Origin of the sequence: Bradyrhizobium sp. CER78 (genome assembly GCF_029846235.1) — a bacterium.
Lineage (GTDB): Bacteria > Pseudomonadota > Alphaproteobacteria > Rhizobiales > Xanthobacteraceae > Bradyrhizobium.
In genome coordinates this window covers 1-111,402 of record NZ_JARVWP010000002.1, presented here as the reverse complement: position 1 = coordinate 111,402, position 111,402 = coordinate 1, and the positions used below count along the sequence as shown (strand labels likewise).

109 protein-coding genes, 1 tRNA gene, 3 pseudogenes and 2 riboswitches (1 of these 115 only partly in view) are annotated in these 111,402 nt (G+C 64.5%); of the genes and pseudogenes, 63 read left to right on the top strand and 50 right to left on the bottom strand.

Features of this window, described 5'->3' with window-relative positions:
• The 3 genes and pseudogenes from QDT69_RS03590 to QDT69_RS03580 all read left to right on the top strand — a co-directional run.
• On the top strand, positions 1-1,120 hold the 3' portion of the coding sequence (locus QDT69_RS03590) for a molybdopterin-binding/glycosyltransferase family 2 protein (RefSeq protein ID WP_279705276.1). The gene continues 485 nt to the left of window position 1, outside the view; the window shows 1,120 of its 1,605 coding nt (coding positions 486-1,605); its start codon lies off the left edge, out of view; its stop codon occupies positions 1,118-1,120.
• 281 nt (positions 1,121-1,401) lie between these two features.
• A complete protein-coding gene (locus QDT69_RS03585; RefSeq protein ID WP_279705688.1) occupies positions 1,402-1,752 on the top strand; it encodes a DUF4189 domain-containing protein in 351 nt (116 codons plus the stop codon).
• Positions 1,753-1,877: 125 nt separating this feature from the next.
• Positions 1,878-2,290: pseudogene (locus tag QDT69_RS03580) on the top strand (DUF2000 family protein).
• Between the two features lie 228 nt (positions 2,291-2,518).
• Here QDT69_RS03580 and QDT69_RS03575 read toward each other — a convergent pair.
• Positions 2,519-3,307, bottom strand: a complete 789-nt coding sequence (locus QDT69_RS03575) for a DUF4239 domain-containing protein (protein ID WP_279705275.1) — start codon at positions 3,305-3,307, stop codon at positions 2,519-2,521.
• 294 nt (positions 3,308-3,601) lie between these two features.
• Between QDT69_RS03575 and QDT69_RS03570 the strand changes: the two genes are divergently transcribed.
• From QDT69_RS03570 to QDT69_RS03530, 9 genes are all read left to right on the top strand, one after another.
• Entirely contained in the window at positions 3,602-4,327 is a 726-nt protein-coding gene (locus QDT69_RS03570; protein ID WP_279705274.1) for a TetR/AcrR family transcriptional regulator, read from the top strand.
• Entirely contained in the window at positions 4,324-5,109 is a 786-nt protein-coding gene (locus QDT69_RS03565) for an efflux RND transporter periplasmic adaptor subunit (RefSeq protein WP_279705273.1), read from the top strand. The genes QDT69_RS03570 and QDT69_RS03565 overlap by 4 nt, the downstream gene beginning before the upstream one ends.
• On the top strand, positions 5,106-6,065 hold the full coding sequence (locus QDT69_RS03560; protein ID WP_279705272.1) for an ABC transporter ATP-binding protein: 960 nt from the start codon (positions 5,106-5,108) through the stop codon (positions 6,063-6,065). Before QDT69_RS03565 ends, QDT69_RS03560 begins: the two co-directional genes overlap by 4 nt.
• An 18-nt stretch (positions 6,066-6,083) precedes the next feature.
• On the top strand, positions 6,084-7,247 hold the full coding sequence (locus tag QDT69_RS03555) for an ABC transporter permease (protein WP_279705271.1): 1,164 nt from the start codon (positions 6,084-6,086) through the stop codon (positions 7,245-7,247).
• Positions 7,248-7,380: 133 nt separating this feature from the next.
• Positions 7,381-8,694 carry an adenylate/guanylate cyclase domain-containing protein gene (locus tag QDT69_RS03550; protein WP_279705270.1) on the top strand — a complete coding sequence of 438 codons (1,314 nt, stop codon included), beginning with the start codon at positions 7,381-7,383 and terminating at the stop codon, positions 8,692-8,694.
• A gap of 71 nt (positions 8,695-8,765) precedes the next feature.
• Entirely contained in the window at positions 8,766-9,494 is a 729-nt protein-coding gene (locus QDT69_RS03545; protein WP_279705269.1) for a GntR family transcriptional regulator, read from the top strand.
• A 45-nt stretch (positions 9,495-9,539) separates the two neighbouring features.
• Positions 9,540-10,784 carry an MFS transporter gene (locus QDT69_RS03540; protein ID WP_279705268.1) on the top strand — a complete coding sequence of 415 codons (1,245 nt, stop codon included), beginning with the start codon at positions 9,540-9,542 and terminating at the stop codon, positions 10,782-10,784.
• A gap of 15 nt (positions 10,785-10,799) precedes the next feature.
• Positions 10,800-11,699, top strand: a complete 900-nt coding sequence (locus QDT69_RS03535; RefSeq protein WP_279705267.1) for an amidohydrolase family protein — start codon at positions 10,800-10,802, stop codon at positions 11,697-11,699.
• Positions 11,700-11,798: 99 nt separating this feature from the next.
• A complete protein-coding gene (locus QDT69_RS03530; protein ID WP_279705266.1) occupies positions 11,799-12,716 on the top strand; it encodes a PhzF family phenazine biosynthesis protein in 918 nt (305 codons plus the stop codon).
• Here the strand turns inward: QDT69_RS03530 and QDT69_RS03525 are convergent.
• Positions 12,713-13,174 carry a DUF488 domain-containing protein gene (locus QDT69_RS03525; protein ID WP_279705265.1) on the bottom strand — a complete coding sequence of 154 codons (462 nt, stop codon included), beginning with the start codon at positions 13,172-13,174 and terminating at the stop codon, positions 12,713-12,715. The two genes, QDT69_RS03530 and QDT69_RS03525, sit on opposite strands and share 4 nt — an antisense overlap.
• 10 nt (positions 13,175-13,184) lie before the next feature.
• Positions 13,185-14,033 carry a DUF72 domain-containing protein gene (locus tag QDT69_RS03520; RefSeq protein WP_279705264.1) on the bottom strand — a complete coding sequence of 283 codons (849 nt, stop codon included), beginning with the start codon at positions 14,031-14,033 and terminating at the stop codon, positions 13,185-13,187.
• A 140-nt stretch (positions 14,034-14,173) separates the two neighbouring features.
• Between QDT69_RS03520 and QDT69_RS03515 the strand changes: the two genes are divergently transcribed.
• The 9 genes from QDT69_RS03515 to QDT69_RS03475 all read left to right on the top strand — a co-directional run bounded on the left by QDT69_RS03515 (position 14,174) and on the right by QDT69_RS03475 (position 23,356).
• Complete coding sequence (locus QDT69_RS03515; RefSeq protein WP_279705263.1) at positions 14,174-14,545, top strand: hypothetical protein; 372 nt, start codon at positions 14,174-14,176, stop codon at positions 14,543-14,545.
• Positions 14,546-14,612: 67 nt separating this feature from the next.
• On the top strand, positions 14,613-14,819 hold the full coding sequence (locus QDT69_RS03510) for a hypothetical protein (RefSeq protein ID WP_050422351.1): 207 nt from the start codon (positions 14,613-14,615) through the stop codon (positions 14,817-14,819).
• A 259-nt stretch (positions 14,820-15,078) separates the two neighbouring features.
• A complete protein-coding gene (locus QDT69_RS03505) occupies positions 15,079-16,212 on the top strand; it encodes a glycosyltransferase family 2 protein (protein WP_279705262.1) in 1,134 nt (377 codons plus the stop codon).
• A gap of 7 nt (positions 16,213-16,219) precedes the next feature.
• Complete coding sequence (locus QDT69_RS03500; RefSeq protein WP_279705261.1) at positions 16,220-17,722, top strand: glycosyltransferase family 39 protein; 1,503 nt, start codon at positions 16,220-16,222, stop codon at positions 17,720-17,722.
• A gap of 79 nt (positions 17,723-17,801) precedes the next feature.
• Positions 17,802-18,497: a DUF899 family protein gene (locus QDT69_RS03495; protein ID WP_279705260.1), complete on the top strand. Its 696-nt coding sequence runs from the start codon at positions 17,802-17,804 to the stop codon at positions 18,495-18,497.
• A gap of 425 nt (positions 18,498-18,922) precedes the next feature.
• The gene (locus QDT69_RS03490) at positions 18,923-20,092 is read left to right on the top strand and encodes a tlde1 domain-containing protein (RefSeq protein ID WP_347952019.1); all 1,170 of its coding nucleotides are present in this window, start codon (positions 18,923-18,925) and stop codon (positions 20,090-20,092) included.
• A gap of 194 nt (positions 20,093-20,286) precedes the next feature.
• The gene (locus QDT69_RS03485) at positions 20,287-21,243 is read left to right on the top strand and encodes a GAF domain-containing protein (protein WP_279705259.1); all 957 of its coding nucleotides are present in this window, start codon (positions 20,287-20,289) and stop codon (positions 21,241-21,243) included.
• A gap of 164 nt (positions 21,244-21,407) precedes the next feature.
• Positions 21,408-22,925, top strand: coding sequence for an aldehyde dehydrogenase (gene adh, locus QDT69_RS03480; protein WP_279705258.1), 1,518 nt, complete (start codon positions 21,408-21,410; stop codon positions 22,923-22,925).
• 80 nt (positions 22,926-23,005) lie between these two features.
• Positions 23,006-23,356: a DUF779 domain-containing protein gene (locus tag QDT69_RS03475; protein WP_279705257.1), complete on the top strand. Its 351-nt coding sequence runs from the start codon at positions 23,006-23,008 to the stop codon at positions 23,354-23,356.
• A 19-nt stretch (positions 23,357-23,375) separates the two neighbouring features.
• On the opposite strand, the gene QDT69_RS03470 is transcribed toward QDT69_RS03475, so the two are convergent.
• A complete protein-coding gene (locus QDT69_RS03470; RefSeq protein WP_279705256.1) occupies positions 23,376-24,788 on the bottom strand; it encodes an amidase in 1,413 nt (470 codons plus the stop codon).
• A gap of 180 nt (positions 24,789-24,968) precedes the next feature.
• On the opposite strand from QDT69_RS03470, the gene QDT69_RS03465 reads away from it, so the two are divergent.
• Complete coding sequence (locus QDT69_RS03465) at positions 24,969-26,465, top strand: AMP nucleosidase (RefSeq protein WP_279705255.1); 1,497 nt, start codon at positions 24,969-24,971, stop codon at positions 26,463-26,465.
• Between the two features lie 79 nt (positions 26,466-26,544).
• Here QDT69_RS03465 and QDT69_RS03460 read toward each other — a convergent pair whose 3' ends face one another.
• Both QDT69_RS03460 and QDT69_RS03455 read right to left on the bottom strand, forming a co-directional pair.
• Positions 26,545-27,174 (bottom strand): glutathione binding-like protein, encoded by a 630-nt coding sequence (locus tag QDT69_RS03460; protein ID WP_279705254.1) that lies wholly within the window; start codon positions 27,172-27,174, stop codon positions 26,545-26,547.
• A 10-nt stretch (positions 27,175-27,184) separates the two neighbouring features.
• A complete protein-coding gene (locus QDT69_RS03455; protein WP_279705253.1) occupies positions 27,185-27,778 on the bottom strand; it encodes a cysteine hydrolase family protein in 594 nt (197 codons plus the stop codon).
• Between the two features lie 126 nt (positions 27,779-27,904).
• On the opposite strand from QDT69_RS03455, the gene QDT69_RS03450 reads away from it, so the two are divergent.
• Together QDT69_RS03450 and QDT69_RS03445 are read left to right on the top strand one after the other, a co-directional pair.
• Positions 27,905-28,744 (top strand): LysR family transcriptional regulator, encoded by an 840-nt coding sequence (locus tag QDT69_RS03450; protein ID WP_279705252.1) that lies wholly within the window; start codon positions 27,905-27,907, stop codon positions 28,742-28,744.
• A 416-nt stretch (positions 28,745-29,160) separates the two neighbouring features.
• A complete protein-coding gene (locus tag QDT69_RS03445) occupies positions 29,161-29,940 on the top strand; it encodes a Crp/Fnr family transcriptional regulator (protein WP_279705251.1) in 780 nt (259 codons plus the stop codon).
• Positions 29,941-29,957: 17 nt separating this feature from the next.
• On the opposite strand, the gene QDT69_RS03440 is transcribed toward QDT69_RS03445, so the two are convergent.
• From QDT69_RS03440 to groES, 4 genes are all read right to left on the bottom strand, one after another.
• Positions 29,958-30,155 carry a hypothetical protein gene (locus QDT69_RS03440; protein ID WP_279705250.1) on the bottom strand — a complete coding sequence of 66 codons (198 nt, stop codon included), beginning with the start codon at positions 30,153-30,155 and terminating at the stop codon, positions 29,958-29,960.
• 40 nt (positions 30,156-30,195) lie between these two features.
• Entirely contained in the window at positions 30,196-30,411 is a 216-nt protein-coding gene (locus tag QDT69_RS03435; protein ID WP_279705249.1) for a hypothetical protein, read from the bottom strand.
• A gap of 743 nt (positions 30,412-31,154) precedes the next feature.
• A complete protein-coding gene (groL, locus tag QDT69_RS03430) occupies positions 31,155-32,795 on the bottom strand; it encodes a chaperonin GroEL (RefSeq protein ID WP_279705248.1) in 1,641 nt (546 codons plus the stop codon).
• A gap of 45 nt (positions 32,796-32,840) precedes the next feature.
• Complete coding sequence (groES, locus tag QDT69_RS03425; RefSeq protein WP_050422292.1) at positions 32,841-33,155, bottom strand: co-chaperone GroES; 315 nt, start codon at positions 33,153-33,155, stop codon at positions 32,841-32,843.
• 384 nt (positions 33,156-33,539) lie between these two features.
• Here groES and QDT69_RS03420 point away from each other — a divergent pair, with 384 nt between their 5' ends.
• The gene (locus QDT69_RS03420; protein ID WP_279705247.1) at positions 33,540-33,830 is read left to right on the top strand and encodes an usg protein; all 291 of its coding nucleotides are present in this window, start codon (positions 33,540-33,542) and stop codon (positions 33,828-33,830) included.
• 111 nt (positions 33,831-33,941) lie between these two features.
• Positions 33,942-34,508 (top strand): cupin domain-containing protein, encoded by a 567-nt coding sequence (locus QDT69_RS03415; protein ID WP_279705246.1) that lies wholly within the window; start codon positions 33,942-33,944, stop codon positions 34,506-34,508.
• 134 nt (positions 34,509-34,642) lie between these two features.
• On the opposite strand, the gene QDT69_RS03410 is transcribed toward QDT69_RS03415, so the two are convergent.
• Positions 34,643-35,224 carry a TetR/AcrR family transcriptional regulator gene (locus QDT69_RS03410; RefSeq protein ID WP_279705685.1) on the bottom strand — a complete coding sequence of 194 codons (582 nt, stop codon included), beginning with the start codon at positions 35,222-35,224 and terminating at the stop codon, positions 34,643-34,645.
• A 207-nt stretch (positions 35,225-35,431) separates the two neighbouring features.
• On the opposite strand from QDT69_RS03410, the gene QDT69_RS03405 reads away from it, so the two are divergent.
• On the top strand, positions 35,432-36,616 hold the full coding sequence (locus tag QDT69_RS03405) for an alpha/beta hydrolase (protein WP_279705245.1): 1,185 nt from the start codon (positions 35,432-35,434) through the stop codon (positions 36,614-36,616).
• Positions 36,617-36,775: 159 nt separating this feature from the next.
• Here QDT69_RS03405 and QDT69_RS03400 read toward each other — a convergent pair.
• The 3 genes and pseudogenes from QDT69_RS03400 to QDT69_RS03390 form a co-directional block, all read right to left on the bottom strand.
• Positions 36,776-36,935 (bottom strand): annotated as a pseudogene (locus QDT69_RS03400) (nucleoside transporter C-terminal domain-containing protein); the annotation flags it as partial.
• Between the two features lie 274 nt (positions 36,936-37,209).
• Positions 37,210-38,049, bottom strand: a complete 840-nt coding sequence (locus tag QDT69_RS03395) for a hypothetical protein (RefSeq protein WP_279705244.1) — start codon at positions 38,047-38,049, stop codon at positions 37,210-37,212.
• A gap of 492 nt (positions 38,050-38,541) precedes the next feature.
• The gene (locus QDT69_RS03390; protein WP_279705243.1) at positions 38,542-39,792 is read right to left on the bottom strand and encodes a nucleoside transporter C-terminal domain-containing protein; all 1,251 of its coding nucleotides are present in this window, start codon (positions 39,790-39,792) and stop codon (positions 38,542-38,544) included.
• Positions 39,793-39,908: 116 nt separating this feature from the next.
• Here QDT69_RS03390 and QDT69_RS03385 point away from each other — a divergent pair, with 116 nt between their 5' ends.
• Positions 39,909-41,132 carry an MFS transporter gene (locus QDT69_RS03385; protein ID WP_279705242.1) on the top strand — a complete coding sequence of 408 codons (1,224 nt, stop codon included), beginning with the start codon at positions 39,909-39,911 and terminating at the stop codon, positions 41,130-41,132.
• 147 nt (positions 41,133-41,279) lie between these two features.
• Here the strand turns inward: QDT69_RS03385 and QDT69_RS03380 are convergent, their stop codons facing one another.
• Positions 41,280-42,041: an SDR family NAD(P)-dependent oxidoreductase gene (locus tag QDT69_RS03380; RefSeq protein WP_279705241.1), complete on the bottom strand. Its 762-nt coding sequence runs from the start codon at positions 42,039-42,041 to the stop codon at positions 41,280-41,282.
• Positions 42,042-42,055: 14 nt separating this feature from the next.
• On the bottom strand, positions 42,056-42,817 hold the full coding sequence (locus QDT69_RS03375) for a proteasome-type protease (RefSeq protein WP_050422298.1): 762 nt from the start codon (positions 42,815-42,817) through the stop codon (positions 42,056-42,058).
• A gap of 289 nt (positions 42,818-43,106) precedes the next feature.
• Between QDT69_RS03375 and QDT69_RS03370 the strand changes: the two genes are divergently transcribed.
• Positions 43,107-44,717, top strand: coding sequence for an ABC transporter substrate-binding protein (locus QDT69_RS03370; protein WP_279705239.1), 1,611 nt, complete (start codon positions 43,107-43,109; stop codon positions 44,715-44,717).
• A gap of 116 nt (positions 44,718-44,833) precedes the next feature.
• Here QDT69_RS03370 and QDT69_RS03365 read toward each other — a convergent pair whose 3' ends face one another.
• The 4 genes from QDT69_RS03365 to QDT69_RS03350 all read right to left on the bottom strand — a co-directional run bounded on the left by QDT69_RS03365 (position 44,834) and on the right by QDT69_RS03350 (position 48,972).
• Complete coding sequence (locus QDT69_RS03365; protein WP_279705238.1) at positions 44,834-45,127, bottom strand: GYD domain-containing protein; 294 nt, start codon at positions 45,125-45,127, stop codon at positions 44,834-44,836.
• A gap of 423 nt (positions 45,128-45,550) precedes the next feature.
• Positions 45,551-46,393, bottom strand: coding sequence for a transglutaminase family protein (locus tag QDT69_RS03360; protein WP_279705237.1), 843 nt, complete (start codon positions 46,391-46,393; stop codon positions 45,551-45,553).
• A gap of 207 nt (positions 46,394-46,600) precedes the next feature.
• Entirely contained in the window at positions 46,601-47,545 is a 945-nt protein-coding gene (locus QDT69_RS03355) for an alpha-E domain-containing protein (RefSeq protein ID WP_279705236.1), read from the bottom strand.
• An 8-nt stretch (positions 47,546-47,553) separates the two neighbouring features.
• The gene (locus QDT69_RS03350; protein ID WP_279705235.1) at positions 47,554-48,972 is read right to left on the bottom strand and encodes a circularly permuted type 2 ATP-grasp protein; all 1,419 of its coding nucleotides are present in this window, start codon (positions 48,970-48,972) and stop codon (positions 47,554-47,556) included.
• A 225-nt stretch (positions 48,973-49,197) separates the two neighbouring features.
• On the opposite strand from QDT69_RS03350, the gene QDT69_RS03345 reads away from it, so the two are divergent.
• The 3 genes from QDT69_RS03345 (at position 49,198) to QDT69_RS03335 (ending at position 51,221) form a co-directional block, all read left to right on the top strand.
• Complete coding sequence (locus tag QDT69_RS03345; RefSeq protein WP_279705234.1) at positions 49,198-49,950, top strand: molybdopterin-binding protein; 753 nt, start codon at positions 49,198-49,200, stop codon at positions 49,948-49,950.
• A gap of 6 nt (positions 49,951-49,956) precedes the next feature.
• The gene (gpt, locus tag QDT69_RS03340; protein ID WP_279705233.1) at positions 49,957-50,484 is read left to right on the top strand and encodes a xanthine phosphoribosyltransferase; all 528 of its coding nucleotides are present in this window, start codon (positions 49,957-49,959) and stop codon (positions 50,482-50,484) included.
• A gap of 113 nt (positions 50,485-50,597) precedes the next feature.
• On the top strand, positions 50,598-51,221 hold the full coding sequence (locus QDT69_RS03335; RefSeq protein WP_279705232.1) for a hypothetical protein: 624 nt from the start codon (positions 50,598-50,600) through the stop codon (positions 51,219-51,221).
• 17 nt (positions 51,222-51,238) lie between these two features.
• Here the strand turns inward: QDT69_RS03335 and QDT69_RS03330 are convergent, their stop codons facing one another.
• Positions 51,239-52,261 (bottom strand): methionine synthase, encoded by a 1,023-nt coding sequence (locus QDT69_RS03330; protein ID WP_279705231.1) that lies wholly within the window; start codon positions 52,259-52,261, stop codon positions 51,239-51,241.
• 98 nt (positions 52,262-52,359) lie between these two features.
• Here QDT69_RS03330 and QDT69_RS03325 point away from each other — a divergent pair, with 98 nt between their 5' ends.
• The 3 genes from QDT69_RS03325 to QDT69_RS03315 all read left to right on the top strand — a co-directional run bounded on the left by QDT69_RS03325 (position 52,360) and on the right by QDT69_RS03315 (position 54,750).
• Positions 52,360-53,064 (top strand): glutathione binding-like protein, encoded by a 705-nt coding sequence (locus QDT69_RS03325; protein ID WP_279705230.1) that lies wholly within the window; start codon positions 52,360-52,362, stop codon positions 53,062-53,064.
• A gap of 100 nt (positions 53,065-53,164) precedes the next feature.
• Positions 53,165-53,776, top strand: a complete 612-nt coding sequence (locus tag QDT69_RS03320) for a 2-hydroxychromene-2-carboxylate isomerase (RefSeq protein ID WP_279705229.1) — start codon at positions 53,165-53,167, stop codon at positions 53,774-53,776.
• Positions 53,776-54,750, top strand: a complete 975-nt coding sequence (locus QDT69_RS03315) for an NADPH:quinone oxidoreductase family protein (protein ID WP_279705228.1) — start codon at positions 53,776-53,778, stop codon at positions 54,748-54,750. Before QDT69_RS03320 ends, QDT69_RS03315 begins: the two co-directional genes overlap by 1 nt.
• A gap of 81 nt (positions 54,751-54,831) precedes the next feature.
• Here QDT69_RS03315 and QDT69_RS03310 read toward each other — a convergent pair whose 3' ends face one another.
• The 10 genes from QDT69_RS03310 to QDT69_RS03265 form a co-directional block, all read right to left on the bottom strand.
• A complete protein-coding gene (locus QDT69_RS03310; RefSeq protein ID WP_279705227.1) occupies positions 54,832-55,506 on the bottom strand; it encodes an alpha/beta fold hydrolase in 675 nt (224 codons plus the stop codon).
• The gene (locus tag QDT69_RS03305; protein ID WP_279705226.1) at positions 55,503-56,393 is read right to left on the bottom strand and encodes a crotonase/enoyl-CoA hydratase family protein; all 891 of its coding nucleotides are present in this window, start codon (positions 56,391-56,393) and stop codon (positions 55,503-55,505) included. Before QDT69_RS03305 ends, QDT69_RS03310 begins: the two co-directional genes overlap by 4 nt.
• A 135-nt stretch (positions 56,394-56,528) precedes the next feature.
• Positions 56,529-57,947 carry an amidase gene (locus QDT69_RS03300; protein ID WP_279705225.1) on the bottom strand — a complete coding sequence of 473 codons (1,419 nt, stop codon included), beginning with the start codon at positions 57,945-57,947 and terminating at the stop codon, positions 56,529-56,531.
• The gene (locus QDT69_RS03295) at positions 57,940-59,112 is read right to left on the bottom strand and encodes a M20 family metallopeptidase (RefSeq protein WP_279705224.1); all 1,173 of its coding nucleotides are present in this window, start codon (positions 59,110-59,112) and stop codon (positions 57,940-57,942) included. The genes QDT69_RS03300 and QDT69_RS03295 overlap by 8 nt, the downstream gene beginning before the upstream one ends.
• Before the next feature lie 6 nt (positions 59,113-59,118).
• On the bottom strand, positions 59,119-60,639 hold the full coding sequence (locus QDT69_RS03290; protein WP_279705223.1) for a M81 family metallopeptidase: 1,521 nt from the start codon (positions 60,637-60,639) through the stop codon (positions 59,119-59,121).
• A gap of 230 nt (positions 60,640-60,869) precedes the next feature.
• Positions 60,870-62,519, bottom strand: a complete 1,650-nt coding sequence (locus QDT69_RS03285; RefSeq protein WP_279705222.1) for an ABC transporter ATP-binding protein — start codon at positions 62,517-62,519, stop codon at positions 60,870-60,872.
• A gap of 157 nt (positions 62,520-62,676) precedes the next feature.
• Positions 62,677-63,564, bottom strand: coding sequence for an ABC transporter permease (locus QDT69_RS03280; RefSeq protein WP_279705221.1), 888 nt, complete (start codon positions 63,562-63,564; stop codon positions 62,677-62,679).
• 3 nt (positions 63,565-63,567) lie between these two features.
• Positions 63,568-64,572: an ABC transporter permease gene (locus QDT69_RS03275; protein WP_279705220.1), complete on the bottom strand. Its 1,005-nt coding sequence runs from the start codon at positions 64,570-64,572 to the stop codon at positions 63,568-63,570.
• Between the two features lie 159 nt (positions 64,573-64,731).
• Positions 64,732-66,093: a D-amino acid dehydrogenase gene (locus QDT69_RS03270; RefSeq protein WP_279705219.1), complete on the bottom strand. Its 1,362-nt coding sequence runs from the start codon at positions 66,091-66,093 to the stop codon at positions 64,732-64,734.
• 69 nt (positions 66,094-66,162) lie between these two features.
• Positions 66,163-66,278, bottom strand: a riboswitch (glycine riboswitch).
• A 3-nt stretch (positions 66,279-66,281) separates the two neighbouring features.
• A riboswitch (glycine riboswitch) is annotated at positions 66,282-66,389 on the bottom strand.
• Positions 66,390-66,480: 91 nt separating this feature from the next.
• On the bottom strand, positions 66,481-67,611 hold the full coding sequence (locus tag QDT69_RS03265) for a M20/M25/M40 family metallo-hydrolase (protein ID WP_279705218.1): 1,131 nt from the start codon (positions 67,609-67,611) through the stop codon (positions 66,481-66,483).
• Between the two features lie 267 nt (positions 67,612-67,878).
• Between QDT69_RS03265 and QDT69_RS03260 the strand changes: the two genes are divergently transcribed.
• A complete protein-coding gene (locus QDT69_RS03260) occupies positions 67,879-69,498 on the top strand; it encodes an ABC transporter substrate-binding protein (RefSeq protein ID WP_279705217.1) in 1,620 nt (539 codons plus the stop codon).
• 150 nt (positions 69,499-69,648) lie between these two features.
• Here QDT69_RS03260 and QDT69_RS03255 read toward each other — a convergent pair whose 3' ends face one another.
• On the bottom strand, positions 69,649-69,969 hold the full coding sequence (locus tag QDT69_RS03255; RefSeq protein ID WP_279705216.1) for a hypothetical protein: 321 nt from the start codon (positions 69,967-69,969) through the stop codon (positions 69,649-69,651).
• Positions 69,970-70,412: 443 nt separating this feature from the next.
• Between QDT69_RS03255 and QDT69_RS03250 the strand changes: the two genes are divergently transcribed.
• Positions 70,413-72,350, top strand: a complete 1,938-nt coding sequence (locus tag QDT69_RS03250) for a phospholipase D-like domain-containing protein (RefSeq protein WP_279705215.1) — start codon at positions 70,413-70,415, stop codon at positions 72,348-72,350.
• Positions 72,351-72,440: 90 nt separating this feature from the next.
• Here the strand turns inward: QDT69_RS03250 and QDT69_RS03245 are convergent.
• Positions 72,441-72,527, bottom strand: a tRNA-Leu gene (locus tag QDT69_RS03245).
• 224 nt (positions 72,528-72,751) lie between these two features.
• Here QDT69_RS03245 and QDT69_RS03240 point away from each other — a divergent pair.
• On the top strand, positions 72,752-73,186 hold the full coding sequence (locus QDT69_RS03240; protein WP_279705214.1) for a twin-arginine translocation pathway signal: 435 nt from the start codon (positions 72,752-72,754) through the stop codon (positions 73,184-73,186).
• Between the two features lie 45 nt (positions 73,187-73,231).
• Here QDT69_RS03240 and QDT69_RS03235 read toward each other — a convergent pair whose 3' ends face one another.
• Positions 73,232-74,434 carry an FAD-dependent monooxygenase gene (locus QDT69_RS03235; RefSeq protein WP_279705213.1) on the bottom strand — a complete coding sequence of 401 codons (1,203 nt, stop codon included), beginning with the start codon at positions 74,432-74,434 and terminating at the stop codon, positions 73,232-73,234.
• Positions 74,435-74,441: 7 nt separating this feature from the next.
• Entirely contained in the window at positions 74,442-74,687 is a 246-nt protein-coding gene (locus QDT69_RS03230; RefSeq protein ID WP_021077734.1) for a zinc-finger domain-containing protein, read from the bottom strand.
• Between the two features lie 249 nt (positions 74,688-74,936).
• Between QDT69_RS03230 and QDT69_RS03225 the strand changes: the two genes are divergently transcribed.
• Positions 74,937-76,070, top strand: coding sequence for a hypothetical protein (locus QDT69_RS03225; RefSeq protein WP_279705212.1), 1,134 nt, complete (start codon positions 74,937-74,939; stop codon positions 76,068-76,070).
• A gap of 75 nt (positions 76,071-76,145) precedes the next feature.
• Complete coding sequence (locus QDT69_RS03220; protein ID WP_279705211.1) at positions 76,146-76,898, top strand: alpha/beta hydrolase; 753 nt, start codon at positions 76,146-76,148, stop codon at positions 76,896-76,898.
• Positions 76,899-76,943: 45 nt separating this feature from the next.
• Here the strand turns inward: QDT69_RS03220 and QDT69_RS03215 are convergent.
• A pseudogene (locus QDT69_RS03215) lies at positions 76,944-78,245 on the bottom strand (hypothetical protein); the annotation flags it as partial.
• A 256-nt stretch (positions 78,246-78,501) separates the two neighbouring features.
• Between QDT69_RS03215 and cysE the strand changes: the two are divergent.
• Both cysE and QDT69_RS03205 read left to right on the top strand, forming a co-directional pair.
• Positions 78,502-79,329 (top strand): serine O-acetyltransferase, encoded by an 828-nt coding sequence (cysE, locus tag QDT69_RS03210; RefSeq protein WP_146991133.1) that lies wholly within the window; start codon positions 78,502-78,504, stop codon positions 79,327-79,329.
• Between the two features lie 138 nt (positions 79,330-79,467).
• Positions 79,468-79,680: a DUF3126 family protein gene (locus QDT69_RS03205; protein ID WP_021077729.1), complete on the top strand. Its 213-nt coding sequence runs from the start codon at positions 79,468-79,470 to the stop codon at positions 79,678-79,680.
• Between the two features lie 159 nt (positions 79,681-79,839).
• Here the strand turns inward: QDT69_RS03205 and QDT69_RS03200 are convergent, their stop codons facing one another.
• Complete coding sequence (locus QDT69_RS03200) at positions 79,840-80,550, bottom strand: hypothetical protein (RefSeq protein ID WP_279705684.1); 711 nt, start codon at positions 80,548-80,550, stop codon at positions 79,840-79,842.
• A gap of 221 nt (positions 80,551-80,771) precedes the next feature.
• Here QDT69_RS03200 and QDT69_RS03195 point away from each other — a divergent pair, with 221 nt between their 5' ends.
• Together QDT69_RS03195 and QDT69_RS03190 are read left to right on the top strand one after the other, a co-directional pair.
• Positions 80,772-81,101: a hypothetical protein gene (locus QDT69_RS03195; RefSeq protein ID WP_074125661.1), complete on the top strand. Its 330-nt coding sequence runs from the start codon at positions 80,772-80,774 to the stop codon at positions 81,099-81,101.
• A 92-nt stretch (positions 81,102-81,193) separates the two neighbouring features.
• Positions 81,194-81,724 (top strand): gamma carbonic anhydrase family protein, encoded by a 531-nt coding sequence (locus QDT69_RS03190; protein ID WP_279705210.1) that lies wholly within the window; start codon positions 81,194-81,196, stop codon positions 81,722-81,724.
• A 66-nt stretch (positions 81,725-81,790) separates the two neighbouring features.
• Here QDT69_RS03190 and QDT69_RS03185 read toward each other — a convergent pair whose 3' ends face one another.
• Positions 81,791-82,027, bottom strand: coding sequence for a hypothetical protein (locus QDT69_RS03185; RefSeq protein ID WP_074125663.1), 237 nt, complete (start codon positions 82,025-82,027; stop codon positions 81,791-81,793).
• Between the two features lie 87 nt (positions 82,028-82,114).
• On the opposite strand from QDT69_RS03185, the gene QDT69_RS03180 reads away from it, so the two are divergent.
• From QDT69_RS03180 to QDT69_RS03170, 3 genes are all read left to right on the top strand, one after another.
• Positions 82,115-82,414, top strand: a complete 300-nt coding sequence (locus QDT69_RS03180) for a hypothetical protein (RefSeq protein ID WP_279705209.1) — start codon at positions 82,115-82,117, stop codon at positions 82,412-82,414.
• Between the two features lie 156 nt (positions 82,415-82,570).
• The gene (locus tag QDT69_RS03175; protein WP_279705208.1) at positions 82,571-83,059 is read left to right on the top strand and encodes a hypothetical protein; all 489 of its coding nucleotides are present in this window, start codon (positions 82,571-82,573) and stop codon (positions 83,057-83,059) included.
• Positions 83,060-83,255: 196 nt separating this feature from the next.
• Positions 83,256-83,405, top strand: coding sequence for a hypothetical protein (locus QDT69_RS03170; RefSeq protein WP_279705207.1), 150 nt, complete (start codon positions 83,256-83,258; stop codon positions 83,403-83,405).
• A 423-nt stretch (positions 83,406-83,828) separates the two neighbouring features.
• Here QDT69_RS03170 and QDT69_RS03165 read toward each other — a convergent pair whose 3' ends face one another.
• From QDT69_RS03165 to QDT69_RS03155, 3 genes are all read right to left on the bottom strand, one after another.
• Positions 83,829-84,320 carry a hypothetical protein gene (locus QDT69_RS03165; RefSeq protein ID WP_279705683.1) on the bottom strand — a complete coding sequence of 164 codons (492 nt, stop codon included), beginning with the start codon at positions 84,318-84,320 and terminating at the stop codon, positions 83,829-83,831.
• 148 nt (positions 84,321-84,468) lie between these two features.
• Complete coding sequence (gene fabA / locus QDT69_RS03160; protein WP_279705682.1) at positions 84,469-84,999, bottom strand: bifunctional 3-hydroxydecanoyl-ACP dehydratase/trans-2-decenoyl-ACP isomerase; 531 nt, start codon at positions 84,997-84,999, stop codon at positions 84,469-84,471.
• Positions 85,000-85,032: 33 nt separating this feature from the next.
• Complete coding sequence (locus tag QDT69_RS03155) at positions 85,033-85,662, bottom strand: TetR/AcrR family transcriptional regulator (protein ID WP_279705206.1); 630 nt, start codon at positions 85,660-85,662, stop codon at positions 85,033-85,035.
• A 97-nt stretch (positions 85,663-85,759) separates the two neighbouring features.
• Between QDT69_RS03155 and QDT69_RS03150 the strand changes: the two genes are divergently transcribed.
• Together QDT69_RS03150 and QDT69_RS03145 are read left to right on the top strand one after the other, a co-directional pair.
• Positions 85,760-86,170, top strand: coding sequence for a hypothetical protein (locus tag QDT69_RS03150; protein WP_279705205.1), 411 nt, complete (start codon positions 85,760-85,762; stop codon positions 86,168-86,170).
• Between the two features lie 200 nt (positions 86,171-86,370).
• Positions 86,371-87,255 carry a class I SAM-dependent methyltransferase gene (locus QDT69_RS03145; protein ID WP_279705204.1) on the top strand — a complete coding sequence of 295 codons (885 nt, stop codon included), beginning with the start codon at positions 86,371-86,373 and terminating at the stop codon, positions 87,253-87,255.
• Positions 87,256-87,475: 220 nt separating this feature from the next.
• On the opposite strand, the gene QDT69_RS03140 is transcribed toward QDT69_RS03145, so the two are convergent.
• The 3 genes from QDT69_RS03140 to QDT69_RS03130 form a co-directional block, all read right to left on the bottom strand.
• Positions 87,476-88,090, bottom strand: a complete 615-nt coding sequence (locus QDT69_RS03140) for a transglutaminase-like cysteine peptidase (RefSeq protein ID WP_279705203.1) — start codon at positions 88,088-88,090, stop codon at positions 87,476-87,478.
• Between the two features lie 334 nt (positions 88,091-88,424).
• Positions 88,425-89,042: a PilZ domain-containing protein gene (locus QDT69_RS03135; RefSeq protein ID WP_021077717.1), complete on the bottom strand. Its 618-nt coding sequence runs from the start codon at positions 89,040-89,042 to the stop codon at positions 88,425-88,427.
• Between the two features lie 67 nt (positions 89,043-89,109).
• On the bottom strand, positions 89,110-90,090 hold the full coding sequence (locus tag QDT69_RS03130; RefSeq protein WP_279705202.1) for an acyl-CoA desaturase: 981 nt from the start codon (positions 90,088-90,090) through the stop codon (positions 89,110-89,112).
• Positions 90,091-90,244: 154 nt separating this feature from the next.
• On the opposite strand from QDT69_RS03130, the gene QDT69_RS03125 reads away from it, so the two are divergent.
• Positions 90,245-91,207, top strand: a complete 963-nt coding sequence (locus QDT69_RS03125; protein WP_279705201.1) for an MBL fold metallo-hydrolase — start codon at positions 90,245-90,247, stop codon at positions 91,205-91,207.
• 31 nt (positions 91,208-91,238) lie between these two features.
• On the opposite strand, the gene QDT69_RS03120 is transcribed toward QDT69_RS03125, so the two are convergent.
• Entirely contained in the window at positions 91,239-91,766 is a 528-nt protein-coding gene (locus tag QDT69_RS03120; protein WP_279705200.1) for a hypothetical protein, read from the bottom strand.
• Between the two features lie 234 nt (positions 91,767-92,000).
• Here QDT69_RS03120 and QDT69_RS03115 point away from each other — a divergent pair, with 234 nt between their 5' ends.
• From QDT69_RS03115 to QDT69_RS03090, 6 genes are all read left to right on the top strand, one after another.
• Positions 92,001-93,152 carry a zinc-binding dehydrogenase gene (locus tag QDT69_RS03115; RefSeq protein ID WP_279705199.1) on the top strand — a complete coding sequence of 384 codons (1,152 nt, stop codon included), beginning with the start codon at positions 92,001-92,003 and terminating at the stop codon, positions 93,150-93,152.
• 106 nt (positions 93,153-93,258) lie between these two features.
• The gene (locus QDT69_RS03110) at positions 93,259-95,205 is read left to right on the top strand and encodes a cyclic nucleotide-binding and patatin-like phospholipase domain-containing protein (protein WP_279705198.1); all 1,947 of its coding nucleotides are present in this window, start codon (positions 93,259-93,261) and stop codon (positions 95,203-95,205) included.
• A gap of 59 nt (positions 95,206-95,264) precedes the next feature.
• Positions 95,265-96,404: an amidohydrolase/deacetylase family metallohydrolase gene (locus QDT69_RS03105; protein WP_279705197.1), complete on the top strand. Its 1,140-nt coding sequence runs from the start codon at positions 95,265-95,267 to the stop codon at positions 96,402-96,404.
• A 137-nt stretch (positions 96,405-96,541) separates the two neighbouring features.
• Complete coding sequence (locus QDT69_RS03100; protein WP_279705196.1) at positions 96,542-97,231, top strand: aspartate/glutamate racemase family protein; 690 nt, start codon at positions 96,542-96,544, stop codon at positions 97,229-97,231.
• Between the two features lie 205 nt (positions 97,232-97,436).
• Positions 97,437-98,285, top strand: coding sequence for an SDR family NAD(P)-dependent oxidoreductase (locus QDT69_RS03095; RefSeq protein WP_279705195.1), 849 nt, complete (start codon positions 97,437-97,439; stop codon positions 98,283-98,285).
• Between the two features lie 676 nt (positions 98,286-98,961).
• Positions 98,962-99,234 (top strand): hypothetical protein, encoded by a 273-nt coding sequence (locus QDT69_RS03090; RefSeq protein WP_279705194.1) that lies wholly within the window; start codon positions 98,962-98,964, stop codon positions 99,232-99,234.
• Between the two features lie 434 nt (positions 99,235-99,668).
• Here the strand turns inward: QDT69_RS03090 and QDT69_RS03085 are convergent, their stop codons facing one another.
• Entirely contained in the window at positions 99,669-100,037 is a 369-nt protein-coding gene (locus QDT69_RS03085) for a hypothetical protein (protein WP_279705193.1), read from the bottom strand.
• A 267-nt stretch (positions 100,038-100,304) separates the two neighbouring features.
• On the bottom strand, positions 100,305-101,789 hold the full coding sequence (locus QDT69_RS03080; RefSeq protein WP_279705681.1) for an ABC transporter substrate-binding protein: 1,485 nt from the start codon (positions 101,787-101,789) through the stop codon (positions 100,305-100,307).
• A gap of 462 nt (positions 101,790-102,251) precedes the next feature.
• Between QDT69_RS03080 and QDT69_RS03075 the strand changes: the two genes are divergently transcribed.
• The 4 genes from QDT69_RS03075 (at position 102,252) to coaA (ending at position 106,927) form a co-directional block, all read left to right on the top strand.
• Positions 102,252-103,112: a xanthine dehydrogenase family protein subunit M gene (locus tag QDT69_RS03075; protein WP_279705680.1), complete on the top strand. Its 861-nt coding sequence runs from the start codon at positions 102,252-102,254 to the stop codon at positions 103,110-103,112.
• A 4-nt stretch (positions 103,113-103,116) separates the two neighbouring features.
• Entirely contained in the window at positions 103,117-103,599 is a 483-nt protein-coding gene (locus QDT69_RS03070) for a (2Fe-2S)-binding protein (RefSeq protein ID WP_074130951.1), read from the top strand.
• Positions 103,596-105,857: a xanthine dehydrogenase family protein molybdopterin-binding subunit gene (locus QDT69_RS03065; protein WP_279705192.1), complete on the top strand. Its 2,262-nt coding sequence runs from the start codon at positions 103,596-103,598 to the stop codon at positions 105,855-105,857. The genes QDT69_RS03070 and QDT69_RS03065 overlap by 4 nt, the downstream gene beginning before the upstream one ends.
• A 137-nt stretch (positions 105,858-105,994) precedes the next feature.
• The gene (coaA, locus tag QDT69_RS03060; RefSeq protein WP_279705191.1) at positions 105,995-106,927 is read left to right on the top strand and encodes a type I pantothenate kinase; all 933 of its coding nucleotides are present in this window, start codon (positions 105,995-105,997) and stop codon (positions 106,925-106,927) included.
• Positions 106,928-107,064: 137 nt separating this feature from the next.
• On the opposite strand, the gene QDT69_RS03055 is transcribed toward coaA, so the two are convergent.
• Positions 107,065-108,009 (bottom strand): dehydrogenase, encoded by a 945-nt coding sequence (locus QDT69_RS03055; protein ID WP_279705190.1) that lies wholly within the window; start codon positions 108,007-108,009, stop codon positions 107,065-107,067.
• Positions 108,010-108,166: 157 nt separating this feature from the next.
• On the opposite strand from QDT69_RS03055, the gene QDT69_RS03050 reads away from it, so the two are divergent.
• Positions 108,167-108,907, top strand: a complete 741-nt coding sequence (locus tag QDT69_RS03050; protein WP_279705189.1) for a hypothetical protein — start codon at positions 108,167-108,169, stop codon at positions 108,905-108,907.
• Positions 108,908-109,052: 145 nt separating this feature from the next.
• The gene (locus QDT69_RS03045; protein WP_279705188.1) at positions 109,053-109,439 is read left to right on the top strand and encodes a hypothetical protein; all 387 of its coding nucleotides are present in this window, start codon (positions 109,053-109,055) and stop codon (positions 109,437-109,439) included.
• 83 nt (positions 109,440-109,522) lie between these two features.
• Here QDT69_RS03045 and QDT69_RS03040 read toward each other — a convergent pair whose 3' ends face one another.
• The gene (locus tag QDT69_RS03040; protein WP_279705187.1) at positions 109,523-109,861 is read right to left on the bottom strand and encodes a hypothetical protein; all 339 of its coding nucleotides are present in this window, start codon (positions 109,859-109,861) and stop codon (positions 109,523-109,525) included.
• Positions 109,862-110,053: 192 nt separating this feature from the next.
• Positions 110,054-110,635 carry an HdeD family acid-resistance protein gene (locus QDT69_RS03035; RefSeq protein WP_279705186.1) on the bottom strand — a complete coding sequence of 194 codons (582 nt, stop codon included), beginning with the start codon at positions 110,633-110,635 and terminating at the stop codon, positions 110,054-110,056.
• A 235-nt stretch (positions 110,636-110,870) separates the two neighbouring features.
• Here QDT69_RS03035 and QDT69_RS03030 point away from each other — a divergent pair, with 235 nt between their 5' ends.
• Positions 110,871-111,092: a dodecin gene (locus tag QDT69_RS03030; RefSeq protein WP_074132431.1), complete on the top strand. Its 222-nt coding sequence runs from the start codon at positions 110,871-110,873 to the stop codon at positions 111,090-111,092.
• Positions 111,093-111,402: the final 310 nt, after the last annotated feature.

Sequence of the window (111,402 nt, the reverse complement as noted above, 5' to 3'; positions counted from 1 at the left end):
TTATGTGATCAAGAAGGTCGGCGTGGTCTCGACCCTGTTGCCGGGCCTTGCGCCGAAGGTGATCGACAAGACGCTGCGCGTCACCGCCGAGCGTCTGGCGCCGGCCGGCGCCACGATCATCGCCGAGCGCCGCGTGCCGCATGACGAGACGGTGCTCGCCGCCTCGATCAAGGAATTGCTCGGCTTGGGCGCCGAGCTCGTCATCGTGTTCGGCGCATCCGCAATCGCCGACCGCCGCGACGTCATCCCGGCCGCAATCACCGAGATCGGCGGCGCGGTCGAGCATTTCGGCATGCCGGTCGATCCCGGCAATCTGCTGCTGATCGGCAGCGCCGGCGGCGTGCCGGTGTTGGGCGCGCCGGGCTGCGCGCGCTCGCCGGTCGAGAACGGTTTTGACTGGGTGCTGATGCGGCTGCTCGCCGGCATCAAGGTGACGCGGTCGGATCTCACCGGCATGGGCGTCGGCGGTCTTCTGATGGAGATCGTGACGCGGCCGCAGCCGCGCACCGTGCCGGACACCGAAGGCAACCGCAACGTCGCGGCAATCGTGCTCGCCGCCGGCCGCTCGACCCGGATGGGCGGTCCGAACAAGCTGCTCGCCGAGCTCGACGGCAAGAAGCTCGCGCGCATCGTCGCCGAGCAGGCGCTGGCCTCGAAGGCTTCGGAGGTGATCGTCGTCACCGGGCATCAGGGCGATCTGGTCGAGCAGGCGCTTGACGGGCTCAAGGTCAAGTTCGTGCGCAATCCGGATTTCGCCGGCGGCATTGCGAGCTCGGTGAAGGCTGGCATCTCGGCGGTCTCCGACTCTGCCGACGGTGCGATCGTCTGCCTCGGTGACATGCCGCTGATCGATGCGCATTTGATTGACCGCCTGATCGAGACCTTCGCGCCCGACCGCGGCCATCTGATCGCGGTCCCCGTCAGCGAAGGCCGCCGCGGCAATCCGGTGCTGTGGTCGCGGCGCTTCTTCAAGGAATTGATGACGCTCGACGGCGACATCGGCGCCCGTCATCTGATCGCCAAGCATGCCGAGGTGGTCGCCGAGGTCCCGGTCGAAGGCAATAGCGCCTTTCTCGACATCGACACGCCGCAGGCGCTGGAAGCGGCAAGGCGGAGCTAATCTATCCGCGTCGTCCCGGCGAAAGCCGGGACCCATTACCACGAATGCGGATTGTCTTGCGCGGCCGGGGCCGCTGCTTCACCACAGCAGCGTTCGGTGGTTATGGGTCCCGGCTTTCGCCGGGACGACGAGTGGATGGAGCAGCGTCCCGCCATCAACCCGTCATTCACCATCTGGAAACGACCCCCGCGTACAGTCCGCGCCGGACTTTGGGGGATTTCCACTTGATCATTTCGACCGCCGCCGCGCAGCGTCGCGCGCTGACGATACTTGTCCTGACGTTGCTGCTCGGGGCTACGCGTTTCTCCGTGGAAAACTTCATCCCCAAGGCCCGCGCGGCTGGCGCGTTCGCGGTCGGCAAGTGCGGCGCCTATGGCCAGGCCTACGACTATCCCGCGGAAGGCGCAGCGCGCGCCGCGGCGCTGAAGCAGTGCAAGGGCGATTGCACGACCGTCACAATGAAGCGCGGCTGTGCCGCGCTCTCGATCGACATGAAAAATCCCTGTGGCGCGCATGGTTATGCGGTGGCGCCAAAGATCTCGAGCTCGCTCAATGCCGCCACCAGGAAATGCTACGAATATGGCGGCAAGGAATGCGTGATCCGCGCCTGGGCCTGCGACGCCAAAGGGTAGGGCTACCGCTAACGCGGAGTCCGCCGCCAGGCCTTACCGGAAACGAACATCAACGTTTGACAGGCAGATGAGATCTGCACCGTCCGGACTGGCGCTTGCCATCGGCCTGCGGCTAGACTTGCCCCATGCAGTTCGACACCAAGATCGCGGTCGTGATCCGCACCGACCTGGAAGTCTGGCAGAAGCTCAACGTGGCGTCGTTTCTCGCCGGTGGCATCGCAGCCTCCTTTCCCGAATGCATCGGAGAGAATTACGAGGATGGCTCGGGGACCAAATATCTCTCTTTGATCGGCCAGCCGATCCTGATCTACGGCGCGGACCGTGCGCAGTTGTCGCGCGCGCGCTGGAGCGTGCGCTGGCGCGCGACGTGAAACCTGCGCTCTACACCGAGGACATGTTCAAGACTACACATGACGCCGCCAACCGTGAGGTGGTGAGGGCGGTCGCGCGCACCGAGCTCAACCTGGTCGGCCTTGCCTTTCGCGCCGAGCGCAAGGTGGTCGACAAGGTGCTCGAGGGGCTGAAGTTTCATACGTAGCCGGGCGTGCACGTGAGGTGAGCACGATGGTTGGGCTCCCTCCCCCCCTTGCGGAGGAAGGTGGGGAGAGGGGTGTGCCGCGGGCGAAATCACTCATGAGGTGAGAGCGTTTCAACCTCGCTCTCTTATCATCCGTGACAGATACGGAGAGTGCACGTCGTGCGGCACCCCTCTCCCTAACCCTCCCCCGCAAGGGGGGAGGGAACCCTTCCGCCGGAGCGTCCATCACTACCGGCTCACCTCCTTGTCCGGCATGATTTGCAGCAACGGCGTGGGCGCAATCGATATCTGACCCGTGAACGGCCGATCATGCGCTGCGATCAGCAGAGCCGATGTCGCGACGCCGGTCGCGAACAGTCCCATGGCGATGGCAGACCCCAGCCGATTGTCGCAGTGAATAAGGGCGATCGCCAGCAACTCGCAGACGGCCTGAACGTAAAGGCACCACCACTTGATTGCGTTGACTTCGGACTGGCTGAGGATCAGCCGTTGCCGTCGCGCGTCGAGCGCCGTATCCAGCGCCGTGATGATCTCGCGCTGCGCCGTCTGCTGACCCGGGCTTTGCACAGGCATCGAAATGACCAGCCGCAGTGCCTCGGTGAGGGCGGCAGGCGCGGCCTTGAGCGAAGCCTTCTGGCGCGCCATCATTGGCCATTCCACGGCGACCGCTTCCTCGACGTGGTCATGAACGAGACTGCGCAAACGCGCCTCCTGTTCCGGCGGCAGGCCGCCGGCGAGAAGGATCACGGCTCGCAGCGCACTGGCTTCGCGGCTCACCGCCGTTGCTGCATGATCGCTGTCACTCCAGACCTGAGCCGCGGTGAAGGCAACGAACAGGCCGAAAATGACGCCGAGCACCGGCAACAAGCCGGCGGAGATCGATTTGAACGCCGCCACCCGCGCCTTGGTCGACAGCGCCGCAACGGCCATGAAAACCAGCATGGCGAGAAAATAGGTGAAGCCGAAGACGACCAAGGCCATCCACGGCACTGCAAGGTTGTGCAGCCAGTCGCTCATTGGCGTCTCCCCAGCCGATCGCCTGAATCAACTCTTGCCGCAGCGCATGACCGCGCTGCCTCCCCTGTGGGAGAGCACGAAGTAAGCCTTAACCCGTCGCGCAGGGAAAGCCGGGTTGTTTCCGGTAACAGCTGTGATCCTACTTTCCGCGGTTTTATTGCGCGGCACCCATGGGCGGAACGCGCCGCGAGATCGGGGCCGTACACCCACCCAAAGGCTGGAACGTTTCGCGCCGCAGCTGGTTAGTCCCGATCACATTTGACGATGACTGACCAGTCAGTCATAATATTGACCATGACCAAGCGCATCAAACCATCGACCCGCACCAAGCCCGCCAAACGCCGGACCACGATCCGAGCCGCGGCGGCGAGGATCCCGAAGGTGGCTTCGGCAAAGCTGGCCGAGGCGAGGCCGCCTGCGAACCGCGCCGAGAAGTCGGCGGAGCGGCGTGCTGCCATCGTCGAGGCGGCGATGGACGAGTTCATCGCCCGCGGCTTTGCCGCGACGCGGCTCGACGATGTCGCCAAGCGGGCGGGCGTCGCCAAGGGCACGCTGTATCTGTACTTTAAGGACAAGGAATCGATGTTCGAGGAGCTGATCCGCACCGCGCTGGTGCCGCTGATCAGCCGCATGACCGCGCTGCCCACCATCACCGGTCCGGTACGCGACGCGGTGGAGGGGTTTGCCGAGACCTTCATCCGCGAGATCGTGTCCACCCGGCGCGGCGACATCATCCGCCTGATCGTCTCCGAAGGGCCGCGCTTTCCGGCAATCGCCGATTTCTATTTCCGCGAGGTGGTGTCGAAGGGCCTGACCGGCATGAAGGCGCTGGTCCAGCTCGCAATCACGCGCGGCGAGATCAAGCACCGCGAGCTCGGCGATTTCCCGCAGCTGGTGGTGGCGCCCGCGATCGTCGCGGTGATCTGGCAGAGCCTGTTTGCCCGGCATGCGCCGCTCGACGGGCTCGCGATGTTCAAGATTCATCTCGATCTGATTTTCGGCGAACGGAGGCAGACATGACCGCGTCGCACATGATGAAAGTCGTGGCCATCGTTGCGCTGGCGGCGGTGCTGGCCGGGTGCCAGGAGAAGCGCGATCCCGGCTTCCAGGGCTGGGTCGAGGCCGACATGATCTTCGTCAGCCCTGACGAATCCGGCCGCGTCATCAAGCTCAATGTGCGCGAGGGCGACGAGGTCAAGCCCGGCGATCTGCTCTATTCGGTCGACGACGATCTGCAGCGCGCCGATCTCAACCAGAACAACGCCACCCTTGCCAACGCCCAGCAGAGCTACGACCGCGCCGCCTCGCTGCGCGGCACCGGCGCCGGCACCCAGGCCAATCTCGATTCCGCCGTTTCGGCGCTGCGCGTCGCGGAGGCGCGCGTCAACACCTCGCAGACGCGCCTCGACCGCCGCAAGGGCTTTGCGCCGATCGCGGGCTCGATCCAACAGATCTATTTCCGCGAGGGCGAGATGGTGCAGGCGCAGCGGCCGGTGCTGTCGATCATGCCGCCCGGCAACATGAAGCTGCGCTTCTTCGTGCCGGAGACCGAGCTGCCGAAGCTTGCGCTCGGCGACGAGGTGCGGGTGACCTGCGACAATTGCGCGGCCGATCTCACCGCCAAGATCTACTTCATCGCCACTACGGCGGAATACACGCCGCCTGTCATCTACAGCCTCGATGAGCGCAACAAGCTGGTCTATCTGATCCAGGCGCGGCCGAGCCGGCCCGATGTGCTGCGAGTCGGTCAGCCGATCAGCGTCTACCTCAATCCGAAGACGCCGGTGGCGGAGCGCAGATGAACGGCGGCCCCACCAGCACGCAGCCCAGCGCATCGTCCATTGCGATCGATGTGAAGGGCCTGACCAAATCGTTCAGCGGACGTGAGGTGGTCCATGACCTGTCGATGCAGGTCAAGCGCGGCTCGATCTATGGCTTCCTCGGGCCCAACGGCAGCGGCAAGACCACGACCATCCGTATCCTGTGCGGCCTGCTGACCCCCGACAGCGGCGAGGGCACCTGCCTCGGCTACGACATCCGGCGCGACGCCGACAAGATCAAGCGCAAGGTCGGCTACATGACGCAGCGCTTCAGCCTCTACCAGGATCTGTCGGTGCGCGAGAATCTGGAGTTCGTGGCGCGGCTCTATGGCATGCCGGACGCGCGCGGCGCCGCGGCCGACATGATCGCGCGGATCGGACTGAAGGGCCGCGAGGAGCAACTCGCCGCCAATCTCTCCGGCGGCTGGAAGCAGCGGCTCGCGCTCGGCGCCTGCACGCTGCCCAATCCGCAATTGCTGCTGCTGGACGAGCCGACCGCCGGTGTCGATCCCAAGGCGCGGCGCGATTTCTGGAACGAGATCCACGCGCTCGCCGCCGAAGGCCTCACCGTGCTGGTCTCGACCCACTACATGGACGAGGCCGAGCGCTGTCACGAGATCGCCTATATCGCCTATGGCCATCTGCTGGCTCACGGCACGGTGGACGAGGTGATCGCGGCTTCCGCGCTGTCGACCTGGACGGTGACGGGCGAGGATTTCAACGGCCTGATGGCCGATCTTACGGACAAGCCCGGCGTCGACATGGTGGCGCCGTTCGGCACCAGCCTGCATGTCTCCGGCCGCAACAAGGCGGCGCTCGAGACCGCGATCGCGTCCTATCGCGACAATCCGAAGTGGCGCTGGCAGCCGAGCGAGCCGTCGCTCGAAGACGTTTTCATCGATCTGATGGGGCGCTCCAAGGACAATTTCCGGAAATAGTCGTCAAGGATAAGTGCCATGAGTGCGACGGATACAATCCGGAATGGCGAAGAGAGGGAGCCGGCATTCGGCTTCTGGCGCCGCAGCTATGCGATGCTGGTCAAGGAGTTCATCCAGCTTCGCCGCGACCGCGTCTCGTTCGCCATGATCATCATGCTGCCGGTGTTGCAGCTCACGCTGTTCGGCTACGCCATCAACACCACGCCGCGCAATCTGCCGACCGCGGTGCTGACCCAGGAGGATACCGATCTCGGGCGTTCGATCCTGAAGGCGATGGAGAACACCTCCTATTTCCATTTCACCCGCGAGGTCCACACCGTCGCGGAGTTCAACGAGCTCCTGCAATCCGGCAAGGTGCTGTTCGGCGTCGAGATCCCGCGCGGCTTCGAGCGCGCGGTGCGGCGCGGCGACAGGCCGGCGCTGCTGGTCGCGGCCGATGCCACCGACCCGGTGGCGTCGGGCACCGCGCTCGCCGCGCTCGGGCCGCTGGTGCAGACCGCGCTGGCGCATGACCTGCATATCGGCGATCCCCCGGATATGCCGTTCGAGATCCGCGCCCATGCCCGCTACAACCCGGCGGCGGAATCGCGCCTCAATATCGTGCCCGGCCTGGTCGGCACCATCCTGACGATGACCATGCTGATCTTCACCGCACTGTCGGTGACGCGCGAGATCGAGCGCGGCACCATGGAGAGCCTGCTGTCGATGCCGATCAAGCCGATCGAGGTGATGTTCGGCAAGATCATCCCCTACGTGATGGTCGGCTTCATCCAGGCCGGGCTGATCATCAGCATCGGCGTGCTGCTGTTCGGCGTGCCGGTGCTCGGCAGCCTCACATTGCTGGGGCTGCTCACCACGCTATTCATCACCACTAATCTGTCGATCGGCTATACATTCTCGACCATCGTGCAGAACCAGCTGCAGGCGATGCAGCTCTCGATGATGTTCTTCCTGCCGAGCATCCTGCTCTCCGGCTTCATGTTTCCGTTCGCCGGCATGCCGGTCTGGGCGCAATATATCGGCGAGGTCCTGCCGCTGACTCATTTCATCCGCATCGTCCGTGCCATCATGCTGAAGGGCGCGGCGATGCCGAACCTGCAATACGACACCATCGCGCTGGCTGCCCTGATGCTGTTCGCCATGACCGTCGCCGTGACGCGCTTCCGCCGCACGCTCGATTGAGGCTAGTATGAGCGCAACTATTCATCGTCATTCCGGGGTGGTGCGAAGCACCGAACCTCAGATGCGCGATTGCGCATCGGGGAATCTCGAGATTCCGGGTTCGCTTCGCGCCCCGGAATGACAGGGTGAGGGAATGACGGAAGTCTTGGACAAGGACGGCGCGAAGGGCGGCACGACGGTCGCGACAGACTTCCATCACGCCCTGATGCGCGAGGTGATGACCACCGAGCTGCTCCGCATCAAGGTGCTGATCGGCACCACGATCCTGCTCGGCGTCATCAGCCTGCTGGTCTACTTCTTTGCCCCCGAGGCGGTCAGCCGCGTCTGGCACGGCAATCTCAGCCCGGTCTATGTGTTCTACGTCATCGTGCCGCTGATCGTATTCGAGCTCTGGGTGCACGGGGCGATCAGCTGGCACATGCGCAAGGGGCGCGACCTGCCGGTGATCCGGCGCTATATCGGCGTGCTGGTGGAGACGTCGCTGCCAACCGTCGTGCTGGCGCTGCATATCGACAGCATGGGCCGCCAGGAGGCGCTCGGCTTCGTGGCGCCGCTGATCTACTTCGTCTTCATCATTCTCTCGACGCTGCGGCTCGACTTCTGGCTCTCGACCTTCACCGGCTTCGTCGCGGCGACCGAGCTGTTCTATATGGCGGTCTTCTTCCACGCGGCCGATCGCGTCGAGGTCGATCCCAGCATCTACTATCACGCGGCGCGGAGCTCGATCATCCTGATCTGCGGCATGCTGGCCGGTGCGGTCGGCCTGCAGCTGCGGCGGCAGTTCGCAGCCAGCATCGCGGCCGCCACCGCGCGCGACCGCATCACCAATCTGTTCGGCCAGCACGTCTCGCCGCAAGTGGTCGAACGCCTGATGACCGAGGGCGCCGGCACCGGGAGCGATATCCGCCGCGTCGCGGTGATGTTCGTCGATTTCCGCAGCTTCACCGCGGGAGCGAGCACGCGCTCGCCCCAGGAGGTGGTCGACAGGCTCGACGGCGCGTTCGCGGTGCTGGTCGATATCCTCGATCGCCACGGCGGCATCGTGAACAAGTTCCTGGGCGACGGCTTCCTCGCGCTGTTCGGTGCGCCGTTCGAGGCCGGCGACGCCGCGCATCAGGCGGTCGCGGCCGCGCGCGAGATGCTGGCCGCCAATGAGCGCACCAACGCAACGTCGAGCTGGCCACTGCGGATCGGCATCGGCATCCATGTCGGCGAGGTCGTCGCCGGCAATATCGGCTCGCCGCGGCGCAAGGAGTACACCGTGATCGGCGACACCGTGAACTTCGCCGCCCGGCTCGAGGCGCTCAACAAGGAGCTCGGCACGCAATTCCTGATCTCGGCTGCCGTGCGTGATGCCCTGGGCGACGAGTGCAAGGACGCCGTCTCGCGCGGCGAGATCCCGGTGCGGGGCTACGAGCACCCGGTGGCAGTCTGGCAACTAGGGTAGGCTGCCGCATTCAGGTTTGAGGTATCAAGGTAGCGATTGACGCCGCGTCATATACTCATATAGATGACTAGATGAATTCAGTCCTCGACGACCGCCTGCCGCGCTACCAGCGTCTCCGCGACGATCTCGCGGCGCGCATCAATCGCAATGAATGGCGTCCGGGAGATCTGATCCCCTCGGAGGCCGAGCTCGGCGCGCATTACGGCGTCGCCATCGGCACCGTGCGCAAGGCGATCGATCAGTTCGTCAGCGACGGCGTGCTGGAGCGCCAACAAGGGCGTGGCACTTTCGTGCGCCGCGCGCGATTCAATTCCTCGCTGTTCCGCTTCTTCCGCTTCCAGTCCGAGAGCGGCGAGCGCCGCGTGCCGCAAAGCCGTATCGTGCGGCGCAAGGCGATGCCGGCGACGACGGCCGTTGCGTCGGCGCTGCGCATCGGCGTCGGCGAGCCCGTCATCAGCCTGTCGCGCCTGCGGCTGATCGACGACGTGCCGCTGCTCGCCGAGGAGATCTGGCTCGAGCGGTCGCGCTTCGAGGCGATCCTTGCGCTCGACACCGCTGAATTCGGCGATCTCCTGTATCCGCTCTACGAGGATCGCTGCGGCCAGGTCGTGGTCTCCGCCGATGAAATCCTCACCGTCGAGATCGCAACCGACATGCAATCGCGCCTGCTGCGGCTCGAAGCTAACGCGCCGCTGATCGTGATCGAGCGCCTCGCATTCGATCTGGAGCGGCGGCCGATCGAATGGCGCCGCTCGCGCGGGCCGGCGGATCGCTTCCGCTACCACGCCGAGATCAGATAGCGCGGCAAGCAAATAAAACAACACAAGACATTTCAGGGAGGAATGATGGCAAACTGGTACAGCGAATGCTCGCCGCTCGAACGGCGCACCTTCTGGGCAAGTTTCGGCGGTTGGGGCTTGGATGCGCTCGACGTCCAGATGTTCAGCCTCGCCATTCCGGCGCTGATCACCGCGTTCGGGATCAGCAAGGCCGATGCAGGTCTGCTCGGCTCGGTCACGCTGTTCTTCGGCGCATTCGGCGGCTGGCTCGGCGGCGCGCTCGGCGATCGCTTCGGGCGCGTGAAAGCGCTGCAGATCACGGTGGCGACCTTTGCGCTTGCAACTTTCGCTTCTGCGTTCGCGATGAACTATACCCAGCTGCTGGTGCTGAAGGCCGTTCAAGGTATCGGCTTCGGCGCCGAATGGGCGTGTGGCGCGGTGCTGATGGCCGAGATCATTCGCGCCGAGCATCGCGGCAAGGCGCTCGGCGCCGTGCAGAGCGCCTGGGCGGTCGGCTGGGGCGCGGCGGTGCTGCTCTCGGCCCTGGTGTTTACCTATGCGCCGGCCGACATCGCCTGGCGCATCCTGTTCGCCGTCGGCCTGATCCCGGCGCTCCTGATCCTCTATATCCGCCGCGGATTGAAGGAGCCGCCGCGTGCCGCATCGCGCGCGGCCGAGCCGCCGTTCTTCGCAACGCTCGCCGGCATCTTCCACCGCGACGTGCTGCGGTCGACCTTGATCGGCGGGCTGTTCGGCATCGGCGCCCATGGCGGCTATGCGGCGCTGACGACATTCCTGCCGACTTACTTGCGCGAAGTGCGACATCTCTCGGTGCTCGGCTCCAGCGCCTATCTCGCGGTCATCATCGTCGCGTTCTTCTGCGGCTGCGTGGCCTCGGGGATCATCAGCGACCGGATCGGGCGCCGCGCCAACGTGACGCTGTTCGCGGCCGCCTGCGTCGTGACGGTGCTGGTCTACATCTTCGCGCCGCTCTCCAATTCACAGATGCTGGTGCTGGGCTTCCCGCTCGGCTTCTTCTCGGCGGGCATTCCCGCCAGCATGGCGGCGCTGTTCAGCGAGCTCTATCCCGCCGGCGTGCGCGGTACCGGCGTCGGCTTCTGCTACAATTTCGGCCGCATCGTCTCCGCGGCGTTTCCCTTCCTGGTCGGCTATCTCAGCGATCACATCGGCCTTGGGGCTGCGATCGGGATCGACGCGGCGTTTGCCTATTCGCTGGTGCTGGTCGCGGTGCTGATGCTGCCGGAAACCCGCGGCAAGGTTTTCGAGCAGGCCACCGCTGCGCGCGCGTGATGATGAGGAATGATCATGACATCGTACGAACACGGGTTGACGCGGCGCCGGTTTGCCGCGGGGATGGTTGCCGCGTTGTCGGCGGGCGGCTTGGCGCGCAAAGTGAGGGCTGAGGTGCCGCAACCGGCGATCGATACCCACGCCCACGTCTTCCATCGCGGGCTGAAGCTCGCGCCGGGACGCCGCTATGCGCCCGACTACGACGCACCGCTCGCGCTCTATCTGCAGCAGCTCGACCAGAACGGCATCACCAACGGCGTGCTGGTGCAGCCGAGCTTTCTCGGCACCGACAATTCCTATCTGGTCGAATGCTTGAAGGCGACCAATGGCCGGCTGCGCGGCATCGCCGTGGTCGATCCCACGGTCGCGGCGGAGGAGCTCCGCGAACTCGATCGCGCCGGCGTCGCCGGCATCCGTCTCAATCTGGTCGGCCAGAAGCTGCCCGATCTGACGTCGGGCGAGTGGACGGCGCTGCTGGCGCAGATCCGGACGCTCGACTGGCAGGTCGAGATCCAGCGCAATGCGACGGACCTTGCGACGCTCGCGCCAACGCTGCTCGACCAGGGCGTGAAGGTCGTGCTCGATCACTTCGCCTTGCCCGATCCGAAGCTCGGCATCGACGATCCCGGCTTCCAGGCGGTGCTCAAGCTCGGCGCGACGCGCAATGTCTGGGTCAAGATTTCCGCGCCGTATCGCAATGGTCCCAACGGCGAGGCGTTCGCGAAGCAGGCCTATCCGCTGCTGCGCAATGCCTACGGCCTCGATCGGCTGCTGTGGGGCAGCGACTGGCCGCACACGCAATTCGAGTCGACGCAGAGCTACACGAAGAACCGCAAATTCCTCGACGAACTCGTCACCGATGCCGATGAGCGCGCACGCGTGCTCGCATCGCCGCGCGCGCTGTTTCGGTTCTAGCTCACGTGTGATTGTACCGAGTGCTCTGAATGGCTTCATTGCGGCTGTGCTACGATGACGCCATCGGTCGCGGATGACCGGAGCACAAGGACACGCACGATGCAGCGGCGCTATATCACCGTCGACGTTTTCACCGACCGCGCCTTCGGCGGCAACCCACTCGCCGTGGTGCTCGACGCCCAGGGGCTGTCGACCGCGCAGATGCAGGCGATCGCGACCGAGTTCAACTATTCCGAGACGACGTTCGTGCTGCCGCCGCAAGACAAGGCCAACGACGCCAACGTTCGCATCTTCACGGTGCGTTCGGAAATTCCGTTCGCCGGCCATCCCAATGTCGGCACCGCCTTCGTGCTGGCGAGCCAGGCGGTGAAGCCGCCCGAGCAGCTGAAATTCGAAGAGAAAGCCGGCCTCGTACCGGTCGCGATCCTGTCCGACGGCGGCAGGGTGGCCGGCGCCGAGTTGACCGCGCCGCAGGCCTTGCAGCGGACCAATGTGGTGAGTGCGGCGGATGCGGCTGCGTGCCTGTCGTTGTCGGCCGACGATGTGAAGACCGACCGGCATGCGCCGCAGGTCGTCTCGGTTGGCCTGCCGTTCCTGGTGGTGGAGATCGCGTCGCGCGAGGCACTGAAGCGTGCGCGGCCCGATGCCGCTGCGTTCGCGAGGGCGCTCGCGCAGATCGGCCGCGACGTCGTTTATTTCTACACCCGAGATGTGCCGGCGAGCGAGCAACCGCTCGACCTGCAGGCGCGCATGTTCCATCCCGGTGCGAGCGGGCTGTCCGAAGATCCCGCCACCGGCAGTGCGACCGCTGCCTGCGCGGCGCTGCTTGCCGATATCGATCCCGCGCGCGACGGCGAACTGCGGCTGCGGATCGGGCAGGGCGTCGATATGGGCCGGCCGAGCCTATTGCTGACGCGGGTCCGTAAGCAGGGCGGCGCGATCACCTCGGTGCATGTCGGCGGCGGCTGCGTGAAGATGATGGAGGGGACGTTGAATGTAGCAGGCGAGGGCGGCTAGAGCTGCGGCGCGGCCAAATTCTCGATCTTGACGCCGTCGCGCTCTTCGATGATTTCGGCGATCCAGCGCCGGTGGCAGTGCTCGTGGTCGCGCTCGTAGCAGAGGATGCAGACCGGGCCGGACTTCTTCACCAGCGCCGACAGCTCGTCGAGCTCCTCCTTGGCCTGCACCGTCTTGAGGTGCGCCGAATAGATCCTGTGCAGCAGCGCATATTGTCCGCTGCGCGCCGCCTCGCGCCCGCCCTTCGGCGTACCGAGGCCGCGGAGGTGGACGTAGCCGATGCCGCGCTCGTCGAGGCCGGCGGCGAGCTGGGTCTTGGAGAAGCCGGGACGGCGCGAGGAGGCGATGGCGCGGACGTCGACCAGCAGCTTTACGCCGGCGTGCTGGAGCTCGTCGAGCACGGCTTTCGACGGCGTCTGCTCGTAGCCGATGGTGAACAGCCGTTTTGCCTTCGCCATCGCTGCTCGCTCACTTCACCCGTTCGATCAATTCCATCGCGCCTGCGGGCGCGCGGATCTTGCCCTCGTGGATCACGTAGGCGAACACGTCGCGCGGCGCCTTCTTCGGCGCTGTTTTGTCGACCTTCGGCAAGTCGTCCGGCTCGCCGCCGCTGGCCCAGTCCTGAAACCGCTTGGCCCAGGCGTCGAGCTGCTTCGGCGGATAGCAAGTCTTCAGTTCGTCATCGCCCTTCTGCAGCCGGGCATAGACGAAGTCGCTGGCGACGTCGGCGATCGCCGGATATTTGCCGTGCTCGGCAAACACCACCGGCACCTCGTGCTCGCGAATGAGCGCAATGAACTCGGGCACGCAAAAGCTGTCGTGACGCACTTCGACCACATGGCGCAGCGCGCGGCCATCGAGCTTGCGCGGCAGCAATTCGAGGAACTTGCCGAAATCGGCGCCGTCGAACTTCTTGGTCGGCGCGAACTGCCAGAGCACCGGGCCGAGCCGGTCCCTCAATTCCAGCACGCCCGAATCATAGAACCGCTTCACCGAATCGCCGGCCTCGGCGAGCACGCGGCGGTTGGTGGCGAAGCGCGGCCCCTTCAGCGAGAAGATGAAGCCGTCGGGCACTTCGCTGGCCCATTTGCGAAAGCTCTCCGGCTTCTGCGAGCCGTAATAGGTGCCGTTGATCTCGATCGAGGTCAGCTTCGAGGCGGCGTAGGACAGCTCCTTCGATTGCGTGAGCTTCTCGGGATAGAACACTCCGCGCCACGGCTCGAAGGTCCAGCCGCCGATGCCGATATAGATGTTGCCTGCGTCCGTCTTGGTCGTCTTGGCGTCTGTCTTGGTTGCCTTGGTGGGAGCTTTGGCCACGACTGCACTCATCGTGAGGGAGGGAACAGGGGTCGAGAGTAGTCAAAATAATCGTGATTGGCCAGTTTGCCAGATCGGCGGGGGGATGCTTATCGTCGTTGTCGCTCTTCGCTACGATGCGCCAAAATGGAGAACAACATATGCGCATGCTGGTTGCGGCCGCCCTCCTGATCATGTCCTCCGCTGCGATATCGTTCGCTGCAATGGCCGACGAGGTCGACGATGCGCACAAGCTCGCGATCACCGGCCGCGACGCTTACCGGAATTGTCTCGCCCGCGAATATCCCCGCGACAGCAACAAGGCGCTGTCCGACCAGGAGTTCACCTCGCTGATCGCCAATGTCTGTCCCTCGGAGCGGCAGAACTTCCGGGTGTCGCTGATCGACTTCCTGTCGCTGCAATTTCCGAAGCAAGATGCCGACGCGAATCTGACCACCGCCAACCGCGCGATCGAGCTGGCGCAGAAGGACATCGTGACCGCCTTCACCCGGCGCAAGGCCGCCGCGAAATAGGTTCCCAAATCCTGTTGCGGTCGGCCGATTTTTGATATCAATCCGCGTAGGCGAGGGGATCATCGGCATGCGCTCACAATCGACGGCAGGGTTCTTGGGCGCATTGGTCGCAGCCATCGCGCTGGCGGCAGCGTTCATCTACGGGCCGTCGCCCAGCCAGCTCCGTAACCCGACCCAGCCCGCAGCGGCACCGCAGGCGGCGCCCGCCGCCGAGGCCGCGCCGGCAGCCCCCGTGCCGCGCGGCCCGGTGATCCGGGAAGTCCCGAACAACTAGCGCCAGGACGCCCGCCAGACTGCCCCTTGCGAACCGCATGGCGGCTTCCTATCTGGATCATAACGGCGACGTTGCAGCTTAAGGGCTCCGGCGCTGGGACGACCACGACAATGTCGGCTGCGCCGGATGTACGCGCGCCCCTTGTTCGTGGTCGTTGGCATTTTCAGGGGTATTTTGCCCCGTTTTCCCGCTTCCCGAGACCGCGATTCGGCCGGCCCGCCTTGGCAGCGGGGGAGGCTGCGGCTATACGCTGGCGCTCATGAACGAAGCCATCAAGCCGAGCCCCGAAACCGCATTGCCGGCAGCAAGTCTGCCGCAGCTTTCGGTGGTCGTCCCAACCTTCAACGAACGCGACAATGTCACGGTGCTGTACCGCCGGCTCGACGCGACCCTGAAGGACGTGTCCTGGGAAGTCATCTTCGTCGATGACAATTCGCCCGACGGAACCTGGGACGTGGTGCGCGCGCTGGCGCGGAAGGATTCCCGTGTGCGCTGCATCCGCCGAATCGGCCGGCGCGGCCTGTCCGGCGCCTGCATCGAGGGCATCCTGGCCTCGAGCGCACCCTATGCCGCCGTCATGGACGCCGACCTGCAGCACGACGAGACCCAGCTCCCGAAGATGCTGGGACTGCTGCAGAGCGGCGAGGCCGAGCTCGTGGTCGGCAGCCGCTACATCGAGGGCTACAAGGCCGACGGCTTCAACAAGCAGCGCGCCGGCGCCAGCGCCTTCGCCACCGAGATCGCGCGCCGCGCGCTGAAGGTCGAGGTCGCCGATCCGATGAGCGGCTTCTTCATGATCCGACGCGACCGTTTCGAGCAGCTCGCGCCGCAGCTCTCGACCCAGGGCTTCAAGATCCTGCTCGACGTCGTGGCGACGGCGGAAGGCAAGCTGCGCACGGTCGAGATTCCCTACACATTCGGCGCCCGCCAGCATGGCGAGAGCAAGCTCGATTCGATGGTCGCGCTCGACTTCCTTGGCCTCGTGCTGGCGAAGCTGACCAACGACCTGATCTCGCTGCGCTTCATTCTGTTCGCAGCGGTCGGCGGGCTCGGCCTGCTGGTGCATCTCAGCGTGCTGTTCATCGCACTGGAGCTGTTCAAGGCGCCATTCCCGGAGGCGCAGGCCACCGGCGCGATCGTCGCCATGACCAGCAACTTCATCCTCAACAATTTCCTGACCTACCGCGACCAGCGGCTGAAGGGCTTTGGCATCCTGCGCGGCCTGCTGCTGTTCTATCTGGTCTGCAGTGTCGGCCTGCTGGCCAATGTCGGCGTCGCGTTCTCGGTCTACGACCAGGAGCCGATCTGGTGGCTTGCGGGCGCGGCCGGCGCGCTGATGGGCGTGGTGTGGAACTACGCGATGTCCGGGCTGTTCGTCTGGCGCAAGCGATGACGGCGGCATGAACGCGAACGAGGCGCGGCTGGCCCGGAACACCGCGCTTGCGGTGTGCGCGCTGGTCGGGTTGCGGCTGGCCGCCGCCGCATGGACGCCGCTGACTTTCGACGAAGCCTATTACTGGATGTGGTCGAAGTCGCTCGCCGGCGGCTATTACGACCATCCGCCGATGGTGGCGGTGGTGATCCGGCTCGGCACCATGATCGCGGGCGATACGCCGTTCGGCGTGCGGCTGGTGTCGATCCTGCTCGCATTGCCGATGAGCTGGGCGATCTACCGGGCGGCCGAGATCCTGTTCGGCGGCCAGCGCATCGCCGCCAGCGCGACGATCCTGCTCAACGTCACGCTGATGGCCGCTGCCGGCACCTTGATCGTGACGCCCGATGCGCCGCTGCTGGTTGCGTCCAGCTTCCTGCTGTACGCGCTCGCGAAGATGCTGGAGAGCGGCCGCGGCGCCTGGTGGCTAACGGTTGGCGCCAGCGCCGGCCTGGCGCTGCTGTCGAAATACACCGCGCTGTTCTTCGGTCCCGCGATCCTTATCTGGCTTGCAAGCGTGCCGCAGCTGCGGCGCTGGTTTCTCTCGCCCTGGCTGTATCTCGGCGGCCTGGTCGCGGCCGGCCTGTTTGCGCCGGTCATTCTCTGGAATGCCGATCACCACTGGGTGTCGTTCATCAAGCAGATGGGCCGCGCCCGGATCGAGGACTTCCGGCCGACCTACATCGCCGAGTTGATCCCGACCCAGTTTGCGTTCGCGACGCCGCTGGTCTTCATCCTCGGCGTGATGGGCCTCTACGCGCTCTACCGGCGCCGCGCCGGCGCGATGCCCGCGCGCGTGCTGATCAACAGCATGTTCTGGACCATCGTGGTCTACTTCACCTGGCACGCACTGCATGCGCGGGTCGAGGCCAACTGGTTCGCGCCGGTCTATCCGGCCTTCGCGGTGGCGGCCGCGGTCGCGGCGATCCAGGTGCAGTGGGCGCCGCGCGAGCAGCGCACGATCGATTTCTGCCGCCGCTGGGCCGCGCCCACGGGCGTCGTGCTGTTCGCGCTGCTGATCGTGCAGGCCAACACCGGCATGCTCTCGGCTTACCGCCGCGACGCGACCGTGCGCAGCGTCGGCGTCGGCTGGCAGGAACTCGCTGATAAGATCGAGGCGGCGCGCGTGCGGTCCGGCGCGAGCTGCGTGCTGGCGCCGGACTACGGCACCACCGGCTGGCTTGCCTTCTATCTCCCCAAGGGCACCTGCGTCGCACAGCAGGGCCAGCGCATTCGCTGGGTCAACATGTCAGAGCCGAGCCCGGCGCAGCTGTCCGGCAAGCTGTTGTACGTGCATGAGGTCGAGCAGGAGATCCCGGCCGCGGTGCGCGACAATTTCGCCCATGTCAAAACGGTAGGCGAGGCCAGGCGCATGCGCGGGCCGCTGGTGATCGAGACCTACGCGCTCGATCTGCTGGAGGGTGCAAAGGGCGACGTCCTGGACCATTCGCCGCCGCCGGAACTGCAATAAGATCGTTGCCGTTGAGTGTCGGATCATCCGGGGCCGGCTCGTCTTCCAGGGAGCCCGTCAACCACGCGAGGTTCCAACCATGACCAGTTCCGTCCTCAAGCCCGCCGCCGAGCTCGCCAGCACCAACACCAGGCGCTTTCCCAATGAGAGCGCGGAGTATCGTCGCGCGCGCCAGGCGCTGCTCGTCGAGGAGATCGAGCTGCGCCGGCACATCGCGCGCGTCGCCGAGCTGCGTCGCGCGTTGCCGCCCGGCGGCGAGGTGACCAAGGCCTACGAGTTCATCGGCGAGTCTGGCGCCGCGTCGCTCGCCGATCTCTTCGGCAGCAAGCAGACACTCATCGTCTACAGCTACATGTTCGGCCCGCAACGCGAGAAGCCGTGCCCGATGTGCACGTCGTTCATGGGCACGTGGGAGGAGAAGCTGCCCGATATCGAGCAGCGCGTGTCGCTGGTTTTCGTGGCGCGCTCGCCGATCGCGCGATTGATCGAGGCGAAGCGGGCGCGCGGCTGGACACGTCACAAGGTCTATTCGGATCCGTCGGGTGACTACACGCGCGACTATGTCAGCAAGGATGACAGCGATTTGCCCGGCTACAACGTCTTCACGCGCCACGACGGCACGATCCGGCATTTCTGGGCTGGCGAAATGGGGGCGGGCACGATGGACCCCGGCCAGGACCCGCGCGGTGCGCCGGACATGGATCCGCTCTGGACTTTGCTCGACACCACGCGCGAGGGGCGCGGCGCGGACTGGTATCCGAAGCTCAGCTATTGAGGGATGGTTTTTGCCCGATCCCCGCGCAATTACGGGGCGATCGGGAAGGAAATTCTCCCTAGGATTTATCTCGGCATGCGGCGACAGAGCCGCATGCCGGAATGTCCCACCATGGGACAGAAAAGCCGTTTTGGCGGTCCAATATCATCTTAAAAAAGCCCTACGCCACAGGCACTTCCCGCGTTGCAGGGGATCGCATCCGGTTAAGTCGCATTTAACTAAAAGTCGCCTTAATGGCCGTCTGTGCCCCCGCGCGACGTTGAGCCGAACACCGTTCGACCACGCGTCGAGTGAGGGACAAAGGTGGACCTGTTTTGAGCGCCGGGCGTATGGGTACGAGTGCGAGTGCGTATGTTCTTGGGGCGCCAAGCCGCAAGAAATCCTCCCGAAAAATCCTCCCACAGCATTTCCTCGGCAGCGCCGCGGTGGCGGGGCTGGTGCTTGGCTGCGCCTGGACCGTCTACGCCAACATCTTTGCGGCGGGCGTCTATCCGTCGGTCGGCAGTGCATCGTTCGATGCGCCGGTGGTGAAGCGGCCCGTCGCGGTCGCCGCACGGCCGGCCCCCGCGTTCAACGAGGTGTTCGCGTCCCTGACGCCGGCGCCGGTGGCCCCCGCCAAGAGCGAGGTTGCCAAGAGCGAGGTTGCGAAGTCGGAAGCCTCGGCACCACCACTTATGTTTAACGATCGGTTTGCGGCGGCATCGCCCGAGGGCGTGGCGTCCAGCGTCGTGGCCGACGCCGCAACGCAGATCGACCCGATCAAGCAGGCCGCTGCGCCCAAGGTCTCCGAAGCGGCGAGGGCGGTCGCCAGCGCGGAGCTCGCCGAAACATCGAAGCCGCTGCCGGCGCCGAAATCGGTCGAGACCGCCAAGAAGCAAGCCGCCGCCAATCTGAAGGTGGCGCTGAACGATCCCGCCGCCAATGTGCAGCCCAAGGCGGCTGAGAAGGCAGCTGAGAAGGCTTCCGAGCCGAAGCCGGCCGAGATCAAGCAAGCCGTGAAATCCAGCGGCGTTCGCGACATGGCTGCGCGCGCCAAGGCCGCGGTGATGTCGATCGCATCGAGCGAGCGGCAGACCATGGTCGAGAAGCTGTGGGGCAAGCGCGAGTCGAGCGGCGGGCTGCTGTCGTTTGCCTCCGCCGATGCCAACGTCACCGGCAGCATTCCCTCGACGCTGGACCAGAACCCGATGCTCGGCGGCTCGCCGCCCTATGACCGCCAGACCGCGGTGTACGACATCTCGGCCAAGACCGTGTACCTGCCCGACGGCACGCGCCTCGAGGCGCATTCGGGTCTCGGCTCGAGGCTCGACGATCCGAGGTCCTCGCACATGAAGATGGTGGGCGTGACGCCGCCGCACATTTACGAGCTCAAGCCGCGCGAAGCACTGTTCCACGGCGTGCCGGCATTGCGCCTCAATCCGATCGGCGGCGAAGGCAAGATCTTCAACCGCGATGGTCTGCTCGCGCACACCTTCATGCTCGGTCCGAACGGCGACTCCAACGGCTGCGTCTCGTTCAAGGATTATTACGCGTTCCTCGACGCCTACCGCAACAAAGGCATCCGCCGCCTCGCGGTGCTCGCGCGGATTCAATAGCCTTCAGCTCCCGGAGGGGCGTCGCCCGACGCCCGCGAGCTGCGCGACGAAGTCCAGGTTCCTGTCCGAAGGTCGGTGTGCCGTTCCCTTGAAGGGCTGCGGAGGTCGCTATATCCTGCGATATACAAGGGTGCCAGGGCTAACAGCGCCGCGCTCCCGAGGGTCACAGAACCCGCGGAGCAGGGGAGGAAAGCATGAGCCGGTCGCCGGGCGTCATGCACACGGACAAGGTTCTCGACGTGCTTGCCGGAGGCGGAGCGCCATCCGACCTGTCGGCGTCGTGGCGCCGGTCCGGCCATCTGCATGCGCTCGATCCGGCGAGCCGCCTGCCGTCGCATCGGCTCGGCCAGGCCGAAATCGCCGCTGCACAGCAGCGGCTCGGTGAATTCCTGAAAGTCGCCCAGAGCACGCTCGACCGGCTGTTTCTCGCGGTGGGCGGTGTCGGCTGCTCGGTGCTGCTCGCGGACCGCGACGGTGTCGTCGTCGACCGGCGCGGCGCGGGCGCCGATGACGCGACGTTCAACGCCTGGGGGCTCTGGACCGGCGCGGTCTGGAGCGAGAAGTACGAGGGGACCAACGGCATCGGTACCTGCATCGTCGAGAAGCGTCCGCTGTCGATCGACCGCGAGCAGCATTTCTTCACCCGCAATTCCGCGCTGTTCTGCACCACCGCGCCGATCTTCGACGAGCATGGCGAGCTAGCCGCAGCCCTCGACGTCTCCTCCTGCAGGGCGGATTTGACCGACGGATTCTCCCGCCTGATCGCGACCACGGTCACCGACGCCGCACGCGCGATCGAGGCCGAGAATTTTCGCCGGGCATTTCCCGATGCACGGATTCTGCTCACGCCGCGAAGCGAGCGCGCCGTCAATTCGCTGCTGGCGGTCGATCGCGACGACCTCGTGATCGGCGCAACGCGGGCTGCGCGCCGCGCGCTCGGCCTCAATGCGGCATCGCTGGCGCGGCCGTTGCCGGCGGCCGATCTGATCGGGGAGACCCGTGACGATGGCGGCCTGGTTGCCGCGGAGCGTGCAGCGCTGCAACGTGCGCTGGCGCGCGCCGGAGGCAACGTGTCGAAGGCCGCCAAGGATCTCGACATGTCGCGCGCGACGTTGCACCGCAAGCTGAAGCAGCTCGGCTTGCGCCGCTAGGGCATTTCCCTGGGGCGCAAGCCTGCACCAATTTGCGGCGCACTCTGTCTCAGATTTGCGACAGTTCCCCCGCGGCCGTTGGGGCCGGCCCCTGTTCTGTCTTCTCGATTTGGCCGAGCGTCCCGGCCAACGCCGTGTGCATCGGCGTGCCAACGGAGGAACACATGAACAAGGTTGACATGCAGTCCGTGCTCAAGGCGCCGTTTGCCCAGCGCTACGGCAATTTCATTGGCGGCGAGTGGCGCGAACCCCATTCTGGAAGGTACTTCGACAATGTATCTCCGGTGACGGGGCTTCCGACCTGCGAGATCCCGCGCTCGGACGCCGCTGACATCGAGGCCGCGCTCGATGCCGCACATGCCGCCAAGGACGCTTGGGGCAAGACCAGCGTCGCCGAGCGCTCGCTGATCCTCAACAGGATCGCCGACCGAATGGAGGCTAATCTCGAAAAGCTTGCGACCGCCGAGACCTGGGACAATGGCAAGCCGATCCGCGAGACCATGGCCGCCGACATGCCGCTCGCGATCGACCACTTCCGCTATTTCGCTAGCGCGATCCGCGGGCAGGAAGGCGCGATCTCCGAGATCGACCACGACACCGTCGCCTATCATTTCCACGAGCCGCTCGGCGTGGTCGGGCAGATCATCCCGTGGAATTTCCCGATCCTGATGGCGGTCTGGAAGCTCGCGCCGGCGCTCGCCGCCGGCAACTGCGTCGTGCTCAAGCCGGCCGAGCAGACCCCGGCCTCGATCATGACCTTGCTCGAACTGATCGGCGATCTCTTGCCCAAGGGTGTGCTGAACGTCGTCAACGGCTTCGGCCTCGAGGCCGGCAAGCCGCTGGCGTCATCGAACCGGATCGCCAAGATCGCCTTCACCGGCGAGACCACGACCGGCCGGCTGATCATGCAATACGCCTCGCAGAACCTGATCCCGGTGACGCTCGAGCTCGGCGGTAAGTCGCCGAACATCTTCTTCAAGGACGTCTGCGCGGAGGATGATGATTTCTTCGACAAGGCGATCGAAGGTTTTGTGATGTTCGCGCTCAACCAGGGCGAGGTCTGCACCTGCCCGAGCCGGGCGCTGATCCACGAATCGATCTACGACCGCTTCATGGAGCGCGCGCTGAAGCGCGTGGCGGCGATCACCCAGGGCAGCCCGCTCGACCCGACCACCATGATTGGCGCGCAGGCCTCCTCGGAGCAGCTCGAGAAGATCCTCTCCTATATCGACATCGGCAAGAAGGAGGGCGCCAAGGTGCTGGCCGGCGGCGAGCGCAACAATCTCGGCGGCGGCCTGTCGGGCGGCTATTACGTCAAGCCGACCGTGTTCGAGGGCAACAACAAGATGCGCGTGTTTCAGGAAGAGATCTTCGGGCCCGTGGTGTCGGTCACGACCTTCAAGACGGATGAGGAGGCGCTGTCGATCGCCAACGACACGCTCTATGGCCTTGGCGCGGGCGTCTGGAGCCGCGATGCCAATCGCTGCTATCGGTTCGGCCGCGCCATCCAGGCCGGCCGGGTCTGGACCAATTGCTATCATGCCTACCCGGCGCATGCGGCGTTCGGCGGCTACAAGCAATCGGGCGTCGGCCGCGAGAACCACAAGATGATGCTCGACCATTACCAGCAGACCAAGAACGTGCTGGTGAGCTACAGCGCGAAGAAGCTCGGCTTCTTCTGAGGGCTCTGCCCTTCTCGGGGCGGGGCAAACGACAGGCTTCGGCGGGATGTCCCGCCGGAGCCTCCATCACGGAGGCCGAGATGGCTGACAAGGTGACCGCGACGCCGTCCGCGCTGGAGCTGATCGCCGAGATCGTCGCTGATCATGGGCCGGTGCTGTTTCACCAGTCCGGCGGCTGCTGCGACGGTTCGTCGCCGATGTGCTATCCGATAGGCGAATTCCTGATCAGCGATCACGACGTCAAGCTCGGCGAGATCGGCGGCGCGCCGTTCTACATCAGCGGCGCGCAATACGACGTCTGGAAGCACACCGACCTGATCATCGACGTCGTTCCCGGCCGCGGCGGCATGTTCTCGCTCGACAATGGGCGCGAACGCCGGTTCCTGACCCGGTCCGAGATCTGCGCGCTGCCGCCGCGCGAGGCGGAATAGGGCGATCGAGCGTGGAATTCTAACCGACAGGATCGATCGGCGTGGTCAGGCCAAGGCGCGCTTCGATCGCTTCAGCGGCTTCGAGGCACTGGTCCTCGCGGAAGCGCCGGCCAGTGACGAGCACCCCGATGGGCAGCCCGGTGACGCTATCCCGTCCGGCCGGGACGCAGGCCGATGGTAGCCCGAGCAGGTTCGCTGGCACGACCGGACGCATCAGTTCCTTGGCCACGGCTGCACCGGCGGCAGTCGCCGAATCGACGCTATGCTCGAACGGCAATTGCGTCCAGGTTGGTGACAGCAGCAGCGGCCGCTCCGCCATGAAGCTCGACCAGGCGCGCGCGATGGCGTGCCGCTCCACCATCAGATTGGACCAGGCCGTGGTGTCGGCCAGTTGCGGGATCAGCGCCTGGAAACTCTGCAGGAACATCATCGCATCCGGGCCCATCATCTGCGACAACGGATCGAGGACGGACGTGAAGTCGCCCATGATAAGGCGCGCCCAGCAGTCGATCGCCTGCTCGTAGCGTGGCGGGGCGATTTCTTCGACGGCATATCCGGCATCAGCCAGGGCCGCCGCGGCGCGGCGGACGGTCGCTGCAATGACCGGATCGATGCCGCCCCCCGGTGGCTCGGGCAGAGCGGCCACGCGCAACGGTCGAGCCGCGGCCGGCCCCGCAAAGGGCGCATCGATCGACCACGGATCGCGCGGGTGCACTCCCATCAAGACTCGCAATGCAAGCCGCACGTCAGCGACCCGACGCGCCATCGGTCCCTGAACATTCATCAACTGCACCGCAAGCAGGCTTCCCTCGGCCGGACCACACTCTGCATCGGGAACACGCCCGGCAGACGGTCGGATCGAAGCGATGCCGCAGGCATTGGCCGGATTGCGCAGCGATCCGCCGATGTCGTTGCCGAGGCCGATCGGGGTCATGCCGCTGGCGAGCGCCACCGCGTCGCCTACGCTCGAGCCGCCGGCGGTGCGATCCGGATGCCAGGGATTGCGCGTCAGCCCGTGCAGCGAACTGACGGTGTGGATGCGCAGCGCCATGTCCGGCAGGTTGGTTCTGCCGATCGGGATCGCGCCGGCGGCACGCATCCGCTCGACAACGGGCGCGTCCATCGGCACCACGGCTTGCGCCAGAGCCGGTACACCCCAGGTGGTTGGCAGGCCCGCCATATCGATGTTCTCTTTGACAGTGAAGGGAACGCCATGCAGTGGACCGATCGCCTCGCCGGCGGCCAGCCGCCGGTCGGCCAGTTCGGCCGCCGCTCGGGCTTCATCGGCGAGGACATGGACCACCGCATTCAAGGCTGGATTGACCGCATCGATGCGCGCCAGGTGCGCGTTTACGACCTCCGCCGAGCTCAATTGCCGTTCCGCAATGCGGTGCGCAAGTTCGGTTGCAGGCAGTTGCCAGATCTCGCTCATCGCTCACTCCCATGTGCCGGGCCTGTGACGGCTTCGCATTTGTTTGGTCGGCCGAGCGGCGGGATCATGGATGACCGAGACCGCCACGGCGCCGATAGCATGCATCAAATCTTGCATCGCTGGAACTGACCAGTCGATTGTTGCTATACTGCGGCGACCAAATCACCGGTCGAAAACGCAATGCATCCTGCTCCGCCCATCGAAACCCCACCGCCGATCACGACCGAGGCGTTCGTCGAAGCCGGCGCGGCGGTTGCCCGCCTCGAAGAGATTTACGAGCGCAACACCGGGTTTCTGCGCAATCGCTTCGAGGCCTATGTCAACGGCGTGCCGTTCACGACGCGGGTGCGCGCGCATTATCCGTTCGTCCGCATCACGACCTCGTCGCATGCGCGGCTGGATTCGCGGCTCGCCTACGGCTTTGTCGCGGGACCCGGCATCCATGAGACCAGCATCACGCGGCCGGATATTTTCCGGACCTATCTCACCGAGCAGATCGGGCTGCTGATGAAGAACCATGGCGTGGCGGTCGAAATCGGCGAGTCCAGCGAGCCGATCCCGATCCATTTCGCTTACCGGCGCGACATCAATATCGAGGCGGCGCTGACCATCGCCGACAGCTCGGCGTTCACAAGGTCGCTGCGCGACATCTTCGATACGCCGGATCTCGCCGCGATGGACGATGCGATCGCCGACGGCACGTTCGAGCTGACGCCGGGCACGCCCGAGCCGCTGGCGCTGTTCCGCGCCGCGCGGGTCGATTACTCGCTGCGCCGGCTCTATCACTACACCGGCACCGACCCGGAGCATTTCCAGAATTTCGTGATCTTCACCAACTACCAGTTCTATGTCGACGCCTTCGCGCAATCGAGCCTGCAGCGGCTCGCGGCCGGCGAGGAAGGGATCGAGGCGTTCGTCGCGCCCGGCAATCTGATCACGCGTAGCGCGCGGCTCGGCGGCGGCACCACGGGGACGGCATCGGACCGCGTGCCGCAGATGCCGGCCTTCCATCTCGTCGAGCCCGGCTATCGCGGCATCACCCTGATCAATATCGGGATCGGACCGTCCAATGCGCGCAACATCACAGATCACGTCGCGGTGCTGCGGCCGCATGCCTGGCTGATGATCGGGCATTGCGCGGGCCTGCGCAACACGCAGCGGCTCGGTGATTACGTGCTCGCCCATGGCTATGTCCGCGAGGATCATGTGCTCGATCACGAGCTGCCGCTCTGGGTGCCGATCCCGGCGCTCGCGGAGATGCAGGTCGCGCTCGAGGAGGCCGTCGGCGAGGTCACCGGGCTCTCCGGCTTCGAGCTGAAGCGGCTGATGCGCACCGGCACGGTCGCGAGCGTCGACAACCGCAACTGGGAGATCAGCGGGCCGCAGGTGATCCGGCGGATGTCGCAATCGCGCGCCATCGCGCTCGATATGGAATCGGCGACGATCGCCGCCAACGGCTATCGCTTCCGCGTGCCTTACGGCACGCTGCTGTGCGTCTCCGACAAGCCGCTGCATGGCGAGATCAAGCTGGCGGGCATGGCGAGCGAGTTCTATCGCCAGCGCGTCGGCCAGCATCTTCAGATCGGGTTGAAGGCGCTGGAGCGGCTCAAGCAGCAGGAATCCGAGCGGCTGCATTCGCGCAAGCTGCGCAGCTTCGCGGAGGTCGCGTTTCAGTAGAGCATGATCCGGAAAAGTGCGAAGCGGTTTTCCGAAAAGATCATGCTTAAGCAACAAGCTGGAGCGACGCTCGCCTCGCTCACGCTGCGAGCGATTTCCACAATTGCATCTCGATGCCGACCGCAGCCTTGACCTGCGGCCGCGCCTGGATGCGTGAGAGATAGGCCGCCAGTGGCGGCCATTGCGCGACGTCGATAGCGGCGGCGCGGAGCAACAGCAGGGCCCAGGCGAGGTGCGCGTCGGCAACTGTGAAGCGGTCCCCGACCAGGAATTCGCGGTGCGTCAGATGCGCCGAGGGCACCGACAAGGTCTGTCCGATCCTGGCGCGCGGCTTGGCAAGCGATGCGTCGTCCTTGTACCAGAAGGTCGGGAACAGGAATCCCTTGTGGATCTCGGTGCCGATGAAGCTCAGCCATTCCTGCAACCGATAGCGGTCCGGATCGCCCGGCGGCGGCGCGAGGCCGAGTTCGGGCTTGAGGTCGGCGATATATTGCAGCACTGCGGCGCTCTCCGTCAGCCGCTCGCCGTTCTCAAGCACCAGCACGGGCACCGCGCCCTTCGGCGCGACCGCGCGGAAGTCGCCGTCGTCCTCGACCACCTTCTTGGTCCAGAGCTGGACCATGTGATAGCGCGCGTCGATCCCGGCCTCCATCAGCGCGATGCGGCTGGCGAGCGAGCAGGCCATCGGCGAGAAATAGAGCTCAAGCATGATGGCGGTCTCAGGCGAGGGCGTTGCCGCGGGCGATGATCGCGAAGCGGTCGGACAGTTCGGCGAGTGCGACGTCGTGAATGAGCCTTGCCGCAATCGTGCCGCCCTTGCCATCCGGCAGGTCGCGGGTGGCGCAGCTCTCAGCGTCGATGGTGGTGCGGAAGCCGAGATCGAGCGCTGCGCGCGCGGTCGAGCTGACGCACATATGGGTCATGAAGCCGGCGAGCACCAGCTCCTTGCGGCCGGTCGCGGCAAGCTGCGCATTGAGGTCGGTGCCGGCAAATGCGTTCGGCAGTTGCTTCTCGATCACGATCTCGCCGGGCCGCGGTGCCAGTGGCGCGACAATCGCGCCGCGCTCCGCGCTGCGATCGAACAGGCTTCCCGGCGCTCCCTTGTGCGCGATGTGGATGATCTTGGCGCCGCTCTCCCGCGCGCGAGCGAGCAATGCGGCGGCGCGCGCGATCGCGGGGCCGGCATCAGGCAAAGCGAGGGGACCGGCGAGATATTCGTTCTGGATGTCGATCAGCACCAGGCAGGCATCGCCGAGGCGGGGCGGGGTGAGATCGATACCGGCAAGCTGCATCAAGGTTTTGGCTGCGGTCATGGTCCTGATATCTCCACCGGGTTGGCTCCGAAAATATAGCCGCGGGTCGGCCTGCCGATATGCAGGGATATTGCAGCCGATGGCTGCATTGTTGCAGGAGGCCCGGGCACCATGTAGCCTGCCGCCATGAACTGGGACGACCTTCGCATCATCGCGGCCGTCAGGGACGAGGGCACCTATGCCGGCGCCAGCGCGCGGCTGCGCATCGACGAGACCACGGTCGGCCGCCGCCTGGCGCGGATCGAACGCGCGCTCGGCCTGCGGCTGTTCGAGGCCGCCGACGGCGTCCGCAAGCCGACCCGGCAGTGCGACGTGGTGCTCGCGCACATCCAGGCGATGGCGGCGCATGCCGAGGAGATCGGCCGGATCGGCGAAAGCCTGCCGGGCCCGGTCGGCCGGCTGCGCGTCGCCTCCACCAACGCGATCGCGGAAGAGGTGCTGGCGCCGCGCACCGGCGCATTGCTGCGCGCCAATCCGGGCCTCACGCTGCAATTCCTGACGTCGAGCGACAACGTTAAATTCTCTCGCTGGGAGGCCGATCTTGCGATCCGCCTGCGCAAGCCCGACAAGGGCGATTTCGCGATCTCGAAGCTCGGCGAGGTCAGGCTGTATTTCTTCGAGCCGGCCGCGACGGCGGCGGCAGAAGCGGTGACCTGCGCGTATCCCGATGAACTCGGAGCGATTCCGGAAATGCAGTTCCTGCGCGCGAAGCGGCTTCGTGCGCGCTGCGTGACCGACAATGTCCGCATCATCCACAAGATCATCCAGTCGTATCAGGCGGTCGGCGTGCTGCCGGAGCATAGTTGCGCGGACCTTTTGACCGATCGTCGCCTGCGCGCCACGCTGCTGCCGAAACGGCGCGACGTCTGGCTGTTGGTGCAAAGCCATCTCAAGCGCGACGCGGCGACGCGCGTTACCATCGACTGGCTGCGCGCCTGCTTCCAGGACGTCGCGCGCGGCGGGTGAGGTGGAGGAACGACGGAGCGTGTTGCGGCGGTCGCGCCACAGCGATGCGGCGCTCGTGCGCGCGCGCATCATCAAGGAACTCATCGACGCGACGGAGCAATCCCGGCAATAATGGTTGGATCCTGCGCTCTTCCGCGCCCAGGGTGAGCCGCTGTCGCGTCGCTGACACGTTGGAGGAGCAGGCTCAGATACCAAGCGCGGCGTTTGCCACGCCTGAAAATTGGAACACTTGAGTTCCCGAAGTTCTACGGTGCGGCGATGCGCATTTTAGCTATTGCGTCCGGCGGCGCATTTGCATCTAACTCTTAGGACGCTTCCGCAGAGAATGCCGCCTTGCGGTCAAGCGCTTGCAATTTGTTTTTGAGCCTGTGCTTGAGTGAGTTTGCTGTGCGACCCCACATGACGAGTTCCCGCAGGTGAGCATTTCCGGCGGAAGTCGTAATCGTCTTCTCGCAACGCTGTTGCCGGCGGATCTGGACCTCCTGAGGCCCGAACTGGAGACTGTTGCGCTCGAACAGGATGCAGTTCTGGCGCGCGCCGGTGACGAGATCGACTACGTCTTCTTTCCTCACAGCGGGGCGATCTTGTTGATGATCGATATGGCGGATGGGCACACGGTGGCGACCGGTGCGGTCGGACGCGAAGGGGCTGTGGGCAGCCTCTCGGTGCTTGGGGCGTCACCGTCGGGCATCACCGCAGTCGTTCGTGCGGCCGGTACGGCTTCGCGGGTTCCCGCGCCGTGCTTTCATGCCGCTTTCGGCCGCAGTCCCCGGATCCGGCAGGCGATCCAAAAGCACGTCAGATCGATGTTGATCCAGTTTCAGCTTGGCTCCGCCTGCAATGCGCTCCACCCGGTCGAGGCGCGGATGGCGCGCTGGCTGCTCCAGCTTCGTGACCGCGTCGACAGCGACGTACTCCCGCTGACCCAGCAGGCGCTGTCACAAATCCTCGGCGTACGACGAACAACCGTGACGTTGCTGATGCGCAATCTGCGCAAGCGCGGTGCGATCAGGTCCGATCAGCGAGGCCGGATCGAAATCGATCGGGCGCGGCTATTGGCGGCGGCGTGCGAATGCCATCGCGCCATGCGTTTCGAGGCCGAGGAGATCTTCTCGGGTGACACGGGTCGAACGCGAGGAATGACCTTGGCTGACGATCCGCGCATCTCGGAAGTCGAGGCGGACGATACCGTGTGAGCGCGTTCCCGGGGCGATCAGCTTCGTGGTCGCCGATCAAGCTTCCGCGCCGGGGAGGCCGCCGTCTCGAGCTTCGCAATCTCACGCAGCACCTTCGCCGTCTCGCGCAACTCATTGCGCTCTGGGCCCGGCTTCAGGCGTCGCGCTTCATCGAGAAAGTCCTTGGCCTGAAGCAGCCAGGCAGACGTTTCCGTCGAGATCTGCACATGCGCCATGGTGTCCCTCCATCGCGATCATCAGTAGTGGTGACCACTTTCAGGCCGGTGAACCGGCGCTGCGGCGTCGCCGCACGCGGATGCTCGGCTCCTCGACCCAGGCGTCCCGCGCGAACCAGGCGTGATCGGCGAGGCAAATCGGACAAGAGGTGCGCGAGAAGAACACCGTACGGCGTCGAAAACTCTCGCGATCGGTTTTGATTCCGGTGGAAATCGCGTGTCCGGTTTGCGGACATCTGACCATGACCATGCCCATGTGAGTCTCCCTCCCATATTGCTTTTTTGCTTTTGCAGAAATGCTCCGGCCGGTTGGATTGGCCTCAGGTCGGTGCGGGGTACTTGGGGGGCATCGCGCACCTGAGCATCGGGCAGTGGGGGCTGCATGCTCGTCACTGGGCTTCTTCCAACCGGCCAGATCCCTCCTCAAACGAATCCTCGATGTGGCGAACGCCGCTTCTTCAGGCGGCTTGGCGGAGAATCTTGGCGAAGTGTTTCCTGACTGGTTCGCGGGTTTTCGGCGCGTCCTTGTGGCCGAGCTGGGAGCTCAATAACGGCATTCCGAAGAGGCGCGTGCCGTTCACAGTAACTTTCATTTGGCTTTCACTCACCGCCCAACCTCCCTCTCAAGCGAAAGCGTTCTCCGCAACGCTTGCTCGCGTCACGGCAGCTGGCGCTCCGTGTTCGATTCAGATTCTTGAGTGAGTTTCGTTTCTGTCCCGAGCTTACTGTGCGGGACGAAGGCGACACTGTCGGTTCGGTTTGCGACTCTCGCCGATAATTTTTTTGAGAATGTCAACTCGAACTAACGTATGTTTACCGGGATTGCTGTGCAAAAGCGATTGCTGCCGTGAGCAGCAACGTGCGCTTTTCAGCGCGAGTTGCGCAGGAGGACATCCGTACTAAGCGCGCTGCAAAAAGTGGTCAGTTGGCCGCCCCAAACAAAAACCCCGGCATCGCTGCCGGGGTTTTGCATTTCGTGGCTTGCCTTGAGTAGCTGGATCAGAAGTCCATGCCGCCCATGCCGCCGCCCGGAGGCATCGCGGGGCCGCCGGCGTTCTTCTTCGGCAGCTCGGCAACCATCGCTTCCGTGGTGATCAGCAGCGCAGCAACCGAGGCAGCGTTCTGGATCGCGGTGCGCACGACCTTGGTCGGGTCGATGATGCCCTTCTTGACGAGGTCGGCGTAGTCGCCGGTCTGGGAGTCAAAACCGTGATTGTAGGTCTTGTTCTCCAGGATCTTGCCGACGATGACCGAGCCGTCTTCACCGGCGTTGATCGCGATCTGGCGAGCCGGAGCCGACAGCGCCTTGCGCACGATCTCGACGCCGGTCTTCTGGTCGTCGTTCTTGGTGCGCAGGCCCTTGAGCTGCTCGGAAGCACGGAGCAGGGCGACGCCGCCGCCCGGGACGATACCTTCCTCGACAGCCGCACGGGTCGCATGCATCGCGTCATCAACGCGATCCTTGCGCTCCTTCACCTCGACTTCGGTCGCGCCGCCGACGCGGATCACCGCGACGCCGCCTGCGAGCTTGGCGAGACGCTCCTGCAGCTTCTCACGGTCGTAGTCCGAGGTGGTTTCCTCGATCTGCGCCTTGATCTGGGCAACGCGGGCGTCGATGTCGGCCTTCTTGCCGGCGCCGTTGACGATCGTGGTGTTTTCCTTGTCGATCATCACCTTCTTGGCGCGACCGAGCATCTGCAGCGTGACGTTCTCGAGCTTGATGCCGAGGTCTTCCGAGATGGCCTGGCCGCCGGTCAGGATCGCGATATCCTGCAGCATGGCCTTGCGGCGATCGCCGAAGCCCGGAGCCTTGACGGCCGCGACCTTCAGGCCGCCACGCAGGCGGTTGACGACGAGGGTGGCGAGGGCTTCGCCTTCGACGTCTTCGGCGACGATGACCAGCGGCTTGCCGGTCTGCACCACGGCTTCGAGCAGCGGGAGCAGCTCGTTCAGCGAGGAGAGCTTCTTCTCGTTGATGAGGATGTAGGCGTCATCCATCTCAACGCGCATCTTGTCGGCGTTGGTGACGAAGTAGGGCGAGATGTAGCCGCGGTCGAACTGCATGCCCTCGACGACGTCGAGCTCGGTCTCGAGCGACTTGGCTTCCTCGACCGTGATCACGCCCTCGTTGCCGACCTTCTTCATGGCGTCGGCGAGGAACTTGCCGATCTCGGCATCGCCGTTGGCCGAAATGGTGCCGACCTGGGCGATCTCCTCGTTCGAGGTGACCTTCTTCGAGTTCTTCTGGAGGTCCGCAACGACGGCTTCGACCGCGAGGTCGATACCGCGCTTCAGGTCCATCGGGTTCATGCCGGCGGCGACCGACTTGGCGCCTTCCTTCACGATCGCCTGGGCGAGCACGGTCGCCGTGGTGGTGCCGTCGCCGGCCGCGTCAGCGGACTTGGAGGCGACTTCGCGCACCATCTGGGCGCCCATGTTCTCGAACTTGTCCTCGAGCTCGATCTCCTTGGCGACGGTGACGCCGTCCTTGGTGATGCGGGGAGCGCCGAACGACTTCTCGAGCACCACGTTGCGGCCCTTCGGACCGAGGGTGACCTTCACCGCGTTGGCGAGAATGTCGACACCGCGCAGCATCTTGTCGCGCGCCTCGACGGAGAATTTGACTTCTTTGGCTGCCATCTGAGTTTTTCCTTGCGAGATTTGATCTGGGAGGGAGGGAGGCGCTTAGGCCGCCTTCTTCTTGGAAGCGGGGACGTCGAGCACGCCCATGATGTCGCTTTCCTTCATGATCAGCAGGTCTTCGCCGTCGATCTTGACCTCGGTGCCCGACCACTTGCCGAACAGGACGCGGTCGCCGACCTTGACGTCGATGGGGGTCAGCTTGCCGGTTTCGTCGCGGCCACCGGGGCCGACGGCGACGACTTCGCCCTGGGAGGGCTTTTCCTTGGCACTGTCCGGAATGATGATGCCGCCAGCGGTCTTCTCTTCGGCGTCGATGCGCTTGACCACGACGCGGTCGTGAAGCGGACGGAATTTCATGCAGTCCTCCTAAATATTTGCGGATGCTGTAGATTTTTGGAGTGTTAGCAGTCCAGCCCAGCGAGTGCCAGACTGGCTGCGCAGGAGATAGGCCAAGCCTTCGCGGCGGGCAAGAGCCTCTAGCAGAAAAATTGGCACTCGCAGACGGTCGCTGCCAGGATCATTTCGGCATCCTTAATGCCGGCCCGAAGGGGGGGGGGGGGCTATTAGCAGTTGCGGTAAGTTGCTGCCAACGCAAGAAATTTCAACAACCTATTAAACATTTGGGCTTGAGATGAGTTAGTCGCGTGCGTCACATTTCTCTCATGTGAGCGCATCCATTGCCGGTGGTCCGGCGGGGAAGGTCGGCCACCATGTGAATGCGCTCCGTCACAGGAGGTTGGCATGGTCTCGCGAGTTGGTGGGGTTGTTTCCGACGATTTCCGGAAGCAGTTGTTGGGGTATGGGCTGACGACGGCGCAAATCCTTTATCGGATGCCGGATCATCCCTCGTTGCTTCAGACCTATGTCTGGCAGAACTACGACCTGTTTCCGAAATTTCCGGCGCTGCAGGATTTCCTCTCTTTCTGGCAGCGGAAGCTCGAGGGCCCGCTGTTCTCGGTGACGGTGGCGCATTCCAAGCTGGTCAAGCCGGCCGAGCTGCGCGCTGTCGACGGCGTATTCCGGCTGAATTGAACCGCTGAGGGCGCAGGGCAAGGGGCAAGGCGAGGCGATGCGCCTTTGCCCACCTCGCGCGACGCGACTTGTGTTAGCCTCCGCCCGCCAGAAAAAGACGGGAGGCGAACAATGGCCAAGAAGACGGCATCAAGATCCGCAGCCAAGACCGCGGTGAAGAAGAAATGGACCGGGCTCGGCGCCGGTGCCAAGAAATCCTCTGCGCGCAAGACCATCAAGTCCAAGGGCCGCGTCTCGGCGGCGAAGAAGAGCGCGCCCAAAACAGCAACTAAGGCAGCGACCAAGGCACGGCCGAAGCAGCGCGTCGCCATCAGCCATCACCGCGAAGAGGACTTCAAGGCCGATGGGTTGCGCGCCTACGCCAAGTATCGCGACCTCGGCATCGCAGCCGCCTCGCATGGTCTCGCCCAGGCGCACGTGATCCGACTGCAGGGACCGTGCGATCCTGATGAAGTGTCGAAGCTGCACTTCCACGACGTCGATTTCCAGATGGTCTATGTGCTCAAGGGCTGGGTGAAGACCTACATGGAAGGCGAGGGCGAGACGCTGATGCAGGAAGGCAGCGCCTGGACCCAGCCGCCGCGCATCCGGCACATGATCCTGGACTACTCCGACGACGTCGAGCTACTCGAAGTAATCCTGCCGGCCGAGTTCAAGACGGTGGAGTTGAAGGCGTAGATTCCTGTCATTCCGGGGCGCGCGCAGCGCGAGCCCGGAATCCATTTCTCCACTGAGGCTGCGGCCTGATGGATTCCGGGCTCGTCCTTCGGACGCCCCGGAATGACGCGGGTACATACACGTCGGGACCTCGATCACCGCTCTGCGGCAGCCCACCTCTGGACACCGACTTCCGCCAGCGCCTCGAATATCGCCGGCGTGCGTTCCAGGCGGGCGATCGTTCGCGCGCCTTCGAGCGCGGCGACCAATGCGGCTGCGGTAGAGGATGCGCGCGCGGGAGTGAAACCGCATCCCCGAAAATGCTCCGCGACAATTTCGGTCGAGTCGACAAATCCGCGCGCCACCCGTTTGGTCAGCTCGGCGTCGAGCGCGGGCAGCTCATTCGCCAGATTTTGCATCAGACATCCATACTGGAAATCAGAGGCGACCATTTCGGCGGCGAATGTGCGGAAAATCTGCTGAACAAAATTCAGCGCGTCACCCGCCGTACCCGCCGAGATATTCCGTAAAACAGCAATTCTAGCCGCGACGTATTGATCGATTGCTTCTTCTGCGAGCTGTGCCTTGCCGCGTGGAAAGTGAAAGTAGAACGATCCTTTCGGCGCGCCGCTTTCTTCGATGATCTGGGTCAATCCAGTCGCAGTGTAGCCCTGGATGCGAAACAGTCGTTCGGCCGTGGCAATCGCGCGAGCGCGGGCGTCAGTCTTACGTGGCATGCCCTCAACATAATCCGTTTCGCTTGACGCCGCTATGGTGATCGCCATACTATGGCGATCACCATAGAAAGGGTGCGGCGATCGATGCCCCTCTGCCAAATCCTGCGCCAAGCAGCGTCCCGACGAGCCGTCCTGGCGATGGGGGCGGCCAGCCTGGTTGCGGCTTCACTTCGACCGGCCCACGCAAACCCCTCAGGAGGAGCCGATATGACCACATCGACGTATGGCGCGGGCGCGCTTCCCAACGGGGTCCGCTCGCGCATGATCCATGGGGTCAACGGCCTCGATGTCCATATTCTCGAGGCCGGCTACGAAAGCCCCGGCCGGCCGCTTGCACTGCTGCTGCACGGCTTCCCGGATTTGGCTTACGGCTGGCGACACCTGATCCCAATTCTGGCTGACGCCGGGTACCATGTCGTGGCGCCCGACCAGCGGGGTTTTGGCCGCACCACCGGTTGGGTGAACGGCTATGACGCCCCGCTCGAGTCCTTCAGCCTTTTGAATATGACGCGCGACGCCCTCGGATTGGTTTCGGCGCTGGGCTATCGGCGCACGGCAATGCTCGTCGGGCACGACTTCGGCTCGCCCGTGGCGGCCTATTGTGCGCTCGCCCGACCTGACGTGTTTCCCTCGGTGGTGTTGATGAGCGCACCGTTCCCCGGTCCGCCGGCGTTTCCGTTCAACATTGCGGAAAGCGCGCCATCGTCGGTTCAACCGAACACTGGAAATCAAGGTTTAGCGGCCGCGCTGGCGGCGCTCGATCCGCCGAGGCAGCATTATCAACAATACCTGAGCACACGGCAGGCGAACGATGACCTGTGGCACCCCCCTCAAGGTCTCCACGCGTTTCTTCGCGCATTCTTCCACGTCAAGAGCGCGGACTGGCCGGGAAACAAGCCGCATCCGTTGAAGGCGCCAACCGCAATAGAGCTTGCACAAATGCCGACCTATTACGTCATGGATCTCGGCAAGACGATGTCCGAGACCGTCGCTCCATTCCAACCTTCCGCCGCCGAGGTCTCGGCCTGCAAATGGCTCACCGAGCCGGAGCTTGGCGTGTACACGGAGGAGTATGGCCGCACCGGTTTTCAAGGCGCCCTCATGGCTTATCGCGTCTTTTCCGATCCTGGCCTGAACGCTGAGTTGCGGCTGTTTTCAGGCAAGACGATCGATGTCCCGTCGCTCTTCATCGGCGGGACAAGCGATTGGGGCACCTACGCGGCGCCGGGCGCGCTCGATCTGATGAGGACGAAGGCGGCGACGAGGATGCGTGGCGTCGAGCTGATCGACGGTGCGGGTCACTGGATCCAACAGGAGCAGCCGGATCGGCTCGGCACGCTGCTGCTCGCCTTCATCAAGGAGGCGGGCGGGGCGGATCACACCAGCCGCTAAGACGGGATGAGTTTGGGTTGAATCGGCTTGGCGCGGTCTTGGTTCACCTCTCCCCGGGAGAGGTGAAGTTTCGACGCCGTTCCAGCTCAACCTAATCTCATCAGACTCTGGGTCGGGGCATGCCTGTCGTCGCTCTTGAAAATACTGCCCGGCGTCACATCATCGCCCCCACGATCGCCCCCACAGGCACGTCGTCAGCGTGCCCGAGACGATCGACTTCAGCCCGAGCGCGTTGATCTCGTCGCGCCGGGTGGGCGCCATGGATGCCGAGGCCGCCGATCATGATGCCGAGGCTCGCAAAGTTGGCAAAGCCGCACATCAACAGGCTTGTCACGGCTTCGCTTCTGAGCATCACTGCGCCCAGCTATTCGCTGCCCGCCGTATTGCTCGGAAAGGACTGGGGGACAGTGACCGCTGGTACGCGCTTCAAATTTGCGCCCAATGCGATCGCATACGCGGCATTCAATTCGCAAGTCGGGCAGGGTAACGTCACCACCTACGGCGGACAGATCGGTGTGAACGTTGCCTTCGAATCCCCTGCAGTTCGTGCCAGGTACTGAGATTGGCACGCATGCTTATGCGATCCGCTTTGGTCATGCCAACTGCGATACTAGGCTGACCAATTCTGCCTGGCGGTGCGTACCCGTCTTGGAGAATGCTGATTTCAGTTGATTACGTGCTGTCTCTCGCACAATCCGTAGCTGTTGTGCCGCTTGCTCCAGAGATCTGCCGCTCGCCAACAGCGATACCAGCCGGGCTTCAGCCGGGGTGAGATCGAACGCCCGCGAAATCAACGCGGGCTCGGGCGTGCGCGGCGTCAAGTTGGACAAGACAAGCATCACCCGCGCTCCGAGAAAGACGCTGCGGGCCGCACCATCGACAGGCAACACGCGGATGACGACCGGCGGCTTCGCCGTGCGGCGGACCACTACCGGCGCGGCAGGCAGTGCGGCGGTATCAGGCGTCGATCGGACCATGTCGATAAGTTGATCAAGTTCGGTTGCAGCGTTCCTGTCACGTACGACCAGTTGTCGATTTCTAATCCGGATTTCCTCGTCAAATCCGGCATCGGCCGCAGCGTTCGTGCTCAGCACCATGCCCCGCCGGTCGATAACAAGTGCAGGCTGGCGGACCCTGCTCAGCACGTCGGTCATGGAGGTGAGGGCGATCCGGCCTACTGCGGTCGCAAGGGTGGCCGTCTCCGTCAATCGCGGCGCAAGCTGTGCAAGCAAGCGTTTGTCGCGCGCCTCGAACTGACCCTCGCGACCCGTTCGTTGGAGGGTTAGCGCCCAGGCGGCCGACTCGGCCCAAAAGCCGATACCCGCGAACCATCGAAACCCGAACGGATACAGGACCTCATTGTACATGGGATCGGAGCGGATCTGCTCCGGCGTCAGGATATCGTGGTCGGTGACGATCTCGCCGGACATCATGCGCGGAAATCCAGCGGCTCGCGGATCCCGTATGTGCCAATCTTGCTTGAAGTACAGCTGAAGGGCCTCATCGATCGATTGCGTTCGCGGGACGTCTGGCGTTCGAACGTCGCTCTGGAGAAGCATGGCTGCTGATGCCCCTACCGCCCTGCAGATGTCGTCCATGATGGCGGGCCAAGCGGCAGGATCTACCGCAGCTTCCCCAAATCGATCGATGACTCTCGACAACTGATCGCTATCAATTCGGTTTGTCCCCAAGAGCGGCTCCTTTCCGCTTATTCTTGTGCCATCCGTTTCCCCCAGCGGCTGCACAGGCATTTCGTTTTCTGACGTCGCAAGCTGCACCGGACACAGAGGGCCTGCGCGCCGGCCGGCCCATACCCTCTCCAGGGTTGGCCGGCAACTTGGAAATCTCTCGCGACGGCACGGCGAAGTGCAAGGAAATCTTGCCTGGGCATGACGATCTGGTAGTGCGCTCCATCCGGGCTACGATCACGTCATCGCCCCCACGATCGCGCCCATCAGGCACGTCGTCAGCGTGCCTGAGACGACCGACTTCAGCCCGAGCGCGTTGATCTCGTCGCGTCGGGTGGGCGCCATGATGCCGAGGCCGCCGATCATGATGCCGAGGCTCGCGAAGTTGGCAAAGCCGCACATCGCGTAGAGCATGATCAGCCGCGAGCGGGGATCGAGCGCGTCGGGGCCGAGCTTCGACAGATCGACATAGGCGATCAGCTCGTTCAGCACGGTCTTGGTGCCCATCAGGCTTCCCGCCGTGATCGCCTGCGGCCATGGCAGGCCCATCAGCCAGCACACCGGAGCCATCACGTAGCCGAGCAGCCGTTGCAGCGAGATCTTCGCGCCGCCGACCTCCGGCAGCAGGCCGATGATCGCGTTCGCGAGATAGACCAGCGCGACCAGCACCAGCAGCATCGCGATGATGTTCATCAAGAGCTCGAGCCCCGCGGCGGTGCCCTTCACAATGGCGTCCATCGTCGACGACACCTGGATATCGGGATCGTCGAGCGACCCGCCGGTGCGTTTGTCTGTTGTCTCCGGGATCATGATCAGGCTGACCAGGATTGCCGCCGGCGCGCCGAGCACCGAGGCGATGACGAAATGCGCGGGCGCATCCGGGATCAGCGGTGCGAGCAGCGTGGCATAGAGCACCAGCACGGTGCCGGCGATCCCGGCCATGCCGCCGGTCATCACCAGAAACAATTCACTGCGGCTGAGCTGCGCCAGATAGGGGCGGATGAACAACGGGGCCTCGACCATGCCGAGGAAGATATTGGCGGCGGTCGAGAGCCCGACCGCGCCGCCGACGCCGAGCGTGCGCTCCAGCAGCCAGGCCATGCCGCGCACCACAGGCGGCAGCACGCGCCAATAGAACAGCAGCGTCGTCAGCACGCTCATGACCAGCACGATCGGCAGCGCCTGGAAGGCGAGGATGAAATCCGAGCCGGGCGCCTTGGGATCGAACGGCGCCGGGCCGCCGCCGACATAGCCGAACACGAAGGCGGTGCCCGCGCGCGTCGCCGCCGCGATGGTGCCGACGGCATCGTTGATCGCGCCGAAGGCCTGCGTCACCAGCGGCACCTTGATCAGCACCAGCGCGGTGACGACGGTGACCGCGAGCCCGATCGCCGCCTGCCACAGCGACACTTTTCGGTGATTCTCGCTCAACACCCAGGCGATCACGAGCAACGCCACCACGCCGAACGCCGATTGCAACTGCAGCATCACGCCCCCAAGAACCCTCGCGTGATTATGGGTGGGGGGCTCGCGCAGCGCAATGCTGTTGCGCGTTCATCTCGAATCCATTGACAAGTTGCAGGCGCTCGGTCACGCAATCATCCATGTCCTCTGCCACGCCGGCCGGCGCCCGCGATCTGCTCGGCCACAGACCTTTCCTGTTCTTTCTGTCGTCGCGCAGCCTGTCGCGCTTCTCCAGCCAGATCGGCGCGGTGGCGATCGGCTGGCAGATCTACGATCTGACCGGCAGCGCGTTCGACCTCGGCATGGTCGGACTGGTCCAGTTCCTGCCGACGGCGCTATTGGTGTTCGTCGCCGGTCACGCCGCCGACCGCTTCGAGCGCAAGCGCGTGGTGCAGGCCTGCCAGGTCGCGGAAGCGTTGACCGCATTGTTTCTCGCCGGAAGCACTTTTGCCGGCACCATTTCCGAGATCCAGATCTTCGTCGCGACCTTCGTGCTCGGCATCGCCGGCGCGTTCGAGAGCCCGGCGACCGCCGCGCTGCTGCCGCTGATCGCCCCGCAGGGCTCGCTGCAGCGGGCAACCGCAATCTCGAGCGGCGCGGCGCAGGTCGCGACCATCACCGGGCCCGCGCTCGGCGGCTTCGCCTATGCGCTGATGCCGAGCGCGCCCTACGGCATCATGATGGTGTTCTGGCTGCTTGGCGCGCTGCTGACCGGCGGCATCGGCCGGCTGCAGCAGGCGGCGGCGACGAATGGCGAGGTGTCGGATGATTTGTTTGCCGGCGTCACTTTCGTGCGCAGCAATCCGGCGATCCTCGGCACCATCTCGCTAGATCTGTTCGCGGTGCTGTTCGGCGGCGTCACGGCGTTGCTGCCCATCTATGCGCGCGACATCCTGCAGACCGGCCCGCTCGGCCTCGGCATCCTGCGCGCCGCGCCCGCGGTCGGCGCGCTGCTGATGACGATGGTGCTGGCGCGGCACACCATCAACCGCCGCGTCGGCATGCGCATGTTCCAGGCGGTGATCGTGTTCGGCGTCGCGACGGTGGTGTTCGCGCTGTCGCACTGGATGTGGCTGTCGGCGCTGGCGCTCGCGGTGCTCGGCGCAGCTGATACGATCAGTGTCGTGATCCGCTTCTCGCTGGTGCAGCTCGCCACCCCCGACGAAATGCGCGGCCGCGTCGGTGCGGTGAATTTCCTGTTCATCAACGCCTCGAACCAGCTCGGCCAGTTCGAGAGCGGCGTCACCGCGGCGCTGCTCGGCACCGTGCCGTCAGCGGTGCTCGGCGGCGTTGCGACGGTTGCCGTCGCATTGCTCTGGATGAAGCTGTTCCCGACGCTGCGGGACGTGGAGAAGCTGGAGTAGGGGTTCCTTTACCTCGCCCCGCTTGCGGGGAGAGGTCGACGCGAAGCGGCGGGTGAGGGGGACTCACCGCGAGTTCGTCTCTCACCGTCCTCGCGGAGACTCCCCCTCATCCCGACCTTCTCCCCGCACGCGGGGAGAAGGGGAAGATCAGCCCCGCCCCACGAACGGCATCTTGGTCGCCATGACCGTCATGAACAGCACGTTGGCATCGAGCGGCAGGCCGGCCATGTAGGCGACGGCATCGCCGACCGCCTTCGCATCCATGCGTGGCTCGTGCTTGGTGGTGCCGTCCGGCTGCAGCACGCCGGGACCGTTGACCATGCGGTCGGTCATCGGGGTTGCGGCGTTGCCGATATCGACCTGGCCAACCGCGATGTCATACATGCGGCCATCGAGGTTGGAGGCCTTGGTGAGGCCGGTGATGGCGTGCTTGGTCGAGGTATAGGCGGCCGAGAACGGCCGCGGTGCATGCGCCGAGATCGAGCCGTTGTTGATGATGCGGCCGCCGCGCGGTGTCTGGTCCTTCATGATGCGGAAGGCGTGCTGGGTGCACAGGAACGGCGCGGTGAGGTTGGTGTTGACGACGGCCTGCCATTGCTCGAGCGGCAGGTCCTCGAAATGCACCGGCGGCGCGCCCATGCCGGCATTGTTGAACAGCACGTCGAGCCGGCCATAGGTCGCCTTCACCTTGTCGAACAGCGCGGCGATTGCAGCCGGATTGGCCATGTCGGCGGTGATGCACAGGCTCTTGCCGGCGGGACCGAACTTGGCGGTCTCTTCCAGCATCTCCAGGCGGCGCCCGACGAGCACCACGGTGTAGCCCTTGTCCATCAAAGCGAGCGACGCGGCGCGTCCAACGCCGGTGCCGGCGCCGGTTACGAGGGCGATCTTGCGGGTTGCTTCGGTCATCTCCGAGTTTCCTCTTACTTGGTTTTTGCTTCGGTTTCGTTCTTGTAGGGTGGGCGTGGAATGTTCTGGTGCGCCGCGCGCAGCGCCGCCGACCAGCGCGAGCGCAAATCGTGGAAATAGGGCTCGCCGGCCTCGATGCGATGATTGAGGTCTGCCTCGCAGACGTCGGCGCGCACCACCAGGACGTCGATCGGCAGGCCGACGCCGAGATTGGAGCGCATCGTCGAATCCATCGAGATCAGGCCGGTCTTGAGCGCCTCATAGAGCTCGACATCGTAGTGCATGGCGCGGTCGAGCACCGGCTTGCCGTATTTGTGCTCGCCGATCTGCAGATAGGGCGTGTCGGTGGTGCACTCGATGAAGTTGCCGGCGGTGTAGACCATGAACAGGCGCATCCGCGAGCCCTTGATCTGGCCGCCGAACAGGAACGACACGTCGAAGGAGATATCCTCCGAACGCAGCGCCTCGCCCTCGGTAGCGTGCACCGAGCGGATGGCGCGGCCGATCCGCTGCGCCGCCTGGAACATGGTCGGCGCGTTCATCAGCGTCTCGAGCTCGCCGGTGTGCGGATCTTCCATGCCTTCGGTCAGGGTCGACAGCACCGACTGGCTGATCGCCAGATTCCCGGCGCTGGCGATCGCCATGATGCGCTCGCCGGGCTTTTCGAAGATGTGCAGCTTGCGGAAGGTCGAGACATTGTCGAGGCCGGCATTGGTGCGGGTATCGGCGATCATGACGAGGCCGTCGCGCACCAGAATTCCGCAGCAATAGGTCATTTCCAGTCCCCAACGGTCCGAGTTTCTCGGCGCCAAACGTGTAGCCAATTTCGAGGTCGCATCCAACCCTAATTCCCCGTGACGGGACATGCGGCGGCCGGTCAAAAGGGGGAGCCCGATCGCGGAGATCGCCTCTGTTCCAGCCATCGGCTGTCCGGACTTGCGGGCTCCGGTCCCGCTCTGCGTTGCACGCATCCGGCAATGATCCGCGCGCCCTGTCATTGCGAGGCACCTGGCCTTGTGGTCGACTGGCCGCAACCGACAACAACAAGAATTCCGGGAGGCGAGAATGTCGTTGAAACTGGCCGCATGCATCACGGCTTTGGGTGTCGCGGCGATGGCGGCGAGCCCGGCGGCGGCGCAGAAAAGGGGCGGCACGCTGCGGCTCTATCACAACGACAATCCGCCCTCGACCTCGCTGCTCGAGGAATCCACCATCGCCTCGGTGATGCCGTTCGCGGCGGTCTTCAACAACCTCGTGGTGTTCGATCCGGCCAAGACGCACGAAAGCATCGATACCGTGATCCCTGATCTCGCAGAGAGCTGGTCGTTGGACCCGACCAACACGAAACTCACTTTCAGGCTGCATCACGGCGTAAAATGGCATGACGGCCAGCCGTTCACCGCCAAGGACGTGCAATGCACCTGGCGGATGCTGATCGGCAAGAGCGAGACGCAGGACTCCAAAACACAGGACTTCAAGCGCAATCCGCGCAAGGTGTGGTACTCCAAGCTCAGGGACGTCAGCGTCAATGGCGACGATGAGGCAACCTTCGAGCTGACCGAGCCGCAGCCTGGTCTCTTGGCGCTGCTCGCCAGCGCCTTCTCGGTGGTCTATCCCTGCCACGTGCCGCAGCAGGTGATGCGCACCAAGCCAATCGGCACCGGGCCGTTCAAATTCGTCGAATTCCGGCGCGGCGATTCCATTCGTCTGGTTCGCAACCCGGATTACTTCAAGAAGGACCGGCCGTATCTCGACGAGATCACGGTGCGCTCGATCGACAGCCGTGCCACCCGCATGCTGGCGTTCGCAACCGGCGACTATGACATCACCTTTCCGTCCGACGTCAGCATTCCCCTGATGAAGGACGTCAAGGCGCGGGCGCCGAACGCGATCTGCGAGATGACGTCGACCAATCTGCAGATCAATCTTCTGGTCAACCGCGTCAATCCGCCGTTCGACAATCCGGAGATCCGCAAGGCGATGTCGCTGGCGCTGGATCGCAAGGCCTTCAACAGCATCCTGTTCGAGGGCACCGGGCGGCTCGGCGGCGCGATGCAGGCCAAGCCGGAAGGCGAGTGGGGTATGCCGCCGGAGATCCTCTCGACGCTGATGGGATACGGTCCCGACGCCGAGAAGAACCTCGCGGATGCGCAGGCGATCATGCAGAAGCTCGGCTACAGCGATGCCAAGCCGCTGTCGATCAAGATCCAGACCCGCAATCTGCCGACCTATCGCGACCCGGCCGTGATCCTCGCCGACCAGCTCAAGAAGATCTACATCGTCGCCGAGCTCGATATCCTGGACACGCCGCGCTGGTACTCGCGGCTGCAGCGCAAGGACTACACGATCGGCCTCAATGTCACCGGCGTCAGCGTCGACGATCCCGACGGCAATCTGGTCGAGAACTATTCCTGCAACTCGGAGCGCAACTACACCCAGTATTGCAATGCCGAGGTCGACAGGCTGCTCGCGGCGCAGTCGCGCGAGGTCGACAAGGACAAGCGCCGCAAGATCGTGTTCGACATCGAGCATCTGCTGGTCGACGATGCCGCGCGGCCGGTCATCCTGCACTCATCGGCCGGCAATTGCTGGCAGCCTTACGTGAAGAATTTTCAGCCGCACGACAACAGCCAGTACAACAATCTGCGTTTCGAGGATGTGTGGCTGGATAAGTAACGCATGCTGCTCCGCTGGCGACGACATGCGCCGTCGCCCTCGTGCGTTTCGCGTCTTCATTCATTCACGCGACCAAGAGCGGGCCGCGCAGGGATCCGTTGGGATATCCGAAGCCGCTACGGGAGCTCAGATATCAGCTTGGTCCACTCGGCCTCGGGCCACGCCCGCGAGGTGCAGGTCCGAATGTTTCCCATTGAGCTGAGAGCAAGCGCGAGCTTTGTAATGTTGTCGCCGAGGGGCGCTTCGGCGAGGAGAAGGATGTCATGCTCGCCGGAGGTGAGATAGACTTCCTTGATCTCGACACCGAGCTTCGCGCCGAGTTCTCTCGCCGCTTTGCTGCGCTTGGGAGCTTCCTTGACGTTACGAATTCCCTGGTCGGTCCAGTCGATCCTCAATATGAATGTCGCCATGTCGTCCTCCAAGGGTTATGCATTCCCCTTGTCTGCCGCGTGCGCGGCAGGCCAACCTGCTTCATGTTGAAGTTGAAGGAGCGCCATATAAGGCAGGCGCTGCTTTCAGACGGAGATGCCTGCCGACGGCCTGATCGCTGCCCGTTCCGTCAAACGGTGACGTCGGCCCGTCCCGTCTCAAATAGCAGCTCACCGCAGATTACGCCATGTCCCTTGCTCGAGAAAGAGGGCTCCCCGCGTTGTGATCGGGAACGCGGTGGCGAGGCAGCGATCACTCGCCAGCCGGATAAGTGAAGGCGTTGGTCGAGATCACACGTTCCGCGCAAGGATGAGGGGCACAGAAGACTTTCGCGTGCCCAGTTACAAGTCAGGTGTGGGTGTAGTCACCGGGCTTCAATTCGAGCTCTTTGGCGGCGCTTTGCGCTACGACTGTGTCTGGCTCTGCCACTGCCCGGGGCGTCCGGCCTGATCGACCTTGACCGCGACCGTCAGCGTCTCGTTGCCGCCGCCATAGCGGGTGCCGCGGACAGGGGCGGCGCCGAGATAGTCGAGCCCGATCGCGACGCGGGCATGAGCGTCGGTGGTGCAGATGCCGTTGGCGGCGTCGAAGCCGACCCAGCCGAGGTCGGGCACGAAGGCCTCGGCCCAGGCGTGGCCGGCCTGCTGGTTGACCATGCCGTCGGAGCGCAGGAAGTGGCCGGAGACGAACCGCGCCGGAACACCACCGGCGCGCGCACAGGCGATCAGGATGTGCGCGTAGTCCTGGCAGACCCCGCGCTTCAGCGCGAACGCCTCGGAGGCCGAGGTGGCGCTGTTGGTCGGATCCTCGTCGAAGGTCATGTGCTCGTAGATCTGCACCATCAGCGCGTGCAGGAAGCCGAGCACGTCGCTGCCGGCCTCCGCGCGCAGCTCGCGCACGAAACTCGTCATCGCCGGGTTGAGGTCGGTCAGCGGCGTGGGGCGCAGGAACAGGCTGGGCGGAAACCGCTCGTCGCTGCCCTTCAGCACCCCACCGGTGTCCTGGGTTTCGACCAGGCCCTCGCAATGAATGGTGAGGTCGCTGATCGAACCATGCGTCAGCACATGGGTGACGTTGCCGAAGGCGTCCTCATGGGTATCCAGCCGGGAGTCGGTCGAAACGTCGATCTGCCAATCGGCGACATACTGGCCGTCATGGCTGCCCGGCGTCATCCGCAGAATCTGGATCACGCCCGAGGCGGCCGGCTCGTAGCGATAGGTGGTGGTGTGGGCTATCCGCAGGCGCATGTGCGTTCCAGTAGGTCAGATCAGAGCTGGCCGCAACGGGATTTTACCTCTCCCATAGGGAGAGGTCGAATTGCGAAGCAATTCGGGTGAGGGGTCAAGGTCCCTCGATAGACCGAACTCCCTCACCCGGATCGCAAAACGCGATCCGACCTCTCCCTTCGGGAGAGGTAAAGACAGTGCCCGCGGACGGCGCCGATTTCTTTTCCTCTAGATCAGATACTGCTTGGTGATGATCTCACCCAGCCTTGAGTTATCCGCGATGAATTCCTGGATGAATTCGTGCACGCCGTGCTGGAAGATATCGTCCATATGGCTGTGCTCGAGCCGGTTCCTGATGCCGCGGGCGTGGCGCTGGGAGGCGCCCTGGCGGCCATAGGCGACGCCGATCTGGTCCAGATTGCGCACCAGATTGCTGTAGCAGCTGGCAAGCGAGCGCGGCAGCGTGTCGTTGAGGATGAGGAGGTCGGCGATCAGCCAGGGTTTCAGGGTTTCCCGGTAGACCCAGTGATAGGCCGTCGTCGCCGAGACCGAGCGCAGGATCGAGGTCCACTGATAGTAATCCAGCGGCCCGCCGACGTGCTCTTCCTCGGGCAGCAGCATGTGATACTTCACATCGAGGATCCGCGCGGTGTTGTCGGCGCGCTCGAGATGCACGCCGAGCCGCGAGAACCAGTAGGCGTCGTTGCGCAGCATGGTCCGGTAGGCCGAGCCGTCGAAGCGCAGCGAGGTCTCCTGCACGAAGCGCAGGAATTTCGCCAGCTCCTCGCGGTTGGCGGGCCCCTTGTTCCAGACCGCCTGCAACTCGATCCATGCCGAATTGATGGTGTCCCACATCTCCGAGGTCAGCGCGGTTCGCACCGAGCGCGAATTGAGCCGGGCCGCCTCGATGCAGTTCCTGATCGAGGAGGGGTTCTCCGACGAGAAGGAAAGGTACTCGACGACGTTTCGCTCGTTGGCTTCTTCGTAATGGTCATAGAAGGCCGCGCCGACGCCGGCGGTGAGCAGCGCGGAATCCCACTCATTGGTCTTGCCGATATAGGCCGCGGGCAGCGCGGTGACGCGGAGCGTGGCGTCGATCGTGCGCGCGAGGTACTCGGCGCGTTCGACATAGCGGGCCAGCCAGAACAGGTTTTCAGCGGTGCGCGACAGCATGCTTTCAACTACTCGCTCAGTATCCAGGTGTCCTTGGTGCCGCCGCCCTGGCTGGAATTGACCACGAGCGAGCCTTCCTTCAGCGCCACCCGTGTCAGCCCGCCCGGCACGATGGTGGTGTGGCTGGAGCCGGTCAGCACGAACGGGCGGAGGTCGACATGGCGCGGCGCGAGGCCCTTGTCGGTGCAGGTCGGGCAGGTCGACAGCGCCAGCGTCGGCTGGGCGATGAAGCCTTCCGGCTCGCGCTTGAGCTTGTCGCGGAATGCCTCGATGGTCGCCTTGGTGGCGGCGGGGCCGATCAGCATGCCGTAGCCGCCCGAGCCGTGCACTTCCTTGACGACGAGGTCGGCGAGGTTGTCGAGCACGTAGGACAGATCCTGCGGTTCGCGGCAGCGCCAGGTCTGCACGTTCTTCAGAATCGGCTCCTCGCTGAGGTAGAACTTCACGATGTCGGGCATGTAGGAATAGATCGCCTTGTCGTCGGCGATGCCGGTGCCGACCGCGTTGGCGAGCGTGATGTTGCCGGCGGCATAGGCCGACATCAGGCCGGGGACGCCGAGCGCGGAATCCGGCCGGAAGGTCAGGGGATCGAGGAAGTCGTCGTCGACGCGGCGATAGATCACGTCGACCCGCTTCAGCCCCTCGGTGGTGCGCATGAACACCTCGTCGTTCTTGACGATGAGGTCGCGCCCCTCGACCAGTTCGATGCCGAGCTTGTCGGCCAGGAACGAGTGCTCGTAGTAGGCCGAGTTGTAGACGCCGGGCGTCATCAGCGCGACCGTCGGCTCGGCGGAAGCGTTGTGCGGGGCGACCGACCGCAGCGCCGACAGCAGTTCGTCCGGATAGCGTTCGACCGGCGCGACGCGGTGGCGCGAAAACAAGTCCGGAAACAGCCGCATCATGATCTCGCGGTTTTCCAGCATGTAGGACACGCCGGACGGCGTGCGCGCATTGTCCTCCAGCACGATGAAATTGTCCGGATCGGTGCGGATGATGTCGATGCCGGCGATGTGGACGTAGATGTCGTGCGGCACGTCCTGGCCGTTCATCTCCGGCCGGAATACCGGATTCTGGAAGATCAGGTCTTCGGGGATGACGTTGGCGCGCAGGATGTCGCGGCCGTGATAGATATCCCTGAGGAACATGTTGAGCGCGAGCACGCGCTGCTTCAGGCCCTTCTCCAGCAGCGTCCACTCGGTCGCGGACATGATGCGGGGAATGACGTCGAACGGGATCAGCCGCTCCTGGGCTTCGGAATCGCCGTAGACCGCGAAGGTGATGCCGATCCGGCGGAACAGCAGCTCCGCTTCCTGGCGCCGATATTCGAGCGCATCCGGCGGCGTCTCTTTGAGCCAGCGGGAGAGCTCCTGGTAGGCCGGGCGAAGATCCTCGCCGAGGCCGTTCATCTCATCGAACGCGACTGCCATATATCCCGACTGCCCTCCCAAGCCATGTGACACAGTGCATGACTTGATGGGATGGTAGCAAGGGCCGGGCCAGCGCGATATGCATTGGCTTGTGGCATTTGCTAGGGATAGCCAGGAAGGCCTGCCCGAAAAACCGGCTGAGGTCTGCTTAATTCGGCGGCAAAACCCCGTGACATCAAGGCATTGGATCGGCAATGTCAGGGGATCAAGTTAGGGAATGAGACCATGAGCGAGATCGTCACGGCGGGGATATTGGTGATCGGCGACGAGATCCTGTCCGGCCGGACCAAGGACAAGAATATCGGCTTCATCGCCGAATACCTGACCAATATCGGCATCGACCTGAAGGAGGTCCGTGTCGTCGCCGACGACGAGGCCGACATCGTGTCCGCCCTTGATGCGCTGCGGCATAGGTACACCTACGTGTTCACGACAGGCGGGATCGGGCCGACCCATGACGACATCACCGCCGACAGCGTGGCGAAGGCGTTCGGGGTCGATATTCACCATCACCCTGACGTGGTGGCGCGGTTCAGGGAGCGCTGGAGCGAGCAGGACCTCAACGAGGCGCGGCTGCGGATGGCCCGGGTGCCCGATGGCGCCGAGCTGATCCAGAGCGCGACCATCCTGGCGCCCGGCTTCAAGCTCGGCAATGTCATCGTGATGGCCGGCATCCCCACCATCATGCAGGCGATGATGGACATCGTGGCGCCGACCCTGAAATCCGGCGTGCGGATGCTGTCGGACTCGGTCCGCGCCGACGCGCGGGAAGGCGACATCGGCGGCCCGCTGCGGGCGATCGCGGAAGCCAATCCCGACACCATCATCGGCAGCTATCCGTTCCAGGACGAGAACCAGAAGCCGAACACCAATCTGGTGGTCCGCTCGCGCGATCCCGAGAAGCTCGCGACGGCTATGGCGGAGGTGAAGGAGATGTTAAAGCAGGTGCAGGCCGCGCAGAAGAAGCCGGTGGGTTGAAGCGATATGGTTGAGCGAAATTCTGAACCGAGTGCGCAAGATCGGGCCGGCAGGCCGTTCCCGGTCTCGTGGGATCAATTCCACCGGGACTGCCGGGCGCTGACCTGGCGGCTCAACGAGGTCGGTCCGTTCCATGCGGTGATTGCGATCACCCGCGGCGGGCTGGTGCCGGCGGCGATCGTGGCGCGCGAGCTCGGCTTGCGGGTGATCGATACCGTCTGCATCGCCAGCTACGACCATGACAAGCAGGGCGACCTGAAGGTGCTCAAGGGCATTTCGGAGCAGACAGCCAAGCTCGGCGGCGGCACCGGCAAGGGACTCTTGATCGTCGACGACCTCGTCGACACCGGCAAGACCGGCAAGCTGGTGCGCGAGATGCTGCCCGACGCGCATTTCGCAACGGTCTACGCCAAGCCCAAGGGACGGCCGCTGGTCGACACCTACATCACCGAGGTGTCGCAGGACACCTGGATCTTCTTTCCGTGGGACACCGCGCTGTCGTTCCAGCCGCCGATCCGCGACGGGGCTGCCTGACCCACGAGTCATTCCGGGGCGCGTCGAAGACGCGAACCCGGAATCTCGAGATTCCGGGTTTGGTCCTTCGGACCATCCCGGAATGACGGCCGCGGACATTTGGACTCGTCGTCATGCCCCTGCAAAACCGCGTCACTCCCACCGGAGAGATCGTCGCCACGGACCGCCGCGGCACCTTCACCGGCAATCGCGGCATCATCCACGATCCCGCGACCCGCACACTGCTGAACAAGCGCTGGTCGTCGCCGGCGTGGCTCACCTGCGTCTGCGAGTTCAGGGGCCGGCGGCGCGAAGTGATGCGCCGGCAGAGCTGGACCGAACTGTTCTTCCTCGATGAAGCCACGGCCTTCGCGGCCGGACACCGGCCCTGCTTCTACTGCCGCCGCGACGACGCCAACCGGTTTCGCGCCGCCTGGGAGAATGGCAATGGCATCAGTGATCTCAGCGCCAAGGCGATGGATGCGGTGCTGCACGCCGAGCGGCTCGATCGTGGCAAGAAGCGGCTACATGCGCTGCCGATGCCGATTGACGAATTGCCCGACGGGACGATGGTGCAGGCGAACGGGGAAAGCTATCTCGTCGCCGATGGCAAGACGCTGCGTTGGTCGTTCGCCGGCTACGAGTGCGCCGACGCGACCGCTTCCGCGATGCTGCTGACGCCGCCATCGACCGTCCGCGCATTTCAGTCCGGCTATCGGCCGGTGCTGCACCCGAGCGCGGCGGCGGCCCCGGGCTGAGCCCGCCTGGGCTGTCGTTACGACAGCCGCTGCCGCGCCAGCTTTGCACCCGCGCCGAGCGCACTCAGCTTGGCTTCGGCGATATCGCGCCGCATCGGCGCCATGCCGCAATTGGTGGTCGCGATGATGTTGCCCTTCGGCACGTGCTTTGCGACCGCCTCGATCACCCTGACGACATCCTCAGGGGTTTCGACCTCATCGCTCGCGACGTCGATCACGCCGGCCTGCACGATCTTGCCGGGCAGCGCCGCGAGCAGCTCGATCGGCACCTTCGAGTTGCGGCATTCGATCGCGACCTGCTGGATCGTGCTCTTGTCGATCACAGGGAACGTCTCTTCATACTGCCGCCACTCGCCGCCGAGCGTCTCCTTCCAGTCGGTGTTGGCTTTGATGCCGTAGCCGTAGCAGATGTGCACGGCGGTGGCGCAGGTGAGACCCTCGGCGGCGCGCTCCAGCGCCTTGATGCCCCAGTCGCGCACCTGGTCCATGTAGACGTTGAAGGCCGGCTCGTCGAACTGAATCATGTCGACGCCATCGGCCTGCAACGCCTTGGCTTCCTGGTTCAACAGCTCCGCGAAAGCGAACGCCATCTTGACGCGGTCGCCGTAATATTGGTCGGCGATGGTGTCGATGATCGTCATCGGGCCGGGCAGGGTGAACTTCAGCCGGTTCTTGGTGTGGGCGCGCGCCGCACGTGCCTCACCCTCGTGGACGCGGCCCTTGAGCTGCAGCGGCGCGACCACCTGCGGCACCATCGCCTTATAGCGATCCTTGCGGATGCCCATCTCGACCTTGTGGGCGAAATCGATGCCTTCAATGCGCTCCAGAAAACCGTGCACGAAATGCTGGCGCGCCTGCTCGCCGTCGGTGACGATGTCGACGCCGGCATCTTCCTGCAGCTTGACCGCAAGCACGGTGGCATCGCGCTTGGCGCGGGCGAGCTCGGCGCCTTCCGACTTCCACGGCGCCCACAGCATGTTCGGTTCGGCGAGCCATTCCGGCTTCGGCAGCGAGCCTGCGATCGTGGTTGGAAACAGCATGGGTGCCTCCCGATGGGTTCTGATTGAGCGCCTGTGTGCCATGTCCTAGAGTGGACGTACAGAACAACAAAAGTCTTTGTGATGGGGAATAGACGCCGATGATCGATCTGCACTACGCGCCGACGCCGAACGGCTGGAAGATCTCGATCATGCTGGAGGAACTGGGGCTCCCGTACACGGTGATCCCGGTGAACATCCGCGCCGGCGAGCAGTTTAGGTCCGAATTCCTGGCGATCAGCCCGAACAACCGGATCCCCGCGATCGTCGACCATGCGCCTGCCGACGGCGGCGGGCCGTTCTCGGTGTTCGAGACCGGCGCGATCCTGATCTATCTCGCCGACAAGACCGGTCGTTTCCTGTCCAGGGAGTTGCGTGCGCGGTCGAACGTCATCCAATGGGTGATGTGGCAGATGGGCGGCCTCGGCCCGATGCTCGGCCAGCACGGCCATTTCGCGCTCTATGCGGCCGAGAAGATTCCCTACGCGATCGAGCGCTACCGCGACGAGACGGCGCGGCTCTATGGCGTGCTCGACCGCCAGCTCGGCAAGACCGGCGCCTATGTCGCAGGTCCCGACTATTCGATTGCCGACATCGCCTGCTTCCCCTGGACCATGACCCACAAGGCGCAGGGCTTCACCCTCGACGACTACCCGAACATCAAGCGCTGGTACGCCACCGTGCGCGCGCGCCCGCAGGTGCAGGCGGGACTTGCGATCGGAAAATTCGTCAAGGAGCCGTTCGACGAGGAATCACGCAAGAACATGTTCGGCCAGCGTGCGAAGGAGCTGGTCGACAAAAAATAGTGTCCGTTATTCCGCGGCGCGACACGGTCGCGAGCTCTCCGCCTTGCGGCGCATCCCGGAATGACGAGAATGAGCGTGGAAAAGACAAAGGGAAACGCCAATGATCGAATTCTTCTTCGACTGTTCCAGTCCGTGGACTTACCTCGCCTGGCACAACATCCAGCCGCTGGCGAAGGAGTTTGGCGCCGAGATCACCTGGCGGCCGATCCTGGTCGGCGGCATCTTCAACACCGTCAATCCGTCGGTTTACGCGCAGCGCGAGAAGCCGGTGCCGTTGAAGGCGCGCTACATGAAGAAGGATCTTGCCGACTGGGCACGCTCGGCCGGTCTTGCGATCAAGATGCCGCCGAGCGTGTTTCCGGTGAACAGCGTCAAGGCGATGCGCGGCTGCATCTGGCTCGGCAACGAAAAGATGGTGCCGTTCGCGCGCGCGGTGTTCGAGGCCTATTGGGGTGATGACAAGGACATCTCGCAGGATGCCGTGCTAACCGAGATCTGCAGCAAGCTCGGGATCGATCCGGCAAAATTCCTGGCCGGCATCGGCGACCAGGCCATCAAGGATCAGCTCAAGGCCAACACCGAGGAGGTGATGGCGCGCGGCGGCTTCGGCTCGCCCACGATCTATCTCGACAAGACCGATATGTATTTCGGCAACGACCGCCTGCCGCTGATCCGCGAGGCGCTGGCCCGTCTCAAGGCGCGGGCTGCCTGATGCCGAAAGCCGTTGTTTGCCGCGAGCTCGGACCGCCCGAGCGTCTTCAGCTCGAGAATTTTGCTTCGGTGCCATTGCAGCCGGGGCAGGTGCGTGTTGCGATCCGTGCCGCCGGGATCAATTTCCCCGACATCCTGATGGCCGCCGGTGAGTACCAGCTCAAGCCGCCGCTGCCGTTCACACCGGGCTCGGAAGCCGCCGGCGATGTCGTCGAGGTCAAAGACGCTGCCGGTGTCGCGGTCGGCGACAAGGTGATCGTCAAGATGCGCTTCGGCGCCTATTGCGACGAGACGGTCGCTGTGCCGGCGCAGCTCGTGCCGGTGCCGTCGACCTTCGACTACGCGGAAGGCGCGACCTTCCTTGCCGCGCACGGCACGGCCTATCACGCGCTGATCGACCGCGGGCAGATCAAGCCGGGCGAGGTGTTGCTGGTGCATGGGGCCGGCGGCGGCGTCGGGCTTGCCGCGGTCGAGATCGGCAAGCTGCTCGGCGCCACCGTGATCGCGGCAGCCTCATCCGAGGAGAAGCTTACGATCGCCAAGGCGCGCGGCGCGGATCATCTCGTGCTCTATGAACGCGAGCCGTTCCGCGATGCGGTGAAACGTCTCACCGACGGACGCGGCGCGGATGTCGTATTCGATCCGGTTGGTGGAGAAGTGTTCGAGAACTCGATGCGCTGCATCAACTGGGGCGCACGAATTCTCGTCGTCGGCTTCACCGGCGGCATCGGCCTCGCCCGCACCAATCTGTTGATGATCAAGGGCGCGAGCGTGCTCGGCGTGCGCGCCGGCGAGGCGGTGCGCAAGGATCCCGCGCTCGGCGAGGTCAGGTTCAAGGCGCTGAGCGAATGGGCCGAGGCGGGCCGGGTGCGGCCGAATATCTCGCACCGGTTGCCGCTGGAAGACTACGCGAAAGCGATGCGGCTGTTGATCGAGCGCAAGGCGATCGGCCGCGTGGCGCTGATGACCCGATGAAGGTGCGTAGGGCGGGTTAGCCGAAGGCGTAACCCGCCGCCTATCGCCGAGAAGCGGTGGATTACGCTCCGCTAATCCACCCTACGCTTTGGCGAATCGTCCATCCCGCAGAAACGCAATCGTCTGCTCGATTACTTCCCGGTTTCGCACCAGCCAGGGATGCGAGGTGCGGATCACGATGTGATCGGCCATGCCGTCGAGCCTGGTGTTGGCGACCGACACCCTTCCGTCGTGCGGCCGCGGCAGGGCCATGGAGGTGATCGGATAGACCGAGCGGTTGCCGGCGATGATGCCAGCCTCATAGTCGATTGTGGGCAGCAGCGCGCTGGTCGCGGCATCGCGGCGAGTGACGAGCTGCTGGCCGGCCGGGCCGAAGTAGGCGCGATAGGCGGCTAGGTTCTTCAGGCGGTCGGCGATCTCGCTGCCGCCGTTCGGCGTGCCCAGCATCACGACGCGGCCGATCCGCGAGGGTCGATGTCTTGCCAGATAGACGCGGGCCAGTAGCCCGCCCATCGAGTGGCAGACGAAATGCACGGAGCCGTCGAGGCTCTTTGCGAAGGGATCCAGCGAGGGATGGATGTCCTCGGCCAGCGCATCGAGTGGCTTGCGCCGGCTGTCATAGTCGAGATTGAGGGTGGCAAAGCCGGCATCGCTGAGTGCCTGCTCCATCCTGCGAAACGAGCGCGCCGTCCGGCTGATGCCATGCAGCAGGACGACGCCGTCAGATCTGGACGCCGCTTGACGCCGTTCGTTCACTTATAGTCGCGCTCTTGCCACCACGGGAAATAGTCGGGCATATCCGACGAGACCTTGTTCTTGAACTGCGCCGGACGCTTCTCCAGGAACGACACCACGCCTTCCTTGACGTCGTCGGAGCGACCGCGGGCATAGATGCCGCGGCTGTCGACCTTGTGCGCCTCCATCGGATCGTCGGCGCCCATCATGCGCCACATCATCTGGCGGATCAGCGCAACCGACACCGGCGCGGTCTTGGCCGCGAACTCCTTGGCGAGCGCACGCGCGGTCGGCAGCAGCTCGTCCGGCGGCACCACCTTGCTGACCAGCCGGCCGGCGAGCGCCTCCTGCGCCGGGAACACGCGGCCCGAGTAGCACCACTCCAGCGCCTGCGAGATGCCGACGATGCGCGGCAGGAACCAGCTCGAGGCGGCCTCCGGCACGATGCCGCGCTGGGAGAACACGAAGCCGAAGCGCGCGGCTTCGGACGCGATGCGGATATCCATCGCGAGCTGCATGGTAACGCCGATCCCGACCGCCGGACCGTTCACCGCGGCGATGACAGGCTTCAGGCATTTGAAGATGCGCAGTGTCACCTGACCGCCGCCGTCGCGCACCTGCGGATCGCTGTAGTCGACGCTGCCGTCGGCATTGCGCTTGACCGGGCCGCGGCGCGCATCGCGGTCGAAGGTGTTGGCACCGGAGGAGAGGTCGGCGCCGGCGCAGAAGCCGCGGCCTTCGCCGGTCACGATGATCGCCCTGACGTCGTCGTCCTTGTCGGCCTTGTCGAACGCGTCGATCAGCTCCTGCTGCATCGTGGCGTTGAAGGCGTTGAGCTTGTCGGGCCGGTTCAGCGTGATGGTCAGGATCTGCTCGGCGACCTCGTACTTGATCGTCTCATACGCCATGGGGATGATTTCCTCTCGGTTTTCTTGAATGAACGGCGCTGGCGCGCGTCTCCATTCAGTTAACCCGGCAATCATCCCTTGTGAAGAAGTCGGATGCGCAGGCTGAGCTCCGCGCATCCGACTTGCGTTGAGGCGCTACTTCTTCGGCGGTGTCGGCCACGGCTTTTGCGGGCCGCGCAGGCCTTCGAACGCCTTGCCCATGCCGAGCACACCGATGTCGTCGAAGCGCCGGCCGATGATCTGGACACCGATCGGAAAGCCCTTCTTGTCGTAGCCGCCGTTGATCGCGAGTGCCGGGTTCTCCGACATATTCCACGGCACGGTAAAGCAGATGTGCTCGAACGGCTTCGCCGGGTCGTTGAGCGGTGCTGCGAACTCCGCCGGGAAGTTCACCACCGGCGACACCGGCGCGATCACGTAGTCGACCTCGCAGAACAGTTTTGCCGCGGCTGCGCGGATCGCCATCGTCTGGTTGAAGCCGCGCACCACGTCGACGCCGGAGAGTTTTGCGCCGGCCTCGGCCCAGTTGAGGATGTAGGGCAGGGTCTTGCTGCGATCGGCCTCAGACAATTTCGACAGCTCGTCCCAGGTCCGCGCACGCCAGAAATTGTCGAGCCCTTCGAGCATCTCGGGCGTGAGGATGCCGTCGATCTCGGTGATCACAGCGCCGGCGGATTCGAACGCCTTCGCCGCCTTGACGACGACCTCGCGAACCTCCTTCTCGACCTTCTGGCCGGATCCGGCATCGAGCATCAGCCCGATGCGCAGCTTGCGCGGCGACTTCTCCAGCGCTTTCCAGTTCACCTCGAGCGCCGGCAGGCTCATGCCGTCGCGGCGATCGGGGCGCGACAGCACGCTCATCATCAGCGCGGCGTCGTCGACGGTGCGGGTCATCGGCCCCGCGACGCGGCCGACATAGGGCGGATCGATCGGCACGCGGCCGAGGCTCGGCTTCAGCGCGACGAGGCCGCACCAGGAGGCCGACAGCCGCACCGAGCCGCCGATGTCGGTGCCGAGATGCAGCGGGCCGTAGCCGGCAGCGCCGGCGGCGCCCGCGCCCGAGCTCGATCCGCCCGGGTTCTTGCTGACATCCCAGGGATTGCGGGTGAGGGGATGGAATGACGACAGGCCCGACGACAGCATGCCGTAATCCGGCATCGTGGTCTTGGAGAAGATCACGCAGCCGGCTTCACGCAGCCGCGCGGCGGGCGGCGCATCCTTCTCCGCGGGCGCGAGCTTGACGCTGGCGGCGCCGAGCGGCACCGGCTGGCCCTTGGTCGCGACGTTGTCCTTGATGGTGACGGGCACGCCGTCGAGCGTGCCGGCAGGCTCGGCCTGCTGCCAGCGTTCGGTCGAGGCCTTGGCGACCTTTCGCGCCCCGTCGGGGTCGTACAGATACAGCGCCTTGATGTGCGGCTCCCAGGTCGCGACCTGGGAGATGATTTCCTCGAGCACTTCGGACGGCGAGAACTGCTTGGCACGATAGCCGGCGAGCAGGTCGACGGCGGAGAGATCGTGCAGCGACGTGATGGCGTCCCCTTTCGGCTTATGCATGCGCACCTGCCGGCATGCGTTTCTCGATGATACGGGCGAACATGCTGGCGCCGATCGGGAGGATCTTGTCGTCGAGAACGTAACCGGGATTGTGCACGGGCACTGAACCGTCATGGCCGACCCAGAAATACGCACCGGGAACGGCCTGCATCATGTCGGCGAAATCCTCGCTGCCCATCTTGGGCGTCGAGCGGGTGATCACCTTGGCCGGATCGACCACGGTGCGCGCGACTTCCTCGACCACGCGGGACTGCTCTTCCTGGTTGACCAGCACGCTGAAGCCGTCGCGGATCTCGACCGAGATTTCAGCTTCATACGCGGCGGCAAAGCCGGCGCAGATCTCGCGCATGCGCTTGCGGATCAGCGCGCGGATCTCCTCGGAGAAGCAGCGCACCGTGCCGCACATCCAGGCATCCCCGGGAATGACGTTGTAGGCCGAACCGGAATGGATCTGGGTGATCGACAGCACCGCTGCCTGCAGCGGATCGACGTTGCGGCTGACGATCGACTGCAGCGCCTGTCCGAGCGTCATTGCGATCACGACCGCGTCCTTGGAGCGCTCCGGCATCGCGCCATGGGCGCCATAGCCCTGGATCCTGATGTCGAAGAAGTCGGCTGCGGCCATTGCCGGGCCCGGGAGGATCGCGATCTCGCCATGGTTCAGGTCGGGCGCGTTGTGCAGGCCGTAGACCTCGTCGCAGGGGAACTGCTTGAACAGGCCGTCCTTGATCATGGCGCGGGCGCCGCCGAGGCCTTCCTCGGCCGGCTGGAAGATGAAATGCACGGTGCCGTCGAAATTGCGGGTTTCGGCGAGATAGCGCGCCGAGCCGAGCAGCATCGTGGTGTGACCGTCATGGCCGCAGCCGTGGAAGCGGCCGGGGATGGTCGAACGCCACTTCAGATTGGTGTTCTCCTCCATCGGCAGCGCGTCCATGTCGGCGCGCAGGCCGATCTTCCTGGTGCCGTTGCCCTTGCCCTTGAGCACGCCGACCACGCCGGTGCCGCCTAGGCCGCGATGCACCTCGATGCCCCAGCTCGTCAGCTTCTCGGCGACGATGCCTGACGTGCGGACCTCCTCGAAGCCGATCTCGGGATGCGCATGCAGATCCCGTCTGATGGCGGTGAGTTCGTCGGCAAAACTGTCGATGCGCTCAATGGTCGGCATGGCTCTCTATCCGTTTGTGCGTGATGGGGAGGTGGGTGTGAAAGTGGGGCCGTTAGGCTTGATACGAATGCCGGGACGCAAATGTTTCCACGGCAGTGTGGCGGTGTCGGCCGGCATTGCGCCGGGCGCGGCGCAGATCAGCAGTTTCTCCGCGATCGGTTCGAAATCGGCGCGGAAATGCACCGAGCTCTTGTTGACCAGGATCTTCTGCGCGGTCGGCTCGATGCCGACATAGCGGTACATCGACTGATCAGCAAGCTGGGCCTTGTAGGAGCCGACGACGACGCGGACGTCGCCGACCCGCAGGCAGGCCGAGGGTCCCATATCCATGTCGCGGCCGCCGAAATAGGGGCCGGGCGCGACGAATTTGCCATCCGACAGTTGCTCGACAACGAAAGTCTCCCGGTAGGGTGCGTCGCCGGGAATGCCGGACTTGCCGCCGAGTTCGAGCGTGACCGATGCCCCGACGCCGGCCGCATGCGCGGCCTTGGCCGATTGCGGGTCGTAGATCACGCCGGTTGCGGCGCTCGCTCGGTTGCGCACCAGCGCGCGCAGCATGCCCGTGGTGTCGGAATCGCCGCCGGCGCCGGGATTGTCCTGGGTGTCGGCGATGATGATCGGCTTGCTGGCCGACTTCGCCAGTTGCATCGCCAGCTGCACGCCTTCATCAGGCGAATAGATCCGGCCGTCGAAATCGTCCTCATGGCTCTCGACCAGGGCGACGACGTTGTCGGCGGCGGCATCCGCATCGGCCTGCGTTCGGCCGTAGGCGAACACGCTCGGCCCGCAATCCCTGAAATCGGCCGCCGGGAAGCCCGGCGCAAACGACAGCGTCGGCACCGCGTCGCTCTCCAGCGCGGCGAGCTTCTGATAGATGCCCTTGGTCGGCTGGTCGTTGGTGCATTGCCAGCTGATCGGGATCAGGAACGGCAATTGCCGGAATGCTTTTGCAAAGCGCTGCCCGGACTTGAGCATCAGCGCCAGATGCCGCGCGCAGGCGCGGCCGGTGTCGGCCATGTCGACATGCGGATAGGTACGGTAGGCGATCAGCGCATCGGCATGTTCGATCATCTTGGGCGAGACGTTCGCGTGCAGATCGAGGCTCACCACCAGCGGCAAATCGTTGCCGATCGCCTTGCGCACGCGCGCCAGCGTTTCGCCCTCGCCGTCGTCATGATGCTCGGTGACCATGGCGCCGTGCAGGTCGAGATAGACCGCATCGACCGGCCCGGCCGCGACAATGCCGTCGACCATCTCGGTCACGATCCGCTCGAACGCATCCTTGCTGACATGCGCCGACGGGCTCGCCGCGGCGAAAATCGTCGGCACCAGCTCCCAGCCGTTGGCTTCAGCGGCCTCGACGAACCCGGCGAGGCCGACATTGATCTTGCGCATGACCTTGAGCACGTCGGCGCCGTGCGTCATGGACGGCCAGCCGCCGCCATGCACGAAGTCGTCATAGGTTGCCTTCGTCGGCGCGAAGGTGTTGGTCTCGTGCAGGAAGCCGCCAACGGCAATGCGGGTCATCAAGGTCTCGACAGGTTTCTTCGATGATGAAGCGATTTGGAAGCAATCGCATCATCCCGTCATTTCAGTTGAGCATGACCGTTCGAAAGCCGGTTCGCCTCTTCCGGATCCCGCTCTAGCGCGCGACGTTAAGCGTGTCGTCGCGCCAAGCGCAAGTCGGCGAGCACTGCCGGAATTGCATGCCCTATGGGCGTATTGAAAGGCCCACAGTTCAGGCTAAGGCTAAAGACCTAGGCCGTTGCCACGATGCCTTCCGAAACCGGGCGGAAGTTGGCGAAGTCCCAGCCGCGTCCGGGTGCCGCATCGAGCAGCGCGCGGGTATAGGCCTGCTGCGGATTGGTCAGCACCTCGGCGGCCGGCCCCTGTTCCACGACCCGCCCACGCTGCATCACAGCGACGTCGTCGCAGATTTGTGCGGCGACGCGCAAATCATGGGTGATGAACAACAGCGCGATGCCGAGCCGCCGCTGGATCTCGTCGAGCAGATCCAGAACCTGCGCCTGCACCGAGACGTCGAGCGCGGATACGGCTTCATCAGCCACCAGCACGTCGGGATCGAGCGCCAGCGCGCGCGCGATCGCGATGCGCTGGCGCTGACCGCCGGAGAACTGGTGCGGATAGCGCGAGATCGCGTCGGGCGGCAAGTGGACCAACTCGAGCAGCTCGCGGGCCCGTGCCAGCGCGTCCTTGCGCGGCATGCCGTAATTGATCGGACCCTCCGCGATGCTCTCGCCGACGGTGACGCGCGGATTGAGCGAGCGGTAGGGGTCCTGGAAGATGATCTGGATCTTCTGGCGATGCGGCTGCAGCAGCCGGCGCGACAGGTCGGAGATCTCGCGGCCGGCGAGCCGCACCCCGCCCGAGGTCGGATCGATCAGGCGGACGATGCAGCGCGCGACCGTCGATTTGCCGGAGCCGCTTTCGCCGACGATGCCGAGCGTGCGGCCCTTGCGCAGGGTGAGTGTGACGTTGCTGGCGGCGGCGACCTCGCGCGCTTTGCCGTACAGCGACCGCTCCCGGTAGACCTTGCTGAGCTCGTTGGCTTCCAGCACCACGGGCTCGGTCGTCTCCGGACGCGGTGCGCGCGGCACCAGGCTCGGCACCGAGGACAGCAAGTTGCGGGTGTATTCCATCTTCGGATTACGCAGCACGTCCTGCAGCGGGCCGGCCTCGACCAGGCGGCCGTGGCGCATCACCGCGACGCGGTCGGCGATCTCGGCCACCACGCCCATGTCGTGGGTGATGAACAGCACCGCCGTGCCGTGATCGCGTTGCAGGTCGCGGATCAGCGTCAGGATCTGCTTCTGGGTGGTGACGTCGAGCGCCGTGGTCGGCTCGTCCGCGATCAGAAGCTTCGGTTCCAGCACCAGCGCCATCGCGATCATGATGCGCTGGCGCTGTCCGCCGGAGAGGCGGTGTGGGTAGGAGGAGAAGATGCGCTCCACGTCCGGCAGTCGCACATGCTCCATCATCGCCAGGATCTTCTGGCGCCGCGCGCGGGAGTCGAGATCGGTATGGGCGCGCAGCACCTCGTCGATCTGGCGGCCGACCGGCACCACCGGGTTGAGCGCAGTCATCGGCTCCTGGAAGATCATCGCCATCCGCGTCGCGCGCAATTGCCGCAGCCGCCGGTCGGTCGCGGTGAGCAGTTCCTCGCCCACCAGCTTCACGCTGCCGCCCGACGGCACCAGGATATCCTTCTGCTGCAGTCCCATCGTGGTGAGCGAGGTCACCGACTTGCCGGAGCCGCTTTCGCCGACCACGCACAGCGTCTCGCCTTCGTGCACCCTTAGCGAAAGGTCGTCGATGATGCGATGCGCGTCAGCCTTGCGGCCGAGGCCGACGACGAGATTGTTGATGTCGAGGACGACGTTGGTCATGTCAGGCTCTCTTGGCGCTGCTGCGGCTCGCGCGGCGACGGAATTGATCCACTGTCATTCCGGGGCGATGCGAAGCATCGAACCCGGAATCTCGAGATTCCGGGTCTGGTGCTAACGCACCGCCCCGGGATGACGGCTTCAATTGGCATTGAAGCCGTCACTTGCCCTCGCGCTGCTTCATGCGGGGATCGAGCGCGTCGCGCGCGGCGTCGCCGATCAGATTGATACTGAGAATGGCGATCGAGAGCAGCAGCCCCGGCCAGAAGATCAGCGACGGCTTGACCTGGAAGTAGGCGCGGCCCTCGGCCATGATGTTGCCCCAGGTCGGCGTTTCCGGCGAGATGCCGGCGCCGAGGAACGACAGGATCGCCTCGGTCAGGATCGCGGATGCGCAAACGTAAGTGCCTTGCACGATCAGCGGTGCGATCGTGTTCGGCATCAGATGCCGCCACATGATCTTCGGCAGGCTCGAGCCGAGCGAGATCGCGGCCTCGACATAGGGTTCCTCGCGTGCGGTCAGCACCACCGATCGCACCAGCCGTGCCACGCGCGGGATCTCGGGGATGGTGATTGCGACCATCACGGTCCAGATGCTGGCACCCGATAGCGACACCACGGCGATCGCGAGCAGGATGGCGGGGATCGCCATCAGGCCGTCCATCACGCGCATCATCACCGCATCGACCCAGCGGAAGAAGCCGGCGACGAGGCCGATCAGCAGCCCGACGCCGATCGAGCAGACGGCGGCGCCGAGCCCGATCACCAGCGAGATCCGCGCGCCGTAGATGATGCGCGACAACAGGTCACGTCCATAGGCATCGGTGCCGAGCAAATATTGCGCGCTCGACGGCTTCAGCCGCTGCGCCGGCGTCAGCAAGAGTGGATCATGGGGCGCAAGGAGCGGCGCGAAGATCGCCATCAGGATGATGAGGACGAGGCAGATCGTCGCAACCGCGATGATCGGCGTCGAGGTCAGGAAGCCGAATTTGACGCGGAACGGCCGGGTGACGGGGAGAGTGGATTCAGGAAGGGTATCGATCGCCATCGCTTAATACCGGATACGAGGATCGAGCAGGGTGTAAGCAACGTCGATCAACAGGTTGACGCCGACATAGATGCCCGACGTCAGAAGGATCATCGCCTGGATCACCGGATAGTCGCGCGCCAGCACTGCATCGACGGTGAGGCGGCCGATGCCGGGCAGGTTGAACACGCTCTCGGTGACGACGACGCCCGAGATCAGCAGCGCGAAGCCGGAGCCGATCACGGTGATGACCGGCACCGCGGCGTTGCGCAGCGCATGACGCAGCAGCACGCCGGCCTCGCCGATGCCCTTGGCGCGCGCGGTGCGCACGTAATCCTCGCCCAGCACATCGAGCATCGAGGCCCGCGTCATGCGTGCGATCAGCGCGACATAGATGAAGGAGAGGGTGCAGGTCGGCAGAATGAGGCGTTCGAAGAACGGACCGAAGCTATCCCTCACGCAGGCGGCGACCTGCAGCGCGCTGAGCGAATTCGGCGGCGCCTTCGCGCAGGCCGACATGATGCTCTTGTAGCCTTGCACCGGCACCCAGCGCAGATCGATCGCAAAGAACTGGATCAGCACATAGCCGATCACGAACACCGGCACCGAGAAGCCGAGCACCGACAGCCCCATCACGAAGCGGTCGATCCAGGTGCCGTGCTTCCACGCCGCGATCACGCCGAGCGGTACCGCGACCAGGATCGAGAGGGTGATGGTGGCGAGCGCAACCGCAATCGACGGCTCGAGGCGCGGGCCGATCATCTCGAGGATCGGCTTGTTCGAGATCAAGGAGACGCCGAGGTCTCCGTGCAGCAGCTTGGCGACCCAGGTGTAGAACTGGATGTAGATCGGCTCGTTGAGACCGAGCGAGGTGCGGATGCGGTCGAGCTGTTCGGGCGTCGCGTTGTCGCCGGCGAGAATGGCCGCCGGGTCGCCCGGCGTCAGCCGCAGCAACAGGAACACGAACAGAGCCACCACGCCCATCACGGGAATGGCGGCGAGGATGCGGCGAAGCAGATATCCGAGCAAATTGGATCCGTTGGGTTGTGGTCGATGAAGTCCCCAGCGGGACCGTTGCACACCGGACCGTAGCACAGATGGTACAGGACACACTGGAGAACTTCAGCAAGTCCCATGCCATCGGTGCTGCGGTTTTTGCGGTGCAGCTAGTCGGTCCTGTTGGCGCGATCATTCCTCCGATGACGTTCGAAGCAGTCCACCGGAAGGTGGATTGATTTCAGCTTTGCGAGAATGAGCGGATACTTCGTCGAGCCCGGCAGCAAGCGCCGGCGCCATCGATGGCGTCTCGAGGTCGCGCCAGTCGTCGATCGCTCCCGCGATCATCTGCGCCGTCGCGGCCGACAGCGTCCAGCCAAGATGACCGTGGCCGGTGTTGTAAAAGACGCCCGGAATCCGTCCGGCGCGAACCACCGGCATCATGTTCGGCATCATCGGGCGCAGGCCCGCCCAGGGCAGGACTTTCGACGTATCGATCCCCGGGAAATGATGCCGCACCCAATCCACCAGCGGCTGGATGCGATCGGCCCTGATATCGCGGTTGAAGCCGTTGAACTCGGCGGTGCCGGCGACGCGGAAGCGGTCGGCACCAAGCCGGCTGGTCACGATCTTCGCGGCTTCATCGAGCAGGCTGACGGTCGGGGCGGCGTCCCGGCTTTGCGGCGCATCGAGCTGCACCGTGATCGAATAGCCCTTCACCGGATAGACATTGACGCGGTCGTTGAGCAGGCCCGCGAAGTGGCGGCTTGCGACGCCGGCGCAGATCACGATGCCGTCGGCCTGCAATTCATGTCGTGGCGCGAGGCCGGCATCGTGCGAAGCGGCCTCGTTCCAGCCGATCCGGAAACCGTCATCGCCGCGCGCGATGGTGTCGACGTCGGCCTCATGGATGAAAGTCGCGCCGCGACGGATGCACGCCTCGGCGAGGCCGCGCGTGAACTTGTGGATATCGCCGGTCGCATCCGACGGCGTGAAGAAGCCGCCATAGCAGGCCGTCTGCAGCGCGGGTTCGATGCTGCGGATTTCGTTCGCCGTCACCGGCCGGCGGTCGAGCCCGCCTTGTTGCAGCAGCGTGTTGACGCGCAGGCCGGCCTCGAAGCCGGCCTTGTCGTGATAGACGTGCAGGATGCCGCGGCGCTCGAGATCGAAGGCGATGTTCTCGCGCTGCGCGATCGAGAACAGATGCTTGCGCGCTTCGATTGCGAGTTTTGTGGTCTCGATGGTGTTGGCGCGATAGCGGGTGATGCCGCCTACGAACTCGCCGATCCAGGAATATTTGTGCCAGCTCGGCTTCGGATTCATCAAAAGCGGCGCGTCGCTTCTGAGCATCCAGCGCAGCCCCTTGAGAATGGTCGCGGCACTGTTCCACACCTCCGCATTGCTGGCGGAAAGCTGTCCGCCGTTGGCGAACGAGGTTTCCATCGCGGCGTAGCGATGCCTGTCGAGGACAGTCACGCGGTAGCCGCGTTCGAGCAGGGCATAGGCCGTCGTCACGCCGGTGATGCCGGCGCCAATGATCGCAATCTGTGGCATGATGGTCTTCAGGCTCCCGTGTTGTTAGAGTCGCCGAACCACCGGTGAAACCGGCTGTTTCAGCGCCCCATCTGTCACGGTACCTGAGAGCTTGATCCGCACCGGGCCTGCGCCCGGATGCGAACTATCCCCTTCGGTGGACGTCACGGCCCTTGATGTGCGGTCGTGTCCGTCTCTCTCCAGATCGTCCTGACGATACAGTCCTTTTGCCTGAGAGTTTCCGGGGCGGTTGCTCCGTCGGCGCCGAAGCCAAACAACACGAACGTTGTCGCTTCGATCTCTCCCGCATCGTCGCGTTGGACGGCCGGACCGTAGGCGAAGCCTCAAAATTGGACAAGGCTAAATTTCGATCCGGCAGTGCCAACGTGTTGTGCAGTGCAATCGACGTCAGTCGAGTGTCGCCAGCAGTGCCGCCATCAGGCGGCCGCGCTCGGCGAGGCTGTCGACTTCAATGTGTTCGTTGAGCGTATGCGCATCGGCGCCGCGAACGCCGAGGCCGTCGAGGGTAGGGATCCCCATCGCGCCGGTGAAGTTGCCGTCCGATCCGCCGCCGGCGCTGCCATGCGGCAGATCGAGGCCCATCGCCGCCGCGAGGCCCTTTGCCTTTTCATAAAGCGCCATGGTGCCGGCATCCGGCTCCCATACCGGGCGGGTGACGCCACGCGTCACCTTGAAGGTGACGTCGTTGGCGGTTCCGGACAGCGCCAGCATGCGCTCGACGCCGCGGTCGAGATCGGCCTGGCGCTTGGCCATGCTGAGCGCTTCACCGGTGCAGGTCGTTGCGACGCAATTGACCCATTGGCCGCCATGCACGATGCCGACCGAGAAGGTGCAGTCCTCGGTGGTCATGCCGTCGATGGCCATGATCTGCCGGGCCATTTCCCGGATCGCGGAACGGCCGGACGACAGCGTCGCGCCGGCATGGCTCGGCTTGCCGGTTGCTTCCAGGTTGAAGCGCGCGATCGCGTAGCGGCCGGTGACGACACCGTTGTTCGGCCGGCCGGGCTCCGGCACCAGCACGTATTTGTTGCGTGCGGCTTCCGCCTCGATGATGTCGCGGGTCGACGGCGTGCCGACCTCTTCGTCCGGCGTGAACAGCACCGTGATCGGCAGCGGCGTCGTGAAGGAGGCGCGCGCCAGCTGCCGGATCGCCTCGATCGACAGATAATTGCCGCCCTTCATGTCGAAGATGCCGGGCCCGAAGCACTTGTTGCCATCGCGCCGCCATTGCAGCTTCTCGATGGTGCCGACCGGGTGCACGGTGTCGAGGTGGCCGGCGATCAGGATGCCGGGCTGGCCCTGTTTCGGATGAGGAAAACGGGCGCGGACGCAGCCCGCGAAGCCCTGGCGTCCCGCGATGCGTTCGATCGTCGCACCCATGATCGCCATCTCGCGCGCGGCGAGATCGAGCATGCGCTCGACCGCGCGCGCATCCCAGGTCGGGCTCTCGCATTCCACCCAGCTGCGCAGGCCCTGCAGCATCGTTTCTGAGTCAAAGGGGAGATTGGCTGGGTTCATTGTTTTTTCCTCTTGTTGTTCTGACGGCGCCGGCATCGCGCGGCGCTCACGAAAATCTCAGTCGACGATTTTGTAAAGCCAAAATCGCACGCGCGGCCTCATTCGTTTGTGTACGTCCGATCCCGCCCGAAACCGATTGACGCGCTTTGCGCTTGGTGCAAGTCTCGATTTCACAAGCCATACAGCATGTTAGTTCGCCTAAATAACGAACCGCATGCATAACGAATAAGCCGGCTTTGACCAGTTACACGTCAGGAGAGAGATTGCATGTACCCTATCTCGCGTTGGAAGCGCCGTACGCTAGCGGCGGCGTTGTCGGCGATCGCGTTGTCGTTCGCGCCGCAGGAATTATCGTTTACCCAACAGGCCATGGCCGCGGACAAGACCATCACCGCGGTGATGCATTCGGATCTGCGCGTCATCGATCCGATCCTGACCACCGCCTACATCACGCGCGACCATGGCTACATGGTCTACGACACGCTGGTGGCAACCGATTCCAACTTCAAGATCCAGCCGCAGATGGCGGACTGGAAGATCTCCGACGACAAGCTCACCTACACGTTCACGCTGCGCGATGGCCTGAAATGGCATGACGGCACGCCGGTGACCGCCGAAGACTGCGTCGCGTCGCTGAAGCGCTGGGCCAAGGTCGACGGCATGGGCCAGAAGCTGATGGACTTCACGGCGAGCCTCGAAGCCACCGATGCGAAGACGATTACGCTGAAGCTGAAGGAGCCGTACGGCCTGGTGCTGGATTCGATCGGCAAGCCGTCGTCGCGTGTCGCCTTCATGATGCCGAAGCGGCTGGCCGAAACGCCGCCGGACAAGCCGATTCCGGAACAGATCGGTTCGGGCCCCTTCAAATTCGTCCAGGCGGAATTCCAGCCGGGCGTGAAGGCGGTCTACGTCAAGAACAAGGACTACGTGCCGCGCAAGGAGCCGGCGAGCTGGACCGCGGGCGGCAAGGTCGTGAAGGTCGACCGCGTCGAGTGGGTCACGATGGCTGACGCGCAGACTGCGATGAACGCGCTGCAGTCCGGCGATATCGATTTCGTGGAGAACCCGTCGTTCGACACGTTGTCGATCCTCGAGGCCGACAAGGATCTGAAGGTCGAGACGCTGAACAAGTTCGGCTTCCAGACGCTGGGCCGCATGAACTTCCTCTATCCGCCTTTCGACAACATCAAGGTTCGCCAGGCGGCGCTGCTCGCGATCAACCAGAAGCAGGTGCTCGACGCGCTGGTCGGCAATCCCAAATATTACAAGACCTGCGTCTCCTTCTTCATCTGCGACACGCCGTTCGCGTCGGAAGTCGGCGGCGAGACGTTGGCGAAGGGAGGCGACATGGCCGCAGCCAAGAAGGCGCTCGCCGAGTCGGGCTACGACGGCACGCCGGTCGTCATCATGGCGCCCGGCGACGTCACCACCCTCAAGGCGCAGCCGGTCGTCGTCGCCCAGCAACTGCGCGATGCCGGCTTCAAGGTCGACCTGCAGGCGACCGACTGGCAGACCGTGGTGACCCGCCGCGCCAGCCAGAAGGCGCCGAAGGACGGCGGCTGGAACATGTTCTTCACCAACTGGGTCAGCGCCGACGTCTCCAACCCGATCGCCAACCTCTCGATTGGCGGCCAGGGCAAGAATGGCGGATGGTTCGGCTGGGCTGACGATCCGAAGATCGAACAGCTGAAGGATGCCTTCGTCCGCGCGCCGTCGCTCGACGAGCAGAAGAAGATCGCAGCCGATATCCAGAAGGAGGCCTACGACCAGGTCATCTACATCCCGCTCGGCCAGTATCAGGGTCCGAGCGCGTGGCGGAAGTCGCTGACCGGTGTGCTCGACGGCCCGGCGACGCCGATCTTCTGGAATATCGACAAATCCGAGTAAGCGCGGCTTGATGCAGAATGGAATGGCCGGGGCTCGTCCCCGGCCATTTTCGTTTTGCGCCGCCGCGCGTCAGGTATAGCTGTCGCGGCGGGTCATGCGCCGCTTGGGGCATCGCGACCTGAAGCGCTGATCGGACCGAACCGGCGGCCGCTAAGGCGTGTGGCCTGATTTCCCGCTGCCCGCGCTCGACAGGCTCGTGAGCTGCGTCTGTCCGGCGTTGCCGCCGTTCATCCAGACCGCCACGCCGGCGGCAAGTGCCAGCACGACGCATGCCGCGATCGCGCCGCGGATCCAGCGTTGGTAGATCGCGCGCTCGCCGGGCGTCGAATCGCGGAATCTCTGCGCATTGAGCCCGTTGCTGCAATGGGCCGCGTCGTCGCCGTGCTCGAGGATGGAAGCGCCAGGATCGGGCGCGGTGTTGCCAACAATCTGATTGCGACCGGCAATCCGATTGCGATCCGCAATCGTCATCGCCTAGCTCCAAAGAAATTGATCTCGAAATGCGAGCGCCGCGAAATGTGCGGCCGGAATTTTCCAACAAACCAGTACTACCACAGCCGGCGATCGCGGCGTGTGAACCCGGCCACAGCCGGAGGACACGATGAGGTGATGCGAGCGTCAAAATCCCTGTGTCTCTGCTCGGGCCGTGAGCACGGCGCCCTGGCATACCAATTTGACACGCCGTATCGCCTGGAAGCAGCAAGGGCGGCTGGGACGGCATTCGCATAGGGCTTGATGCCGGTCGCGCGCCCACAGCGATTTGCACGGCAGTTGTTGTCTATGTCACAAACTACCTTGGGTTACCAAGGTAATGTCGTACGGGCCGGATCGGCGCCGTCCGAACGCGCCAGCCGTGCGTGGACGGCGTGCATTGTTTCGCACCTGTGGATTCACCCAACCTCGGGGAAATTATCATGACCATCAATGTCAAGGCCTACGCGAATGCCGATGATATCCTGATCGCCTGGCAGCCGGACACCTGGTCGAACGACTGGGTCGGTTTCCAGCTCGAGCGGCGCAACAACATCACGCAGCAGACCATCGTGCTGTCCAACCGCATTCCGCCGAAGCCCGGTGAGAAGCCGGTGGCGGACGCCGGCATCTCCTCGACCCAGTCGCCGTTCCGGCGCTGCATCTGGACCGATCATAGCGTCGTCGACACCGAGAACGTCTCTTACCGCGTCACCGCGATGAAGAACGGCGCAAATGGCACGTTCACGCCCGATCCCGCCTCGGTGTCGGCATGGACGGCGCCGACGGTCGCTTCCGGCGATGCGGGCGGCGGCCTGTCGGCCTATTTCAACCGCGGCACCCTGATGTCGCAGATCGTCAGCCGCTTCGTGCATGGCGATACGTCCGACGCTTCGCTGCGCAATTTCGTCAAGGGGCTTTCCGATCCGGCCAACCAGGCGCGGCGCTACCTTTCCGGCGACGCCCTGCACGAGATTCTGGCCTTTCTGCACGATGCCGACCTGCGCGGCAGCCAGGTGCATGCCGCCATCTACGAGATGAATGACGAGGAGCTGGTCGGCGCGCTGAAGCCGTTCGGAAGCCGCGGCAACGTCCTGCTCGGCAACGGCAGCGCGACCAAACCGAACATCGCGGGCGAGCTCAGTAGCGCCGGCTTGACGGTCAAGCATCGCGATCTGTCGAATGCGGGCCGGTCCTCGCCCAGCGTCCACAACAAGTTCGTGGTCGAGAGCGACGCGCATGGCAACGCCATCCGCGTTCTGACCGGCAGCACGAACTGGACCACCACCGGGCTGTGCACGCAGCTCAACAACGTGCTGATCATCGAGAATGCGGCGATCGCCAAGCGCTTCCTCGACCAGTGGAGCAAGCTGGTCGCCGCCGGCAACGCCATGCCGCCCGCGCTGAAGGCGTCGAATTCCACTCCGACCAGCGACAGCAACATCTCGGTCTATTTCGCCGCGAGCAACGGCGAGGCGGAGTTCACGCCGGTGCTGGACCTGATCAAGAACGCCAGGGACGGCGCGCTCTTCCTGATGTTCATGCCGGGTCAATCGCCGCTGCTGAGCGCGCTGCTCGACCGCGCACAGCAGAACGACGTCTACGTCCGCGGCGTGGTGTCGACGATGATGGCCAGCAAGAACGGCAACATCGTCTCGGTCGGCGGTCAGGTCGTGAAATCAGGCGCGCCGGCGCAATCCTTCCATGACGACGTCCAGTTGCCGCATAACGTCAACCCCACGAACGAGCCGTCATGGGCCGACGTCGAGTTCAGCGTCTCACAGATCCGCAACGCCGGGATGATCGCGATCGTGCATTCCAAGACCATCGTGATCGATCCATTCTCGGACAATTGCGCTGTTATCACCGGATCGCACAATTTCTCCGTCGCCGCCTCGGAGAAGAATGACGAGAATCTCGTGATCATCCGCGGCAACAAGAAGCTCGCGCAGGCCTATGCGCTGCACATCAACGGCGTCTACGATCACTATTCCTGGCGCGGCTATCTCGGCAGCGGCGGCAATGCGGATCAGATCTATTCGCTCGATGGCTGGAAGCCCGGCGGCGGCAAGGAGCAGGAGCTGGACTTCTGGATGGAGGAGCCGGTGCCGCCGCGCCCGACACGCGCAGGCGGTGGCGGCAGTGCCAGCGGCGGCGCAGCGCAACCGGCCAACACGGCCGGCAGGGCTGCGAAGAAGGCTCCCAAGAAGGCCCCCAGGAAGGCAGCCAAGAAGGTCGCCGCCGCCAAGCGAACTGCCAAGGCGTCAGTCAAGAAGTCGGCCAAAAAATCTGCGAAGAAGGCCAAGGCGAAGAAGCCGGCTAAGGCAAAAGCCAGGAAGACAAAGAAGGCTAAGGCCAAAAAACCGAAGGCCAAGAAATAGGAGCCCAATAGAAGCCGTCACGCAGAACACGACGCGCGGCGCGTGCCTGCAGCGATCGTCGGCCTGTCGTCAGCCGGCAGGGCAGATGGTTGGTGCGGGCGGTGGGACTCGAACCCACATGACGTTGCCGTCGAGGGATTTTAAGTCCCTTGCGTCTACCAGTTCCGCCACGTCCGCATTGCGCTGGGCGCGCCGACTTCTAGCGCGTTTGGTCGCGGAGTGGAATTGTCATTATCCGCTGCTAACAGGTGCGCTTTCAAAGGCTTAAGCTGTGGCCTGCAATTCCATTTGCCTCGGCGGCCGAGCATTGGGATAAGCAGCGCGCCGCCGCGATTGAGCCTCAATCCGGACACCGGCGGCTGCTTTAGGCAATCTCAACACTGTCCGATTAAGAAAGCCGAATGTCCGTTCGTCTCCCACGCCGCCCGAATCTGATGCGCGCGGCAGTTCTCGTTGCGCTGCTCGCCTCGGCCGCCGGCGTTTCCGGCTGCGCGCAGATCGGCGACAGCGTGCCGTCGGCATTCGCCGATCCCGCCAAATACGACCTGTATGATTGCAAGCAGCTCGAGACCGAGCGCAAGGGCCTCGCATCCCGCGCTACCGAACAGGAAAGGCTGATGGCCAAGGCGGAAACCGGCGTCGGCGGTACCGTGGTCTCCGAGATGGTGTATCGCAACGAATTGATCTCGATCCACTCCCAGCAGCGGCTTGCGGATCAGGCGTGGCGCGCCAACAAGTGCCACGAGAGCCCGCCGGACAGCCCCGCTGCCGCCGTACCCGCAGCGCCCACGCCAGCCGCGAACGGGCCGCGTGCCCCGCGCGGCCTCGTTCACTAAGTCAACGTTTCCAGAACAGGCGGTTGCTGTGGCTGCGCGCGCGGCTCAGGCGCGCCAGTCGTAGATCCAGTCCTGCCGCGCCAGCATGCGCTCCGGACCGATGGCGCGGATCGCGAGATCGCGCGCGATCGCCAATGGTCCACTGAGATGATAGATGCGGCCCTGCTGCCGCGCCATGCGCTGCACCTTCAGCACACGTCCGCGCCGCATCCGTGCGTAGCGCTTCAATGCGGCGGGAATGCCCGCGGTGTTTTCGCCGGTGCAGTCGGCCAAGGCCTTGGCGAGCACGGCCGCATCCTCGATCGCCATGCCGGCGCCTTGTGCGGCAAACGGCAACATCGCATGCGCGGCGTCGCCGATCAGCGCGACGGCGCCTTCGCTCCAGCGGCCGATATCGGGCAGGGTGAACAGTGCCCATTTGCGCCAGCCATCGACCGCGCCGATCAGCATCCGCGCCGTGGGGGGCCAGCGCGCGGTGGCGAACGCGCCCTTGATCTCGTTGCTGTCGCCGGGCGCGCTCCAGCCCGGCCGATTCCAGGTGCCCGACACGATCGCGACCACGTTGATCTGGCGTCCGGCCGAGATCGGATAGGCCACGAGATGGGCGTCCGGCCCCATCCAGAGCTGCACGCGCGGCGCAGTGTATTCACGGGGCAGGGCGGTTGCGTCCAGCGTGCCGCGCCAGGCGATCAGGCCGGAGAATTGCGGCTGCACATCCGGAAACAAATGTCGGCGGACCGACGACCAGATGCCGTCGGCGCCGACCAGCGCGACCGCCAATTCCTCCTGCCGTGAATTGCCGCGGCGCTGCACCACCGTCAGGCCCTTGGCGTGCTTGGTCACGTCCTCGAACTGGCAGCCGAGCCGCAGATCGATATCGGGATGCTCGTTCACGGCAGCCTGCAAGGCGGCTTGCAGATCGGCGCGGTGGATCACCCAATAGGGGGCACCGGCGCGGAACTCGGCCGCCCGGCCGAGCGGCATCCGTGCGATCTCGCCGCCGGCCCGCGCGCTCAGGATGTTGACGGATTCAGGCGTGACCGCGCGCCGCGCCAGCGGCTCCTTGAGCCCGAGCTCGACCAGGATACGGCTGGCATTGGGGGAGAGCTGGATGCCGGCGCCGGCTTCCTCGAGCCGCTCGGCCTTTTCCAGCACCACGACGCGAAAGCCCTGTGCCGCCAAGGTCAGCGACGCCGTCAGTCCCCCGATCCCGGCGCCAGCAACGATGACGGTTCGCGTCAGCGCCACGGAGCTGTCAGGCGACCTTGTCTTTCAGCACGCATTCCGGCGGGCGCGCTTCGCCGGCAGCAAGGTCGGGCGCGAAGCGATAGAGCGTCGAGCAGTACGGGCAGATGATCTCGTTGTCGTTGCCGAGGTCGAGGAACACGTGCGGATGATCGAACGGCGGGTTGGCGCCCACGCACATGAACTCCTGCGATCCGATCTCGATCACCGAGACTCCGGCATCGTTATGGAAGTGCGGGACGACGTGGTCGGACATATTCTCACCTTGGTGGCAACGATGGGCAGACGCAATCAACAGCATGCGGCATCGCGAAATGCCGCGCACCATACTGGCGGGAACAGTTGATTCCTAGAGCCCCGATGGCTCATTTGCTCATGCAAATTCGACACAATCTTGTCGTCCCAGAGAAGCCCTTCTTTGGTCGGAGCCGTTGTGTCGCAAAAACGGCACACTATGTCCAAGGCGAACTAAACAAGGCGAATTAAACTTGAGGTTTCAAGCGGAATGAACGGGGTGCGCCTCGGCGTTGCGGTGGCTGGCGTGGCAGCAAGTGCTGCCATGGGCGTGGCTATTTGGCCGCATGCCCGTGACGCCGGCGCGGTGCTGTCAGCGCGGGACAATCCCGCTGATCTCGCCGACCTCAGGGTCAATTCCGTGCTGCGCAACAACCCGGCGTTGATTGAGGACAATATCGAGGCGGCGCTCGCCTCCGGGGACGCCGATCTTGCGACCAGCTTTGTCGCGCTGGCGGGTGAGAAGAACATCGCGCTCAGTGCGGAACTCACCAAGCGCGTCGATGACGCGCGCGCCGAGCAGTCGTCCACCACGCATTTCGCCAAAGGGTTCGCGACCGGCCTTATGACCGGCAACGCCGACGATGTCGCGAGCCTGTCCGGCACGGTCGCGGGCGACCTGTTCGTGTTCGGTGACATCAGGGATGTCGTGCGCGAGGGCAAGCACCTCGTGATGGGCGAGGACACCGATCAGTTGGTGCTTGGCCTTGCGGCCGCTGGGCTCGCCGTGACCGCAGCGACCTATGTGTCGGTCGGCGGCGCCGGGCCGCTGCGCGCGGGGCTGACGCTGGTCAAGGACACGCGCAAGGCGGGACGGCTGAGCGAGGGGATGATCGAATGGGCCGGACGCTCGACCCGCGAGATGGTCGATCAGCCGGCATTGCGTGAGGCGGTCGCGTCCGGCTCGGTGCTTCGGCCGGCGGAAACCGCAACCGCCATTCGCGCGGCGTTCCGTGCCGAGAAGGCCGGCGCGCTGGTGCGTGTCGCCAAGGACGTCGGGCGCATCGGCGAGGCGGCCGGCATTCGCGCCGCGCGGGACACGCTGAAGGTCGCGGAGAACCCGCAGGAGATCGCGCGCGCGGCGCGCATCGCCGATGTGAAGGGCGGCCAGACCCGCGCGATCATCAAGCTGCTCGGTCGCGGCGCACTGCTGCTTGCCGCCGGTGCATTCAATCTCTCGATGTGGCTGTTCGGCGCGCTGTTTGCGCTGTTCGGTTTCCTGTCGTCGATCAAGGCCACCACCGAGCGAACCACGGCGTGGTGGCTGAGACGAAGCAAGGCGCGCCGCTTGAAGCGGCAGATGGCCGCCACAGCTACTCTGGCGAGTATGCCCGTCCAGGGCTAAGCTTGCGGTCGCCGGTCGATCGCGAATCCCAAATCCCGATCCCAATCCTGATCTCAAGAAAAAACGGAATCGATGATGCCGAGTTTCCACCACGGCGATGTTGAGATTGCCTATGTCGACGAAGGCGCGGGCGAGCCGATCGTGCTGGTGCACGGCTTTGCCTCGAGCAAGAACGTCAACTGGATCTATCCGACCTGGGTGTCGGAGCTCGTCAAGGCCGGCCGTCGCGTCATCGCGCTCGACAATCGCGGCCACGGCGAATCCGCCAAGCTCTACGATGCCGCGCAGTACGAGATCGCGATCATGGCAAGCGACGTGATCGCGCTGATGGATCATCTCGGCATCGCGCGCGCCGACATCATGGGCTATTCGCTGGGTTCGCGGATGACCGCGATCCTGGCGCGCGAAAATTCCGATCGGGTGCGCTCGGCGATCCTGGGGGGCATCGGCATCGGGCTGATCGAGGGCGGCGGACCCGGCGAGGCGGTCGCGCTGGCGCTGGAAGCGCCGTCGCTCGACGATGTCACCGATCCGGTCGGCCGCACCTTCCGCGCCTTCGCCGATCAGACCCGCTCCGATCGCCGCGCGCTCGCTGCCTGCCTGCGCGGCTCGCGCCGCCTGATGACGCGCGAGGAGGCCGCCGGCATCCGCGCGCCGGTTCTGATCGCGGTCGGCAGCAAGGACGAAATCGCGGGCTCGGCGTCAGCGCTCGGCCGGATCATTCCGGGTTCGCAGGTGCTCGACATTCCGAACCGCGACCACATGCGGGCGGTCGGTGACAAGGTCTACAAGACCGGCGTCATCGACTTCCTGTCGCAGCGCAAATAGCTCGCCGGCATCGTACTTGGCGTTGTTCTCGGCATCGTCTCTGGCGAAGGCGCGCGCCGCCGCGATCAGCACCACGAAGGTCGCAACCCACACCATGCGCGCGCCGTAGCGGTCATGCGGACCCGAGATCACGCCGCAGATCGCGGCATTGCCGAGCAGCGCGAGTGTGACCGTGCCGGCAAGCAGCGTCAGATCGTCGAGCCGGCGCTGCCACAGCCCGCGGCCGAACAGCAGCACTGTCAGCAGCATCGAGGCCAGCGCGACCGGCACATGGATGCGGTTGATCGCGGTGAAGTCGAGATGCCACTTCTGTTGCCGCGCCGCGCGCATCGGCGCGACCTGCGCGGGAATGTAGCGCTCGATGATGCCGTAGGTGTGCGGGATCCAGCCGCTGGTGCCTTCGCCGGTCGCGACATGCATCAGCTGATCGACGGTCGCGGTCAGCGCGGCCTCGGCCTGCCATGTCGGATATTCGGCCAGCGAACGCTTCACGATGGTGCCCATCTCGTCGTTCAGTCCCTGGAAGCGGCCGAGCGTGTTGAACATGCTGTGGCCCCACAGGAAGTCGTCGGCGGTCGGCGGCAACTCGTTGCGATAGGGGCAGAGCTTCAGGTTCTCCTTCGCGCAGTTGTCGCGCAGATATTGCGTGACGATGCCATCCTGCAGCATGCGGCCGAACGCGACGCCGATGCCGCCGGGTGTCCAGGCGAGCTGTCCGGACAGTGCGAAATTCGCTGCCAGCAGCATCGCCGCGCCCGCGACGATGGTCAGGCTGCCCTGCACGAGGCTTGCGATCGGAACGCGCCGGCCGAGCCACGGCCGCAGTATCCAGCCGACCAGGCACAGGCCAAACAGCACTCCGAGCGTTGCGCTGTGGGTCGCGGCAGAGAATGCGATGAAGCCGAACAGCACCGCCTTCTCCAGCGTCGAAACCCTGTCGCCGTGCAGCACGAGGATGAAGAGCGCGAGCACCGATAGGCCGGCAAAGATGTCGGTCAGCAGCATGCTCGCGAGCCAGGGCAGCGCGGTGGTTGCGATCAGCGCGAGGCTGATCGCAGTCAGCCGGACCGGCCGGGCGAGGCCGAACACGCGCAGCGTCAGCTGCAGGATCCACAGCGTCGCCAGGGTCTGGATGCCGAGGTTGAGCCAGAAGCCCGATGTCTCGCCGGCATGGAGGTAGATGCCGAACACCGTGGACCGGCTCGGCACCAGATAGCCCTCATACCAGCGCGCCAGATAGCCGCCGGTATCCCATTGGAGCAGCGGATAGCTGTTCCAGAAGGCAGGTGCGAGCAGGAGGAGGGGAATGGCGATGGTGGCGATCCAGACCGACCGAGCATCGGTCAGGCGGGCACGTAAACGCTGGGTATTGATGATGTTTCCCCCTTTTTATTGGGGGCCGACCATGCCCAAAACCACACTGGAGACGAAATCCGCCAATAGTTGCAGAAGCACGGCTTGATTTCGGCAAAATCCCGACCAATTCCCTTAGACGCCGGTCCGGGGGCGTAGGGGTGGGGTTTACCGTACCGAGCCTTTCCGGGACGCGCTGGGTCCACCGTGCTATAACGCACGTCAGAACAACCGAATTGCGAGAGCAGCTATGGCAGTTCATCAGGTCAATCCGCAGGGCGCGAAGCTGGCGGCGCTCGATCCGATCTGGGATCGGATCCGCGGCGAGGCGGAAGACATCCTGCGGCGCGAGCCGGAGCTCGCGACCTTCATCTATGCGACCGTGCTGCATCATGAGCGCCTCGAAGATTCAGTGGTTCATCGCATTGCCGAGCGGCTCGACCACGCCGCGCTGTCGGGCGATCTGATCCGCCAGACCTATGGCGAGGCGCTGCGCGACGAGCCCGATATCGGCAACGCGTTCCGCGCCGATCTCGTCGCCGTCTATGACCGCGATCCCGCGACCTCGCGCTTCATCGATCCCTTGCTCTACTTCAAGGGCTTTCATGCGCTGCAGACCCATCGTCTGGCGCACTGGCTGTATCAGAAGGGCCGCAAGGATTTTGCCTTCTATCTGCAGAGCCGCTCCTCGGCGGTGTTCCAGACCGACATCAATCCGGCGGCCAGGATCGGCCGCGGCATCTTCCTCGATCACGCCACCGGTTTCGTCTGCGGCGAGACCGCCGTCATCGACGACGATGTCTCGATCCTGCATGGCGTCACGCTCGGCGGCACCGGCAAGGAGAACGAGGATCGCCATCCGAAGATCCGTCACGGCGTGCTGATCGGCGCCGGCGCCAAGATTCTCGGCAATATCGAGATCGGCCATTGCGCGCGCATCGCGGCGGGCTCCGTCGTGGTCAAGCCCGTGCCGCACAACGTCACGGTGGCGGGCGTGCCGGCGAAAATCGTCGGCGAGGCCGGCTGTGCCGAGCCGTCGCGCACCATGGACCAGATGCTCAACGCGATCGGTCTTTGATTTCATTCGCTTTCTGATCGGCAGCGCGTTTCAGCGTGTGCGCAACATCACGTCGCCAAAGCCTGAAAAGGCTCTGGCGATCTTTGCCGTCTCGTCCTAAAACCTCCCCGAAAATCATCGACCCGATTGGAGACGGCCGTGGACGTTCAGGAAGTCAGGAAGCTCGACGCGTATCTGAAGCGCGTGTTCAGCAATCCCAAGATCCGCGTGGTGCCGCGGCCCAAGAAGGACGACTCCGCCGAGGTCTATATCGGCGAGGAGTTCATCGGCGTGCTGTTCGTCGACGACGAGGACGATGATCGCTCGTTCCAGTTCCAGATGGCCATCCTGGAAGAAGATCTCGCCGAGTAAGGCTGAGAACAGCCTCAGATCCTCATATGAGGAACCGACGGGCGCGCAAAAGCGCGCCCGAAGACGGACCTAGCAACAAAGCAATTTGCCTCGTCACGATGGGGTAATGCTTAGCTCTTTCGGGGGCTGGACCGATCGCTCCGCCGGCCTAGGACAGTGTCAGCCTTTTGCGCTGTGCATCTGCGCGGAGAGGCGGCCCATAGCGGTAGCGATGTCGCGCCATTGCGCGAGCCAGTTGCGCGGAAAGCGGAAGGTCAGGTCGGCGCCCTCGATGCGCTGCTCGCTCAGGCACATGCCGGGTGTCGAGGTGTCGCGGGTGCAGCGCGCGACGAGCTGCGGCTCGGCCGCGGTGAACAGATCCTCGCCGCCATAGGGCGTGCCCTCGCGGAACGCGCGCGCCGTCAAGCCGTCATCTGTATTGGCACGCTCGTCGAGATAGCGCGGATAGATCGTGCGCAGGCGCATGTCCGGCGCGAGTGAATCGTGGTGGGCCGCGATCGACACGAAGATCCTGTCGATCGGCTGCACCTTGTCCTCGATCGTATCGGCGCTGTAGTGCTTCGGCGCAGCCGGCGCCTCCAGCGACGGATAGAGGAAGCTCAAATCGACGCGCTCCTGCGGCCCGGAATGGCGCTGGATCTTCATGCGCACCGCCATGGTCGGCACGTTGAACAGCGTGCCGCCGACGCTGACCGGCAGCCGCGACGGATCGCTCGCCGGGATGGTCGTATAGGTCGGCCACAACAGATAGGCGACGAGCGCAATCGCGCCGGCCGCAATGACCGCAGAGGCGATGATCGGGACGAGATGCGCGCGTGGATTGCGGCGGGTGTCGCGGGCGAGATGCTGGGCGGTCGACAGAAGCGTCATGAACGAGGCAAAGACCGGATCGGGGGTGGTCGAATCACCCGCCGAATATGCCATGAGGCGAGGAATTTCCGTACGATTCCAACGGAATCCCTGAGCGAATGGCCATGCGCAAACGCCGCGCCAGATCGGCCGGATTAACCTTTCCTTAAGGATGATGTGGCGGCCGGCGGCCAATTCTGCGAAGCAGGGGCCAGTTGCCAGTTGCGTAGCGGAAGTTCCCGATGTCGCCCGATACCTTGAATTCCCTGTTCTCGCTGTTGATTGGCTTTGCGTTCGCGGGCGCGCTGGCGAGCGGCTATCAGGCGATGGCGGAGCGCCCGGCCGGTTTCGGCCTGCTGCAGGAGGGCGTGGCGCCGAAGACCTTCGCGGCGGTGCCGTTCCTCGTCTTCGCCGCACCCTTCATCATCATGCGCAACACGCTGCGCGGCGCACGTATCGAGCGCCGCCGCTTCGAGTTCGTGATGATGGCAACCGTCATCTCCGGCTTCTGGAGCCTGATGTCGGGCACCTTCTTCATGATGACGCTGCGCGCCGCCGGCGTGCTCGGCTGATCCGATCGTGATCCGCGCCGGATCATGGTCGCGCTTGCTTGAAACCATGTCGGCCGCTGTGCCAAGGTCTCCTCCGATCCAAGGAGACCTCAATGGCGATCTACGAACTCGACGGGCAGGGGCCCGATCTTCCCGCTGGCGGCAGCTACTTCATCGCCGACAATGCCGTCGTGATCGGCAAGGTGCGCCTCAAGCCGGGAGTGAGCGTCTGGTTCGGCGCGGTGCTGCGCGGCGACAATGAGTGGATCGAGATCGGCGAGGGCTCCAACGTCCAGGACAATTCGACCCTGCATGTCGATCCCGGCTTTCCCCTGACCATCGGCAACAACGTCACCATCGGCCACAATGCGATCGTGCACGGCTGCACGCTGGAAGACGGCGTGCTGATCGGGATGGGATCGATCGTGATGAACGGCGCGCGCATCAGGCGCGGCAGCGTGGTCGGCGCCGGCTCGGTGATCACCGAGGGCAAGGAGTTTCCGGAAAACTCCCTGATCATCGGTGCGCCCGCGCGTGTGGTGCGCACGCTTGACGCCGCGCAGGCGGAAGCGCTGTCGCGGCCGGCCAAGTCCTACGCGATCAGGGGACCGCAGTACAAAGCCGGACTGAAGAAGATCGGCTAAAGCATGATCCGGAAAAGTGCGAAGCGGTTTTCCGAAGAGATTATGCTTAGACAATAACTCTGGTTTTCAGCGCTTGCGGCCCTGCTTGCGCGCAGCCTTCGGTGCTGCGGGGCCGGGCTTTGCTGCCTCCTGAAGTCTTGCGCTCTTGCGCAGCGCATCCTTCAGGTCGATGGGAATACCGTGCTTCCTAAGCAGGTCGGCGAAGGCCTCGTCCGCGAGCTCCTGCAAGGTCGCCATCCGGTCGCGGCCAAGCTGCTTGAGCTTGTCGAAAGTATCGTCGTCAAATTCGATCAGCTTGCGCAAATTGCATTGCTCCCACACCTTATTGCCCCAACGCCGGTGGGAACCGGCGTTTTGCGGACCCGTTGATGTCCGCAAGGGAGAGTTGCCATGCGCAAATTATCCGTCACCATCGCACTCACGACAATCGTGCTTCTGTCTGCACCAGTCGTTGCGTTCGCCCAGGGTGCTGGGACCGGTAGTCCCTCATCAGCCAGCCCGACATCACCACAAGTGGCGTCGCCGCCCGGGACGAACAGCGCCGGCACCGCGCAGTCCTCCGGCAGCCTCAATACCGGTAAGGGCGTCACCACCGGTTCGGCGACGACCACAGAGAGCGTCGACAAGGCGATCGCCGACGAGAACAAGGAGATCGACCGCCGTACGAAAGGCATTTGCCGCGGCTGCTAACTTTTGACGGCTGCGCCTTGATGAACGCGGGTCGCGCAGAAGTGAGCGCGACATCGACGCGCGGCCGAAGCCGCGGTCCTACATTGCGCTAGCATGCGCGCGACGCGGCGGAGGAGGCTTGAAACGAAAGAGCCTTGGAAAGAGGAGTAACGGGTGATGTTGCGTAAAACGATGATTGCCTTGCTGGCGACGGCATCGGCCGCCCTGTTCACGGTCGATACGGCGTCGGCACGGTTTGGCGGCGGCGGATTCCACGGGGGTGGTGGCTTCCACGGCGGCGGCGGTTTCGGCGGCTTCCACGGCGGTGCATTCCGCGCCATGGGCGCGGGCGGCGGCTTTCGGTCGGCTGCGATCGGCGGCGGCTGGCACGGTGGCGGTTGGCACGGCGGTGGCTGGCATGGTGGCGGCTGGCACCGGCGCGGCTGGGGCTATCCGTTCGCGGCGGCAGCGATCGGCTTCGGGCTCGGCTACGGGGCCTACGATTACTATGACGGCTACTACGGCAATCCGTACTACGCCGGTTACGGCTACGACGATGGCTACGGCTATGGTTATGGCTACGGTGACGGCGGCTGTTACGTCGTGCGCCGTCGCATGCTGACACCGTATGGCTGGCAGATCCGGCCGGTGCAGGTTTGCAACTGAGCCATCCGCTGACGCATGGCCGGTCCATGCGATCGCCATGCTGATGGTCTTGGAATGTTTGGCGCGGCCTCGGTGTCTTGATGCCGAGGCCGTCGCGCATTGGTATGTCGCTTGCTTTGCGTGACTGCAGTTGCGTGCGCGCGTCGCCAAAACAGATGGTCCGGCTGTTGGAGCCGGGCCTCAGAGGACATCCGAGATGCTGACCATTCCTGATCTGACATTGCTGTTCATGGTGGTTGTTTCGAGCCTTGCCGTTGCGCTGGTCTACATGCTCCACGAGCTCGAGCCGCAGCTTGCGCGGTTGCGGCAGAACGGCAGTCGCGTCGTGCGCGATCGCACCAAATAGGCTGGCAACACCGTTCGCTGCGCCACAGCCGTAGCGATGTCGCAGATGCAGAGCCCGTCAGCCGGGCTCGTCGTGCTGCTTCGGCCGCATGTCGGAAGCCAAGCCTTGGTGGGGCGGTTCCGAGAGCGGGATTCCAGCGCTCCAAAAAACAAGGCCGTCGACGTAGTATACCGTCAACGACCTTGCCAGCCCCGGATATTGAAATCGGCTCACGCCATCCGGTGATTTAAGGATGACTCGGATTCGAAGTCGGACATGTGAACCAGTTCACAAAGTCCGGATTAATTCACGGTAACGGGCACTCAAACGCGGCCGTTGTCAGCAGGCCTGGAGTCCCAAAGTTCCACTTAGCTGCTGATCTTGTTCGGGATTTGGCGCATTTTGATGGCCGTCCGGTGACCGGGCGATCGCCATCTTCGCTCGTCAGCCGCGCGATCTGTGGCGCTTGCGGTTGGCGCTCCGTGTGGCCTTCGATCGCTTGCGCGGCTCGGGCTCGGCGGCCGGCTCGTTGGCCTGCGCGCTCGCCAGCGACTGGCGCAACCCCTCGACCTGCTCGGTCAGTGCGGTGACCTGGTCGGACAGCCTCTTGGCGTCGGCCTGCTGCAGGGCGAACTGCTTGCGCATGGTCAGCAGCTGATCCTGCACTTCCTGCAACTGGTCGATGGATTCCTGCTGGGTCGCCTCCATCCCCTTGGTCTTTTCCACCAGGGCCTCGGAGACCTGCGCGGTCCGCGCCTGCAACTGGCGGGCGGCGACCATCCGATCGGTCTCGGGCACGTTGCCGCTGAAACTGCGCCACAGCGCGATCGAGCCGATCCCGAACAGCACGAGCACCAGCGCCACGGCGCCGATCGCGATCGGCTGCACGCCGATCAGGCTGCTGGTTTGTGAATTCCGGGGGGCAAGTTCGACCATGCGACCAGAACCGGACATCGTTTGAAAGGTTCGAATTAGCACAACCTTGCCGCGGGCAAAACCCGGGGCTTCGAGCCGATGGCGAGGGCGCTGCAAAATCAGCCGCAAATTCCGAGGCTTCTGCCCCAAAACGGGACTGTGCAGCGCGTCAGCCCGCGGGCGCGATCAGGCCGACCCTCATGTCCTTCGCCAGATAGACGCAAGCTCCGTCGGCGAGCACGCGGCCGTCGGCGATCCCCAGCACCAGGCGGCCGCGCCGGACCTGGCGCATGTCGACCTCGTAGCGCACCAGCCTGACGTCCGGCGTGATGTGCCCCCGGAACTTGACCTCGCCGACCCCGAGCGCGCGGCCTTTGCCCGGTGAGCCCGACCAGCCGAGCCAGAAGCCGATGATCTGCCACATCGCGTCGAGACCGAGGCAGCCGGGCATCACCGGGTCGCCGGCAAAGTGACAGGCGAAGAACCAGTGGTCCGGCACAACGTCGAGTTCGGCCGCGACACGGCCCTTGCCGAACGCGCCGCCGTCGATGCCGATATCGGTGATGCGATCCATCATCAGCATCGGCGGGGCCGGTAGCTGCGCATTGCCGGGGCCGAAATAGCCGCCCTCGCTCGAGCGCAGCAGATCCGGCTTGCTGTAGGACGATTGCGGCGTGTGAAAATCGTGCGGGTTGAACAAGATGGCCACCGACCTTGGGGTTAAAGTTGAACGTTAGGAGCGGCTGCGCCGCGTGGCTTTTGACGTGCTGGGCGAAGGGCCGGCCGGCAGCCGCAGCGCGGCGGCCATGAAGGCCCAGATGTCGTCGGTCAGCCTTGCCGGATCCGGCCGCCGTTCGCCGGTCAGTGCGCCGATCAGCGCCTGACGGATGCCTCCGATCATCAGCGCGATGGTGAGGTGAGGGTCGAGTTTTGCGGGCACGATCCCGTCGCGTTGCGCGGCTTCGAGCATGCGCGCACCGCCTGTGAGCTGGCGGCCGGTGAAGGCGGTCTCGACGTCGAGGACCTCGGGTGCCCGGCTCAGCGGGCCGATCACGAGGGGCGCGAACGGGTGCTCATAGTGAAAGGCGACATAGACGCCGATCCGCGCCCTCTCGCGGTCCGCCCAGTTCGTGGCGGACAGCTTGGCGCCGCCGAATGCCGCCTCGTCGAGACGCTCATAGAAGTCCACGACCACGGCAGCGATCAGGCCGGCCTTCGATCCGAAGTGGTGATAGGCGAGCCCGACCGAGACCAGGGCCCGTCTCGCGACGGCCTGCATCTCGAGGTGCCCCTGGCCTTCGATCAGTTCCTGTTGGGCCGCCGCGAGCAGCCGTTCACGTGTCCCGAGGCTCGTCGCGCCCATCGCTTGTTCCTGAATTGAATTCAATTCAATAGGCTAGATGCTAGGATGTCAAGCCTCGGACGCCGGACCGGCCGAGCGAACCGGCGAAAGGCATGCGATGGCGTTTGCGATCAAGACCGAGATCCGTGAACCGCAGGCGAAGGCGTTCACCTTCGCCGCGCAGAAGACCATGTATGGCGGCAAGCTGATCGTCGCAGGCGACGTCGTGTTCGTATTCGCAAGCGAGAACGAGGGCGGCAACGGCCTGATCGCGCGTGGGATCGTCACCGCGGCCGAAGCGGTGCCGCGCAAGGCCGGCATCGCCAGGCAAACGCCGCGCGTCGGCATCGCGGTCAGACGCGTTGCGTTGGCAAGGCAGCCGCTCGGACGCGACCAACTCAAGCGCTTCAAGGATTGGGACGACGGCCGGCCCGAGACCGAGCTCAACTTCAAATTCTACCGGCAGGCCACCAACAAGATCGTCGGCATTACCGACAAGACGGCGGCCTTTCTCGAGCGTTTCTTCTGAGGTTGCGATCGCAGCCCTCATTCGGTAGCCCGAGTTCGCGATAGTCGATGCATTCGCCGGCCGCTTGCCTGCCTTGATCATCTTCATCAGCTTTAGGATCGTGCCGTGGTGTCGTACGGAATGGCCGTGCCGGGGCGTTTCTGCGGTCCCGTTGCGAACGCCTGGTCGCAGTGCTAGCAGTCTCTTCAAGGAGAGACGGTATGAGTGACAACGAGCAGACGGCCAACCACTACACGAAGCAGTGGTCGAGCGATTTGAACTTCAGGTCGTTCGTTCAGCAGAATGCTGAAGCGGCGAAGGCAATGCCGAGCCGGCAACTGCCGTGGGCCGAACTGTTCGAGCGCATTCGCAAGCAGGCGTCAGAGCGCACGACGTCGGTCTACGATGCCGCTTGCGGATTTGGTGACATCCTCAATCAACTCGCGGCAACCCCGGTGCCTGCAAAGCTCGAATATGTCGGTGCCGATATTCACGGTGCGCTTGATACGATCGATCGATACGGGGTTGCTACTCTGCTCAAGCATGACATCACGCGTGAACTACCGACACGGCAGCCGTTCGACTTTGTCATCTGCCGTGCGGCCATCCATCACACGCCGGATCCGCGCGCGACATTCGACACGTTGGTGCGACAACTCGCGCCCGGCGGCACCATCGCCATTACCGCCTACGCCAAGAAGGCGCCGATGCGTGAGGCCGTCGATGATGCCTTGCGGGCAGCGATCATTCCGATGCCGAATGACGAGGCGTTTGCGACCGCGAACCAGCTGACGGCGCTTGGGCGAGATCTGCAGCGCACCAAGGGCCAGATCACGATCGAGCAAGATTTGCCGTTCCTTGGCATCAAGGCAGGCAGCTATGACGTCCAGACCTTCATCTACAATCACTTCATCAAGTGCTGGCACAATCCGGCGTTCTCCGAGCAGCACTGCGATCTGGTGAACTTCGACTGGTATCACCCGCCGTTCGCGTTCCGGTACGAACGGGATGAGTTGCGTGAGTGGGCAGCCTCCTGCGGACTCGAGATTATCAAGGAGGCCTCGACCGAAGCGCAGCACTACATGGAATGCCGCTCGCCGCGGTAAGCCAGACCCCGGACAAGAATCGACGCATTTGCCGATTCATTCGGCAAGCACGCTCAAACAGCTGCCGAGCGGTGTCCACACGGGATCATTTGTCGCGCCCCTCGTGCCATTGAAAAGGTTGCGGCCAGGCTTTGGGGGAAGCCTGGCCGCGCGCGAACCGGTCTGGGACGGGGAGGGGTGGGGATGTGACCGGGTCGCGAACTTGATTCCTTGTTGCCGCTCAGCGTGAGCTTGCGGTTGAAATTGCGGGGCGGCTGTCACCGAGCGAGACCCACACATTGGGATCGCTCTGCGATTGCCGCTTGACGAAGCGGTAGCCGGTCTCCGTCCAGGCGACGATGCTCTCGTTCTGGTTATCGAGCACGAACTCGCCCTTGTCGGTCTTCACCGTCAGCACTGCGTGGCCTTCGCCCTTCTTGTCGCGGACCACCGTGATTAGCAGCGCCTCGCGCGGCCAGCCGGCATCCATCAGCATCTTGCGCTTCAGGAGCACGTAGTCCTCGCAGTCGCCGTAACCGTCGGTCGGCAACGACCATTTCTCGATCACGCCCCAATGATCCATGTCGGTCATCGGCTTGATGGATTCGTTGACCCACTTGTTGACCCGCACGAGGTCGCGCCAAGCGGTCTGCGACATCACGATGTCGCGTGGTTGCGTCGCGCCGCCGCGGCATTCGGCCGGATTGTCGGCGCAGAATTCGACCCAGCCGATCGGCGAACGCGCAACGTCACCCAGGCTGGCGTAGACCACGTCGCCGGCCTTGGCCGACACGCACGTCGCAAACAGAATGGCGGCAACCGCCAAACCTTTCCCCTGTCCCCTGAACCCAAACATCGTAGCCCCCGTTCTTCTTGTTGGGACCACGTTTCGCACAAAGCTTTTGCGCCGCCGCTAAGTACGCAAAGTAGATTTGACGCGAATACTGCTAAAAGCTGCGGCGAATTCGATCTGTACTTGAATCGAATTCGCACAAAATTTGAAACAACTGCAATTGATTCAAATTTTATGCATTAACGCGGCAAGCGTTGCGGCAGCGCGGTTTGTTGCGCCAGACGGCGCGGCTGTTAACCGCCGATTGTGCCGGGCCAAACGCGGCGAAGGCGGCCACCGGGTGCACCGGAGGCCGCCTTCGCGGGCTGAAAACGGGGGTCTTGAGCGGTTTTTCGCTTTACCTCGCGGTAACGCTCTCTTCGAGGGTTTCCGCGGACTGCTCGTGGACGAACTCGAGCGCGAAGCCTTCCTCGAGGTTTCGCACCACGCGGGCCTGCACCCGGCCGAGCATCACCAGCGATTTCAGCGGCGGGCGGTTCTCGGCGGCAATGGCCGCACCGGACAGAGAAAGGTCGATGATGCGGCAGGTCATCCGCGTGCCGTCTTCCTGGGTGAGCAGGGCGATCGGGTTGCGCGGCACGATACGATCATGGCGGCGATCCTCGGGCAGATTGAGGATGTCGCGGTTGGCGAGCCAGGTGAGCTGGGCGGCGAGCTTGTCGCGCTTGCGCGCGGTGGCGCCGATCGTCATGGCAAAGCCGTTGTCGATGATGCGGGTGATACGGCCCTCGACGCGGCCGATATGGTCGAGATAGGCGATCACGCGGTCGCCGACATTGCCGATGCCGGGCGCCAGCAGCGCCAGGCCGCCCGGGGACATGTTGATAATCTGGCAGGGAAACTCGCGCCGGTCGGGCAGCATGTAGCGACCGAGCAGGTGCACCTTGACGCGCTGGAAGCGGCGCCGCTCCTCGGCTACGGGGACGACGTTAGTTTTCTTCTGTGCAAACGACATCACGACAACCCGGCCACCGTCCATTCGGAGCCCCGATGACCCTAAAGCTGATAGGGTTAACGGGGCGTTACGGTTGTGAAATGGAACCCGGACACGGAGCGAGAGCGTCAGCGACGTTCGCGTGCGCCGTACCGGCGTCATCAGGGCCGTCGACGCGGCGCGCGCCCGGGCGCGGCGCAAGATTCTCCGGCGTCTTGATGTTGCGCGCGAGACCTGCCGCCTCGAATGCCTTGATCAGCCACCAGCCGAGATCGATCTGACCCGGCAGCAGCCCGAGCTTCGCGGAGCCGGGATAGGCGTGGTGATTGTTGTGCCAACTTTCGCCCATGCTGATCAGCCCGGCGATGCCGACATTGTAGCCCTGGGCTGCAACGCCCTCGATAACCCAGGTCTGTCCGCCCTTGCGATGCGAGTAATGACCGATCAGCCAGTGACCGGTGACGCAGACCGCGACCCGGACGCAGATGCCCCAGACCAGCCAGTTCCACGAGCCGATCGCAAAGAACAGCAGCGCCCAGGGCAGTTGCTGCCACATCCAGCTTCGCTCGACGAATGCATAGAAGCGATCACCGGCGAGCCGCGGTTCGAGCCGGAACAGTGGTGGGTGCTTCAGCACGAGCCTGCAGTGCAGCTGCCACCAGGCATCGCGCCAAAAGCCGGCCGCGTGGCAGGAATAGGCGTGACAGGCCGCCTGACGCTGGGCCCAGTCGCGAAAATCGTGCAGCCGCACCATGCCGTAGGGGCCGGCCATCCCGACCAGCGTGCCGAGATAGACGCAGAGCCGCTCGAGCCAGAGCGGACAGTCGAAGCTCGCATGGATCAGGCGCCGGTGCATGCCGACCGAATGTCCGAAGCAAAGGGTGATCGCACTGGTCACGATGAACAGCGCGAATGCGCTCCACGAGAACAATAGCGGCCCGAAGATGATCGCGACTGCGGTCATGCTGCCGAGCCACAGCGACTTCGCCGGTGCCCATTGCACGCATCCATCCAGCGGGTCGGTGCGCTCGTCCGCGAAGATTCGTTCGGAGCCGGGCTGTAGCTTCATTCCGTAACCTGAGATTGTGCCGCAGCTTGGGGTGGAGCTGCCGTTACTGTCAATCCGCCGCGCCCGTCCGTCATGTCGCAGCAGGCATTGGCAACCCCGGCGAGTTCACCTAGCCTCGACGATGAGTAGGCTCATGGGGTGGAGACGTTCAATCATGCGACTGAAACCGTGGCTTGCACTTGTGGCGGCGATCCTCGCAGGTTGCGGCATGGCACGTGCCGTCGAGATGCGCGTCACGTTGCTCGGCACCGGCACGCCGACGCCGCGGCTCTCCAGCTTCAGCGCCGCGACGCTGGTGGAGGCAGGGCCGGAGAAGCTGATCTTCGATCTCGGGCGCGGCTCGACGATCCGCCTGTTCCAACGGAAGATCCCGATCGGCGCGATCACGGCGCACTTCATCACCCATCTGCATTCCGACCACGTCGTCGGCCTTCCCGACATGTGGTTGACGGGATGGATCGGCACGCCGTTCGGCTCGCGCAAGACGCCGATGGTGATCTTCGGACCGAAAGGCACGGTGGCGATGACCGAAAATCTCACCAAGGCATTCTCCGAGGACATCCGCATCCGGATCGACGACGAGAACTATCCGCCTTCGGGTGTCGCCTTCGCGGCCAAGGATATCGAGCCGGGCCCGGTCTACGAGAAGAACGGCGTCAAGGTCACCGCGATCGAGGTCAATCACGGCGAGAAGATCAAGCCGTCGTTCGGATATGTCGTCGAGTATGACGGCAAGAAGGTGGTGCTGTCGGGCGACACCAAGCCGGACGAGCGGGTGGCGAAGGCCGCCGAGGGCGCCGACCTCCTGATCCATGAGGTCGCGGTCATCGACCCCGACCTGTTCAAGGCCTATCCGAACTACCGGGCGATCGAGAACCATCACACCTCGCCGGAAGAGGCCGGCACGATATTCGCAGAGGCGAAGCCGAAGCTTGCGGTCTACTCGCACATCGTGTTCGCGAGCCAGCCGCCGACCCAGGACGTGCCGGAGGACGTCCTGCTGAAGCGGACGCGCACGACCTATCAGGGGCCGCTGGTGATCGGGCACGATCTGATGTCGTTCGTGATCACCGACAAGGTCGAGGGCTTTGCCCCCGACGGCACCGCGCTGAAGTGACAGCGCCTGCGTGAAAGCGAACGCGGCGAGGCTATTTGGCCTCGGCGTCCACGGCCGGCTCGACCGTCACCGCCGGCGGTTCAACGGTCACGGCTTTCAGCACCTTGCGTTTCGCCGCGCGGATCTCGAGCTGCAGGGGCGGCTGATAGGACCCGGCGGGCGGCTCGAACATGAAGGCGTGGTGCCCGTCGCCCTTGTTGAGCTTGAGCAGGTCCTTGCGGAACTGATCGGCGACGACTTCGGCAACGAGTTCGCCGTTGAAATAGATATCGATCGTCACCCGTTTGTCGGGATGCTGGTCGTACAACGCCCAGCCCGCGATCCTGTTCTCGTTGAAGACGTCGACATGGCCGGTGACCTCGCTTGAGAGGCTCTCGATGCCGGCCTCGATCACCTCGAGATCGCTTCGGTAGATCGATCGCGTCACGTCGAAGCTGAAATTCGCCGTATCGACGCATTGCTCCAGCAGGTTCTGCCGATGCTCCTTCATGCGTTGCAGCGTGTCCAGTTCGCCCAACTTGACGTACATGCCAACGATACCTTCGATACCTGCATTCATGGTGTCGTCCCCGCAATGCTACTAACTTCTGCGCACTCAGCTGCGTTCACAATCGATGGTTTCTTGCGATGCTTCCTTGCGGAAAAATACTCCCGTCAAGACTTGAAGCGCCTCGTCCCGCCAAGGTCAGTCGTGACGACCTTCATGGCAGGCATTCATGACATCCCAATCGTCCTGACCTAAACTCGGTGCGGCCGTACCCGGCCCAACGACAAGGACAGGGAGAGCGAACCGATGGAGCAGATCCGCGTCTGCACGCATGATGGACCTGGAGCCAAGCCCGTAATCCGGACCGTGCCATGGCCGGAAATCGGCAAAAAGGCGGCCTTGATCAAGGTCGGCGCCTGCGGGGTTTGCGGAACCGACCTGCACATCCTGAAGGGACATTGGCCGAAGCCGCTGCCATGGCCATTCACGCTCGGCCATGAGCTCGGGGGCGTAATCGTCGCATGCGGCCCGGAGTTCACCGAAGACTTCATGAGCAAGCCGCTCGAGGTGGGATCGAAGGTGATGATCCCGCCCTTGATGCCGTGCGGCCGCTGCTATTACTGCATCCATTATCCCGAGAGCGCCAACAAGTGCCTGACGCCGGTCTATTACGGCCGCTATCTCGGCTTCGACAAAGCGCCGCACATGTGGGGCGGCTGGGCTGAATATGTCTATGTCGATCTCGACATGCTGCCCGGCACCAAGATCTATAAACTGCCCGACGACATGTCGCTGCGGCTGGGTGCGCTCTCCGAGCCCTTGACCTCCTGCATCCGCGCCTTCAACCGCGCCACGCGTGCCGGCGGCTTTTCCTGGGGCGGCACGGTGGTGATCCAGGGCTCCGGGCCGATCGGCATCCTCGCGGTGGCGGCTGCGCAGGAGATGGGGGCAGGGCGCGTGATCTGCGTCGGTGCGCCGGAAAATCCGCGGCTCAAGCTGGCGCGCAAGTTCGGTGCCGAGGCGACCGTCGACATCGAGCAGCTCAAGACGCCGGACGAGCGCATCAAGGCGGTGCGCGACATCGTCGGCGGCTTCGGCGCCGATCTCGTGATGGACTGCTCGGGCCATCCGACCGCCGGCCCCGAGGGCATCGAGATGCTGCGCGACGGCGGCACTTACGTGGAGATGGGCCAGTTCACCGATGCCGGCTCGATCGATACGTCGTGGCACCGCATCTGCACCAAGGACCTCAACGTGCTCGGCTCCTGGGGCTTCACCGGCAACGATCTGCCGCTCGGCGTCGACATGCTCTACCGCGCCCGCGACAAGTATCCCTGGCTCGACATGCAGACGATCTATCCGTTCACCGAGGACGGCGTCGCGCAGGCGGTCGCGGACGCGATGGCGATGAAGACGGTGAAGTCGACCATCGTGCCGTGGCCGGAACTGGTCGGATGAGGTCGCTATTCCTGTTGCAGTGCTCCCAAGGGAATAGCGGCCGGGTGCTGCCGATCATGGTCTGATATCGCTCGCCGGGACGACGGCCCGGCGCTAACATCTGATCATGCAGTCGAACCGCGTGCCGCCGCGTGCAACATTTGCGTGGGGAAACCTGTCCGAGGACTTCGCGCTGTTCAGGACGCTCAGCGCGGAGCAGCGGCTGATCGCCTTTGGCGCGATGACCCGGCGCGATCTGGTGCGCGGCGAGCTGCTGGTCGAGCAGGGCGGTGCTTCGGATGCATTATTCCTGGTGCTGCACGGCGCGCTCGCGGTGCACCGGACCGATCATCCCGAGCCGATTGCGGAGCTGCGCGCCGGCGAACTGGTCGGCGAGATCGGCTTCTTCGCCAACATCCCGCGCACCGCCAATGTGATCGCGATCCGCGACAGCAGCGTGCTGGTGCTGACGCGGGCGGCCTATGCGCGGCTTGTCGAGGAAACGCCAGGGATCGTCGAGGCGCTGCTGGCCGCGCTGGCGCAGCGGTTTGCCATCCAGACCGCGCGGCTGCTGCCGGTCCGGGCGTCACCGAAGGCGCGCACCGTCGCGCTGATCTCGGGGGGACGCGAGCCGGTGCCGGCTGCCTTTGAACAAAGGCTGCGCCACGGCCTTGCCGCCGCCGGTGCCGAGATCGTCGACCTCGCGCGCGTGCAGGCGATGTTTCCCGGCCGTACGCTTGACGCCTCCGAGGTCGCCGACTGGCTCAACCGGATCGAGTACGACGCGCCGTTGGTGGCCTATTTCGGCGGCTCCGAAGCATCGGAATGGGCGCGCAAGACCATCCGCCAGGCCGACCTTGTCGTGTTCGCCTGCCGCGGTCCGGCGCCGCCGCCTGATCTGACCGAGCTCGAGAGCTTCGCTTGCGCCGTGCATCCGGCGTCGGCGCGGCGCCTGGTGCGCGTTCATGACATCAGGCGGAACGAGGTCAGCGGCACCGCGGCCTGGCTCGCGCGGCTGCCTTGCTTCATGCACCACCATGTCGCGCTCGAGGACCAGATCGATATCGACAGCCTGGTGCGCTTCCTGTGCGGCCGCGCCGTCGGGTTCGTCGCCGGCGGCGGCGGCAGCCTCGGCACCGCGCATGTCGGGGTCTACAAGGCCTTTCGCGAGCGCGGCGCCATGTTCGACATCTTCGTCGGCACCAGCGTCGGTTCGGCGATGGCGGCGGGCTTTGCCAAGAACTACGACGCCGAGCATCTCGAGCGCGGCACGCACGAGATCTTCGTCTCCAGCCGCAGCTTCCGCCGCCCGACCTGGCCGCGCTATGCACTGCTGGACCACAAGGCCTTCGATGCGGCGCTTGCCGATCAGTACGGCCACAATTGCCGGATCGAGGATTGCTGGCGGCCGTTCGCGGCGGTCGCCACCAATCTGTCGACGCACAGTCTCGAATTGATCCGAACCGGCCTGCTCTGGCAGGCGGTGCGCGCATCGAGCGCCATTCCCGGCCTGCTGCCGCCGTTCTATACAAAGGACGGTTCGATGCTGGTCGACGGCTGCCTCGTCGACAACGTTCCGCTGGCGCAGATGCACCAGATGAAGAGCGGCCCGAACCTGGTGGTCCATTTCGGCGAGCCGGCAACCGAGATGTTCGACGTCGACTACGCCGCGCTGCCGGGAAGGTTCGAGCTGCTTGCGACCCTGCTGTTGCCGTTCCGGCGGAAGTCGCTTCCGGCCGCGCCGAGTGCTGTCAATGTGTTGTGGCGAAGCCTGGTCGCGCATCAGCGCTACGACACGCTGCCGACCACGCCGCTCGACCTGGTGATGCGCCCGCCGACGCCCGATGGTATCGACGTGACCGATTTCGACCGCCATCAGGAGATTTTCGAATCGTCATACCGCTGGGCCCACGAAACCATTGCTGCCTCGGAGGCCGCGCACAACCCCGCCATTGCGGCGATCGTCGCGTTCGCCAAGAATAGAGACAAGGATGCGGAAAAGGACACGGACAAGAGCGCGGATCAGGTGACGACGGCGACCGCGCCGGTTTCCCATCAGGCCCGTGTCGGTTGAGCCGCTTGCAGGCGCCGCCGAAGTCGACCATCGTGCCGGACTGAAATCCGGAGAACACGATGCCTTTCGATTTGATTCTGCGCGGCGGACGAGTGGTCGACCCGTCGCAAAAGCTCGATGCGGTGACCGACGTCGCCTTTGCCGGCGGCAAGGTCGCTGCGATCGGGAAGGGACTGGCCGCCGAGCCCGCGACCGACGTGCGCGACGTCTCCGGGCTGATCGTCTCGCCGGGGATCATCGACCTGCATACCCACGTCTATTGGGGCGGCACCTCGCTCGGCATCGACGCGGAGGAATTCTGCCGCGCGTCCGGCGTCACCACCTCGGTCGACACCGGCAGCGCCGGCCCCGGCAATTTCGCCGGATTCCGCAAGCATGTGATCGAGCCGAGCCAGGTTCGCATCCTCGCCTATCTGCACGTCTCGCATGCCGGCATCTTCGGCTTCTCGGACCGGGTGATGGTCGGCGAGAGCGAGGAGTTGCGGCTGATGAATCCGGTCGATGCCGCGCGCGTCGCCGACGAGAACCGCGACCTCATCGTCGGCATCAAGGTGCGCGTCGGTCTGTTCGCCTCGGGCACCTCGGGGCTGGTGCCGCTCGAGATCGCGCTCGAAGTGGCGGAGCAGGTCGGCATGCCCTTGATGGCACATATCGACCATCCGCCGCCGAGCTATGAGGAGGTGCTGGCGCGGCTGCGTCCGGGCGACGTGCTGACCCACGCCTTCCGTCCGTTCCCCAACACGCCGGCGACCGCGCAGGGCACCGTGAAGGGGAGCGTGCTGGAGGCGCGCGAGCGCGGCGTGCTGTTCGACATCGGCCATGGAAAGGGCTCGTTCGCCTTCAAGACCGCGCGCGCGATGCTCGCCAACGGCTTTTATCCCGACACCATCTCGTCCGACATCCATCAGCTCTGCATCGACGGTCCGGCGTTCGATCAGGTGACGACGATGTCGAAATTCCTCTGCATGGGGATGCCGCTGCCGGACGTGATCGCGGCGTCCACCGTCAATGCCGCGATGGCGCTGCGGCGGCCGGAGCTCGGCAGCCTCAAGCCGGGCAGCGTCGGCGACGCCACGCTGCTCTCGATCAAGGAAGGCCAGTTCGATTATGTCGACGTGGTCGGCGAACACCTGACCGGCGACCGCAAGATCGCATCCGAAGGCGTCGTGATTGCTGGACGCTGGTGGCATCCGAGGTAGGCGCTCAAAGAATCCGCATCGACTTCTCCCTCAAAAAGCCGACATCGAAGGCGGTCTGAATCGATGTCGGCTAAGGGCCCAGAAGCGGAAGTCGCAATCAAGTGTTATGCTGGGCCGCAATCATCCAGAGAACGTACATGAAGACCATTGGCATACTGGGCGGAATGTCGGCGGCTTCGACCCAAATTTACTACCGCGAGCTATGCACGATGACGCGGGAGCGGCTTGGCGGACTTCACTCTCCCGAGTTGCTGATCCGCTCTCTTGATTTTGCTCTGATCGAAACCCTCCAGATGAAGGGCGATTGGACGGCCGCTGGAGTTATTCTCAACGAGGGGGCCAGGGCGCTGGAGCGCGGAGGCGCACAGGTCATTGTTTTGGCAACGAATACCATGCACAAGCTTGCGAATGAGATGATGGCGGGAGTTCATATCCCGTTTGTTCACATCGCTGACGCGACCGCACATGCAATCAAGACGAAGGGGCTTCGGACGCCTGGTTTGATGGCGACCTCCTTCACGATGGAGCAGTCGTTCTATACCGATAGATTGATTGCCGCCGGTCTTAAGCCCGTCATCCCAAATCCCGGCGATCGAGCGGAAACACACCGGATCATTTACGAGGAGCTCTGCAAGGACGTAACGACCGAACAGAGCAGAGCGGCCTATGTAGCAATCGCTGAGCGGCTTGCTGCGTCGGGGGCCGACAGCCTGATTTTGGGGTGCACAGAGGTAGGAATGCTGCTCAATGAAGGCAATGTCGAGATGCCGGTTTTCGACACGACGCTGATACATTGCAAAGCGGTGTTGGACCACGCGCTGGAATGACCGGTTCGGGTCACAAGCCGACCACGACGCCAGTATGAACAGGGTCGGCCTCCCTTCTAAGGCGGAAATTGCAACCCTCTGAGCCAAGGTCAGCTGGGGGACATCCCGCACACTTTCCAATCGCTTGAAAGTGCGGTGATATGGCGTCTCGAGATGCCTGGCGTTTTACGGCCAAGGGTGTCCGCTTGCACGGGGGAGAATGCGCGTGAAGGAACTGGCAGGAAAGACCGCGTTCGTGACCGGCGCGGCGTCAGGTATTGGGTTGGGGATCGCGACCGCCTTTGCCCAGGCGGGCGCGAAAGTCATGCTTTGCGATATTGAAGACGCGGCTCTGTCCGCGGCGCTCGAGCAACTGAGGCGCACCAATGTCGATGTCGATGGCGTGAAAGCGGACGTCTCACTCAAGGCCGAACTCGTGGCGGCGGCCGAAGCCACGACGGCCCGCTACGGCAAGGTGCATATCCTGGTCAACAACGCGGGCGTCGGCGGCGGTGGGCCCTATGGCACCTGGACCGACGCGTCGTGGAATTGGACCCTGGGCGTCAACCTGATGGCGACCATCTGGGGGATCGAGATTTTCGGGCCGTTGATCGAGCAGCATGGCGAGGGTGGACACATCGTCAACACGGCCTCGCTCGCTGGAATCATTTCAGGGGGAAGCACGGCCTACAACGTTTCGAAGTATGGCGTCGTCGCGCTGTCCGAGGGCCTGCGGCCTGAACTCGCGCCACGCGGGATCGGCGTATCGGTGCTGTGTCCCGGGTTCATTCGCACGCAAATCGTGAACTCAGGGCGCAACCTGCCCAAGCGCTTCGAGGGGGCGGTCCGCGCCTTGCCGACATCGGGCCCGCTTGCCGAGCGGATCAATCAGGTCCGGCAACGCATCTCCGAGGGCATCGATCCCATGTATGTCGGTGAACTCGTCCGCGAGGGCGTCGAAAACGACTGGCCCTATATCTTCACCGACCTCGAATTCGAACCGGTGGTCGACGCGCGCTTCGCCGCAATCAAGCAAGGCTTTGATCAGATCCGCGGGCGCAACCCGAAACGTTGAGCGCGCGGCCCGTCCACCAGCTGCTGCGAATGATGCGCAATCGCAGCCTATGGCGGGCCGGAATACCGGCTTGCCGAGCAGAACTTCGCGAAGTTCGCCGAAGCACTGACGCAGATCAACCAGCTGCTGGTGCCGCAATTCCTGATGTCGGGCGGCAGGGCCAGGAGGGCAACAGCGCCGGCCTGATCCCGACCGCGATGCTGAGCTCGATGTTCGGGCAGATGATGCCCGGCGCATTGGAGAAGCTGAAGGATGAGGCCCCGAAGGCCGCGCGCCGGACCAACGGGCAGTGAGGCGGCGATCATGCGATGAGGTCGAGCTAGCGACCACAACGACGCTGTACTCCCTCTCCCGCTTGCGCGGGAGGGCCGGGGTGGGGGCTCTCTCCGCGAGTCACGTCGTCGAGAGAGCCCCCACCCGCATCGCATCTTCGATGCAATGCGACCTCCCCCGCAAGCGGGAGAGGTGAAGGGAGGCGGCGACGCGCGACAAACGCGCCGCCGATCCATTCACTATTCCGCGCGCAGCAGGGTCAATCCGCGACCATCGGTCCGAACGGTTCCCAGCGCTCGCCGGTGCCTGCGCACGGCCGCATGTGGCCTGCGGGCGCAAGAGCGGACATGGCAAACTTAACCTGATATGAAAGATGCTGCTACCCAAGCTGAGGATCGCGTCTATGGCGATAGACAAAGAAGCTTCTCGTATCTGGCGCGGTCAGATCAGAAATATTCTGAACCAGCAGTGGGATCCGATTGGCGGCTGCCCTGCCGATGAATACGATGGCTATGTCGGTACTATCGCTGCCATGGTTCGCGAGAATGCGACCGACGAGGCTCTGATGAAGTATCTCGAATGGGCTGAGACCGTGCACATGGGCTTTGGCTGGTTTGATCCCGCGCGCGCTAGGACGGTCATCGCATCAATAAAAGCACTTGGTACGGCGTCGTAGCTGGGGGCGCCCACTGAACTTCCGCTTTGGGTCCAAAAGGCGACGTGGGTCAATGCCGCCCGGAAAGGTGCGTTCTGGGCCAAGAGACGACGTCCACTGCCTGGCGTACTATGCAAGAGGCTGTCAAAGAGGCCGCTTGGTGTGATCAAATGCGAATGCTCGAGCTGGACGCAAGTGAATGGAGTACGTCTGATGATTTTGTCAGCGCGCTCAAAATCGCAATCGGGGCGCCGGATGGCACGGCTCGAGCGTCAATGCATTTGTGGATTCGATGGGGACGGGCGGTATCAATGCTGTCGAGCCTCCTTACGTCGTCAGAGTTGTGAATGCCCGCCATCTTGGGCCGGACGTGACCGAGCTGATCGCGGCGATTTCGTCTGCGGTTGAGAAAAGGCGACTGTATGAGGCCGCTCGCACTGGCGAGGACGTTATGGTCAGCCTTGAGATGACAAGTTAGGCGCTGGATGCGAGGCTGCTTGGACGCTCTTCTGAATGCGGCCAGCAACATCCCGCAGGGTGCCTTCGCTATCGCTCATAAGCGCAAGATAGCTCAGGGAGTGTTCATAATATATTCCAAGTGGCGTGCTTCCGAACCGGAGCGTCCCTTCGACGAAGTCCTCTCCCACCTCATATGGTGGTAGCTGCAGATCGTTTTGACGGTCTTGCCCAAGAGCTTCCGCTATGTCGCCGAGCAGTGCACGGAATGGTGTTGTGTAGTCGAAGGCATCGCCCGCCCAAAGGATAAGCTGCCAGCCACCTCGTGGATCGGGCTCAATCTTAATCGGCGAACGAAGCTCGATCATGATGTCGGCATGCCTTGTAAGACCTGACCGAGAACCACTAAACCGAATGTTCGTGGGGGCAAAGGGAGTTATCACAAGGTCCGACGTCCGCTCGGCGGCGCAGACGCCCTGGAGCAATCGCCGGCGAGCGCGAGTGAAATTTCGGAATACTGGAAATATGCTCCTGATTTGCCCGACGTGTCAAGTCGCCAGTCGCCTGGTCGAACGCCGGTGGCCGCTGGCTCCTTTGCATGGGGTTGTTTTTCGATATTTTGCAGCGCGCCGATCCTATTCGGTCTTGTCGACGTTCCAGAACACCGGCGGCGCCGGGCCTTCGAGCACGCCCGTCAGCGATTTGCGCCAGGCGCTCGGCAAGCGGAACTGGCCGAGCGGGATGTAGATCACCTGCTCGTAGGCTTCCTTCTGGATCTCCACCGCGAACTTCTTCTGCTCTTCCGGCGAGGCGGCGCGCGCGTAGGCGTCGCGCATCTGCTCGAGCTTGGCGTCTTCGGGCCAGCCGAACCAGGCTTTCTTGCCGTTCGCGGCGATCTGGTTATTGACGATCGGGTTCATCACTTCGGTGGCGCCGGTGAAGGTGAAGAACAGGTTCCAGCCGCCTTCCTTGGGCGGCTTCTGGCTGGCGCGGCGGCTCACCACGGTCTGCCAGTCCGTCACCTGCGCGTCGACATTGAAGCCGGCCGCGCGCAACAGTTGCGCTGCGACCGTCGGCGGCCCCTTCAGCGTCTGCACGTCGCCGGGGATCATGATCACGACGGGCGTGCCGTCATAGCCCGAGGCGGCGAGCGCCTTCTTGGCCTCGGCCATGCCGTTGCCCTTGATCAGCGTCTCCGCGCCGGCGTCGCTGGCGAGCGGCGTGTCGCAGGCGAAATAGGAGCCGCAAATCTCGTAGAACTTCGCGTTGCCGACGGTGGCGTCGAGCACGTCCTTCTGGTTCATCGCCAGGAACGCGGCGCGGCGGACCTTGGGGTTGTCGAACGGCGGGTGCAGGAAATTCATCCGGCCCTCGATCTGGAAGCCGAACTTGTTCAGCACGGCCACGGTGAGATCGGAATTGGCCTCGAGTACCGTCAGCAAGTCGACCGACGGCTGTTCCAGGAAATCGATCTCGCCGGATTGCAGCGCGTTGATCGCGGTCTGCGCGTCCGGCATCGTGATCCATTCGACGCGATCGACCTTTGCGACCTTGCCGCCCGACAGCCAATCCGGCTTTTCCTTGCGCGGCACATAGTCGGCGTTGCGTTCATAGACCGCCTTCACGCCCGGCTGGAATTCGGCGGCCACGAATTTGAACGGTCCGCAGCCGATCTGTTCGGCGATTTGCTTGCCGGGCGGCGTCTCGGCGAGCCGCTTCGGCATCATGAACGCGACGTAGGACGACGGCTTTGCGAGCGACTCCAGCACCAGGCCATAGGGCTCCTTGAGCTTGAGCACGATGGTCTTCGGCCCGCTGGCTTCGAGGGAAGCCGTGAATTCGGCCAGCTTCTGCGCCATGCCGTCGACGGCGGTCCAGCGCTTCAGCGAGGCGATGCAGTCCTCGGCCGTGACGGGCGCGCCGTCATGCCATTTCAGGCCTTCGCGCAGCGTGAAGGTGTAGGTCAGTTTGTCGTCTGAGATGGTCCAGTCCGCCATCTGCGGCCGGACCTTGAAGCTGGAATCGATGCCGAGCAGCGTGTCGTAGACCATGTAGCCATGGTCGCGGGTGATGTATGCGGTGGTGAACCCGGGGTCGATGATGCGCAGGTCCGAATGCATCACCGCAGTGATGGTCTTGCCCTTGGCCGCGGCGCCGGCGCGCGATGACAGGATGGCCGGGGCCGCAATCACCGGCGGCACGCTGGCCGCGAGCTTGAGGAGTGTCCTGCGCGAAACATCCGCCATTCACCATCTCCCGATCTGTCGTTGCGCCGGCATGCTTCACGAATTCGTTGTTGAAAGCAAGCAAGGGCCGCGCCACCGGTCTGGCGCCAGGTTTCCTGGATTGGTCAGGTGAACGTTCGATGACCGCGGCCGCGGCGCGCGCCATCGCCGGCACCGCACAAGTCCGCATCCTGCATAGGAGCCTGCGCTTCCTGCCGCACCTCGCAGGCTGTTCGGACCCTGATCCGCCGTGTAGGCTGATGGTCCTGCCGGCCAGCAATAAGGCCATATCCCCTTAAGGGAACAAGCAGCGCGAACGAGCAGCCGAGGGAGACAAGAAGAACCGTCATGACCGATATCCGATACGTAGCACCGCGCACGCTTGATGAAGCGATTGGCGCATTTGCTGCCGCCGGGAGTGCCGCCCGCATTATGGCTGGGGGTACCGACTTATTGGTGCAAATGCGCTCCGGCCTGGTGCGGCCGGGATTGATCGTCGACATCAAGAAGATCGGCGAGATGACCGAAATCACCGAGACGGCCGATGGCGGTTTCCGCGTTGGTGCCGCCGTCTCCGGCATGGAGCTCGCCGAGCACCCGCGCTTCGGCAAGGTCTGGCCCGGTGTGCTCGAGGCCGTCAATTTGATCGGCTCCAAGCAGGTGCAGGGCCGGGCCTCCGCCGGCGGCAATCTCTGCAACGGCTCGCCGGCCGGCGACAGCGTGCCGGCGATGATCGCGGCGGGTGCCGTCGTCACCGTGCAGGGGCCGAACGGCCGCCGCGAGATGAAAGTTGAGGACGTGCCGGCCGGACCGGGACGGACCAACCTGAAGCCGGGAGAGATTCTGGTCAGCTTTGCACTTCCGCCGCGACCTGCGGGTTCTGGCGACGCGTATTTGCGGATGATTCCGCGCACCGAGATGGACATCGCGGTGGTCGGCATCGGCGTCAGCCTGACGTTAAAGGACGGCGTCTGCACCGCGGCCCGTGTTGGCCTTGGCGCGGTGGCGCCGACTGCGCTTTTGGTCGCGCCCGCAGCGCAAGCGCTTGTGGGCTCGAAGCTTGACGATGCGGCGCTGGAAGCCGCCGCTGCGGCATGCCGCGCGGCCTGCCGTCCGATCGACGACAAGCGCGGCACCATCGCGTATCGCATCAAAACCGCCGGCGTGCTGCTGAAGCGCACCGCCGCGATCGCCGCCCAGCGCGCGGGAGGACATTAGCATCATGCCGAAACTCCACGTCACCACTTCGGTCAACGGCGAGCCGGTCGAATTCCTGTGCGAGCCGTATGAGACCATGCTCGACGCGCTGCGCGGGCAATTGGGGCTGACCGGCTCCAAGGAAGGCTGTTCGTCCGGCGATTGCGGCGCCTGTTCGATCACGCTCGACGGCCGCCTGGTCTGCTCCTGCCTGATGCTCGCGGCTGAGGCCGAGGGCCACGAAATCAGGACCATCGAGGGCATGGCCAAGGGCGAGAAGCTGCATCCGTTGCAGCAGAAGTTCCTCGAGCATGCCGCGCTCCAGTGCGGCATCTGCACCTCGGGCATGCTGGTCGCCTCCGAGGCGCTGCTCGCGAAAAATTCCAATCCGACCGAAGAGGAAGTTCGCTTCTGGCTCGCCGGCAATCTCTGCCGGTGCACCGGCTACGACAAGATCGTCCGGGCGGTGATGGAGACCGCCGCTGAAATGCGGGAGACTGCACGATGAACGTCGTCAACAACAAATGGATCGGCCAGCGCACCATCCGGCCCGATGGCGTCGACAAGGTGACCGGGCGCGCGGCGTTCGCCGCCGACACCACGATGCCCGGCATGATCTGGGGCAAGGTGCTGCGCAGCCCGCATCCGCACGCCCGCATCAAGTCGATCAACACCGCGAAGGCCGAGGCGCTGCCCGGCGTGAAAGCGGTGGTCACCTCGCGCGACATCGTCGACTTCACGATCGAGAAGGGCGCCGTGATGCTCGGCATCCAGGACATGCGCTGGATGTGCCGCAACGTGATGGCGCGCGACAAGGCGCTGTTCCCTGGCCACCCCGTCGCCGCCGTCGCCGCGACCACGGAGGCGATCGCAGCGGAAGCCTGCAAGCTGATCGAGGTCGACTACGAGGTGCTGCCCTGGGCGATCGAGATCGACGATGCGCTCAAGCCCGACGCACCGATCCTGCACGAGTTCAACAAATTCGACGGCAAGCCCTCGAACATCATGGGCCGCATCGAATCCAAGAAGGGTGACATCGCGCAGGGATTCAAGGACGCCGAAATCGTGATCGAGCGCTCCTTCACCACGCGCCCGGTGCATCAGGGCTATATCGAGCCGCATGCCTGCCTGATCTCGGTCGCGGCCGACGGCAAGACCACGATCTGGTCGTCGAGCCAGGGCCAGTTCATGGTGCGCGCGATGACGTCGATGCTGACGGGCATCCCGCAGAGCGACATCCGCGCCATCCCCGCCGAGATCGGCGGCGGTTTCGGCGGCAAGACCATCGTCTACCTCGAACCGCTCGCGACCTTGCTCGCCAAGAAATCCGGCCGTCCGGTGAAGATGGTGATGACGCGCGAGGAGGTGATGCGCGCCACCGGCCCGACCTCGGGCTCGAAGAGCACGGTGAAGATCGGCGCGAAGAAGGACGGCACCATCGTCGCCGCCCATGGCAGCTTTTATCTGCAGGCCGGCGCCTTCCCCGGCTCGCCGATCCGCGGTGCGGTCGGGTGCAGCTTTGCGCCCTACGACATTCCGCATGTGCTGTCGGAAGGCTTCGACGTCTGCTCCAACCGCTCCAAGGTCGCGGCCTATCGCGCGCCCGGCGCGCCGATCGGCGCTTACGCAGTGGAATGCGTGCTCGACGAACTCGCCGAAGCGCTGAAGATGGATCCGTTGGCGCTGCGGTTGAAGAACGCGGCGAAGGAAGGCACCAAGGCTGCGCATGGCCCGGTGTTTCCGCGCATCGGCTATATCGAGACGCTGGAGGCTGCGAAGAACCATCCGCATTATGCCGCGCCGCTCGGCAAGCTGCAGGGCAGGGGTGTGGCTAGCGGCTTCTGGTTCAATGCCGGCGGTGAATCGTCCGCTCAAGTGAACATCACCGAGGACGGCAACGTCGTTGTCACGACGGGGCATCCCGACATCGGCGGCTCGCGCGCCGGCATCGCCAACATCTGCGCCGAGCTGCTCGGCATCGACTACAAGCGCGTCTCCGTCATCATCGGCGACACGCAGACGGTCGGCTTCTCCAACCTCACCGGCGGCAGCCGCGTGCTGTTCGCCTCCTCGATGGTGGTGACGCAGGCCGCCGACAAGGTGATCGCGACCTTGCGCGAGCGCGCGGCGAAGCTCTGGGAGATCGATCCTGAAGCCGTGAAGTGGGAGAACGGCGCCGCGCATCCGGTCAGCCCGAATGCCGGCCAGTTCGAGCCATTGACGCTCGCGGACCTTGCCGAGAAGGCGCCCTCGCAGGGCGGCCCGATCGGCGCCAGCGTGCAGCTCAACACGCAAGGCGCCGAGGGCGGCTTCGGCACCCATATCTGCGACGTCGAGGTCGATGTCGATCTCGGTATCGTGCGTGTGATCCGCTACACCGCCGTGCAGGATGTCGGCCGCGCCGTGCATCCGAGCTATGTCGAGGGCCAGCTGCAGGGCGGCGTCGCGCAGGGCATCGGCTGGGCGCTGAACGAGGAGTACATCTACAACAAGGACGGCAAGGTCGATAATCCGGGCTTCCTCGATTATCGCATGCCTGTTTGTTCCGACCTGCCGATGCTCGACTGCGCGCTGGTCGAGGTGCCGAACCCGAAGCACCCACAGGGCGTCAAGGGCGTCGGCGAAGTGCCGCTGGTCCCGGTCATGGCCGCGGTCGCCAATGCCGTGCACAACGCGCTCGGCAAGCGCTTCTACAGCCTGCCGATGTCGCCGCCGAAGGTGTCGGCGGTGTTGGATGCGCCGCCGACGCAGCAGGCCGCCGAGTAGGGGGCGTAGGGCGGGTTAGCGCTAGCGTAACCCGCCATTGCTTCCTCGCATCGAGCTGCGGCGGGTTACGCTTCGCTAACCCGCCCTATGGTTGTGGGCCATTGACGTGGCAGTCTTTGCCTCGGCAAGATCGAAGAATGACCCACCCCGACGAGCTGTCCGCCTACATGATCTTCAGCCGGAGCGATTGGGCGGCGCTGCGCGCCAGCACGTCGCTGACGCTGTCGGATGCCGATCTCGTCGCGCTTCGCGGCCTCAACGGGCCGATTACGTCAGCCGAGGTCAGCGACGTTTACCTGCCGCTGACGCGGCTGTTGAACCTGCATTTCTCGGCGGCGCGCAATCTGATGCAGGTCAAGGCGGAATTTCTCGGCCGGCCGGCGCGCCGTTCGCCCTACATCGTGGCGTTGGCCGGAAGCGTCGGCGTCGGCAAGAGCACCTTTGCGCGTGTGCTGTGTGCGCTCTTGGCCGGCTGGGCGCACCAGCCGCGGGTCGCGCTGGTGACGACCGACGGCTTCCTGCACGCCAACGGCGTTCTGGAAGAACGTGGCCTGATGCGGCGCAAGGGCTTTCCGGAGAGCTACGACCTGCCGCGGATGCTGCGGTTTCTCGCCGCCGCAAAGGCAGGTGAACGCGAGCTCGAGCTGCCGGTGTACTCGCATCTGATCGGCGATATCGTGCCGTCGGAACGCCAGGTCATCCAGGAGCCGGATATCCTGGTGTTCGAGGGTCTCAATATGCTGCTGGCGCGCGGCACGGCGCCGGTGGTGGTCTCGGATTTCTTCGACTTCTCGATCTACCTCGATGCCGACGAGGCCGACATCCAGTCCTGGTATGTCGAGCGCTTCCTCAGGCTGCAGCCGACCGCGTTCCGGAATCCCGCCTCCTATTTCCACCATTACCGGGACCTGCCGCCCGGCGACGCGCGCGAGGTCGCTGAGCGGCTGTGGCGCGAGCACCACCGCGCCAATCTCAGGGAGAACATCCTACCGACGCGGACGCGCGCCGACGTCGTGCTGCGCAAGCGCCCCGATCATTCGATCGGTGAGGTCTGGCTGCGGGAGACGTAGAGTGAAGACGTAGGGCGGATTAGGCGACCGCGTCCGCCGTAGCTCAAGGAGCGAAGGCGGAAGGCGTAATCCGCCGTCTTTCCGTGGATCGAGTGGTGGCGGGTTACGCTTCGCTAACCCGCCCTACGTTCTCGTCGTTACCGCAATTCCGTCCCCAGTTGCGCGAACACCGTCTCGCAGGTCATCAGATCGAGATGGCCGCCGCCGGCGTTCTTGAAGAAGGTGATGTCGCTATCCGACAAGCGGCCCTTCACCATGCCGCCGGCGAGGTCGTAGTGATCGCCGAGCACGTCGCTGTCCTTGATCGCGCCGCTGGCGATCGGCTGCAGGATGTCGCCGACGCCGTCGAAGGCGGATTCGCGGCGGTCGACGAAGATGCGCGCGCGCCGCGCCGCCTCATCGTCGGACTCGCGGGTGTCGGGGGTGAAGCCGCCGACCAGATCGAGATGGGTGCCGGGCTTCAAATTGGCGCCCTTGACCAGCGGCTCGCGCGAGCGGGTGCAGGTGGTGATGATGTCGGCCTCGCCGGTCGCGGCATCGAGATCGGTGACCGCCGCGGCGGCGATGCCGTCGGCCTCCAGCAGCGTGGCGAGCTCTTGCGCGCGCTCGACGGTCCGGTTCCAGACCTGGACCCGCTTCAACGACGGCCGCACCGTGCGGTGGCCGCGCACCAGCCAGCGCGCCATCTCGCCGGCGCCGACCACCAGCAGCGTCTCGGCATCCGGCCGTGCGAGGTGCTTGGCGCCGAGCGCGGAATCCGCGGCGGTCTTCCAATGGGTGATCTCTGCGGCGTCCATCACCGCGAGCGGCCGGCCGTCATTGCCGTCGAACAGCACGCAGACCGCCTGCACGGCCGGCAGCTTGCCGTGCGCGAGGTTGCCCGGGAAGCTGGTGTAGAGCTTGGTCATCATGAAGCGGCCGGCATCGACCGCGCTGCGGGTCACCAGCTGCTGGCCCTTGTCGTCGCCGAGATAGCCGTCATGCACCGCGATCTTCGGCCGCCGGTGCGCCGCCTCGATCGCCTCGATCAGGATCGGAAAGCTCAGGACGCGGTTGACCTCGCTGTCGTCGACAATATGCACGTGGTTCTCTCCTCAAGCGCCCTTGCGCGCCTCCCGGAGCGCGCCAAAGCCGCACCGGACTGGATAGCGCGTGGGGAAGGCTAGTCAACCGGACATGCGCCGCACCGCGCCCCTTGCTATCCTGCGCACCTGATTCTCTCGCAGGTCTCCGCAAGCCGTGGTTGCAGTCGTCGTCGCCATCCTGATCTTCATGCTGCTCGGCGGCGCCGCGCTTGGGACCATGGCGATCCATGGCCGGCTCCAGGACCATCACCGCAGCGACGAGACCAATATTTCGGTGCGCCTGGTCGCGACGCTGTTCTTCACCATGCCGTCGCTGCTGCTCGGCCTGATGATGAACAACTCGGCCAACACCTATGTGGCGGTCGACCGCAATTTGCACGTGTTCGCCACCGACCTCATCCTGCTCGACCGCAGCTTGCGACCGCTCGGCCCCAGCGCCGACGAGCCGCGCCGGCGGTTGCTCGCCTATGTCGAGCAGGCGCTCAAGGATACCCCGATCTCACGCGCGAACGAGATGTCCGAACATCTGCTCGACGAGGTCGGCAACAGTCTTCGCGAGCTGAAGTTCAACGACGAGCAGAAGATCGCGCTGTGGAACGACGCCCGGTCGGTCTATCGCCAGGCGGTGCAGCAGCGCTGGACCTTTGTCGAGCAGTCCGACGGTTCGTTCCCGTCACCGCTGATCTGCATTCTGGTCGGATGGCTGACGCTGATGTTCGCGACGCTGGGCTTTCGAGCGCCGCGCAACGCGGTCGTGATCTCGACCTATGTCGCCGCGGCGGCGCTGGTCGCGGCCGCGATCTATTTGATCCTCGAAATGAGCACGCCGTTCTCCGGCCCGATCCAGCTCTCCGACCGCCCGCTGGTGCGCGCGGCCGAGGAGATCAGGCGATAGCAGCCGGTATCAGCACGCGCTCTCGGCTTTATTCCCCTCACGTCAATCGCTCGGCCGGAAATTGTTTCCGCACCGCCGGCGGAATAGTGCAGGCCTTCGCGCGTCCTTACGCATGCAAGCCATTTGCATTCGAAAGGGAGACATCATGAAGACAACGCTCGCACTCACGCTCGCCACCGCCGCTTCGTTCGCCCTCGCGTCTGCCGCCTTTGCCGCGCCGCCGACCAAGACCGGAACCACCGCGAAGGGTTCCGTCCTGACCGATACCAAGGGCATGACGCTCTACACCTTCGACAAGGACACGGACGGCAAGTCGGCCTGCAACGGCCCCTGTGCGACCAATTGGCCGGTGCTGAAGGCGGAAGCCAGCGACAAGGCCGAGGGCGGCTACACCATTATCTCGCGCGACGACGGCTCGAAGCAGTGGGCCTACAAAGGCAAGCCGCTCTATACCTTCGCCAAGGACCAGAAGACCGGTGACATCACCGGCGACGGCTTCCTCAACGGCGCCTGGCACCTCGCGCAGCCCTGAGGAGTTGCGAGGAGCAGAGCAGGGCGGGTTAGCGCACGCGTAACCCGCCATCTCTCCGCGTGCGAGGTTTTCGGCGGGTTATGCTAGCGGCCGCCGCCACCACCACCGCCTCCTCCGCCACCACCTCCGCCTGCGCTCAGCAGGCTCTGATTGTAGCGCGGATCGGACTGTTTCATGTAGGCCGGCGAGATGTCGCGGTTGCGCGCGCGACCTGGATCGGCTTGTGGACCAGACTGCCCGCATCCCTCCGTGAAGAGGAAGAAACTGCAGGGTGGAACGACACGCGGCTGAAATGCATGGGCTGCGGTGGTCGTCAGCGCCGTCGTGGCGACGGTGGTGGCCAGCACGGCGGCTGCAGCGAACGCGGTGGTGGTCGCAACGGTGAACAACGTTGCTGCTGATAATCTTGATCGCATCGACATAGGAAATTCCATCCTTCGGTTCGGCGAAACCGGAATGGCCCGCTCACAAAATTGGACGGGGCCTGATGGAAGTGGGTTCGAGCGGGAAGCCGCGATTTTGCGATGCGGACACGACAACGTGAAGGCGCGAAGGGGCGCGCCTTCCGCTGGAGGCTCAGTTTTCGCAGGCGGCCTTGCCTGCGCTTTGCGCGTTCAGGTGCGCTGCTTCAACGCCATGCCCATGCTGATCCAGCTGACGCCGGCGCAGATCAGGTCGACGCTGAGGAAGATGCCGAGCACGTAGAGGCTCGACACTGGCCAGTGCGCCAGGATCATGGCGCCGAGCACGAGCGTGATCAGCCCGGAGATCGCGACCATGCCCCACGGCGCCGCCGAGTTCATGCCGAACGCGAGGAAGATCCGCACGATGCCGGAGGCTACCAGCGCGATGCCGAGGAACAGCGTCAGCGTCGCCGCCGCGAGCAGCGGATTCTCGAAGGTGATGAATCCCGCAATGACATAAAGCGCGCCGAGCAGCAGCCAGAACAGGAACTTGCCCCACGTCTTGAACTGGAAGGCGTTCACGATCTCGGCGGCGCCCGCGACGATCATCATGGCGCCGACGAACAGCACGCTGACGACGGTGGCGAACAACACGCTGCCGAAGGCGAGCACGCCGGCGATCAGGTAGATCACGCCAAGGGCGACGATCCAGCCCCACTTCGCGCGAAGGTTGGCAAGCCCGGATCCGAGGCTGTGAGGAGGTGTGGCGGGTGAGCTGGACGCTGTGGACATCGTATCGCTCCCGAATGCTGAACCATTTCATGCTACCATAGGTGAGCGCGCGGACAAGGGCAGGCGCAAGGTGGCACGAAATGCATGGTGGCACCAAAGGCGCCGCGACACGTTGATTCAATTCGTCCGGCGTGCTGCCGCGCAGCATTGTTTCGACGGCAGCCGGTAGCAGACGACAGACTGTCCGGATTGGACTGCAAACTGTCCGGATCGCGCATCCACAGAGGAGGTCGACATGCCTGCCACTCACGACAAGGACCACGTCTACAAGATCCTCGAACTGGTCGGATCATCGGACAAGAGCATCGAGGCGGCGATCGAGAACGCCGTCAGCCGCGCGTCGAAGACGATCCGGGAAATGAAATGGTTCGAGGTGGTGCAGACGCGCGGCCATATCGAAGACGGCAAGGTCCGGCACTACCAGGTGACGCTGCGCGTCGGCTTCACGCTGGAGTAAGCGGCCTCCCGCAACTTGCTGCTGCCTATTCTCCAGCCTGCAGCATGTAGAGCGCAGCGAGACCCATCCCATCCTCACCTGTCATCGCCCGGCTCGACCGGGCGATCCAGTACGCCGCGGCCTCTCGGCTCAAGCACTGCTGCCTCTGGAATACTGGATCACCAGCTTTCGCGGGTGATGACGCCCCGTGTTTTACGTCTTGAGTCGAGATCCGTCCTCACCGTCGTCCTGGCGAAGGCCAGGACCCATTGCCCCAAATCTCGCCTGCCGCACGACGCTGGGGCCGCCATCTCGTTCATCACCGAATGCG

Excerpts from the sequence above, each read along its gene's own strand:
- QDT69_RS03130 (WP_279705202.1), bottom strand. The coding sequence starts at position 90,090 with ATGAAGCTACAGCCCGGCTCCGAACGAATCTTCGCGGACGAGCGCACC.
- QDT69_RS03155 (WP_279705206.1), bottom strand. The coding sequence starts at position 85,662 with ATGGGCGCGACGAGCCTCGGGACACGTGAACGGCTGCTCGCGGCGGCC.
- QDT69_RS03500 (WP_279705261.1), top strand. The coding sequence starts at position 16,220 with ATGAACGCGAACGAGGCGCGGCTGGCCCGGAACACCGCGCTTGCGGTG.
- QDT69_RS03250 (WP_279705215.1), top strand. The coding sequence starts at position 70,413 with ATGACCATCAATGTCAAGGCCTACGCGAATGCCGATGATATCCTGATC.
- QDT69_RS03090 (WP_279705194.1), top strand. The coding sequence starts at position 98,962 with ATGGCGATAGACAAAGAAGCTTCTCGTATCTGGCGCGGTCAGATCAGA.
- QDT69_RS03565 (WP_279705273.1), top strand. The coding sequence starts at position 4,324 with ATGACCGCGTCGCACATGATGAAAGTCGTGGCCATCGTTGCGCTGGCG.
- groES (WP_050422292.1), bottom strand. The coding sequence starts at position 33,155 with ATGAAATTCCGTCCGCTTCACGACCGCGTCGTGGTCAAGCGCATCGAC.
- QDT69_RS03410 (WP_279705685.1), bottom strand. The coding sequence starts at position 35,224 with ATGCCACGTAAGACTGACGCCCGCGCTCGCGCGATTGCCACGGCCGAA.
- QDT69_RS03255 (WP_279705216.1), bottom strand. The coding sequence starts at position 69,969 with ATGACGATTGCGGATCGCAATCGGATTGCCGGTCGCAATCAGATTGTT.
- QDT69_RS03370 (WP_279705239.1), top strand. The coding sequence starts at position 43,107 with ATGTCGTTGAAACTGGCCGCATGCATCACGGCTTTGGGTGTCGCGGCG.
- QDT69_RS03385 (WP_279705242.1), top strand. The coding sequence starts at position 39,909 with ATGTCCTCTGCCACGCCGGCCGGCGCCCGCGATCTGCTCGGCCACAGA.
- QDT69_RS03360 (WP_279705237.1), bottom strand. The coding sequence starts at position 46,393 with ATGCGCCTGCGGATAGCCCACACCACCACCTATCGCTACGAGCCGGCC.
- QDT69_RS03065 (WP_279705192.1), top strand. The coding sequence starts at position 103,596 with ATGAACGTCGTCAACAACAAATGGATCGGCCAGCGCACCATCCGGCCC.
- QDT69_RS03485 (WP_279705259.1), top strand. The coding sequence starts at position 20,287 with ATGAGCCGGTCGCCGGGCGTCATGCACACGGACAAGGTTCTCGACGTG.
- QDT69_RS03530 (WP_279705266.1), top strand. The coding sequence starts at position 11,799 with ATGCAGCGGCGCTATATCACCGTCGACGTTTTCACCGACCGCGCCTTC.
- QDT69_RS03140 (WP_279705203.1), bottom strand. The coding sequence starts at position 88,090 with ATGTTTGGGTTCAGGGGACAGGGGAAAGGTTTGGCGGTTGCCGCCATT.
- coaA (WP_279705191.1), top strand. The coding sequence starts at position 105,995 with ATGACCCACCCCGACGAGCTGTCCGCCTACATGATCTTCAGCCGGAGC.
- QDT69_RS03170 (WP_279705207.1), top strand. The coding sequence starts at position 83,256 with ATGCTGACCATTCCTGATCTGACATTGCTGTTCATGGTGGTTGTTTCG.
- QDT69_RS03125 (WP_279705201.1), top strand. The coding sequence starts at position 90,245 with ATGCGACTGAAACCGTGGCTTGCACTTGTGGCGGCGATCCTCGCAGGT.
- QDT69_RS03455 (WP_279705253.1), bottom strand. The coding sequence starts at position 27,778 with ATGACCGCAGCCAAAACCTTGATGCAGCTTGCCGGTATCGATCTCACC.
- QDT69_RS03475 (WP_279705257.1), top strand. The coding sequence starts at position 23,006 with ATGGCTGACAAGGTGACCGCGACGCCGTCCGCGCTGGAGCTGATCGCC.
- QDT69_RS03240 (WP_279705214.1), top strand. The coding sequence starts at position 72,752 with ATGTCCGTTCGTCTCCCACGCCGCCCGAATCTGATGCGCGCGGCAGTT.
- QDT69_RS03150 (WP_279705205.1), top strand. The coding sequence starts at position 85,760 with ATGGCGTTTGCGATCAAGACCGAGATCCGTGAACCGCAGGCGAAGGCG.
- QDT69_RS03495 (WP_279705260.1), top strand. The coding sequence starts at position 17,802 with ATGACCAGTTCCGTCCTCAAGCCCGCCGCCGAGCTCGCCAGCACCAAC.
- QDT69_RS03320 (WP_279705229.1), top strand. The coding sequence starts at position 53,165 with ATGATCGAATTCTTCTTCGACTGTTCCAGTCCGTGGACTTACCTCGCC.
- QDT69_RS03085 (WP_279705193.1), bottom strand. The coding sequence starts at position 100,037 with ATGATCGAGCTTCGTTCGCCGATTAAGATTGAGCCCGATCCACGAGGT.
- QDT69_RS03395 (WP_279705244.1), bottom strand. The coding sequence starts at position 38,049 with ATGATGTCCGGCGAGATCGTCACCGACCACGATATCCTGACGCCGGAG.
- QDT69_RS03070 (WP_074130951.1), top strand. The coding sequence starts at position 103,117 with ATGCCGAAACTCCACGTCACCACTTCGGTCAACGGCGAGCCGGTCGAA.
- QDT69_RS03300 (WP_279705225.1), bottom strand. The coding sequence starts at position 57,947 with ATGCATAAGCCGAAAGGGGACGCCATCACGTCGCTGCACGATCTCTCC.
- QDT69_RS03540 (WP_279705268.1), top strand. The coding sequence starts at position 9,540 with ATGGCAAACTGGTACAGCGAATGCTCGCCGCTCGAACGGCGCACCTTC.
- QDT69_RS03305 (WP_279705226.1), bottom strand. The coding sequence starts at position 56,393 with ATGGCGTATGAGACGATCAAGTACGAGGTCGCCGAGCAGATCCTGACC.
- QDT69_RS03465 (WP_279705255.1), top strand. The coding sequence starts at position 24,969 with ATGCATCCTGCTCCGCCCATCGAAACCCCACCGCCGATCACGACCGAG.
- QDT69_RS03330 (WP_279705231.1), bottom strand. The coding sequence starts at position 52,261 with ATGCTGTTTCCAACCACGATCGCAGGCTCGCTGCCGAAGCCGGAATGG.
- QDT69_RS03290 (WP_279705223.1), bottom strand. The coding sequence starts at position 60,639 with ATGACCCGCATTGCCGTTGGCGGCTTCCTGCACGAGACCAACACCTTC.
- QDT69_RS03525 (WP_279705265.1), bottom strand. The coding sequence starts at position 13,174 with ATGGCGAAGGCAAAACGGCTGTTCACCATCGGCTACGAGCAGACGCCG.
- QDT69_RS03560 (WP_279705272.1), top strand. The coding sequence starts at position 5,106 with ATGAACGGCGGCCCCACCAGCACGCAGCCCAGCGCATCGTCCATTGCG.
- QDT69_RS03575 (WP_279705275.1), bottom strand. The coding sequence starts at position 3,307 with ATGAGCGACTGGCTGCACAACCTTGCAGTGCCGTGGATGGCCTTGGTC.
- QDT69_RS03135 (WP_021077717.1), bottom strand. The coding sequence starts at position 89,042 with ATGTCGTTTGCACAGAAGAAAACTAACGTCGTCCCCGTAGCCGAGGAG.
- QDT69_RS03345 (WP_279705234.1), top strand. The coding sequence starts at position 49,198 with ATGAGCGAGATCGTCACGGCGGGGATATTGGTGATCGGCGACGAGATC.
- QDT69_RS03545 (WP_279705269.1), top strand. The coding sequence starts at position 8,766 with ATGAATTCAGTCCTCGACGACCGCCTGCCGCGCTACCAGCGTCTCCGC.
- QDT69_RS03225 (WP_279705212.1), top strand. The coding sequence starts at position 74,937 with ATGAACGGGGTGCGCCTCGGCGTTGCGGTGGCTGGCGTGGCAGCAAGT.
- cysE (WP_146991133.1), top strand. The coding sequence starts at position 78,502 with ATGGCAGTTCATCAGGTCAATCCGCAGGGCGCGAAGCTGGCGGCGCTC.
- QDT69_RS03375 (WP_050422298.1), bottom strand. The coding sequence starts at position 42,817 with ATGACCTATTGCTGCGGAATTCTGGTGCGCGACGGCCTCGTCATGATC.
- QDT69_RS03270 (WP_279705219.1), bottom strand. The coding sequence starts at position 66,093 with ATGCCACAGATTGCGATCATTGGCGCCGGCATCACCGGCGTGACGACG.
- QDT69_RS03470 (WP_279705256.1), bottom strand. The coding sequence starts at position 24,788 with ATGAGCGAGATCTGGCAACTGCCTGCAACCGAACTTGCGCACCGCATT.
- QDT69_RS03230 (WP_021077734.1), bottom strand. The coding sequence starts at position 74,687 with ATGTCCGACCACGTCGTCCCGCACTTCCATAACGATGCCGGAGTCTCG.
- gpt (WP_279705233.1), top strand. The coding sequence starts at position 49,957 with ATGGTTGAGCGAAATTCTGAACCGAGTGCGCAAGATCGGGCCGGCAGG.
- QDT69_RS03110 (WP_279705198.1), top strand. The coding sequence starts at position 93,259 with ATGCAGTCGAACCGCGTGCCGCCGCGTGCAACATTTGCGTGGGGAAAC.
- QDT69_RS03550 (WP_279705270.1), top strand. The coding sequence starts at position 7,381 with ATGACGGAAGTCTTGGACAAGGACGGCGCGAAGGGCGGCACGACGGTC.
- QDT69_RS03510 (WP_050422351.1), top strand. The coding sequence starts at position 14,613 with ATGCGCTCACAATCGACGGCAGGGTTCTTGGGCGCATTGGTCGCAGCC.
- QDT69_RS03440 (WP_279705250.1), bottom strand. The coding sequence starts at position 30,155 with ATGGCGCATGTGCAGATCTCGACGGAAACGTCTGCCTGGCTGCTTCAG.
- QDT69_RS03100 (WP_279705196.1), top strand. The coding sequence starts at position 96,542 with ATGAAGACCATTGGCATACTGGGCGGAATGTCGGCGGCTTCGACCCAA.
- QDT69_RS03535 (WP_279705267.1), top strand. The coding sequence starts at position 10,800 with ATGACATCGTACGAACACGGGTTGACGCGGCGCCGGTTTGCCGCGGGG.
- QDT69_RS03045 (WP_279705188.1), top strand. The coding sequence starts at position 109,053 with ATGAAGACAACGCTCGCACTCACGCTCGCCACCGCCGCTTCGTTCGCC.
- QDT69_RS03315 (WP_279705228.1), top strand. The coding sequence starts at position 53,776 with ATGCCGAAAGCCGTTGTTTGCCGCGAGCTCGGACCGCCCGAGCGTCTT.
- QDT69_RS03120 (WP_279705200.1), bottom strand. The coding sequence starts at position 91,766 with ATGAATGCAGGTATCGAAGGTATCGTTGGCATGTACGTCAAGTTGGGC.
- QDT69_RS03030 (WP_074132431.1), top strand. The coding sequence starts at position 110,871 with ATGCCTGCCACTCACGACAAGGACCACGTCTACAAGATCCTCGAACTG.
- QDT69_RS03220 (WP_279705211.1), top strand. The coding sequence starts at position 76,146 with ATGCCGAGTTTCCACCACGGCGATGTTGAGATTGCCTATGTCGACGAA.
- QDT69_RS03180 (WP_279705209.1), top strand. The coding sequence starts at position 82,115 with ATGCGCAAATTATCCGTCACCATCGCACTCACGACAATCGTGCTTCTG.
- QDT69_RS03325 (WP_279705230.1), top strand. The coding sequence starts at position 52,360 with ATGATCGATCTGCACTACGCGCCGACGCCGAACGGCTGGAAGATCTCG.
- QDT69_RS03105 (WP_279705197.1), top strand. The coding sequence starts at position 95,265 with ATGCCTTTCGATTTGATTCTGCGCGGCGGACGAGTGGTCGACCCGTCG.
- QDT69_RS03190 (WP_279705210.1), top strand. The coding sequence starts at position 81,194 with ATGGCGATCTACGAACTCGACGGGCAGGGGCCCGATCTTCCCGCTGGC.
- QDT69_RS03265 (WP_279705218.1), bottom strand. The coding sequence starts at position 67,611 with ATGAACCCAGCCAATCTCCCCTTTGACTCAGAAACGATGCTGCAGGGC.
- QDT69_RS03175 (WP_279705208.1), top strand. The coding sequence starts at position 82,571 with ATGTTGCGTAAAACGATGATTGCCTTGCTGGCGACGGCATCGGCCGCC.
- QDT69_RS03435 (WP_279705249.1), bottom strand. The coding sequence starts at position 30,411 with ATGGGCATGGTCATGGTCAGATGTCCGCAAACCGGACACGCGATTTCC.
- QDT69_RS03115 (WP_279705199.1), top strand. The coding sequence starts at position 92,001 with ATGGAGCAGATCCGCGTCTGCACGCATGATGGACCTGGAGCCAAGCCC.
- QDT69_RS03405 (WP_279705245.1), top strand. The coding sequence starts at position 35,432 with ATGACCACATCGACGTATGGCGCGGGCGCGCTTCCCAACGGGGTCCGC.
- QDT69_RS03555 (WP_279705271.1), top strand. The coding sequence starts at position 6,084 with ATGAGTGCGACGGATACAATCCGGAATGGCGAAGAGAGGGAGCCGGCA.
- QDT69_RS03515 (WP_279705263.1), top strand. The coding sequence starts at position 14,174 with ATGCGCATGCTGGTTGCGGCCGCCCTCCTGATCATGTCCTCCGCTGCG.
- QDT69_RS03280 (WP_279705221.1), bottom strand. The coding sequence starts at position 63,564 with ATGGCGATCGATACCCTTCCTGAATCCACTCTCCCCGTCACCCGGCCG.
- QDT69_RS03080 (WP_279705681.1), bottom strand. The coding sequence starts at position 101,789 with ATGCATTCGGACCTGCGCATCATCGACCCCGGGTTCACCACCGCATAC.
- QDT69_RS03415 (WP_279705246.1), top strand. The coding sequence starts at position 33,942 with ATGGCCAAGAAGACGGCATCAAGATCCGCAGCCAAGACCGCGGTGAAG.
- QDT69_RS03390 (WP_279705243.1), bottom strand. The coding sequence starts at position 39,792 with ATGCTGCAGTTGCAATCGGCGTTCGGCGTGGTGGCGTTGCTCGTGATC.
- QDT69_RS03365 (WP_279705238.1), bottom strand. The coding sequence starts at position 45,127 with ATGGCGACATTCATATTGAGGATCGACTGGACCGACCAGGGAATTCGT.
- adh (WP_279705258.1), top strand. The coding sequence starts at position 21,408 with ATGAACAAGGTTGACATGCAGTCCGTGCTCAAGGCGCCGTTTGCCCAG.
- QDT69_RS03460 (WP_279705254.1), bottom strand. The coding sequence starts at position 27,174 with ATGCTTGAGCTCTATTTCTCGCCGATGGCCTGCTCGCTCGCCAGCCGC.
- QDT69_RS03260 (WP_279705217.1), top strand. The coding sequence starts at position 67,879 with ATGTACCCTATCTCGCGTTGGAAGCGCCGTACGCTAGCGGCGGCGTTG.
- QDT69_RS03420 (WP_279705247.1), top strand. The coding sequence starts at position 33,540 with ATGGTCTCGCGAGTTGGTGGGGTTGTTTCCGACGATTTCCGGAAGCAG.
- groL (WP_279705248.1), bottom strand. The coding sequence starts at position 32,795 with ATGGCAGCCAAAGAAGTCAAATTCTCCGTCGAGGCGCGCGACAAGATG.
- QDT69_RS03285 (WP_279705222.1), bottom strand. The coding sequence starts at position 62,519 with ATGACCAACGTCGTCCTCGACATCAACAATCTCGTCGTCGGCCTCGGC.
- QDT69_RS03335 (WP_279705232.1), top strand. The coding sequence starts at position 50,598 with ATGCCCCTGCAAAACCGCGTCACTCCCACCGGAGAGATCGTCGCCACG.
- QDT69_RS03145 (WP_279705204.1), top strand. The coding sequence starts at position 86,371 with ATGAGTGACAACGAGCAGACGGCCAACCACTACACGAAGCAGTGGTCG.
- QDT69_RS03295 (WP_279705224.1), bottom strand. The coding sequence starts at position 59,112 with ATGCCGACCATTGAGCGCATCGACAGTTTTGCCGACGAACTCACCGCC.
- QDT69_RS03450 (WP_279705252.1), top strand. The coding sequence starts at position 27,905 with ATGAACTGGGACGACCTTCGCATCATCGCGGCCGTCAGGGACGAGGGC.
- QDT69_RS03165 (WP_279705683.1), bottom strand. The coding sequence starts at position 84,320 with ATGGTCGAACTTGCCCCCCGGAATTCACAAACCAGCAGCCTGATCGGC.
- QDT69_RS03035 (WP_279705186.1), bottom strand. The coding sequence starts at position 110,635 with ATGTCCACAGCGTCCAGCTCACCCGCCACACCTCCTCACAGCCTCGGA.
- QDT69_RS03195 (WP_074125661.1), top strand. The coding sequence starts at position 80,772 with ATGTCGCCCGATACCTTGAATTCCCTGTTCTCGCTGTTGATTGGCTTT.
- QDT69_RS03380 (WP_279705241.1), bottom strand. The coding sequence starts at position 42,041 with ATGACCGAAGCAACCCGCAAGATCGCCCTCGTAACCGGCGCCGGCACC.
- QDT69_RS03570 (WP_279705274.1), top strand. The coding sequence starts at position 3,602 with ATGACCAAGCGCATCAAACCATCGACCCGCACCAAGCCCGCCAAACGC.
- QDT69_RS03200 (WP_279705684.1), bottom strand. The coding sequence starts at position 80,550 with ATGACGCTTCTGTCGACCGCCCAGCATCTCGCCCGCGACACCCGCCGC.
- QDT69_RS03505 (WP_279705262.1), top strand. The coding sequence starts at position 15,079 with ATGAACGAAGCCATCAAGCCGAGCCCCGAAACCGCATTGCCGGCAGCA.
- QDT69_RS03350 (WP_279705235.1), bottom strand. The coding sequence starts at position 48,972 with ATGGCAGTCGCGTTCGATGAGATGAACGGCCTCGGCGAGGATCTTCGC.
- QDT69_RS03355 (WP_279705236.1), bottom strand. The coding sequence starts at position 47,545 with ATGCTGTCGCGCACCGCTGAAAACCTGTTCTGGCTGGCCCGCTATGTC.
- QDT69_RS03040 (WP_279705187.1), bottom strand. The coding sequence starts at position 109,861 with ATGTCGATGCGATCAAGATTATCAGCAGCAACGTTGTTCACCGTTGCG.